Annotated in this window: 111 protein-coding genes and 2 pseudogenes (1 of these 113 only partly in view); 26 read left to right on the plus strand and 87 right to left on the minus strand. The window is 71.3% G+C overall.

What is annotated here, in order from left to right:
• Positions 1-590 carry the 5' portion of a WecB/TagA/CpsF family glycosyltransferase gene (locus tag ABD332_RS11275; RefSeq protein ID WP_344501758.1) on the minus strand. 226 nt of this gene lie to the left of the window's left edge, so the window shows 590 of its 816 coding nt (coding positions 1-590); its start codon is at positions 588-590; its stop codon lies off the left edge, out of view.
• Positions 591-669: 79 nt separating this feature from the next.
• Here ABD332_RS11275 and ABD332_RS11280 point away from each other — a divergent pair, with 79 nt between their 5' ends.
• Positions 670-1593 (plus strand): sulfotransferase, encoded by a 924-nt coding sequence (locus ABD332_RS11280; RefSeq protein WP_344501759.1) that lies wholly within the window; start codon positions 670-672, stop codon positions 1591-1593.
• Positions 1590-2516, plus strand: a complete 927-nt coding sequence (locus ABD332_RS11285; RefSeq protein ID WP_344501760.1) for a glycosyltransferase family 2 protein — start codon at positions 1590-1592, stop codon at positions 2514-2516. The genes ABD332_RS11280 and ABD332_RS11285 overlap by 4 nt, the downstream gene beginning before the upstream one ends.
• Before the next feature lie 917 nt (positions 2517-3433).
• Here the strand turns inward: ABD332_RS11285 and ABD332_RS11290 are convergent.
• Together ABD332_RS11290 and ABD332_RS11295 are read right to left on the minus strand one after the other, a co-directional pair.
• Complete coding sequence (locus ABD332_RS11290) at positions 3434-4651, minus strand: NADP-dependent isocitrate dehydrogenase (RefSeq protein ID WP_344501761.1); 1218 nt, start codon at positions 4649-4651, stop codon at positions 3434-3436.
• A gap of 64 nt (positions 4652-4715) precedes the next feature.
• Positions 4716-5129, minus strand: a complete 414-nt coding sequence (locus ABD332_RS11295; protein ID WP_344501762.1) for a hypothetical protein — start codon at positions 5127-5129, stop codon at positions 4716-4718.
• A 92-nt stretch (positions 5130-5221) separates the two neighbouring features.
• On the opposite strand from ABD332_RS11295, the gene ABD332_RS11300 reads away from it, so the two are divergent.
• The 3 genes from ABD332_RS11300 (at position 5222) to ABD332_RS11310 (ending at position 9290) form a co-directional block, all read left to right on the plus strand.
• Positions 5222-5764 (plus strand): CGNR zinc finger domain-containing protein, encoded by a 543-nt coding sequence (locus ABD332_RS11300; protein ID WP_344501763.1) that lies wholly within the window; start codon positions 5222-5224, stop codon positions 5762-5764.
• Between the two features lie 20 nt (positions 5765-5784).
• Entirely contained in the window at positions 5785-7350 is a 1566-nt protein-coding gene (locus ABD332_RS11305; protein ID WP_344501764.1) for an outer membrane protein assembly factor BamB family protein, read from the plus strand.
• A gap of 1010 nt (positions 7351-8360) precedes the next feature.
• Positions 8361-9290, plus strand: coding sequence for a serine hydrolase (locus tag ABD332_RS11310; protein WP_344501765.1), 930 nt, complete (start codon positions 8361-8363; stop codon positions 9288-9290).
• Between the two features lie 49 nt (positions 9291-9339).
• Here the strand turns inward: ABD332_RS11310 and purH are convergent, their stop codons facing one another.
• Positions 9340-10872, minus strand: a complete 1533-nt coding sequence (gene purH / locus ABD332_RS11315) for a bifunctional phosphoribosylaminoimidazolecarboxamide formyltransferase/IMP cyclohydrolase (RefSeq protein ID WP_344501766.1) — start codon at positions 10870-10872, stop codon at positions 9340-9342.
• Positions 10865-11476: a phosphoribosylglycinamide formyltransferase gene (gene purN, locus ABD332_RS11320; protein WP_344501767.1), complete on the minus strand. Its 612-nt coding sequence runs from the start codon at positions 11474-11476 to the stop codon at positions 10865-10867. Before purN ends, purH begins: the two co-directional genes overlap by 8 nt.
• 209 nt (positions 11477-11685) lie before the next feature.
• Here purN and ABD332_RS11325 point away from each other — a divergent pair, with 209 nt between their 5' ends.
• Positions 11686-12273, plus strand: a complete 588-nt coding sequence (locus ABD332_RS11325) for a DUF4190 domain-containing protein (protein ID WP_344501768.1) — start codon at positions 11686-11688, stop codon at positions 12271-12273.
• A gap of 229 nt (positions 12274-12502) precedes the next feature.
• On the opposite strand, the gene ABD332_RS11330 is transcribed toward ABD332_RS11325, so the two are convergent.
• From ABD332_RS11330 to icmB, 4 genes are all read right to left on the minus strand, one after another.
• On the minus strand, positions 12503-13804 hold the full coding sequence (locus ABD332_RS11330) for a cell division protein PerM (protein WP_344501769.1): 1302 nt from the start codon (positions 13802-13804) through the stop codon (positions 12503-12505).
• Positions 13805-13867: 63 nt separating this feature from the next.
• Complete coding sequence (gene sucD / locus ABD332_RS11335) at positions 13868-14755, minus strand: succinate--CoA ligase subunit alpha (RefSeq protein WP_344501770.1); 888 nt, start codon at positions 14753-14755, stop codon at positions 13868-13870.
• 5 nt (positions 14756-14760) lie between these two features.
• Positions 14761-15936 carry an ADP-forming succinate--CoA ligase subunit beta gene (gene sucC, locus ABD332_RS11340; RefSeq protein ID WP_344501771.1) on the minus strand — a complete coding sequence of 392 codons (1176 nt, stop codon included), beginning with the start codon at positions 15934-15936 and terminating at the stop codon, positions 14761-14763.
• Between the two features lie 351 nt (positions 15937-16287).
• Entirely contained in the window at positions 16288-16692 is a 405-nt protein-coding gene (icmB, locus tag ABD332_RS11345; protein ID WP_344501772.1) for a coenzyme B12-dependent isobutyryl CoA mutase small subunit, read from the minus strand.
• Positions 16693-16951: 259 nt separating this feature from the next.
• Between icmB and ABD332_RS11350 the strand changes: the two genes are divergently transcribed.
• Positions 16952-17638, plus strand: coding sequence for a M23 family metallopeptidase (locus ABD332_RS11350; protein ID WP_344501773.1), 687 nt, complete (start codon positions 16952-16954; stop codon positions 17636-17638).
• 977 nt (positions 17639-18615) lie between these two features.
• Here ABD332_RS11350 and pcrA read toward each other — a convergent pair.
• Complete coding sequence (pcrA, locus tag ABD332_RS11355; protein WP_344501774.1) at positions 18616-21027, minus strand: DNA helicase PcrA; 2412 nt, start codon at positions 21025-21027, stop codon at positions 18616-18618.
• Between the two features lie 161 nt (positions 21028-21188).
• Here pcrA and ABD332_RS11360 point away from each other — a divergent pair, with 161 nt between their 5' ends.
• The gene (locus tag ABD332_RS11360; RefSeq protein ID WP_344501913.1) at positions 21189-21551 is read left to right on the plus strand and encodes a chorismate mutase; all 363 of its coding nucleotides are present in this window, start codon (positions 21189-21191) and stop codon (positions 21549-21551) included.
• 201 nt (positions 21552-21752) lie between these two features.
• Positions 21753-22469 (plus strand): PIG-L deacetylase family protein, encoded by a 717-nt coding sequence (locus ABD332_RS11365; protein ID WP_344501775.1) that lies wholly within the window; start codon positions 21753-21755, stop codon positions 22467-22469.
• 83 nt (positions 22470-22552) lie between these two features.
• On the opposite strand, the gene ABD332_RS11370 is transcribed toward ABD332_RS11365, so the two are convergent.
• The 3 genes from ABD332_RS11370 to ABD332_RS11380 all read right to left on the minus strand — a co-directional run bounded on the left by ABD332_RS11370 (position 22553) and on the right by ABD332_RS11380 (position 25671).
• Positions 22553-23659: a thioester domain-containing protein gene (locus ABD332_RS11370; protein WP_344501776.1), complete on the minus strand. Its 1107-nt coding sequence runs from the start codon at positions 23657-23659 to the stop codon at positions 22553-22555.
• 132 nt (positions 23660-23791) lie between these two features.
• Positions 23792-24445, minus strand: coding sequence for a response regulator (locus tag ABD332_RS11375; protein ID WP_344501777.1), 654 nt, complete (start codon positions 24443-24445; stop codon positions 23792-23794).
• Positions 24445-25671, minus strand: coding sequence for a PspC domain-containing protein (locus tag ABD332_RS11380; RefSeq protein WP_344501778.1), 1227 nt, complete (start codon positions 25669-25671; stop codon positions 24445-24447). Before ABD332_RS11380 ends, ABD332_RS11375 begins: the two co-directional genes overlap by 1 nt.
• A 161-nt stretch (positions 25672-25832) precedes the next feature.
• On the opposite strand from ABD332_RS11380, the gene ABD332_RS11385 reads away from it, so the two are divergent.
• From ABD332_RS11385 to ABD332_RS11395, 3 genes are all read left to right on the plus strand, one after another.
• Entirely contained in the window at positions 25833-27848 is a 2016-nt protein-coding gene (locus tag ABD332_RS11385) for a PspC domain-containing protein (protein ID WP_344501779.1), read from the plus strand.
• Complete coding sequence (locus tag ABD332_RS11390; RefSeq protein ID WP_344501780.1) at positions 27845-28114, plus strand: hypothetical protein; 270 nt, start codon at positions 27845-27847, stop codon at positions 28112-28114. Before ABD332_RS11385 ends, ABD332_RS11390 begins: the two co-directional genes overlap by 4 nt.
• 82 nt (positions 28115-28196) lie before the next feature.
• Positions 28197-29465 carry a phosphatidylserine decarboxylase gene (locus ABD332_RS11395; RefSeq protein ID WP_344501781.1) on the plus strand — a complete coding sequence of 423 codons (1269 nt, stop codon included), beginning with the start codon at positions 28197-28199 and terminating at the stop codon, positions 29463-29465.
• 560 nt (positions 29466-30025) lie between these two features.
• Here the strand turns inward: ABD332_RS11395 and ABD332_RS11400 are convergent.
• The 5 genes from ABD332_RS11400 to ABD332_RS11420 all read right to left on the minus strand — a co-directional run bounded on the left by ABD332_RS11400 (position 30026) and on the right by ABD332_RS11420 (position 36433).
• The gene (locus tag ABD332_RS11400; protein WP_344501914.1) at positions 30026-30985 is read right to left on the minus strand and encodes a CDP-alcohol phosphatidyltransferase family protein; all 960 of its coding nucleotides are present in this window, start codon (positions 30983-30985) and stop codon (positions 30026-30028) included.
• A gap of 290 nt (positions 30986-31275) precedes the next feature.
• Entirely contained in the window at positions 31276-32004 is a 729-nt protein-coding gene (locus ABD332_RS11405; RefSeq protein ID WP_344501782.1) for an NUDIX hydrolase, read from the minus strand.
• Positions 32005-32103: 99 nt separating this feature from the next.
• Entirely contained in the window at positions 32104-33039 is a 936-nt protein-coding gene (locus ABD332_RS11410; RefSeq protein ID WP_344501783.1) for an NUDIX domain-containing protein, read from the minus strand.
• A gap of 61 nt (positions 33040-33100) precedes the next feature.
• Positions 33101-34654 carry a glutamine-hydrolyzing GMP synthase gene (guaA, locus tag ABD332_RS11415; RefSeq protein WP_344501784.1) on the minus strand — a complete coding sequence of 518 codons (1554 nt, stop codon included), beginning with the start codon at positions 34652-34654 and terminating at the stop codon, positions 33101-33103.
• A gap of 93 nt (positions 34655-34747) precedes the next feature.
• A complete protein-coding gene (locus tag ABD332_RS11420) occupies positions 34748-36433 on the minus strand; it encodes an FAD-dependent oxidoreductase (protein ID WP_344501785.1) in 1686 nt (561 codons plus the stop codon).
• Positions 36434-36550: 117 nt separating this feature from the next.
• Here ABD332_RS11420 and ABD332_RS11425 point away from each other — a divergent pair, with 117 nt between their 5' ends.
• Entirely contained in the window at positions 36551-37780 is a 1230-nt protein-coding gene (locus ABD332_RS11425; protein WP_344501786.1) for a M48 family metalloprotease, read from the plus strand.
• Here ABD332_RS11425 and ABD332_RS11430 read toward each other — a convergent pair.
• A complete protein-coding gene (locus ABD332_RS11430; protein ID WP_344501787.1) occupies positions 37758-39017 on the minus strand; it encodes an ABC transporter substrate-binding protein in 1260 nt (419 codons plus the stop codon). The two genes, ABD332_RS11425 and ABD332_RS11430, sit on opposite strands and share 23 nt — an antisense overlap.
• A 202-nt stretch (positions 39018-39219) precedes the next feature.
• Between ABD332_RS11430 and ABD332_RS11435 the strand changes: the two genes are divergently transcribed.
• Together ABD332_RS11435 and ABD332_RS11440 are read left to right on the plus strand one after the other, a co-directional pair.
• Entirely contained in the window at positions 39220-42417 is a 3198-nt protein-coding gene (locus tag ABD332_RS11435; protein WP_344501788.1) for a sensor histidine kinase, read from the plus strand.
• Positions 42414-42833 (plus strand): roadblock/LC7 domain-containing protein, encoded by a 420-nt coding sequence (locus ABD332_RS11440; protein WP_425552176.1) that lies wholly within the window; start codon positions 42414-42416, stop codon positions 42831-42833. Before ABD332_RS11435 ends, ABD332_RS11440 begins: the two co-directional genes overlap by 4 nt.
• Positions 42834-42953: 120 nt before the next feature.
• On the opposite strand, the gene ABD332_RS11445 is transcribed toward ABD332_RS11440, so the two are convergent.
• Together ABD332_RS11445 and guaB are read right to left on the minus strand one after the other, a co-directional pair.
• Positions 42954-44072, minus strand: coding sequence for a GuaB3 family IMP dehydrogenase-related protein (locus ABD332_RS11445; RefSeq protein WP_344501789.1), 1119 nt, complete (start codon positions 44070-44072; stop codon positions 42954-42956).
• A gap of 38 nt (positions 44073-44110) precedes the next feature.
• Entirely contained in the window at positions 44111-45640 is a 1530-nt protein-coding gene (guaB, locus tag ABD332_RS11450; protein WP_425552177.1) for an IMP dehydrogenase, read from the minus strand.
• 146 nt (positions 45641-45786) lie between these two features.
• Between guaB and ABD332_RS11455 the strand changes: the two genes are divergently transcribed.
• A complete protein-coding gene (locus ABD332_RS11455; protein ID WP_327008183.1) occupies positions 45787-46179 on the plus strand; it encodes a DUF5319 domain-containing protein in 393 nt (130 codons plus the stop codon).
• 64 nt (positions 46180-46243) lie between these two features.
• Here the strand turns inward: ABD332_RS11455 and ABD332_RS11460 are convergent, their stop codons facing one another.
• Positions 46244-47005: a helix-turn-helix domain-containing protein gene (locus ABD332_RS11460; protein ID WP_344501790.1), complete on the minus strand. Its 762-nt coding sequence runs from the start codon at positions 47003-47005 to the stop codon at positions 46244-46246.
• A 180-nt stretch (positions 47006-47185) separates the two neighbouring features.
• Between ABD332_RS11460 and ABD332_RS11465 the strand changes: the two are divergent.
• Positions 47186-47524, plus strand: a pseudogene (locus ABD332_RS11465) (WhiB family transcriptional regulator); the annotation flags it as partial.
• A gap of 175 nt (positions 47525-47699) precedes the next feature.
• On the opposite strand, the gene ABD332_RS11470 reads toward ABD332_RS11465, so the two are convergent.
• From ABD332_RS11470 to groES, 3 genes are all read right to left on the minus strand, one after another.
• Positions 47700-49199, minus strand: coding sequence for a molybdopterin-dependent oxidoreductase (locus tag ABD332_RS11470; RefSeq protein WP_425552179.1), 1500 nt, complete (start codon positions 49197-49199; stop codon positions 47700-47702).
• A gap of 105 nt (positions 49200-49304) precedes the next feature.
• Positions 49305-50951, minus strand: a complete 1647-nt coding sequence (gene groL / locus ABD332_RS11475; protein WP_344501791.1) for a chaperonin GroEL — start codon at positions 50949-50951, stop codon at positions 49305-49307.
• Between the two features lie 92 nt (positions 50952-51043).
• On the minus strand, positions 51044-51358 hold the full coding sequence (gene groES / locus ABD332_RS11480) for a co-chaperone GroES (RefSeq protein WP_203845131.1): 315 nt from the start codon (positions 51356-51358) through the stop codon (positions 51044-51046).
• A 231-nt stretch (positions 51359-51589) separates the two neighbouring features.
• On the opposite strand from groES, the gene ABD332_RS11485 reads away from it, so the two are divergent.
• Positions 51590-52363 carry a hypothetical protein gene (locus ABD332_RS11485; RefSeq protein WP_344501792.1) on the plus strand — a complete coding sequence of 258 codons (774 nt, stop codon included), beginning with the start codon at positions 51590-51592 and terminating at the stop codon, positions 52361-52363.
• A gap of 4 nt (positions 52364-52367) precedes the next feature.
• Positions 52368-53516 (plus strand): class I SAM-dependent methyltransferase, encoded by a 1149-nt coding sequence (locus ABD332_RS11490; RefSeq protein WP_344501793.1) that lies wholly within the window; start codon positions 52368-52370, stop codon positions 53514-53516.
• Here ABD332_RS11490 and ABD332_RS11495 read toward each other — a convergent pair.
• Positions 53510-54256: a hypothetical protein gene (locus ABD332_RS11495; protein ID WP_344501794.1), complete on the minus strand. Its 747-nt coding sequence runs from the start codon at positions 54254-54256 to the stop codon at positions 53510-53512. The genes ABD332_RS11490 and ABD332_RS11495 overlap by 7 nt on opposite strands.
• Before the next feature lie 17 nt (positions 54257-54273).
• Here ABD332_RS11495 and ybaK point away from each other — a divergent pair, with 17 nt between their 5' ends.
• Positions 54274-54753 carry a Cys-tRNA(Pro) deacylase gene (ybaK, locus tag ABD332_RS11500; RefSeq protein ID WP_344501795.1) on the plus strand — a complete coding sequence of 160 codons (480 nt, stop codon included), beginning with the start codon at positions 54274-54276 and terminating at the stop codon, positions 54751-54753.
• Positions 54754-54755: 2 nt separating this feature from the next.
• Complete coding sequence (locus ABD332_RS11505; RefSeq protein WP_344501796.1) at positions 54756-55079, plus strand: DUF1707 SHOCT-like domain-containing protein; 324 nt, start codon at positions 54756-54758, stop codon at positions 55077-55079.
• 4 nt (positions 55080-55083) lie between these two features.
• Here ABD332_RS11505 and ABD332_RS11510 read toward each other — a convergent pair whose 3' ends face one another.
• From ABD332_RS11510 to tsaB, 6 genes are all read right to left on the minus strand, one after another.
• Positions 55084-56829: an ABC transporter ATP-binding protein gene (locus tag ABD332_RS11510; RefSeq protein WP_344501797.1), complete on the minus strand. Its 1746-nt coding sequence runs from the start codon at positions 56827-56829 to the stop codon at positions 55084-55086.
• Entirely contained in the window at positions 56829-58571 is a 1743-nt protein-coding gene (locus tag ABD332_RS11515; RefSeq protein WP_344501798.1) for an ABC transporter transmembrane domain-containing protein, read from the minus strand. The genes ABD332_RS11510 and ABD332_RS11515 overlap by 1 nt, the downstream gene beginning before the upstream one ends.
• A gap of 78 nt (positions 58572-58649) precedes the next feature.
• Positions 58650-58907, minus strand: a complete 258-nt coding sequence (locus tag ABD332_RS11520) for a hypothetical protein (RefSeq protein WP_344501918.1) — start codon at positions 58905-58907, stop codon at positions 58650-58652.
• 1186 nt (positions 58908-60093) lie between these two features.
• A complete protein-coding gene (gene tsaD / locus ABD332_RS11525) occupies positions 60094-61137 on the minus strand; it encodes a tRNA (adenosine(37)-N6)-threonylcarbamoyltransferase complex transferase subunit TsaD (RefSeq protein ID WP_344501799.1) in 1044 nt (347 codons plus the stop codon).
• Positions 61127-61570: a ribosomal protein S18-alanine N-acetyltransferase gene (rimI, locus tag ABD332_RS11530; RefSeq protein WP_344501800.1), complete on the minus strand. Its 444-nt coding sequence runs from the start codon at positions 61568-61570 to the stop codon at positions 61127-61129. Before rimI ends, tsaD begins: the two co-directional genes overlap by 11 nt.
• Complete coding sequence (gene tsaB / locus ABD332_RS11535; RefSeq protein WP_344501801.1) at positions 61567-62229, minus strand: tRNA (adenosine(37)-N6)-threonylcarbamoyltransferase complex dimerization subunit type 1 TsaB; 663 nt, start codon at positions 62227-62229, stop codon at positions 61567-61569. Before tsaB ends, rimI begins: the two co-directional genes overlap by 4 nt.
• A 124-nt stretch (positions 62230-62353) precedes the next feature.
• Here tsaB and ABD332_RS11540 point away from each other — a divergent pair, with 124 nt between their 5' ends.
• On the plus strand, positions 62354-64408 hold the full coding sequence (locus ABD332_RS11540) for an Hsp70 family protein (RefSeq protein ID WP_344501802.1): 2055 nt from the start codon (positions 62354-62356) through the stop codon (positions 64406-64408).
• A 14-nt stretch (positions 64409-64422) separates the two neighbouring features.
• Here ABD332_RS11540 and tsaE read toward each other — a convergent pair whose 3' ends face one another.
• From tsaE to ABD332_RS11595, 11 genes are all read right to left on the minus strand, one after another.
• Positions 64423-64917, minus strand: a complete 495-nt coding sequence (gene tsaE / locus ABD332_RS11545) for a tRNA (adenosine(37)-N6)-threonylcarbamoyltransferase complex ATPase subunit type 1 TsaE (protein WP_344501803.1) — start codon at positions 64915-64917, stop codon at positions 64423-64425.
• Positions 64914-65999, minus strand: coding sequence for an alpha/beta fold hydrolase (locus tag ABD332_RS11550; RefSeq protein ID WP_344501804.1), 1086 nt, complete (start codon positions 65997-65999; stop codon positions 64914-64916). Before ABD332_RS11550 ends, tsaE begins: the two co-directional genes overlap by 4 nt.
• On the minus strand, positions 65996-67126 hold the full coding sequence (gene alr, locus ABD332_RS11555; protein ID WP_344501805.1) for an alanine racemase: 1131 nt from the start codon (positions 67124-67126) through the stop codon (positions 65996-65998). The genes ABD332_RS11550 and alr overlap by 4 nt, the downstream gene beginning before the upstream one ends.
• A 113-nt stretch (positions 67127-67239) precedes the next feature.
• Entirely contained in the window at positions 67240-68673 is a 1434-nt protein-coding gene (locus ABD332_RS11560; RefSeq protein ID WP_344501806.1) for an NAD(P)H-hydrate dehydratase, read from the minus strand.
• A 34-nt stretch (positions 68674-68707) separates the two neighbouring features.
• The gene (gene glmS / locus ABD332_RS11565) at positions 68708-70573 is read right to left on the minus strand and encodes a glutamine--fructose-6-phosphate transaminase (isomerizing) (protein WP_344501807.1); all 1866 of its coding nucleotides are present in this window, start codon (positions 70571-70573) and stop codon (positions 68708-68710) included.
• Between the two features lie 136 nt (positions 70574-70709).
• Positions 70710-71468, minus strand: coding sequence for an SDR family oxidoreductase (locus ABD332_RS11570; protein WP_344501808.1), 759 nt, complete (start codon positions 71466-71468; stop codon positions 70710-70712).
• Positions 71469-71576: 108 nt separating this feature from the next.
• Complete coding sequence (gene glmM / locus ABD332_RS11575; RefSeq protein WP_344501809.1) at positions 71577-72929, minus strand: phosphoglucosamine mutase; 1353 nt, start codon at positions 72927-72929, stop codon at positions 71577-71579.
• Positions 72930-73036: 107 nt separating this feature from the next.
• Complete coding sequence (rpsI, locus tag ABD332_RS11580) at positions 73037-73525, minus strand: 30S ribosomal protein S9 (protein WP_344501919.1); 489 nt, start codon at positions 73523-73525, stop codon at positions 73037-73039.
• Between the two features lie 44 nt (positions 73526-73569).
• On the minus strand, positions 73570-74013 hold the full coding sequence (rplM, locus tag ABD332_RS11585) for a 50S ribosomal protein L13 (protein WP_344501810.1): 444 nt from the start codon (positions 74011-74013) through the stop codon (positions 73570-73572).
• Positions 74014-74174: 161 nt separating this feature from the next.
• Positions 74175-75527, minus strand: a complete 1353-nt coding sequence (locus ABD332_RS11590) for a nitrate/nitrite transporter (protein WP_344501811.1) — start codon at positions 75525-75527, stop codon at positions 74175-74177.
• A gap of 131 nt (positions 75528-75658) precedes the next feature.
• A complete protein-coding gene (locus ABD332_RS11595; protein WP_344501812.1) occupies positions 75659-76369 on the minus strand; it encodes a hypothetical protein in 711 nt (236 codons plus the stop codon).
• 203 nt (positions 76370-76572) lie between these two features.
• On the opposite strand from ABD332_RS11595, the gene nirB reads away from it, so the two are divergent.
• From nirB to ABD332_RS11610, 3 genes are read left to right on the plus strand one after another with little or no spacing between them, the layout of a single operon-like run.
• The gene (nirB, locus tag ABD332_RS11600; protein WP_344501813.1) at positions 76573-79023 is read left to right on the plus strand and encodes a nitrite reductase large subunit NirB; all 2451 of its coding nucleotides are present in this window, start codon (positions 76573-76575) and stop codon (positions 79021-79023) included.
• Complete coding sequence (gene nirD / locus ABD332_RS11605) at positions 79020-79370, plus strand: nitrite reductase small subunit NirD (RefSeq protein ID WP_344501814.1); 351 nt, start codon at positions 79020-79022, stop codon at positions 79368-79370. Before nirB ends, nirD begins: the two co-directional genes overlap by 4 nt.
• A 29-nt stretch (positions 79371-79399) precedes the next feature.
• Positions 79400-80509 (plus strand): uroporphyrinogen-III synthase, encoded by a 1110-nt coding sequence (locus ABD332_RS11610; RefSeq protein ID WP_344501815.1) that lies wholly within the window; start codon positions 79400-79402, stop codon positions 80507-80509.
• A 24-nt stretch (positions 80510-80533) separates the two neighbouring features.
• Here the strand turns inward: ABD332_RS11610 and ABD332_RS11615 are convergent, their stop codons facing one another.
• From ABD332_RS11615 to ABD332_RS11630, 4 genes are read right to left on the minus strand one after another with little or no spacing between them, the layout of a single operon-like run.
• On the minus strand, positions 80534-80779 hold the full coding sequence (locus ABD332_RS11615; protein ID WP_344501816.1) for a DUF2630 family protein: 246 nt from the start codon (positions 80777-80779) through the stop codon (positions 80534-80536).
• Between the two features lie 28 nt (positions 80780-80807).
• Positions 80808-81611, minus strand: coding sequence for a bifunctional hydroxymethylpyrimidine kinase/phosphomethylpyrimidine kinase (gene thiD, locus ABD332_RS11620; protein ID WP_344501817.1), 804 nt, complete (start codon positions 81609-81611; stop codon positions 80808-80810).
• A 56-nt stretch (positions 81612-81667) separates the two neighbouring features.
• Complete coding sequence (locus tag ABD332_RS11625; protein ID WP_344501818.1) at positions 81668-83320, minus strand: ABC-F family ATP-binding cassette domain-containing protein; 1653 nt, start codon at positions 83318-83320, stop codon at positions 81668-81670.
• Positions 83321-83323: 3 nt separating this feature from the next.
• Positions 83324-83950, minus strand: a complete 627-nt coding sequence (locus tag ABD332_RS11630) for a class I SAM-dependent methyltransferase (RefSeq protein WP_344501819.1) — start codon at positions 83948-83950, stop codon at positions 83324-83326.
• 878 nt (positions 83951-84828) lie between these two features.
• Between ABD332_RS11630 and ABD332_RS11635 the strand changes: the two genes are divergently transcribed.
• Positions 84829-87015 (plus strand): hypothetical protein, encoded by a 2187-nt coding sequence (locus tag ABD332_RS11635; protein ID WP_344501820.1) that lies wholly within the window; start codon positions 84829-84831, stop codon positions 87013-87015.
• Between the two features lie 53 nt (positions 87016-87068).
• Here ABD332_RS11635 and truA read toward each other — a convergent pair whose 3' ends face one another.
• The 40 genes and pseudogenes from truA to ABD332_RS11835 all read right to left on the minus strand — a co-directional run bounded on the left by truA (position 87069) and on the right by ABD332_RS11835 (position 115279).
• Positions 87069-87875: a tRNA pseudouridine(38-40) synthase TruA gene (gene truA, locus ABD332_RS11640; protein ID WP_344501920.1), complete on the minus strand. Its 807-nt coding sequence runs from the start codon at positions 87873-87875 to the stop codon at positions 87069-87071.
• Between the two features lie 76 nt (positions 87876-87951).
• The gene (rplQ, locus tag ABD332_RS11645; RefSeq protein ID WP_344501821.1) at positions 87952-88500 is read right to left on the minus strand and encodes a 50S ribosomal protein L17; all 549 of its coding nucleotides are present in this window, start codon (positions 88498-88500) and stop codon (positions 87952-87954) included.
• Positions 88501-88529: 29 nt separating this feature from the next.
• Entirely contained in the window at positions 88530-89555 is a 1026-nt protein-coding gene (locus ABD332_RS11650) for a DNA-directed RNA polymerase subunit alpha (RefSeq protein ID WP_033357644.1), read from the minus strand.
• Positions 89556-89640: 85 nt separating this feature from the next.
• Positions 89641-90267 carry a 30S ribosomal protein S4 gene (gene rpsD / locus ABD332_RS11655; RefSeq protein WP_033357645.1) on the minus strand — a complete coding sequence of 209 codons (627 nt, stop codon included), beginning with the start codon at positions 90265-90267 and terminating at the stop codon, positions 89641-89643.
• A gap of 2 nt (positions 90268-90269) precedes the next feature.
• Entirely contained in the window at positions 90270-90680 is a 411-nt protein-coding gene (gene rpsK / locus ABD332_RS11660) for a 30S ribosomal protein S11 (RefSeq protein WP_033357646.1), read from the minus strand.
• Positions 90681-90721: 41 nt separating this feature from the next.
• Positions 90722-91102 (minus strand): 30S ribosomal protein S13, encoded by a 381-nt coding sequence (gene rpsM / locus ABD332_RS11665; protein WP_344501822.1) that lies wholly within the window; start codon positions 91100-91102, stop codon positions 90722-90724.
• Between the two features lie 181 nt (positions 91103-91283).
• On the minus strand, positions 91284-91400 hold the full coding sequence (gene rpmJ / locus ABD332_RS11670) for a 50S ribosomal protein L36 (protein WP_014687778.1): 117 nt from the start codon (positions 91398-91400) through the stop codon (positions 91284-91286).
• Positions 91401-91475: 75 nt separating this feature from the next.
• The gene (gene infA, locus ABD332_RS11675; protein WP_007073013.1) at positions 91476-91697 is read right to left on the minus strand and encodes a translation initiation factor IF-1; all 222 of its coding nucleotides are present in this window, start codon (positions 91695-91697) and stop codon (positions 91476-91478) included.
• 187 nt (positions 91698-91884) lie between these two features.
• On the minus strand, positions 91885-92406 hold the full coding sequence (locus tag ABD332_RS11680) for a DUF1707 SHOCT-like domain-containing protein (protein ID WP_344501823.1): 522 nt from the start codon (positions 92404-92406) through the stop codon (positions 91885-91887).
• 253 nt (positions 92407-92659) lie between these two features.
• Positions 92660-93499, minus strand: a complete 840-nt coding sequence (gene map / locus ABD332_RS11685; RefSeq protein WP_344501824.1) for a type I methionyl aminopeptidase — start codon at positions 93497-93499, stop codon at positions 92660-92662.
• A 2-nt stretch (positions 93500-93501) separates the two neighbouring features.
• The gene (locus tag ABD332_RS11690; RefSeq protein WP_344501825.1) at positions 93502-94155 is read right to left on the minus strand and encodes an adenylate kinase; all 654 of its coding nucleotides are present in this window, start codon (positions 94153-94155) and stop codon (positions 93502-93504) included.
• Entirely contained in the window at positions 94155-95492 is a 1338-nt protein-coding gene (gene secY / locus ABD332_RS11695; protein WP_344501826.1) for a preprotein translocase subunit SecY, read from the minus strand. The genes ABD332_RS11690 and secY overlap by 1 nt, the downstream gene beginning before the upstream one ends.
• 259 nt (positions 95493-95751) lie before the next feature.
• Entirely contained in the window at positions 95752-96213 is a 462-nt protein-coding gene (gene rplO / locus ABD332_RS11700; RefSeq protein WP_344501827.1) for a 50S ribosomal protein L15, read from the minus strand.
• Positions 96214-96217: 4 nt separating this feature from the next.
• Positions 96218-96400, minus strand: coding sequence for a 50S ribosomal protein L30 (rpmD, locus tag ABD332_RS11705; protein WP_033357651.1), 183 nt, complete (start codon positions 96398-96400; stop codon positions 96218-96220).
• Between the two features lie 2 nt (positions 96401-96402).
• Complete coding sequence (rpsE, locus tag ABD332_RS11710) at positions 96403-97026, minus strand: 30S ribosomal protein S5 (protein ID WP_344501828.1); 624 nt, start codon at positions 97024-97026, stop codon at positions 96403-96405.
• 14 nt (positions 97027-97040) lie between these two features.
• Entirely contained in the window at positions 97041-97436 is a 396-nt protein-coding gene (rplR, locus tag ABD332_RS11715) for a 50S ribosomal protein L18 (RefSeq protein ID WP_425552181.1), read from the minus strand.
• Positions 97433-97975 carry a 50S ribosomal protein L6 gene (gene rplF, locus ABD332_RS11720; protein ID WP_344501829.1) on the minus strand — a complete coding sequence of 181 codons (543 nt, stop codon included), beginning with the start codon at positions 97973-97975 and terminating at the stop codon, positions 97433-97435. The genes rplR and rplF overlap by 4 nt, the downstream gene beginning before the upstream one ends.
• A gap of 13 nt (positions 97976-97988) precedes the next feature.
• The gene (rpsH, locus tag ABD332_RS11725; protein WP_344501830.1) at positions 97989-98396 is read right to left on the minus strand and encodes a 30S ribosomal protein S8; all 408 of its coding nucleotides are present in this window, start codon (positions 98394-98396) and stop codon (positions 97989-97991) included.
• A 64-nt stretch (positions 98397-98460) separates the two neighbouring features.
• Positions 98461-98646 (minus strand): type Z 30S ribosomal protein S14, encoded by a 186-nt coding sequence (locus ABD332_RS11730; RefSeq protein ID WP_033342853.1) that lies wholly within the window; start codon positions 98644-98646, stop codon positions 98461-98463.
• 13 nt (positions 98647-98659) lie between these two features.
• The gene (rplE, locus tag ABD332_RS11735; protein ID WP_344501831.1) at positions 98660-99223 is read right to left on the minus strand and encodes a 50S ribosomal protein L5; all 564 of its coding nucleotides are present in this window, start codon (positions 99221-99223) and stop codon (positions 98660-98662) included.
• Positions 99223-99537 (minus strand): 50S ribosomal protein L24, encoded by a 315-nt coding sequence (gene rplX / locus ABD332_RS11740; protein ID WP_033357656.1) that lies wholly within the window; start codon positions 99535-99537, stop codon positions 99223-99225. The genes rplE and rplX overlap by 1 nt, the downstream gene beginning before the upstream one ends.
• Positions 99538-99539: 2 nt before the next feature.
• A complete protein-coding gene (gene rplN, locus ABD332_RS11745; RefSeq protein ID WP_033357657.1) occupies positions 99540-99908 on the minus strand; it encodes a 50S ribosomal protein L14 in 369 nt (122 codons plus the stop codon).
• Positions 99909-99984: 76 nt separating this feature from the next.
• Positions 99985-100266: a 30S ribosomal protein S17 gene (rpsQ, locus tag ABD332_RS11750; RefSeq protein WP_033357658.1), complete on the minus strand. Its 282-nt coding sequence runs from the start codon at positions 100264-100266 to the stop codon at positions 99985-99987.
• 2 nt (positions 100267-100268) lie between these two features.
• The gene (gene rpmC, locus ABD332_RS11755; RefSeq protein WP_344501832.1) at positions 100269-100508 is read right to left on the minus strand and encodes a 50S ribosomal protein L29; all 240 of its coding nucleotides are present in this window, start codon (positions 100506-100508) and stop codon (positions 100269-100271) included.
• On the minus strand, positions 100508-100933 hold the full coding sequence (rplP, locus tag ABD332_RS11760) for a 50S ribosomal protein L16 (RefSeq protein ID WP_190249381.1): 426 nt from the start codon (positions 100931-100933) through the stop codon (positions 100508-100510). The genes rpmC and rplP overlap by 1 nt, the downstream gene beginning before the upstream one ends.
• Before the next feature lie 3 nt (positions 100934-100936).
• Positions 100937-101782, minus strand: coding sequence for a 30S ribosomal protein S3 (gene rpsC, locus ABD332_RS11765; RefSeq protein WP_344501833.1), 846 nt, complete (start codon positions 101780-101782; stop codon positions 100937-100939).
• Between the two features lie 89 nt (positions 101783-101871).
• Positions 101872-102321 (minus strand): annotated as a pseudogene (gene rplV / locus ABD332_RS11770) (50S ribosomal protein L22); the annotation flags it as partial.
• Between the two features lie 26 nt (positions 102322-102347).
• Positions 102348-102629: a 30S ribosomal protein S19 gene (gene rpsS, locus ABD332_RS11775; protein ID WP_203845081.1), complete on the minus strand. Its 282-nt coding sequence runs from the start codon at positions 102627-102629 to the stop codon at positions 102348-102350.
• A 12-nt stretch (positions 102630-102641) separates the two neighbouring features.
• A complete protein-coding gene (rplB, locus tag ABD332_RS11780) occupies positions 102642-103481 on the minus strand; it encodes a 50S ribosomal protein L2 (protein ID WP_344501834.1) in 840 nt (279 codons plus the stop codon).
• A gap of 12 nt (positions 103482-103493) precedes the next feature.
• On the minus strand, positions 103494-103796 hold the full coding sequence (gene rplW / locus ABD332_RS11785; protein ID WP_203845079.1) for a 50S ribosomal protein L23: 303 nt from the start codon (positions 103794-103796) through the stop codon (positions 103494-103496).
• A 2-nt stretch (positions 103797-103798) separates the two neighbouring features.
• Positions 103799-104464, minus strand: coding sequence for a 50S ribosomal protein L4 (rplD, locus tag ABD332_RS11790; protein WP_344501835.1), 666 nt, complete (start codon positions 104462-104464; stop codon positions 103799-103801).
• Positions 104461-105132: a 50S ribosomal protein L3 gene (rplC, locus tag ABD332_RS11795; protein WP_344501836.1), complete on the minus strand. Its 672-nt coding sequence runs from the start codon at positions 105130-105132 to the stop codon at positions 104461-104463. The genes rplD and rplC overlap by 4 nt, the downstream gene beginning before the upstream one ends.
• Positions 105133-105143: 11 nt before the next feature.
• The gene (gene rpsJ, locus ABD332_RS11800; RefSeq protein WP_018347762.1) at positions 105144-105452 is read right to left on the minus strand and encodes a 30S ribosomal protein S10; all 309 of its coding nucleotides are present in this window, start codon (positions 105450-105452) and stop codon (positions 105144-105146) included.
• 341 nt (positions 105453-105793) lie between these two features.
• On the minus strand, positions 105794-106987 hold the full coding sequence (gene tuf / locus ABD332_RS11805; protein ID WP_344501837.1) for an elongation factor Tu: 1194 nt from the start codon (positions 106985-106987) through the stop codon (positions 105794-105796).
• A 130-nt stretch (positions 106988-107117) separates the two neighbouring features.
• Positions 107118-109217, minus strand: a complete 2100-nt coding sequence (gene fusA, locus ABD332_RS11810; protein ID WP_344501838.1) for an elongation factor G — start codon at positions 109215-109217, stop codon at positions 107118-107120.
• Between the two features lie 47 nt (positions 109218-109264).
• On the minus strand, positions 109265-109735 hold the full coding sequence (rpsG, locus tag ABD332_RS11815) for a 30S ribosomal protein S7 (RefSeq protein WP_033357670.1): 471 nt from the start codon (positions 109733-109735) through the stop codon (positions 109265-109267).
• A gap of 1 nt (position 109736) precedes the next feature.
• Entirely contained in the window at positions 109737-110111 is a 375-nt protein-coding gene (gene rpsL / locus ABD332_RS11820; protein ID WP_033357671.1) for a 30S ribosomal protein S12, read from the minus strand.
• A gap of 387 nt (positions 110112-110498) precedes the next feature.
• Positions 110499-110978 carry a hypothetical protein gene (locus tag ABD332_RS11825; RefSeq protein ID WP_344501839.1) on the minus strand — a complete coding sequence of 160 codons (480 nt, stop codon included), beginning with the start codon at positions 110976-110978 and terminating at the stop codon, positions 110499-110501.
• 1 nt (position 110979) lies between these two features.
• Positions 110980-111315, minus strand: coding sequence for a hypothetical protein (locus tag ABD332_RS11830; protein WP_344501840.1), 336 nt, complete (start codon positions 111313-111315; stop codon positions 110980-110982).
• A gap of 76 nt (positions 111316-111391) precedes the next feature.
• Positions 111392-115279: a DNA-directed RNA polymerase subunit beta' gene (locus tag ABD332_RS11835; protein ID WP_344501841.1), complete on the minus strand. Its 3888-nt coding sequence runs from the start codon at positions 115277-115279 to the stop codon at positions 111392-111394.
• Between the last annotated feature and the right edge of the window lie 64 nt (positions 115280-115343).

Genomic DNA, 115343 nt, shown 5'->3' on the forward strand with positions numbered 1-115343 from the left:
CGGGGCAGGGCGGCCCGGAGGCGGCGGATGAGGTGCTCCTGGCGGGGGAAGCCGATGCCGACGTACACCATCCGCGGGTCGGCGGCGACGACCGCGTCGCACACCTCGGCGAGGGTGGCCGGGTCCTTGTCGAAGCCGAACGGCGGGCAGAGCGTGCCGGCGATCCGCAGGCCCGGGAAGGTGTCGGCGAGGACCAGTGCGGCCCGGTGCGCACCGTCGTCCTCGCCGAGGTCGCCGGGGGTGCCACCGAGGATGAAGACGCCGTGGTCGTCGGCGGCGAGCGCGCGGGACAGCGACCAGATGAGGTCGGAGCCGGTGACGCGGGCGGGGAGGTTCCAGCCGGCGAGGCGGGCCGCCCAGACCAGTGGCGTGCCGTCGGCGACGACCAGGTCAGCCTCCCGGAGCTGGGCGCGCAGGTGCGGGTCGCGGGACACGTGGCGCAGGATGTCGACGTTCGGCGTGACGATCCAGCCGCCCTCGCCACGGGCCAGCGCCGACCGTACGTGCGAGACGACCTCGGCCTCGGTCAACGGGTCCACGGAGAGGCCGCCGAGAGGGACCCGCCGCCAGCGTGCTCTGGTGTGCAGCATCGTTCATCCGTAATTCGTCGTTAGAGGTAACAGATGCCAGCACAGCTGGCATATCTACCAAAACGACCAAGGAGGACGGTTGGTACGCGTTCTGTTCCTCGGCGGGCTCGGGCGCAGCGGGACCACCCTGCTGGAGCGCCTGCTCGGCGAGCTGCCCGGCGTGTGCCCGCTCGGCGAGGTCGTCCACCTGTGGGAGCGCGATGTCGCCGGTGACGAGCGCTGCGCCTGCGGGGCACACTTCTCGTCCTGCGACTTCTGGCAGGCGGTCGGGGAGAAGGCGTTCGGCGGCTGGCAGCAGGTCGACGTGTGGCGGGTGCTCGCGCTGCGGCACGCGGTGGAGCGGACCCGACACATTCCGCGGTTGGCGAGTGTACGGATGAGCCCCTCCCACCGGCTGCTCGTCGAGGAGTACGCGGACTGGTACGCGCGGCTGTACGAGGCGGCGGCGGTCGTCTCCGGGGCCCAGGTGCTCGTCGACTCCTCGAAGCACGCGGCGCTGGCGTACTGCCTGCGGTTCGCGCCGAGCATCGACCTGCGCGTCGTGCACGTGGTGCGGGACAGCCGCGGCGTCGCGTACTCCTGGACGAAGAAGGTGCGGCGGCCCGAGACCGACGGCGCCGAGGAGATGACCCGCTACTCGCCCAGCCGGTCGGCCCTGCTGTGGAACGCGCACAACACCGCGCTGTCGGTCCTGCACCGCTGCGGCGTACCGGTGATGCGCGTCCGCTACGAGTCGCTGCTGGACTCCCCGGCGACGGTACTGTCGGAAATTTCGGACTTCGCCGATCTGGCGGGAGGCGGGATGGACTTCCTGCACGGCGGCACCGCCGAGCTGGGGCCGTGCCACAGCGCCGCCGGCAACCCGATGCGCTTCACCGTCGGCCCGGTCCCGCTACGCCGCGACGACGCCTGGCGCACCGCACTGCCCGGGCGGCAGCGACGGGTCGTCAGCGCGCTCACCGCACCGCTGCTCGGCATGTACGGCTACCGGGGGGCCCGATGAACACCACCGGTCACTGGCCCAGCGTGGGTGTGGTCGTACCGACGCGAAACCGCCCTGAACTGCTCGCCCGCGCCGTCGAAGGCATCGTCGCCCAGGACTACCCGGGACCCGTGCGCACCATCGTGGTGTTCGACCAGCACGACCCCGACGCCGGCCTGTGCCGCGGCGGCGACCGCCCGCTCGACGTGCTGCCCAACCTGCGCAAGCCCGGCCTCGCCGGCGCCCGCAACACCGGCATCGTCGCCCTGGACACGGATCTCGTCGCGTTCTGCGACGACGACGACGCCTGGACCCCGACGAAGCTGCGGCGGCAAGTGCACGCGTTGCAGCAGCGACCGCAGGCGGAGTTCTGCACGGCGGCGATCGAGGTCGAGTTCGGCGACCGCCTCACCCCCCGCCTGGCGGGGGCGTCCCTCGTCGGCCTCGACGACCTGATCCGGTCGCGGATGTCGATGCTGCACTCATCGACGTTCCTGGTACGCCGCTTCGTCTTCGCCGACGACGAGATGGGCCTCGTCGCCGAGGACGCCCCCGGCAGTCAGAACGAGGACTGGGACCTGCTCCTGCGTGCCGCCAAGCGCGGCGAGATCGTCCACGTCGACGAGCCCCTCGTCCGCGTCCTGTGGGGCCGCACGTCGATGTTCGCCTACGAGTACGCCACCAAGATGGCCTCCCTGCGCTGGATGATGACCCGCCACCCGGAGATCGCCGGCTCCGGCACCGGCGCCGGCCGCGTCTACGGCCAGCTCGCCTGCTGGTCCGCCGCCTCCGGCAACCGCCGCGACGCCTGGCTCTGGACCAAGGCCGCCATGCGCTCCAACTGGCGCGAACCCCGCGCCGCCATCGCCCTGGCCGCCGTCACCGGCGTGGTCAAGGTCGAAAGCGTCCTGGGCGCCCTCCACCGCCGCGGCCACGGCATCTGACCCCACCCGCCCCCGGCTCGCCCGAACCCTGACGCTCGTGTCCCCGGGCGAGCCACGCCGCCGCCCGGGCAGCCCGTCCTGCCCGACCAGACCTCGTGCCACCTGCCTGCACAACACCTGGCACCGCGACCCGCCCAAGGCGCTCAGTCTCGAACAGGCTCCGCAGAATTCGGGTCACCGATCCCGACATCTCCGCCGAACCAGAACGCACGAGATGCTGGCCCGGCTCGCCCCACACCGCCGCGGTGGCGGCCCTCACCACGGGCGGCACCACGCGGGATACCGGCCGACTCGGCGCATCCTCACAGCTCACACCACTGGCCACCGCACTGCTTTCGGCAGCATTCCTCACCACGGACGGCACCACGCGGGATTCCGGCCCGACTCGGCGAACCCTCACAACTCACACCGCACTCCCGCGGCGGCAGTTCCTCGACACGCGGACGGCCGACCCGGCTCGACGCACTCGGACGGCTCGCACCGCGGACAGCACCACGCGGGATACCGGCCCGACTGGGCGCACCTTCACAGCCCACACCGCACTCCCGCGGCGGCAGTTCCTCGACACGCGGACGGCCGGCCCGGCTCGACGCACTCGGACGGCTCGCACCGCGGACAGCACCACGCGGGATACCGGCCAGGCTGGGCGCACCTTCACGGCCCACACCGCTCATCACCGCGCTCCTGCGGCGGCAGTCCTCACCGCGGTCCTCAACGCGCGGGCGGGACCGCGCGGGCGGCTGGTGCGGCTCGACCCGCTCGGACGGGTCGCGCTGCTCGTCACCGCGCTGCGGCGGTGGTGTTCCTCTGTCAGCGCCGCGGCGGCCGGGGCCGTCGGCGACGCGATCCGTCGGGCAGTGCGGGCGGCCGGAGTGTCCGCGCGGGACACCCCGGCCGGTCCGTCGTGGTCGTGCTGATCAGCCGGCGAGACGCTTCGCGAGGTTCTGGTCGAGCGCGTTCATGAACTCGTCGGTGGTGAGCCACGGGGCGTCGCGGGAGATGAGCAGCGCGAGGTCCTTGGTCATCTGGCCGGCCTCGACGGTGTCGACGCAGACCTGCTCCAGGGTGTTCGCGAACGCGGTGACCTCGGGGGTGCCGTCGACCTTGCCACGGTGGGCGAGGCCGCGCGTCCAGGCGAAGATGGACGCGATCGGGTTGGTCGAGGTCTTCTCGCCCTTCTGCCACTGGCGGTAGTGCCTGGTGACGGTGCCGTGGGCGGCCTCGGCCTCGACGGTCTTGCCATCGGGAGTCATGAGGACGCTGGTCATGAGGCCGAGCGACCCGAAGCCCTGCGCGACGGTGTCGGACTGGACGTCGCCGTCGTAGTTCTTGCAGGCCCAGACGAAGCCACCCTCCCACTTCAGGGCGGCGGCGACCATGTCGTCGATGAGGCGGTGCTCGTACGTGATGCCGGCCGCCGCGAACTCGTCCTTGAACTCGGTCTCGAAGACCTCGGCGAAGAGGTCCTTGAACCGGCCGTCGTAGGCCTTGAGGATCGTGTTCTTGGTCGAGAGGTAGACCGGGTAGCCGCGGTCGAGACCGTAGCGCAGCGAGGCGCGGGCGAAGTCGCGGATGGAGTCGTCGAAGTTGTACATGCCCATGGCGACACCGCCGCCGGGGAACTTGGCGACCTCGAACTCGATCGGCGCGCCACCGTCCTCAGGGGTGTAGGTCACGGTGACCTTGCCGGGGCCGGGCACGACGAAGTCGGTCGCCTTGTACTGGTCGCCGTGGGCGTGACGGCCGATGATGATCGGCTTGGTCCAGCCCGGGACGAGCCGCGGGACGTTGGACATGATGATCGGCTCACGGAAGACGACGCCGCCGAGGATGTTGCGGATGGTGCCGTTCGGCGACCGCCACATCTTCTTGAGCTTGAACTCCTCGACCCGGGCCTCGTCGGGGGTGATCGTCGCGCACTTGACGCCGACGCCGTGCTCCTTGATGGCGTTGGCCGCGTCGATCGTGACCTGGTCGTCGGTCTGGTCGCGGTACTCGATCGACAGGTCGTAGTACTTCAGGTCGACGTCGAGGTACGGCAGGATCAGCTGCTCGCGGATCTGCTTCCAGATGATGCGGGTCATCTCGTCGCCGTCGAGCTCGACGACAGGGTTGTTTACCTTGATCTTCGCCATCGGCCGGGCGCTCCTCTCGCGGGCTTGCTTCGCTTAGCAGTACGAGCGTACTGCATCGAGCGGATCACGAGCCGAGGACCCCGACCCCCAGGCTGAGCACGCCCGCCGCGAGCGACAACGCGCCGATCCAGACCATCACGATGGCCTTGCTGGGCGCGGTGCGCCCCTTGCCCGCCGACGCCGCGAAGAACCCGCCCGACATAAGGATGGCGGCAGCCAGCACACCGCCTCGGGAGAGCCAACCGAGGACCCCGTCGATGCGGGCCAGGTCGGCATAGAGGATGCCCACGAGCCCGAGGGTGACCAGGACGCCGGCGTGGGCGTGCCCGGCACGGGCGAAGGCCTGCTGGAACGGTGTCATCGGCACGTCGCCCCGGACGATCTTGGTCAGGAACCAGCCGCCGACCTCGATCGTCACGATCGACAGCAGGGCGATGCCAGCCAGGATGCGGCCGGCGTCGGTGAATTCGAACTGCATCGCGCCTCTCCCCGTCACTGCCAAGTTAAGCTATGCCAGTGACGTTAGCTGGGATGGGCATCACTGGTCAAGGCGAGATAGACAGTTACGTGTTGAAGCACGTCGAACTGTGCCTGGACCTGGTCAACGACCTCACAGTGACGCCGCGACAAGGCCGCCACCTCGGCGTGGACCAGCGGATCGGCGACGCGTTCACCGACCTGGCCGAGAGCGAACGGTGGCAGAAGTTCCCGCTGGCCGGCGCCGACGTCGACGTCCTGACCGAAGCCGCCGTCCGGCTGCGGGTCGCGGTGGACGCGTGCATCGCCGGCGACCTGCACAGCGCCGCCCGCGCGCTCAACGAGGTGCTCGCCGATCACGGCGCGGTGCCCAACCTGCACGGAGCCGCCGTCCTCGCCTTCCACGCCGTCGACGCCAACGTCGTCGACGCGTGGGCCGCGGAGTCGGCCACCAGCCTGGCGTTTCTCGTCGGCACCCGGCAGACGCACCGGCTGGGCACGTGCGAGGCCGAGGCGTGCGACGCCTACTTCCTCGACGTCACCAAGAACACGTCGCGGCGGTTCTGCTCGCTCGCGTGCCAGAACCGGGCGAAGTCCGCCGCGTACCGGCAGAAGCGCCGCGTGAAATTGTCGTAGGTACCCGGCATCCTGTTCCCGTGAACCCCGTGATTCGCGGCGCAGGCCTCCTGGCGATCGCCCTCGGCACCATCGCCGTCATCGCCGGCCTCGTGCTGCCCTGGACCATCGCCGGCAGCCGCCACCCCGACCTGGTGACGGTCGCCGGCATCGTGTTCCTCGGGCCGCTGATCAGCGGGCTGTGCGTCGCCTACACGCGGGCCGAGCCGCGCCGCTTCCGCCTGACCGCGGCCGTCGCGGCCGTCGCCGGGCTCGCCGCGACCCTGGTCGCCGTCGGCCTCGCCAGGCTGGTCGAGCCGAGCGCGGGCGTCGGGCTCGGCGGCCCTGTCACCGTCGCGGGCGCGGCCGCGGCTGCCCTCGGCTGGGTGCTGCTCACAGCCTCCGGGCCAGGCGCGCTGCCGTCTGCCACCCGACCGTGGCTCGCGATTGCCGCAGCGGGTGTCGTACTGGTGATCGTGGCCGGATTCGGCGTCGATTATGCCCGCGAGGGTCGTTTCGTCGACTCAACCACGGCCGGCGACCCGCCCCCGGCCGGCGGCGACCAGACCTGGCCGCTGCCATATGTCGGGGTGCAGCTCGTCGGCGTCCACGACCAGCTGGCGATCGTGCGGGCCGAGGACGGCGTGCGGGCCGTGTGGTTGTCCAGCGGCGCCGTCGCTTGGCGCTACCTGCGCTCCGACCTGCCGACCCAGACCGCCGGTTTAGTGGACGGCACGGTCGTCGTGGTCTTCGGCACCGACGACGGCGTTCTCGTCGCGGCCCTGGATGCCGGCAGCGGTCAGGTGCGCTTCTCCGGCCGGTACACCTCCGGGAAAATGGCATCCGTCCACGGCGCGGGCAAGACCGTCGTGCTCGCCAGCGCCGGCATCGGTGCGGGCGACCTGCTCGCCATCGACGCGACCACGGGCACGCTCCTGTGGCGGTGGACCCCCGCGCGCAACGGCGGCCCCTGCGACGTCACCGACCTCGCCACCACCGCCGAGACGGTCGCGGTCGCCCTGCGCTGCCGCGCCCAGGGCGTCGATGACGTCGCCGTCGGCCTCACCGCCACCACCGGCGCGGAGCGCTGGTCCTGGCACACGGTCCAGCGCAGCGCCACCGAGCTGCGCGTCCATTCCACCGGCGACGGCTTCGTCACCATCACCGGCACCTCCCCGCGCCGCGCCGTCTTCATGGACGCCGTCACCGGCACCGTCGGCACCCGCCACGACCCCGCCGGCGCCTTAGCCGTCGCCACGCCGTCCGGCCTGCTCCTGTACGCCGAGCCCAGCGGCGAACGCGCCCACCTCACCGCCGTCGACCCGCACACCGGCACCGTCAAGTGGGATGTCGGCCTGCCGGGCCTCGGCTCCCACCAGCCTCTGACCGCCACCACCACCGCCGACAAGGCGTACGTCGTCTGGCGCACCCCGGACGGCCGCCTCCGGCTGATCGGCGCCCGCACCACCGACGGCAGCGCCACCGAGGACCGCACCATCACCTGCCCCACCCGCTGCCCCGAGGTCTCCGTCGCCGCCACCCCCGCCCACGCCGTCGTCACCACCAGGGAGGACAAGGCCACCGAGCTGTACCTGAGCGTCACCTGACCCGTCGCACCCCGCGGACAGCCGCACCCCGCCCCGCCCGCAGCCCGACGTCCACCGCCGCCGGGCCGCATCACCGAGGTGAAGCGGCCCGTCCCAGCCGGCGGGCAGCGGATCGGGCCCGCATCGCCCGAACGAAGCGGGCCAACTCACCCGGCGGGCAGCGGGCGGGCCGGTTGGCGTGCAACGGGCGGGCCGGTTGGCGTGCAACGGCCCCGGCGCACATCGCCTGAAGTGGAGCGGGTCGCCCCACCCGGCGGGCAGCAGGCCCGTTACCCCGGGTCGGGCGGGCTGCGGGCCGTCCTGGTCGGCGGGCAGCGGGCCGCCCTGGTCGGCGGGCAGCGGGCCGCCCTGGTCGGCGGGCAGCGATCTGCTCGACCCGGCAGGCCAGGCCTGCATCGCTCAGCAGACGACCGGTCAACGCGTGGGCGGGCAGCAATCGGCCGAGCCGGCAGGCGATTGCTCAGCCCGCTTGGCAGGCAGCAAGGCGCAGGTTGGCAGGTAGCGCAGGGTTGGCGGGCTTGTCCGGCTAGCCCAGCAAGCCGGCCCATGAGCACGCGCTGGCCCCGCTGACGGCAAGCGACTCGGCACCGTCCTGCGGGCCGCGACTCGGCAGCCCGGCGAACGGCAATACCGCAATACGGCATCGTCCTGCCGACATGCCCGCCACGACCGGCAAGTACGGCCCGGCTCGCCCGATTGGCCGCTGCGGCTTCATGTGCGAGCGGCGGCGATTGCTGGACCGGGGCATGCTCCGGCGCTGATCCTTACGTCGCCGGGTCTACTCAGAGGACGCTTGCCGCCGCCATCACGAAACGGGCTTCTCCCCGGCGTTCAGAAAGAGTGGTGGTCGGCGAGGGTGACGACGTTGGCGAGGAGCATGGCTCTGGTCATCGGGCCTGCGGTGAGGGCCTTGACCGGAAGCGGGGCTCGGCCTTGATGGCGGCCGCGGTGGCCTTGCCGGCGGGCAGCGTTGCCGTCACGGGGTTGATCCTGCCGCTAGAGTTCCGGGGGTGTCCGTCCGGCGGTGGCTTGTCCCTCTCCTCACCATCTTCGCCCTCGCGGCGTGCGGAAGCGACAAAGCACCGCAGAACGCCAGCCAAGCGCCGGCCAGCGAGAGTGTCAGCGCCGGCGCGGCGGAGGCCGGCGTCGGGGCGCGGCAGGCGGGCGCGAGCGCGAGCGCCAGCCCCACGGTGAAAGCGAGCGCAGGTAGCAGAGAAGCCAGCGCCGCCGCGTTCGTGAAGCAGCAGCCGGGGACGTTCGGCGTCGTGATCCGTGACCGGCAGACCGGCACGGTGTGGAAGGCGGGCAACACGACCGCCACCACCTGGACCGCGTCGACGATCAAGCTGGCGATCGCCACCGACCTGCTCGACCGGCACCGGCAGGGCGCGATCACGCTGGACGGCACCGACCGGGCCAACCTCGACAAGGCGCTGATCAGCTCCGACAACGACGCCGCGACCGCGCTGTGGAACCGGTACGACGGGCCGGGGATGCTCGGGCGCTTTCAGCAGAAGTTCGGCATGCGCACCCTGAGCGTGGTCCCGGGGTACGACACGTTCTGGCGGAACCTGCGGTGCAGCGCCGACGATCTGCAGGCGCTCATGGGGTACGTGCTGGAGAAGCTCGACCCGGCGGACCGCGCCTACCTCACGAAGACGCTGCGCAACGTCGCGAGCAACCAGCGCTGGGGCGTGTGGGCCGCCGGCAGCACCCTCAGCCCCGGCAACAAGGACGGCTGGGCGCAGAAGCCGGTCAACGGCAAGACGGTCTGGGTGACGCACACCGTCGGGTTCGCGGGCGCCGGGGAGCGGTACGTCGTGGCCGCCATGTACGAGCAGGGCGCGAGCGGCACCCTCGGCAAGGGCGCCCATGCGGTGAGCGACGCGGTGGCGATGTACTTCGGCGCACCGGTACCGGCGAAGATCACGACACCATGAGCAACGGGCCCGGCAAAAAGCCGGGCCCGCAAAAAACCGCAAACAGTGCTCAGTGGAAGAAGTGCCGCGTCCCGGTGAGGTACATCGTGACCCCGGCGGCGCGGGCGGCCTCGATGACCTCCTCGTCGCGGATCGAACCGCCCGGCTGCACGATGGCGGTGATGCCCGCCTCGATCAGCCCCTGCGGCCCGTCGGCGAACGGGAAGAACGCGTCGGAGGCGGCGACGGAGCCGGCGGCCCGGTCACCCGCGCGGGAGACGGCGAGGCGCACGGAGTCGACCCGGTTGACCTGACCCATGCCGACGCCGACGGTCGCGCCGCCGGAGGCGAGCAGGATCGCGTTGGACTTGACGGCCCGCACGGCCCGCCAGGCGAACTCGAGGTCCCGCTTGACCTCGGGCGAGGCCTCGGAGCCCGTGACCAGCGTCCAGTTGGCGGGGTCGTCGCCGGGCGCGTCGACGCGGTCGGCGGCCTGCACGAGGACACCGCCCGAGATCTGGCGGGACTCGACGGGGGCGGGCGTCCAGGCTGGGGCGCGCAGGACCCGCAGGTTCTTCTTGGCGGTGAGGACCTCGACGGCGCCTTCCTCGTACGCCGGAGCCACCACGACCTCGGTGAAGATCTCGCTGATCTGCTTCGCCAGGTCGATGGTGACGGGCGCGTTGACCGCGATCACCCCGCCGAACGCGCTGACCGGGTCGCACGCGTGCGCCTTGCGGTGGGCCTCGGCGACGTCGGCGCCGATCGCGATGCCGCACGGGTTGGCGTGCTTGATGATCGCGACGCACGGCTCGGTGAAGTCGTGGGCGGCGCGCCAGGCGGCGTCGGCGTCGACGTAGTTGTTGTAGGACATCTCCTTGCCGCCGAGCTGCTCGGCCTGCGCGAGACCGGGCGCGGCGGCCGGGTCCACGTAGAGCGTGGCGCTCTGGTGCGGGTTCTCGCCGTACCGCAGCGTCGCCGAACGACGCAGCGCCGTGCCAGAAAAGTCCGAACTCTCCCGCGCGAACCACGCCGCCACCGCAACGTCGTACTCGGCAATGTGCGCAAAAGCGACACCAGCAAGCGCGCGGCGCTCGTCCAACGAAAAACCGCCGGAGGACAGAGCGGACAAAACGGCGCCGTATGAAGCGGGCGACGTCACAACGGCCACGGAGGGGAAGTTCTTCGCCGCCGCCCGCACCATCGCCGGCCCGCCGATGTCGATCTGCTCCACGCACTCGTCGTCAGACGCGCCCGACGCGACGGTGTCGGTGAACGGGTACAGGTTGGAGACGAGCAGCTCGAACGGCTCGATCGACAGCTCGGCGAGCTGCGCGGCGTGCGACTCGAGCCGCAGGTCGGCCAGCAGCCCGGCGTGCACCCGCGGGTGGAGGGTCTTGACCCTGCCGTCGAGCGTCTCCGGGAACCCGGTGAGCTGCTCGACCTTGGTGACCGGCAGGCCGGCCGCCTCGATGCGGGCCGCTGTCGAGCCGGTGGAGACGAGCTCGACGCCGGCGCCGGCGAGGGCGCGCGCGAGGTCCTCCAGCCCGGTCTTGTCGTAGACGCTGATGAGCGCGCGCCTGATGGGACGGCGGTTAGCCACGACCCAACCTGACCTTTCGTTCGTTGACGGTCCAGCCTTCGCGGGCCATCCGGCCGACGGTGTCGACCAGCTGGCGGCGCTCGGCCACCTTGATCCGCTCGAGGAGGGTCTCCTCGGTGTCGTCGTCGAGGACGGGCACCGCGACCTGCGCGATGATCGCCCCGGTGTCGACGCCGCTGTCGACGAAGTGCAGCGTGGCGCCGGCGAGCTTCACCCCGTAGGCGAGCGCGTCACGCGGCCCGTGCATGCCCGGAAACGCCGGGAGCAGCGCATTGTGCGTATTCACGTATCGCCCCTCGAATGAGGCGAGGAACCGCGGCCCGACCAGCTTCATGAACCCGGCCGAGACGATCAGGTCGGGGGCGAACCCGGCGCACGACGCCGTCAGGAACGCGTCCCACTCGTCCCGGGTGGGAAACGACGGCACGGCCGCCACGAAGGTCGGCACCTCGTGCTTGGCGGCCCTGGCCAGACCCTCGATGTCGGGCCGGTCCGCCCCGACGGCCACGACCGTGGCACCGTAGGAAGGGTCCGCGGAAGCATCGAGGAGTGCCTGCAGATTGGAGCCGGAGCCGGACACGAGCACGACAAGCCGAACGGTCACCGTGAAACTCTACCGACCGGGTCGGCCCTGCTCAGCGTCGGGCCGGGTGACATATGGCGATGAAAGCCGCAAGTTGCCGATGTTCCACCGTTCTGCCACTGCGAAGATTTGATCCTGGCCAGTACGCTGCCGAAGTTCCGTATCACCCTCGGGACTAACCTGATGCGAACACGGAGCAACAGACGTCCCCAGCCTTAGGAGCCACCGCAATGGGCTACCCACCACAGGGCCAGGATCCGTACGGGCAGCAGCAGCCGTACCAGGACCCCTACGGTCAGCAGCCGCAGTACGGCCAGCCGCAGTACGGGCAGCCGCAGCCGGACCCCTACGCCCAGCCGCAGCAGCCCGCGTACCAGGACCCCTACGCGCAGCCGCAGCAGCCGGCCTACCAGGACCCGTACGCGCAGCAGCCGCCGGTGTCCGGCACCCCGTACCCGACGTCGGGCGGTGGCTACCCCACCTCCGGCGGCGCGTACCCGCCGGCCGGCTACGGCACCCCCGGCTACCAGCAGCCCGGCTACGGGCAGCAGCAGCCGCAGAACACGCTCGGCCTCGTCTCGATGATCCTCGGCATCGTGTCGATCCCGTTCGCCTGCTGCTACATCGGCCTCCTGCTCGGCGCCGCGGCGATCGTGCTCGGCTACCTCGGCCAGCAGAAGGTCAAGCAGGGCCTGGCCAACAACGGCGGCATGGCCCTCGCCGGCATCATCACCGGCGCCGTCGGCGTCGTGATCGAGATCGCCATCTGGGTGCTGTACTTCGCGGGCGCGGCGAGCGGCTGGTTCTACACCTACTAGCCCACCCCCTGCGCACGACGCAATCGCCCGGTCCGCTGTCCGCAGCGACCGGGCTGTTTGCGTTTTTCATCTTGTACCGGTAGCGCGACGCCCGACTCAGGGCGCTTCGCCGAATGGGCGACCGGGACCTGCCGGCCGGTGCTGCTGATCCGCGTGCCGCACAGGGGAGCTCACACGTCGCCGGCTCGTCCGGGCGGCGACTCGTACCGGCGACGGCAACCGGAAACGGTCAGGGGCTGCCCTGCCGGACCCGCAGCGCGATCTTCGTGGCGGCCGTGGCGAGGACTGTGCCGATCGTCACCATCAGCATCGCGACGAACGCCACCTCCCCCGCCCGCGGGCCGACCACCTCCAGCCCGCCGGCGCCGACCGACCCGCTCGCCGCGACGGACATCAGCCCGAGCAGCAGCCCCGCGACCGGTCCGGCGAGGGCCGCCGCGCCGAGCAGCGGCAGCCAGCCGCGCCCGGTGTCGCTGCGCAGCGACCGGCGGGCCAGCAGCCAGCCCGCCACCAGCGCCGCGGCGAGGGGCAGGCCGAGCAGCAGCGGCGCCCAGCCGGTCGCGGGCGTGGACGGCAGCCCGGCGAGCAGTGGCACCGCGGGCAGCCGGCCCATCGACACCTCGGCGGCGCTGATCGTCGTCTCCGCGCCGATGTTGAACCCGGGGCCGACGAGGTAGCTGGCGCTCCACGCCGCGACGTCCGGGATGTAGAAGCCGCACAGGACGACGAGCCCGACCTGCCCCGCCACGCCGGTGTGGTAGTCGTCGATGATCTGGCCGGCGTCGCTCGCGCTGACCGCGATCGCCATCCCCGCGACCGCCGCGCCCGCGCCGAGGATCAGCAGCGCCGCGACGGCACCGGTGCGGGTCGCGTCGCGCAGGACGCCCGGCAGCCGGCCGGCGAGCCGGGCGATCGCGCGGGCCTCGACGAACGCGCCGAGCCCGCCCGCCAGCAGCCCGAACCCGGCGAACGTGAACCCGGCGCCGACGACTGAGACGTCCACGCCCTTGTGACCGGCGACGATCGCGACGATGGCGCCGAGCAGCCCGTACACGACGGCGATGCACCCGGCGGCCCGCGCGGCGGGCCAGGGGCTCCACGCACCGCCGGGCTGGCGGGCCCGGGCACCGACGGCGCGGGCGGTGTGCACGCCGGCCCGGTAGACGCGCCAGACGGCGACGGCGGTCAGCCCGAGCGGCGCCAGGGAGAGCGGGCCGATCCCGGTGTCCAGCGCGACCCAGTGGGCGAGCAGCCAGCCGGCCGCGCCGACGCGCAGGATCTGCATCAGGGGCGCGCCGGAGCTGTCCACGGCGTGCAGGAGCCACACCACGACGAGGGTCGGCACGAGCGTCACCACCGCAGCCCACAGCGTGGTGACGGTGGCGGCGAGGATCAGTGGGGCACGCCGGGCAGGGCGCCGCCCCGGGGGCCGGCCCCGGGTGGAGCGCCGCTGGATCGGCAGGCGGACGGTCTCCCGCTCGGCCAGCCGGGTCTGCGCCCTTTCGTCTGGTTCCTCTGGGGTGGTGGGCATCGCTCTTAACTCTGTCAAAGACAGGACGGCCGGTCACTCACCCCGGCCGTCCTGAATTTGCTTTTACAGTGCCTTGACGAGGTCCCGCATCAGGTTGGCGGTCTCGGTGGGGGTCTTGCCGACGCGGACGCCGGCGGCCTCCAGGGCGAGCTTCTTGGCGTCGGCGGTGCCCGCCGAGCCGGAGATGATCGCGCCGGCGTGGCCCATGGTCTTGCCGGGCGGCGCGGTGAAGCCGGCGATGTAGCCGACGACCGGCTTGCGCACGTTGGCCTTGATGAAGTCGGCCGCGCGCTCCTCGGCGTCGCCGCCGATCTCGCCGATCATGACGATCGCCGCGGTCTCCGGGTCGGCCTCGAACGCGGCGAGCGCGTCGATGTGCGTGGTGCCGATGACCGGGTCGCCGCCGATGCCGATGCACGTCGAGAAGCCGATGTCGCGCAGCTCGTACATCATCTGGTAGGTCAGCGTGCCCGACTTGCTCACCAGGCCGATCTTGCCGGGGCCGGTGATGTCGGCGGGGATGATGCCCGCGTTGGACTTGCCGGGGCTGGCGATGCCGGGGCAGTTCGGCCCGATGACGCGGGTCTTGCTACCGCTGGACTGCAGGTGCGCCCAGAAGTTCGCGGTGTCGTGCACCGGCACGCCCTCGGTGATCACCACGGCGAGCGGGATCTGCGCGTCGATCGCCTCGAGCGTCGCGGACTTGGTGCCCGCCGGCGGGACGAAGATGACGCTCGTGTCGGCGCCCGTCTGCTCGATCGCCTCGGCGACGCTGGCGAAGACCGGCAGCTTCGTGCCGTCGAAGTCGACCTGCGTGCCGGCCTTGCGCGGGTTGACGCCGCCGACCACGTTCGTGCCCGCGGCGAGCATCCGCCGGGTGTGCTTGGAGCCCTCGGCACCGGTCATGCCCTGGACGATGACCTTGCTGGACTCGGTCAGCCATACCGCCATGGTCGTTACACCCCACTCGCTGCGAGCTCGGCGGCGCGGCGGGCCGCCCCGTCCATCGTGTCGACCCGCTCGATCAGCGGGTTGGCGGCGTCGTCGAGGATCCGGCGACCCTCCTCGGCGTTGTTGCCGTCGAGGCGGACCACGAGCGGCTTCGACACCGTCTCGCCGCGGTCCGTGAGCAGCTGCAGGGCCTGCACGATGCCGTTGGCGACCGCGTCGCAGGCGGTGATGCCGCCGAAGACGTTGACGAACACGCTCTTCACGTCCGGGTCGCCGAGCACGATCTCAAGACCGTCGGCCATGACCTGGGCGCTGGCGCCGCCGCCGATGTCGAGGAAGTTGGCGGGCTTGCTACCGAGGCCCTCGCCGGCGTACGCGACGACGTCGAGCGTCGACATGACCAGGCCCGCGCCGTTGCCGATGATGCCGACGTTGCCTTCGAGCTTCACGTAGTTGAGGTTCTTGGCCTTGGCCGCCTGTTCGAGCGGGTCGGCGGCGGCCTTGTCCTCGAGCGCCTCGTGGTCCGCGTGGCGGAAGCCCGCGTTCTCGTCGAGGGTCACCTTCGCGTCGAGGCACAGCACCGTGCCGTCGGCGGTCTTCGCGAGCGGGTTGACCTCGACCAGCGTGGCGTCCTCGGCGATGAACGCCTGCCACAGCTTGACCGCGATCGCCACGACCTGGTCGGCGACCTCGGCGGGGAACTTCGCCTGCTCAACGATCGCGCGGGCGGTGGCCTCGTCGACGCCCTTGACCGCGTCGATCGCGACCTTGGCGACCTTCTCCGGCGCGTCGTGCGCGACGGTCTCGATCTCCATGCCACCGGCGACGCTGGCGATGCACAGGAACGTGCGGTTCGCCCGGTCCAGCAGGTACGAGAAGTAGTACTCCTCGGCGATGTCGGCGGTGGTCGTGACCATCACCTTGTGGACCGTGTGGCCCTTGATGTCCATGCCGAGGATGTTGGTGGCGTGGCTGGTCGCCTCGTCGGCGCCCTCGGCGAGCTTCACGCCGCCGGCCTTGCCACGACCGCCGACCTTCACCTGGGCTTTGATGACAACCCGGCCGCCGAGTTCCTCGGCGATCGCACGGGCCTCTTCAGGGGTCTCGGCGACGCCGCCGCCGAGCACAGGCAACCCGTGCTTGGCGAAGAGGGCGCGCCCCTGGTACTCGTACAGGTCCACAGTGGTCCCGTTCCGTCAACCGTGCCGCCTGCCCCATCGCGAGGACGGCTCAACGCTCGCAGCCTAACCAGGTCTGAACAGGCTGCGACTTGGCGGGTGCGGGGTGTGCCCGATTCCACAGCCGCTCCCTCTTTAGAGGGACGCCGCCCGGCGTGCGTAACCGGGCCCGGCGGCCGTCGTTGAGTGCAGTGTCGGCCCGCCCGCAGGGGTAGGGCCGGCACCAAGAACGGCCGATGCCCTGTCGGTCGAGGGGTGGCGGCGGGGCATCGTGCGATAGAGGGGCCGGACGTGTGAGGGGTGCGTCCGGCCTCTCCCCCTTTTTCCGCACCATTTCCGATTGAATGCCGTCAATCAGGCATGCGCCGGTGCGATGTGCTCGCGGGCCCATTCCACGATCGACTGCGTGGTCGCCCCCGGCGTGAAGATCTTCCTGACGCCGAGCCGCTCCAGCTCCGGCAGGTCGTCGTCGGGAATGATGCCGCCGCCGAACACGAGGATGTCGTCGGCGCCGCGCTCGGCGAGCAGCTCGATGACCTTCCGGAACAGGGTCATGTGCGCCCCCGACAGGACCGACAGGCCGACCGCGTCGGCGTCCTCCTGGATGGCGGTCTCCACGATCTGCTCCGGCGTCTGGTGCAGGCCCGTGTAGATGACCTCCATCCCGGCGTCCCGGAGTGCCCGGGCGACGATCTTGACGCCTCGGTCGTGCCCGTCCAGGCCGGGCTTGGCGATGACGACGCGGGTCCGCGCGCTCATCCTCACGGTCCTTCCCGTTGGAGGCACCGCTCCGTTGCGGCGCACGCCTGGCCCGAAGGTACCGCATGGAGCGCCCGCAACGACCTTGCGGACCCCGGGTTACGCACAACCAACCGCCCGGGCACTCATTGACCTTCGGGCCTGTCGTGGCTTGTGGCGCGTATTCCGTATTGGCTACGGTGGCCTGCGGTTCAGCCATTGCACTCGAATGACGTCTCCGTCATTTCCGTCTTTTCCAGAATTGCGGGGGTGTGCGTATATGGACGATGCCCAGGCGCCTTACGCGTACCGCGGCCATCACCGCGCCCAGTCGGCGCACACCCGCTACGCGGCCGTGCTCACCACCGCCGTCGTGGGCGCCGGCATTGTCGCGCTCGGCGTGTCCACCGCCCTCCCCGAGCCGCGCAACGACCTCTCCCTGGAGGCGAGCGGCAACTTCGACGACGTCAGCGTGCGGGGCGCCGCCTCCGACGACCGCGCCAGCCGCTCGCGGACCGGCAGCCCCATGACGACCGTGAACATGCCGGCCCCCGACGTGTGGATCCTTCCCATCCAGCGGTACACGCTGACCTCGTTCTACGGCGAGCGCTGGGGCCGCCTCCACCCCGGCGTCGACCTGGGCGCCCCGCAGGGCACCCCCTTCAATGCCGTCGCCGCCGGCAAGGTCATCCTCTGCCGCTGGAACGGCGGCTACGGCTACAACGTCATGATCGACCACGGCGACGGCATCGTCACCGTGTACGGCCACGCCTCCAAGCTCCTGTGCAAGGAAGGCCAGGTCGTGCGGGCCGGCGACAGGATCGCCCTCACCGGCAACACCGGCCACTCGTTCGGCGCCCACCTGCACTTCGAGGTCCGCGAGCACGACAAGCCGGTCGAGCCGCTCGCCTTCATGCGCAAACACGGCGTCGACATCCAGAAGCACACCGAAGACATCTACGGCTGAGCGGTAATTCCCCCCACCGCTGCCGCGGCGGGGCCCGGCGGGGAAGCTCACCCGCACCCCAATGCGCCGCTCCGCGCCGCACTGCCCGCGCCGAGACGCGAGACAGGCCAAGCAGCGCATACACGCCGCATCCGGTGGCCGCCCAACCCGGACGACCACCACGCGACGTCGATCACGACGGCGTTGATCCACAGACGGATCCGGCTGTCCAGACGACCAGAATCGTCATTCGATCACGGGAACGGCGGCACGGTCGCCCCGCCGACGGAACGCCGACCCGCCACCGCTCGGCACCCTCCACAGACGTTGGCCAATGCCCGACTTGCGCCTTTGCGCATCGACGCTGCGCGATCCACCCCCAATTCAGAGATCAACATGTGGGTGGATCGCGCAATGTCGATCCCCCAAAGGGGGCATTCCAGGGCATTGACCAACGCCTGCGCGCGGCCAGCCGGCCGATGGCCGCCCGTGCCGCGCCTGTGAAGTGGCGACACCACTGCCACTGGGCCAAGAACGAGGATCACCGACGGCCGCTTCCCGCAGGCAAGGACAGCCGGGACTGATTGCCCGATCGATCGGCGCGGCGATGGGACCGAGCCGGGCTGAACCAATCAAGAGGTCAGGCCATTAGGGGCAGAGCCAGGCCGGCCGAGAGACAGGTCTGGCCAGAGACAGACCTGGACCAAGTCAGCGCCGCCCCCAGACCGGACCCGAGCCGAACCCGACCGGGGCAGAGGCAACCCGGGGCCAAACCAGGCCCGAGCCGAATCCGAGACCGACCGAAGCCGAGCCGCACCCCAGTCGAGCCGAGCCGGACCCGTGCCGAGGCCGAGGCCGAGGCCGAGCGAACCGAACCCGAGGCGGACCCGAGCCGCACCGGGGCCGAAGCGGAGCCGAGCCGGGGCCGAGGCGGACCGGGCCGCAGCGGGGTCAGGCTGGGGCGCTTCCAGTCCCGGGCTGGGAGCGGTGGGTGGGTGTCAGAGTTTGTCGATGGGGGCGTGGCGCAGGACGATCCACATGACCTGGTCGCCGAAGTCGACCTGGGCCTGGGTGCGGGGGCCGGTGCCTTCGACGGCGAGGACGCGGCCGAGGCCGTAGCGCTGGTGGTTGACGCGGTCGCCGACGGTCAGGGACGGGATGTCGCGGGAGAGCTCGCTGGCGGTGGAGAGCTTGGAGGCGTCCAGGCCGAGCTTGGCGGCGAGCTGGGCGGCCTTCGGGGTGCCGCCGACGAAGGAGGACGTGCGGGACTGGGCGGGACCGGTGTTGCGGCCGCCGTGGCCGCCGCCGCCGGACCAGCTGGTGTACGCGGCGTCGGTGCGCTCCCAGCGGACCAGCTCGGGTGGGAGCTCCTCCAGGAAGCGGGACGGCGGGTTGTAGGCGGGCTGGCCCCAGGCGGAGCGGGTGACGGCGCGCGAGATGTAGAGGCGCTGGCGGGCCCGGGTGATGCCGACATACGCCAGGCGGCGCTCCTCCTCCAGCTCCTTGCGGTCGCTCATGGAGCGCTGGTGGGGGAAGACGCTGTCCTCGAGGCCGGTGAGGAAGACCACGGGGAACTCGAGGCCCTTGGCGGTGTGCAGGGTCATGAGGGTGACGACGCCGGTGTGGTCGGGGTCGTCGTCGGGGATCTGGTCGGCGTCGGCGACGAGGGAGACCTGCTCCAGGAAGCCGGCGACGGTGGCGGGTGGGGCGGCGGTGGCATCGCCCTGCTCGGCGGCGACGGCGATGGTGGCCTCGGCGCGCTCGGTGTATTCGCGGGCGACGCTGACGAGCTCCTGCAGGTTCTCGACGCGGCCGGCCTCCTGCGGGTCGGTGCTCTCCTCCAGCTCGCCGAGGTAGCCGGAGCGCTCGATGGCGGCCTCGAGGACCTCCTCGGGCAGCGCGGTCTCGGCGAGGGTGCGCAGCTCGTCCAGCAGCGCGACGAAGTCGCCGATGGCGTTGACGGCGCGGGTGGAGATGCCGGGGGCCTCCGCGGCGCGGCGCAGGGCGGCGCCGAAGGAGATTCGCTCGCGGGACGCGAGGGCCTCGACGCAGGCCTCGGCGCGGTCGCCGATGCCGCGGCGCGGGGTGTTGAGGACCCGCCGGATGCTGACGGTGTCGTCCTCGTTGACCACGGCGCGCAGGTACGCGAGGGCGTCGCGGACCTCCTTGCGCTCGTAGAACCGGACGCCGCCGACGACCTTGTACGGCAGGCCGAAGCGGATGAACATCTCCTCGAACACACGGGACTGCGCGTTGGTGCGGTAGAAGACGGCGACGTCGGCGGGGCGGACGCCGGCATTGTCGGACAGCCGGTCGATCTCGCGGGCGACCCAGTCAGCCTCGGCGTGCTCGGTGTCGGCGACATAGCCCACGATCTGCTCGCCGGCGCCCTGGTCGCTCCACAGGCGCTTGGGCTTGCGCTCCGTGTTGCGCCCGATGACGGCGTTGGCGGCGGACAGGATCGTCTGGGTGGAGCGGTAGTTCTGCTCCAGGAGGATGGTGCGGGCGTTGGGATAGTCGCGCTCGAACTCGAGGATGTTGCGGATCGTGGCGCCGCGGAACGCATAGATCGACTGGTCGGCGTCGCCGACGACGCACAGCTCGCCGGTGCTGCCGACGAGCTCCTTCACCAGCATGTACTGCGCCTGGTTGGTGTCCTGGTACTCATCGACGAGCACGTGCCGGAAGCGGCGGCGATAGGTCTCGGCGACCTCGGGATGGCTCTGCAGCAGGTGCACCACCCGCATGATCAGGTCGTCGAAGTCGAGGGCGTGGGCCTCGGTGAGCCGCTGCTGATAGAGCGTGTACGCCTCGGCGAGGGCGCGCTCGGCCGGCCCGACCGCCCTGGCCGCGAACGTCTCGGGGTCGACCAGCTCGTTCTTGAGGTTGGAGACCTGGGCGGCGAGGCCGCGGGCCGGATAACGCTTCGGGTCGAGGTCGAGCTCGCGGATGACGAGCTGCATGAGCCGGCGCGAGTCGTCGGCGTCATAGATCGAGAACGTCGACTTGAGGCCGGCGTGGCCGTGCTCGGCGCGCAGAATGCGCACGCAGGCGGAGTGGAACGTGGACACCCACATCAGCCGGGCGCGCCCGCCGACGAGGTTGGCGACGCGCTCCTTCATCTCGCCGGCGGCCTTGTTGGTGAACGTGATCGCGATGATCTCGCCGGGATGCACGTGCCGCGCCGCGAGCAGATAGGCGATCCTGCTGGTCAGCACCTTGGTCTTGCCGGAGCCTGCGCCGGCCACGATGAGCAGCGGGGCGCCCTCGTGGATCACGGCGTCGCGCTGAGGGCCGTTGAGCCCCTCGAGCAGCGACTGCGGGTCACGGCCGCGGGACGGCTGGGCCGGGGCGGCGGGAGCGGTCACGCCGGCCGGCTCTGACTGGGGAAGATCGAAGAGAGCATGCATCGCACCGGCGAGTCTATGCCGCACCACTGACAGAAAACCGGCGGAGGACTTCACGTCGCTCAGAAGACCGTGCCATACTCGTTGACGTGATCGAGCAGGCGCGTCCGTACTTTTTTTACGGCTCCGGGAGTCCGGCAGCCGTAGGTCGCGCCTGAACGCTGATACCTACCGACGCCCCGGGCTCCCGAGCCCGGGGCGTTCCGCGTTCCCGGGGCGGGACCAGAGCCAGAGCTGACAAGGACGAGAGAATGGCCGCCATCACCATGGAACAGCAGCCCGCCGCCGACGAGCACATCGCCGGCCTGCGCAACCGGATCGACGAGATCGACGCGGCGCTGGTCGCGCTCTGGAAGGAGCGGGCCGCGATCTCCCGCGAGGTCGGCGCGACCCGCGTCGCCGCCGGCGGCACGCGTCTGGTGCTGTCGCGCGAGCGGGAGATCCTGGAGCGCTTCTCCGCCGAGCTCGGCGCCGACGGCACCCAGCTGGCCCTGCTCATCCTGCGCGCCGGCCGCGGACCCCTGTAGCCCTCGCACGGACCGCCGAGGTTCGCGTCCTGGCTTGCGGCGTCTGTACCGCCGGAGCCGGCCGGACCGGCGGCGACACGTGGGCCGGCCGACGCAGTGCGGCGTCGTCGGCCCCGATACGGGCAGACCCACTCGCGCCGCCGACCGCGGACCGTGCGGGTGGTTCGCCGGTACCGGCGAAGAAACGGTAAACAGGAAGTCATGAGCTTCCCGAGATCAGCCACCCCGCTTCAGGACGTGCGGCGGGTCCTGTGTGTGTTCGCCCACCCCGACGACGTCGACTTCGGCTGCGCCGGCACCGTCGCCGGCTGGGTCGACGCCGGACTCGAGGTGGGGTATCTGCTGGTGACGCGCGGCGACGCCGGCGGCTTCGACGACACCCCGCGCGCCATGATGCCGGCGCTGCGGGAGGCGGAGCAGCGCGCGGCGGCCGCGGTCGTCGGGGTGGATCACGTCGAGTTCCTCGACGGCTACCGCGACGGCGTGCTCACGGCGTCGATCGACCTGCGGCGCGACATCACCGCGGCGATCCGCCGGTTCCGCCCCGACCGGGTCCTGACCAACTCGCCGCTGCGGCGCTGGGACCGGATCGCCGGGCCGAGCCACCCCGATCATCTGGCGGCCGGGGAGGCGACGACGTGCGCGGTGTACCCGGACGCGCGCAACCCGTTCACGTTCACGGAGCTCGACCTGCCCGCGTGGACCGTCCGCGAGATCTGGTACTCGGGCGGACCGGACCCGGACCATCTGGTCGACATCACCGACACGTACGAGCGGAAGCTCAAGGCGCTCAGGGCGCACGTGTCGCAGACGTCGCACCTGGAGGACCTGGACGGCATGCTGCGGGCCCGCCTCGCCGCCACGTCGGGGACGCCGGGCCGCCTCGCCGAGGCCTTCTCCGTGTTCCACACGGCATGAAGAAGCACGGCCCGAAGAGCACCGCCTGAAACGCGGCGTGCCCGGCCTTCCGAGGAAGACCGGGCACGCGACGTGACAGGAAACTAGGCGGTGAAGCGGACCTGCCGGCGGCGGCGGACCACCAGCAGCAGGGCGACGCCACCCGCGACGAGCAGCGCGCCGGCGGTGATCGCGCCGGTGAGCTTCACACCCGTGACCGGCAGCTCCGGCGGGGCCGGGTTCACGGTGACCGTGGCCTTCGCCTCGAGCTCGGTGCCGGCGACGCCCGCCAGGATCAGCTTCTGCGTCTTGTTCGGGTCCTTCGAGGTGACGAACATGCGGCCGATCGGCACGGAGCCACTGCCCTTGGCGTCGATCGTCACGGTGCCCACGGCGTCGGCGACGACGTAGAACTTGCCGCCGTTCGGCAGGGACGTGACGGCCTTGCCGTCCGCGTCGACGAGCTTGCCGCCGGTGGCCGTGAGGTCGGCCTCGCCACCACCGGAGACGATGGTGAACGGGCCGATCTTCTTGCCGACCACGCCGGCCAGGGTGGCCGGGTTGATCTCGAGCTTCGGCTGCGGGTCGGCGGCCGGGTTCTTCGACGCCTTCACGAGGTACTCGCTGACGGCGACGATGACGGCGTACTGCTCCGGCGTGTTGCCCGTGTTGAAGCCCTCGTTGTTGTCGCGGAGCGCGAAGATGTCACCGTCGGTGATCGTCCAGATGGCGCTCTGCGTGCCGGCGTAGACCAGCTTGGTGAGCAGCGTGGCGTCGATGCCGGCCGGCTTGTCGCCCTTCGCTGCCTTGAGGAGGTCGTCGGGGCTGACGGTCGGGTACGCGTGGGTCAGCACCCACTGCACCTGGCCCAGCTCCTCCGCCGTCGGCGAGGAGTTCTTGTTGCTCGCCCACGGCGCCTCGACGTAGTTCGCGTCGGTGATGTCGCGGGCGAAGTCGATGCAGTACGCGATGACGGGCTCGGACGCACCGGCGACCTTCAGGCCGAGACGCGGCGCGGCGGTCTCGTTGCCGTTCGGGTTGGTCTTGGTGTCCTTCGAGTTGATGACCTTGATCGCCGAAGCTTTGTCATCGATGAAGACCTGCGTGCCGGTGACGGTGTCAGCGTAGGCGGCGCCGGCGCCGCTGAGCGCGACGGCACCTCCGACGAGCACCGCTGCGGCCAGACCGGCCAGACGGGTGGTGTGTGACACGGTGACTGGACCACCTTTGACGAGAATCAGGGGGACGCTCGTTTGTAGCGGTCGGAGACCCCTCCTGTCACCTCCTGCGCAACAGCAGCCACACCAGTCACACCAGTTTGTCCGGAAATCCCGGGAAAAAAATCAGACCAGACGGCGATCCGCGGCCCAGCGGGACAGCTCATACCGGTTCGACATCTGCAGCTTGCGGAGCACGTTGGACACGTGCGTCTCGACCGTCTTGATCGAGATGTAGAGCTCCTTGGCGATCTCCTTGTACGCGTAACCGCGCGCCAGCAGCCGCAGGACCTCGCGCTCGCGGTTGGTCAGCTGGTCGAGCTCCGGGTCGGCGACCGGCGCGTCGGGGCGCGCGGCGAACGCGTCGAGCACGAAGCCGGCCAGGCGCGGGCTGAAGACGGCGTCGCCGTCGGCGACCCGGCGGATCGCGTCGGCGAGCTCGTCCGGCGAGATGGTCTTGGTGACATACCCCCGCGCGCCGGCCCGGATCAGCCCGATGACGTCCTCGGCGGCGTCGGAGACCGACAGCGCCAGGAACTTCACCTGCGGCCGCGCGCGGCGCATCGCGTCGAGGACGGCCCGGCCACCGCCGTCGGGCATGTGCACGTCCAGCAGCACCACGTCGGGCTCCAGCGCGCCGATCTTCTGCACCGCCTCCGCGACCCCGCTGGCCTCACCGATCACGTCGACGTGCACGCCGAGCTCGGCGCGGACCCCCGCCCGGAACATGGCGTGGTCGTCGACCAGGAACACCCGCAGGCGCTGGGTCTCGTCAGTCATCACTTCTCCGTATCGATGGGCAGGCTCAACCGCACCTCGGTGCCGTCGCCCGGTGTGCTGCGGATCTCCGCCTTGCCCCCGTGCCGCCGCATGCGGGCCAGGATCGAGCCTCGCACGCCGTGCCGGTCGGACTCGACGGCGGTGAGCTCGAAGCCGACGCCCCGGTCGCGGACGAACACGCTCACGCAGTCGGGCTCGACCTCCGCGTAGAGCGAGACGGTCTGGACCTTGGCGTGCTTGGCCGCGTTGACCAGGGCCTCGCGGGCGGCGGCGACGATCGCCCCGACCCGCTCGTCGACGTCGACGTCACCGACGACGACGGTCTCGACCGCGATCGCGAACGTGTCCTCGACCTCGGCCGACGCCTCCTCCAGCGCGGCGCTGAACTTCTCCGTCGGCGACGCGGTGGGCTTGTACAGCCAGTTTCGCAAGGTCCGCTCCTGCCCGCGGGCGAGGCGCTGGACCTCCTTCAGATCGCCGGCGTTGCGCTGGATCAGGGCCAGGGTGTGCAGCACCTGGTCGTGGATCATCGCGGCCAGCTCGGCCCGCTCCTGCTCGCGCACCCGCGCCTCGCGCTCCGTGCTGAGCTGCGTGAACATGCGGTAGAGCAGCGGGGCCAGGGCGAGGCCGACGCCGGCGAGGGCGACCGCGGCGAAGCCGAGGCCGTAACCGATCGAGGCGAGCGTGGCGCCGGAGATCGGCACCCCCACCACGAACGCGCCGATGATGCCGACGATGACGAGCAGGCCGCCGCCGATGAACCGGACCAGGTAGGACTTGCGGTTGTTGTCCATCACGGCGCCGAGCCAGGGCATCCCGGGCACGGTCGCCGACCAGCGCTCGCGCCGCTTCGGGTCGGCCTGGTGCCAGATGATGCCGGCGCCGAGCGCGATGACGGCGGCCAGCCAGCCGATCACCGCCTGGATGCCGTCGCTGGGGCCGGCCATCAGCACCAGCAGCACCATGCCGACGCCGAGCGCGAGGAACGAGAAGAGCTGGTTGACGTTGCGCCGGCCCGACCGCACGTGCGGCGGCATCGGCAGCACCGCCCAGAACGCCGCGTAGAGCAGCGCGCCGAGCCCGTTGAAGGCCGCGAGCAGCACGAACGCCACCCGCACCAGCACCACGGAGGCGCCGAGGTGCGCGGCGATGCCGGCGGCGACCCCCGCGACGACCCGGTCCGCGGGCTCGCGGTAGAGGCGGCGGACGGGCACTGGGCTGGTCATCGGACTCGTTTCGGCTCGCGGTCGGAACTGGGTTCCACCAGATCGTCACACGCCGACCGACGCCCGGACCACTCCGAGCCGCCCCGGAACCGGCAAATCAGGGTGGTGTCAGGGTCGATGCCTGAGGCGCGGAGGGCTCCGGGTCGGCGACGATCGGTGGCATGACGAACCCGCCTGCCGCCGACGAGCCGGCGGCCGCAAGAGCACGTGCAGAAGATCAAGAGCCGGATGGTGTACGAGTGGCGCCCAGCTACGCGGCGGACTACCTGCCCGACGGGTCCGACGACGCCGCCGCCGATGCCGATGCCGCCTCCGACGCCGCCACGTCGCAGGACGCCCCTGCCGCACCCGCCAGCGTGTCGCCCGCCGGCGCGCCGCCCGTCAGCGGCGCCGCCGGGGATCCTGCCTGGGAGGCGGCGACCGTGCCCGCGGAGCCGAAGCTTGATCTGACCAAGGTGGAGCGGGAGGAGCCCGCGTCGGAGGACTTCGAGCCGCCGTCCGGTGGCTTCACGCCCGCCGGTGCCGGACCGGCCGGCCCGCCGCCACCCGGCCCTCCTCCCACCGGCGGCGCCGGTGGTCCTGGTGGTTCCGGTGGGCCCGGCGGTCCTGGTGGTCCTGGCGGTCCCGGTGGTCCTGGCGGTCCCGGTGGTCCTGGGGCGTTCGGAACGGCGGCCGGAGGGGTGCCGCCGTTCGGATTCAGCCGCAGCAATCTCGTGCGGCCGCAGCACGGCCGGTACGTCGCCGGGGTGTGCGCCGCGATCGGCCGGGCCACGAACACCGACCCGACGCTGTGGCGGGTCATCTTCGCCGTGCTCACGCTCGCCGGCGGGGTCAGCATCGTCGCGTACCTGCTGGGCTGGCTCCTGCTGCCCGCCGAGGGCGACACCGGCTCCCCGCTGGAGGCGCTGCTCGGCCGGGGCAGGTCGACCACGTCCGCCCCGGTCGCGATCGTGATCGGCGTCGGCGCGGTGCTGGCGTTCCTGCTGGTCATGTCCCGCAACGTCGGCGCGGCCGCGGTCGGGCTCGCGGTGGTCATCGGGGTGGTGGCGCTGCTCGTCCGCGGGCAGGGCAACCTGCCGCCCGGGCCGCAGCCGGACCAGCCGGGCGGCCCGCTGGGGGGCGGCCGACCCTGGATGCCGCCGATGCCGCCGACGCCGCCCGGGCCGTTCGTGCCGGGCCCGGCGGCCGCCGCGCCGTTCCCGCCGTCGGTGCCGCCGTTCCAGTCCGCCGGACCGTCGTACACCGGGCGCGGTGGTGGATCCGTCGGCAAGACGCCAGGCGTACACCCGGCGTGGCTGCAACATCAGACCGCCGTGACCCAGCCTGTCCCGGCCGCCTCTCCGGCGACGCCGGCACCCGCCCGGCCGTCCGGGCCGTCGGCACCGCTCGTGCCACCGCTGCCGCCGTTGCCACCGCTGCCGCCGACCGGTTACCGGCCGCCGTTCGCGCCGCACGGGCCGTTCAGCGGGAGCAGCCCCTACGCGGCGTCGCTCGGCTACCCGGCGGGGGCGCCGGCGTCGCCGTACCCGGGGCTCGCCCCGCAGCCGCCCAAGCCCCCGAAGCCGCCGAAGCCGCGCTCCCGCCTCGGCCGGGTCATCTTCTCGCTGATCTGCCTGTCGCTCGGCGTGCTCGCCGTGCTCGAGGTGACCACGTTCGACCTCCTGGTCAGCACGTACTTCGCGGTGCCGCTCGCGATCGTCGCGCTCGGCCTGATCGTGGGCGCGTGGTTCGGCCGGGCCCGGCTCATGATCCTGCTCGGCGTCGTGCTGAGCCTCGCCCTCGCCATCTCGACCGCGTCGACGATGGACGGCCCGAGCAGGAAGGACGTCGAGAACATCAACATCAACCCGATGTCCGTCACCGAGCTCGACAGCGACTACCGCACCGACTTCGGCAACATCCACGCCGACCTCCGCCAGGTGGACTTCGCCGGCCAGGACGTCAACATCAGCTTCCGCGTCGGGTACGGCGGCAACATGGAGATCATCCTGCCGAAGAACGTGGACGTGTACGTCGACGTCCGGGTCGAGGGCGGCGACTGCCGCGTCCTGGGGCGCGAGTGCGGCGGGTTCAACCAGACCAACGAGTTCACCGACCTCGGCACCGACGGCGCCGGCGGCGGCAAGCTGCACCTCGACCTCGACCTTCGCTACGGCAACCTGGAGGTGACCCGGTGAAGCCGCACCGCACCGATGGCCTCTCCCTCACGTTCGGCCTGATCTTCCTCGGCATCGTCATCGTCTGGCTCTTCAACCAGGCGGTCTCGGTCAATCTCAACGCCGGCTGGATCGTCGCCGTCGGACTGATCGTCTTCGGCCTGCTGGGGCTGCTCGGGGCGCTGCGCTCCGACAAGTCCGACAAGCCGTCCAGTTCGGTGCCTGCCACGTCGGCGCCGCCGGCTTCTTCGGCGCCTCCCGCGTACGACCCGGACGACGCGGACTAGTCACGGAATATGCTGGGCCGGCGGGGCGCGTTCCCCCGCCGGCCTTTTCGTTTGCATGTATTGCTTGAGGAGCCCTTCAGACATGACCCAATTTCCCGTTGGCGGCGCGTCCGGCGTCTCCCGCCGCCCGATCCAGATCGGTGACCGCGCCGCCCGGGTCCTCGCCTCCGAGCTCGCCCGTCACGGCGGGCCCAAGACCGGCCTCCTGGTCGGCGCCGCGGCCGGCTCCGCCACGCTCGCGGCGGCGATCGACGCGCTGCTGCCCGACGACCGCCTGACCATCGTCGCCACGTCCGGCGCCTCGGCGGCCGCAGGGGCCGTCGCGGCACTCCGGGAGCACGTCGAGCGGCAGGGGCGCTGGGTGTCCGACCGGACCCGCGTCGTCGAGTCGCTCACCGAGGCGGAGCCCGCCGACGTGGTGATCCTGGCCGAGCCCCTCGCGGGCAGCGCCGACGACGCCCGGGCCGTCCTCGCCGGCCTGACCAAGCTGGTCACCACCGGCGGCGTCCTCACGGTCGTCGTCCCGGCGACCCGCCTGCCGAGCGGCGCCGCCGACGAGGTGGAGCGCCAGGCCGCGCTGTACGGCGTGGGCAGCGACCTCGTCCTGCGCAACGTGCCGCCGGTCCGCGTGCACCGCCTCCGGCACACCCCGGCCCACCACGCCGCGGCGCACAACCTGCTGCCGGCGCTGCGCCCCTCCAGCGTCCCCCTCACCCGGGGCATGCACATCGACTCCAACGGCGTCGCCGCCGCCGGCATCGCGCTCGGCCTCGCCGCCCTGGCCAAGGCCGCCCGGCCGAAGTCGAAGCTGTGGCTGGTCCCGGCCCTGGCCGCCGCGCCCGTCGCCGCGTTCTTCCGCGACCCGCAGCGCGACGTCCCCGAGGACGCGAGCGCCGTGGTCGCCGCCAGCGACGGCAAGGTCCTCGGCGTCGAGCGCCTGCACGACAAGCGCTTCGGCGACATCGAGTTCCTCCGCATCGCGGTCTTCCTGTCCGTCCTCGACGTCCACGTCAACCGCGCCCCGGTCGCGGGCAAGGTCGTCGACTACTTCGTCGAGGACGGCGGCTACGCGGCCGCGATGAAGCCGGAGGCCGAGCACAACGTCGCGGCGTACACGCTGCTGGAGACCGCCCACGGCCCCGTCGCCGTCGTCCAGCGCACGGGCCTGATCGCCCGCCGCATCGTGCAGCGTGCCCCGGTCGGCTCCCTGCTCGCCAAGGGTGAGCGCTTCGGCCTGATCCGCTTCGGCTCCCGCACCGACGTCTACCTGCCCGCCGACAAGGCCACCCCCGCGGTCGCCCCCGGCGACCGGGTCGTCGGCGGCTCGACGGTCATCGCCACCTGGCTCTGAGCCCGTCCTCCCCGGGGCCGGCGGAGATCACACTCCACCGGCCCCGGCACAGCACACCCGCCCACGAACCGGCAGCCCCCGCGCACGGCGCCAACGACGCGCTCGCCCACCTTCCGGCAGCCCTGTTCCCAGCGCCCCGCCCCACTCGACAAACGCTGGTCAATGCCCGGCTTTACGGCCTTTGCGCCACAGAGCCTGCGCGATCCACCCCCAAGTTGCTCTCCAAAACCGGGGGCGGATCGCGCAACGTCTATCCGCGCGGCACCGAGCGCGGCAGTTGAGCCAAGGGCAGCCAAGCACCCCGCGCACGGCGGCGGCCGCACGTTCGCCCGCCTTCCGGCACACCTGTTCCCGGCGCTCCACGCCACTCGGCAGACGTTGGTCAATGCCCGGGTCTGCGGCCTTTGCACCAGATGATGCGTCGTCCGCCCTTAAGTTGATCTCTGGAACCAAAGGTGGATCGCGCGGCGTCTGGCCGGTTGCAGTGTTGGGCCACGGGGAATAGCGAAGCGCCCCGCGTCCGGGGAGCCGGAGGCGGGGCGCTGCGAGGTGCGGGAAGGTCAGGCGGCGGCGTGGCGGCGCTGGCGGAGCCAGAGGATCGGGCCGCTCACCAGGTACGCCAGGACCACGGCGACGAACGTCAGGCGGAAGTCGACCAGAGCACCGACCACCGGCAGGGCGAAGAGCCACGGCGGCAGCTTCGCCAGGCGGGCGAGCTTCGCATACGGGAAGCTGGACACCATCGCCAGGCCGAGCAGCGCGACGCCGGCCACGCGCAGTGCCGGGGGCATCTCCGGGGCGATCAGCGTGGCGAGGGCGAGCACCGCCGCACACATGGTGGTCGGCACGCCGCAGAAGAAGCGGCCGTCCTTCGGGGAGACGTTGAAGCGGGCCAGGCGGATCGCGGCGCAGGCGGCCACGAGCGCGCAGGCGGGCACGAGGGCGGCGGCCGGGGCCGAGTCGCTCAGCCAGGCATAGACGACGACGGGCGCGGCCAGGCCGAAGGAGCACATGTCGGCGAGGGAGTCCATCTGCGCGCCGAACGGGCTGGCGACGCCGAGGCGGCGGGCCAGGAAGCCGTCCAGGCCGTCGAAGATGACGCAGGCGATCAGCAGGGTGGCGGCGATGCGGACGTCGCCGTGGTTCACGGCGACGAAGATCGCGCATAGGCCCAGCAGGAGGCTGCTGATGGTGCAGGCGTTGGCCAGGGCGAAGCGGATGCGGCGGCCGACGGTGCGCTCGCCCGGCAGCAGCGGGATGCTGAAGCTCGACGCCTCTTCGGCGCCCAGGGAGACCGACGGGACGGCGGGGCTGACCGGCGCGACAGACACCACGTCTCGTGACAGTCCGTCACGGCGGCGCATACGCAGGCGCGGGAGCCGGACCCTGCCCTCGCGGGTTTCGGTCTCGGCGGGCGGCGGCATGAGCAGCGAGGTGGCGCCGGCGACGTTGCCGTCACCGCGACGACCGACCCGCCCGGCGAAGAGCACCTGGCGGGCGAGCGAACCGCTGCGTCGCAGCCGGCCCGCCCACTGTCTGCTGCCACCGGGGCGCGGACTGTCCGTGGTGCGTCGTCGCTGCCAAGGTGCTCTCGGCACTGATCCTCCATGCAGGAACGGGGTTCCCACGGTCGCATTCCGGGGCCCTTTGCCCCACTGTGTCCGTCTTCGCGAGACTGCCTCGCGATCTACACCATCGCATATCGTGTCGCGCTTGGCGATGGCTCAGATAGGAACCAGCCTAGAAACATGCTCGTCGAGTGCTGATGCCGGACTACTCAGCGTAGTACCAAATTCACCTGTAATTTATCTTAACGACCACGATCACTGTCCCGTCGCGGGAGTGAGGCGGCCCACTGGACCACCTCCGTGAGCTGAAGGCCGGGCAGCTCGGCCCGGTCGAACCAGGCCGCGGCCGCGGTCGATCCGCCGGCGGCCTCGGTCACTCTGGGTGCGGTCGGCGAGGGCACCAGGACGCGGTAGAGCGCCCGTACGGCGTGCCAGTTGATCGGGTAACCCTCGGGGCCGATCGCGCCCGGGTTGCGCCGGTGGGTGACCCCGAGCAGCTCGGTGATCTCCCCGTGCTGGGCGGTCTCCTCGACGAGCTCGCGCAGCAGCGCCTCGCCGGGCTGCTCGCCGGGGTCGGTGCCGCCGCCCGGCAGGTGCCACTTGCCGGCGCCTGGGTAGCCGGGGGCGATCTGGGTGAGCAGCACCCGGCCGGCAGGATCGGTGACGAAGCCGTACGCGGCGAAGCGCTGCCCGGTCGGCAGCCCGTTGGGGTCGGGCCGCTCGGTGAAGTCGCCGACGGCCGCGCCGGGGGCCGGGGCGACCTCGAAGACCACCCGGTCCTCGTGCAGGTCGGGTGTGATGACGGCGTGCACGTCGAGCACCGAGAGCACCACGACGGACAGGTCGGCCTGCTCGACGAAGTGCCGGACCATCGCGGTCGCGGGGCTCTCGCCGTGCCGGACCGGTCCGCCGACGTCGTCGGTCCCTCCGGGTCGACGGCCGTAGACGGTGATCACCCGGGCTGCGCACATGGCGCCAAGCCTAGAACGCGCCCGCTGCAGAGCAGGCTCGGGCAACACCGCGCAGCACGAAAACCAGAGCAAACCAAAGCAAACCAAAGCAAACCAGAGCTAGCGGAGGCCCGCCCCGCGCAGCGCCTCCTCGGTGACCTCCGTCAGCTGCAGCTCGTCGAGGTCCTCGGGGTCGAACCAGCGGGCCTCGGCGGTCGAGCCGCCGACGTCGTGGATCACGGGACGGCTGGAGCGCGGCACCTGGACCCGGTAGAACGCGCGGACGCCGTGCCAGTCGATCGGGTACCCCTCGGGGCCGAGCTGGGCCGCGTCCCGGTGCGACGCCACCCCGAGCAGCTCGACGATGTGGCCCTCCTGCCCGGTCTCCTCGACCAGCTCGCGGATGAGCGCCACGCCGGGCTGCTCGCCGAAGTCGGTCCCGCCGCCGGGGAGGTGCCAGGAGCCGCCGCCCGGGTACCCGTCGGAGATGCGGGTCAGCAGGACCCGGTTGCGCCGGTCGGTGCAGACGGCGTAGGCGGCGAAGCGCTGGGCGCGGTGCAGGCCGTCGGGGCCGGGCACGGCGTAGAAGGACGGCACCTCGGGCACACCGTCGGGGCGCAGGTCGACCGCGGCCTCCCGCAGGCCGAGCGCGTCGGCGGTGAAGCGGCGCAGCGGCAGCTGCTCGGCCTCCTCGCGGGTGACCCAGCGGGCCAGGTCGGTGGGCTGGCCGACGCGGTCGCGCAGCGCGCCGCCGCGCACGGTGACCTCGTAGATGAGGCGGTCGGTGTGGATGGTCAGGCCACGGTCGGGCAGTGCCCGCATGTCGGCGAGCACGTCGCGCAGCCGGGCGACGGCGACGGACAGGCCGGTCTCCGCGGCGGTCTCCCGCACGACGGTGTCGACCGGCTGCTCACCGTGGTCGACGGCGCCGCCGGGCAGCGACCAGACTCCGGGCGTGCCGGCCTTCGCCGACGCCCGGACCAGCAGGAACTCGTCGGAGTCAGCGATGACGCAGTAGGCCGCGATGCGCCGCAGCGGCTGTAACGCAGGAGTCACGACAATAAATTGTCCGGCATTTCCGCCCAGGAGCAAGGGAGACCCACAGGAGGAAAAACATTCACTCCCATTCAATGGTGCCCGGCGGCTTGGACGTCACGTCCACGACCACGCGGTTGACCTCGCGGACCTCGTTGGTGATCCGGGTGGAGATCTTCGCGATCAGCTCGTGCGGCAGCCGGGACCAGTCGGCCGTCATCGCGTCGTCGCTGGAGACGGGGCGCAACACGATCGGGTGACCGTAGGTGCGGCCGTCGCCCTGGACGCCGACGCTGCGGACGTCGGCGAGCAGCACGACCGGGAACTGCCAGACCGACCGGTCCAGGCCGGCGGCGGTGAGCTCCTCGCGGGCGATCAGGTCGGCGGCGCGCAGGATCGCGAGCCGCTCCTCGTCGACGGCGCCGATGATCCGGATCGACAGGCCGGGCCCGGGGAACGGGTGCCGCATGACGATCTCCTCGGGCAGGCCGAGCGCGGCGCCGATCGCGCGCACCTCGTCCTTGAAGAGCGTCCGCAGCGGCTCGACCAGCGCGAACTGCAGGTCGTCGGGGAGGCCGCCGACGTTGTGGTGCGACTTGATGTTGGCGGTGCCGGTGCCGCCGCCGGACTCGACCACGTCTGGGTAGAGGGTGCCCTGGACGAGGAACTCGACGTGCTCCTCCGCGTCCAGGTCGCGGGCGGCCTGCTCGAAGACCCGGATGAACTCCCGGCCGACGATCTTGCGCTTCTGCTCCGGGTCGGTCACGCCGGCAAGGGCACCGAGGAAGCGCGCGGAGGCGTCGACGACCTTCAGGTTGATGCCGGTGGCGGCGACGTAGTCCTTCTCGACCTGCTCGGCCTCGCCCGCGCGCAGCAGGCCGTGGTCGACGAAGACGCAGGTCAGCTGGTCGCCGACGGCCTTGTGCACGAGGGCCGCGGCGACGGCGGAGTCGACGCCGCCGGAGAGCGCGCACAGCACGCGCTTGCTGCCGACGCGGGCGCGGATCGCCTCGACCTGCTCCTCGATGATGTTGTTGGACGTCCAGGTGGGCTCGATGCCGGCGATGTCGTACAGGAACCGGCGCAGCACCTCCTGGCCGTGCGGGGTGTGCGCGACCTCCGGGTGGAACTGCACGCCGGCGAGCCGCCGCGACACGTCCTCGAACGCGGCGACCGGCGCGGCCGGCGAGCCCGCGGTGACCGTGAAGCCGGCCGGGGCGGCGGTGACGCAGTCGCCGTGGCTCATCCACACCGACTGGGCGTCGGGCAGGTCGCGCAACAGCACGCCGCCGCCCTCGGCGATGCTCAGCGGGGTGCCGCCGAACTCGCGCAGCCCCGTGTGGCTCGCCTCGCCGCGCAGCGCGACCGCCATCGCCTGGAAGCCGTAGCAGATGCCGAAGACCGGCACACCGGCGTCGAACAGGGCGGGGTCGACCTGCGGGGCGCCCTCCTCGTAGACGGAGGAGGGGCCGCCGGACAGGATGATCGCGGCGGGGCGCTTGGCGAGCATGTCCGCGACCGGCATCGAGTGCGGGACGATCTCGGAATACACGTGCGCCTCGCGCACCCTGCGGGCGATCAGCTGCGCGTATTGGGCACCGAAGTCGACGACGAGAACCGGCGGCGGCGTGGTCATGCGTCGAGCCTAGTCGGCGCCCCGGGGTGACCTGCGCCTCACTGCCGCTCTTTCAGCCTTTGCCGCGTCGGTACCGCGGTGCCGCGCACTTCGTCACGAATGGTGCTCCTGTCGCCGTCGCGGCGCCGGCACGGCGGTGACCCGCAACGCCGCCGGCGCGCCGGCCGGGACCGCGGGGTTGGCCGGCGGGACGGGTGGCACCGGGACGTAGGTCTCGCCGAGCGGCGGCCGGGGGTCCTCCTCGCCGCGGTTGGGCCACATGGACATGGCCCGCTCCGCCTGGGCGGTGATCGTCAGGGACGGGTTGACGCCCAGGTTGGCGCTGACCGCGGCACCGTCGACCACGTGCAGGCCGGGGTGGCCGTAGACGCGGTGATAGGCGTCCACGACCCCGTGCTCCGGCGAGTCGCCGATCGGCGCGCCGCCGAGGATGTGCGCGGTGACCGGGATGTTGAAGACCTCGGTCCAGCTGCCGCCGGGCATGCCGCCGATCTCCTCGGCCAGCAGCCGGACGGCGTGGTTGCCGGCCGGGATCCAGGCCGGGTTGGGCTCGCCGTGCCCCTGCGACGTGGTGAGCTTGCGCCGGCCGGTCCAGCCGCGGCGGAGCCGGACGTTGAGCGAGTTGTCCAGCGACTGCATGACCAGGGCGATCACCGTCTTGTGCGACCAGCGCCGCACGGAGAGCACCCGGGTGTGCCGGATCGGGTGCCGGAAGAACGCCCCGAACCAGCGCAGCGGCCGCAGCGGCCCGCCGTCGGTGAGGACGGTCTGCAGCAGCCCCATGGCGTTGGAGCCGGGGCCGTACCGGACGGGCTCGATGTGCGTGTGCGCGTCGGGGTGGAACGAGCTGGTGATCGCCACGCCGTCGGTGAAGTCGACGTCCTTGCGCAGCGAGCGGGCGCCGAGGATGGACTCGGAGTTGGTGCGGGTGAGCGTGCCGACCTTCGCCGACAATTCGGGCAGCTGCCCGTCGGCGCGCATCCGCAGCAGCAGCTCCTGGGTGCCGAGGGCGCCGGCGGCGAACACGACCTGCGCCGCGTGGAACGCCCGGCGGTCCCGCCGCCGCCCGGTCCCGCGGGTGTCGACGCGATAGCCGCCGTCCTCAGGTCGTACCGACGCCACCGTCGTCAACTGGTGGACCTCGGCGCCGAGCCGCTCGGCCAGGTGCAGATAGTTCTTCACCAGGGTGTTCTTCGCGCCGACCCGGCAGCCGGTCATGCATGAGCCACAGTGCTCGCAGCCGTGACGCAGCGGTCCGGCCCCGCCGAAGTACGGGTCGACGCCCGACTTGCCGAAGTACACCCCCACGGGGGTCTGGTGGAAGGTGTCGCCGACGCCCATCCGCTCGGCGACGGCCTTGATCGCCAGGTCGGCCCGGGTCATGCGGTGGTAGACGCTGACGCCGAGCATGCGCTCGGCCTGGTCGTAGAAGGGCGCGAGCTCGGCGCGCCAGTCGGCGATGCCGCGCCACTGCGGGTCGTCGTAGAACTGCTCGAGCGGCCGGTAGAGGGTGTTGGCGTAGATCAGCGACCCGCCGCCGACGCCGGCGCCGGACAGCACCAGCACGTTGCGCAGCAGCTTGAGCCGCTGGACGCCGAAGCAGCGCAGGGCCGGTGCCCACAGGAAGCGCTTGGCGTCCCACGACGTCTTGGGGAACTCGTCGTCGGCGAAGCGCCGACCGGCCTCCAGGACCGCGACCGAGTAGCCCTTCTCGGCGAGGCGGAGCGCGGTCACGCTGCCGCCGAAGCCCGAACCGATGACCACCACGTCATATCGCACGCCTCATGGTGACTCACCAGTAAGTTACTGGGAAGTACCCAGTTTCGCATCGGCCGGCGTCAGTCCCGCCGGAGCGCCTCCCCCAGCTACCGGGCGGGGTGCGGCACACTGAGGCGCATGGCGAGACTTCCCGGCGGGCTGGCCGCCTGGCGTGGCCGCCGGCTGCTGCGCGGTGCCGGCCCGGCGCCCATGAAGGAGCACTGGGGCCCCGACACCGCCAAGGTGACCGCCGCCCGCCACACGGTCCTGCACTCGCTCGTGACCGAGGCGGCGAAGTACGCGGACGCGACCCCACCGGTCGCGGTCACCCTCGCCGGGTCCGGCACCGTCCGGTACACCGGCGGCGTGCTGCGCGTCGGGCTGCCCCTGGTGTGGGGGCTGCCCGCCGACCACCTGCGCATCGTCCTGGCGCACGAGCTGGCGCTGCCGGACACGAAGCACCCCGAGCTGGTCCGCGGCCTGCTCGTGGCGGCGGACGCCAAGGTGCACGCCGCGACAGGTCCGCTGCGGGTCGCGGTGGAGCAGGTCCGTGACGCGGCGGCGATCGCCGCGGGCGGTGGCGGGCTGTCCGGCGTCGAGGACGCGGCCGCGGCGCTGCTGCGGGCCGCGACGATCGAGGCGGCGTTCGCCGCGTTCGCCGCGGCCGAGGGCCGCCACCTGATCACCCCTGGCAGTGCCGCCGAACCGGCCGCCGAACCGGTGCCGGTGCGGATCTCGGACCTGCACGCCGGCTGGCGGCTGCGCCTGTCGCGGTGGGGCGCGCCGGCGGTCGACGGCGGCGCGCTGCTCGACGAGGTGCCGCTGCGGCACCCCGGGCTCGCCGCCGAGCTGCGCGCCATCGGCGAGGTGCCCCGGCCCGGGCTGGCCGGCGACGCCGTCGACGTGGAAACCCTGACCGCCGAGGAGGAACGCACGCTCGCCGCCGAGGTGATCGGGGGCGACGGGGAGTGGACGCGCTTCGAGCAGCTGCCGGTCGAGGTGTACGGCGCGGAGGTCGAGCGCCAGGCCCGCGAATACGTGCGGGCGGTGCGGGCCGTGCTCGGCCGCGACCCGGACGACCGTGACGAGCTCGCCGGCACGCTGCTGCGCCGTCCGGTCGACGTGGAGCGGGCCCGGCGCGGGGAGACCGCCGCCGACGACCAGCCGGCGCCGCCGTGGATGGGTGTCGTGCTGCTGTCCGTGCTCGTCGAGCACACGCTGCTGCGGCAGGGCTGGCGGCGGGAGCACCCCCTGGTGGCCCGGCGCCTGGTCGCGCCCGGCGGCGAGGTGCTCGACCTGAACGAGCTGTACCAGAAGCCCGACGAGCTGCGGCGGCTGCTCGCGGCTACAGGCTCAGCGTCGGGGTAGCCGCCAGCTCGACGGGGTGGATCACCAGGTAGCCGTTGGGGGCGTGCTGCTCGACGACGCAGGCGCCGAGCTGGTTGTAGCCGGCGCCGTCGAACCGGATCCCGTTCCACGGCATGACGATCTGGGTCGCCGGCAGCGAGAACTGCTGCACCGCGTTGCGGATCGTCGGCGGGCTCAGGTCAGTGGTGACGGTGTTCATCGCCAGCGCGAGCAGCATCGTCGCGGTGAACGCGGCCGCCGCGACCTCGGTCAGCTTGGCGTGGAACGCCTGCTCGTACATGCCGCCGACGACCCTCGCGACGGGGTTGCGCCCCGCGAAGTCCCCGGACCAGCCCGTGGCCCGCAGCACCTGGTTGTTGCCCTTGACCGTGTCGAGCGCCCCGACGCCGGGGCCGAGCGCGATGACCGGCGCCTTGCCCTTGAGCCGGCCGGCGAGCTCCACCGCGGCCGCCGCGTCCTGCGCGTTGAGCACGAAGGCGAGGACGGCGTCGCCCTTCTCGACGAAGCTGCTGTCGCCGGCGCCGCCGGACTCCAGGGCGATCTGCTGCTTGCCGCCGATCTCGTAGCCGGCGGCGAGGCTGAGGTCCTCGATCGAGGCGCGCACGTTGGCGAGCTCCTCGCCGACGGTGCCGCTGGCCTTGCCCATCGCGGTGATGACCCGCTTGAACTCGTCGCCGGTGTCGCGCTCCCGGTACAGCAGCGCCAGCGCGGTCGAGATCGCCTGCCGGTCGCTGGGCTGGATGCGGAAGTGCGCCGCCCGGTTGAGGTCGGCGAACGTGTCCGCGGTGCTCAGCGCGTCGACGAGCGCGACGCCGATGGTGTCGGTCTCGCGGCCGGCGGGGGCGGCGACGTCCAGGGTGTCGGCCAGGACGAGCCCGACGGCGCCGTCGTGCACGAGCCGCGACGCCTCCTTCTCGACCTTCTCCGGCGCGCTGTCGCTGTTGCCGACGACGAGCGTGAGCTTCGTGCCGTTGCGCAGGCCGGCGCCGGCGGCCAGCGGCAGGGGGATCTTCAGGTCCGTGATGTCGTTGTTGACCAGCTCGATCGCGAGCTTCGCGCCGAGCTGCGCCTGCTGGCCGATCGCGGCGTTCGGCCCGGTCGTGGAGACCAGCAGGCCGATCGCGACCGACGCCGGCGGCTTCGGCGCGGGGTTGCCCTTGCTCGTGCAGGCGGTCAGAAGCAGCGCGGTGACCACGGCGAACGCGGCCACGGCGGGCCGGCGGCCGAGGGTGTGCACGACAGGAAGCTCCTTGGGACACGCGGCTGGTCGGACGGTGCGTATCCTTCCCGTCTGGTCGATGCGTTTCAACCCCGAAGTCGAATGCCAAGTAATGTGACCTGGACCACAATGCCGTGGTTGGACAGATGTCGCAACCCTGGTTTGATAAGGCTCGCACGCTGCTCAGGCAGCGCGATGACGCATGCGAAAGGTGTGAGGGGTGCAGACCTTCGCTTCGCCACCTTCATCGAGGGCTCCCGCCGTCGTCATGAAGGTGAACAGCCACCGGCGCCGCAGGCCAGGGGAGCCGCAGCGGCGCAGCGCGTCGCTGTTCCGGGTCCGCGACTGGCGCGTGCCGACCAAGCTCGCCGCCGTCCTCGTGCTGCCCGCCGTGGCCTTCCTCGTCATCGCCGGCGTCCAGATCAACGCCTCCGTCCAGGACGCCTCCAAGCTCGACCAGTTCGCCCAAGGGGTCAAGGTCGGCCGCCAACTGACCAATCTGATCCACTACCTGCAGCTGGAAAGGGACCGAACGGCCGGAGTTCTCGCCAAATCGACCACCGTCCAAGCGCCGAGCGGGTCGACTTCGAGCAACCAGGAGCTGGCCGCGAACTACGCCGCCACCGACGCGGCCCTCGCCGCCTTCTCCAACGCCGCCCGCCCGCTGCTGGCCAACCCAATCTTCAACCAGTCGCAGAACCGGGTCGCCGCCGACTTCGCCGACCTGCAGCTGGTCCGCGAGGGCGTCAAGCAACGGTGGCTGCGCCAGGACGCGGTCTTCGACCAGTACTCCTCCACCATCCAGCACCTGTTCGGGCTCGTCCCCGACCGCCCCGACATCGGCGGCGACTCCCAGTCGGTCACCGAGGTCGCCTCCCTCATGGACCTCGCCCAGGCCAAGGAGCTCAAGGACCAGCTGCGCGGGCGGATCTTCGCGGCCGCCAGCGCCGGCAAGTTCGCCCCTGACGACTTCGAGACGTTCTCCGAGATCCAGGCGCGGCAGGTGGCCGCCGTCGAGCGCTTCCGCGACTCCGCCAGCCCGCGGCACCTGGCCCTCTACGACCGCAACCTGCGCCAGACCGCCGTCGGCACCGTCGCCCGCCTCCAGCAGCAGGTCATCTCCCGCGCCCGGGGCGCCGCCGTCGGCGTGACCCCCGAGGAGTGGTGGCTCGCCAGCACCAGCGAGCTGGACTACATCCGCACCATCGAGCAGGAGCTGCTCGAGGACGCGATCGAGGGCGCCGCCAACCGCAGTGCCTCGCAGCGCACCGACGCCATCGTCGCCACCTCCGTGATCGTCCTGGTCATGCTGATCGCGCTGCTGCTGTCGTGGCTCATCGGCCGGTCGATGGCGCGCTCGCTGCGGCAGCTGCGGGCCCAGGCGCTCGACGTGGCGCAGCACCGCCTCCCCGAGGCCATCCAACGCCTGCGGACCCTCCCCCGCGGCGAGACCGTCACCGTCGACACCACCACCAGGGTCCGCTCCACCGACGAGATCGGTGAGGTCGCCGACGCGTTCACCGCCGTGCACCGTAGCGCCGTCAGCCTCGCCGTCGAGCAGGCCGTCATGCGGCGCAACGTCAACTCGATGTTCGTCAACCTGGCCCGCCGCTCGCAGACCCTGGTCGAGCGCCAGCTGCAGCTGCTCGACCAGCTGGAGTCCGCCGAGACCGACCCCGACCAGCTGGCGAACCTCTTCCGCCTGGACCACCTCGCCACCCGCATGCGCCGCAACGACGAGAACCTCCTCGTCCTCGCCGGCAGCGAGGCCACCCGGCGCTGGGCGCAGCCCGTGTCCCTCTCCGCGGTGACGCTCGCGGCGATGGCGGAGATCGAGCAGTACGCGCGAATCCGGCACGACGTCGCCACCGACATCTTCGTCGTCGGGCACGCCGTCTCCGACATCGTCCACCTGCTCGCCGAGCTGCTCGAGAACGCGACCACGTTCTCGCCGCCCGACACGGTCGTCACCGTGTCCGGCTGGCCCTCGAAGCAGACCCGCGAGGCCACGATCGTCATCGAGGACCGCGGGCTCGGCATGACCGAGTCCGGGCTCGTCGAAGCCAACGACCGCGTGTCGGCGCCGATCGCCATCGACGTGGCCGCGTCCGAGCGGATGGGTCTCGTCGTCGTCGGCCACCTGGCCGCGCGGCACGGCGTCCAGGTCCGGCTCGACGCCTCCGACGAGGGCGTCACCGCCTACGTGACCCTGCCCGCCCGCCTCCTGGCCGCTCCGCCGGAGGGCGCCGGGCTGTACCACGGCAGCGGCAACCGCATCGCCGGCATGTCGCGGCTGCCGATCGCCGCTGACGAGGCACGGCCCGTGCCCGCGATGGTCTCCGCCGAGGACGCGCCGACGGCCGTGCTGCCGGCGCTGCCCGGGCGGCCGAGCGGGGCCGGCACCGCCGGGTCGCCGGCCGAAGGGGACGTGCCGGCGGTCGCGGCGCCGCCGCTGCCGGCGGGGCCGGTCGCCCTGCCGACCTGGCCGGTCGCCGCCTCCGCCGCCGCGGGCGCTGCTACCGCCGATGCTGCCGCGGGCGCCGAGCCGGTGCCGGCGTCGGTTTCGGGGGCGCCCGTGTCCGGCGTGCCTGTCTCAGGTGCGCCCGTCTCCGGTGTACCGGTCTCCGGCATGCCGGTGTCCGGGATGCCACTGCGCGCGGCGCCCGTGTCGGGGGTGCCGGTCTCGAGCCTGCCCGTGTCGGGTGCGTCGGTCTCCGGTGTCCCGGCGTCGGGCGTCCCGGCGTCGAGCTTCGGACTTCAGAGCCCCGGCGTGCCTGTCGCAGGGGTTCCCGCTTCGGTCGGTCCGGCCGGCCCTGTCTCCGGCGGGCCCGGACCGCAGGTGCCGGGACCGCGTGTGCCCGTGGCCGGCAACGGTGCGGGCCCTGGTGTGGGCTCTGGTGTGGGCTCTGGTGCGCCCGTCTCCGGGGTGCCGGGGGCCGGCGGTGGCCCGGCGGGTCCCGCCTCGGGGCCGCCCGCGCAGCGGACCGCGAACGGTGGCCCCGCCGCGGGCGCGCAGCGGCGCGGGCCGAGCCGGGCCGAGGACATCATCGGCGCGGCCGCGCGGGGCAACACCGCGCCGCCCGCCAAGGGCACCCGCTGGTGGTCGCGGGGCGGCGCGGGTGACGCGCCGGCGTCGTCGGCCCCGGCGGTCCCGGCGCAGCGGACCCCGGTGACCGCGGGCACGAGCGCCAGCGGCCTGCCGATCAGGGTGCCGCTGGCACAGCTGCCGGGTGACACTGGGCAGGCGGAGACCAGACCTGACGCGACCCAGCCGATCCAGGTCTCGTCGCACACCGAGCCGGACCCCGCGAGCGTCAGCAGCATGCTCACCCGGTTCTACAGTGGCGTGCACCGGGCCGCGAACGAGGACGAGGTACCCACGGTGCCGATCAACGATCATCGAGGGAGCACGGCGTGACCCTGAGCCAACAAGCACGGGACCTGAGCTGGTTGATCAACGCCTTCACCGAACGGGTGCCGGGCATCGCGCACGCGGTGGTGGTGTCCTCCGACGGCCTGCTGGTCGCCGTGTCGGACCATCTGCCGCGCGACAGCGCGGACCAGCTGGCCGCCGTCACGTCGGGTCTGGTGAGCGTCACCAGCGGCGCCGCCCGCATCTTCGACGGCGACGAGGTCAAGCAGACCGTGGTCGAGATGGGCCAGGGCTTCTTCCTGGTCATGACGATCCGCGACGGCTCGATCCTGGCCGTGCTCGCCGGCCGCGAGGCGGACATCGGCGTCGTCGGCTACGAGATGGCCCGCCTGGCCAAGCAGGCCGGCGAGATGCTCACCCCGGCGCTGCGGGCCGAGCTCCAGCAGGCCCTCCCCCGCTGACCCTTCTCGCGTGACCCGGAAGACGCCTCTTCCGGGTCACGGGAGCCGGGCGCTCCCGGGAGGATGCGAAACGGCCCGGACCCCGAGGCGGGGGCCGGGCCGTCAGGCGTCGCGCGCCGGTCAGCGGTCGAGGACCAGGCCGACCTTCTGGAACTCCTTCAGGTCGCGGTAGCCGCACTTGGCCATCGCGCGCCGGAGGCCGCCGAACAGGTTGAGGACGCCGTCGGGGTCCTCGGACGGGCCGTACAGGACCTTCTCGAGGTCGCCGAGGGACTCCTCCGCGGAGCCGAACGAGCCGCGGGGCAGCTTCGGGTGGCTGGCGGCGGAGTGCCACCAGGCGCCGCCGGCCGGGGAGGACTCACTGCGCGACAGGGGCTCACCGACCATGACGGCGTCGGCGCCGCAGCCGAGCGCCTTGGCGATGTCCCCGGACGTCTGCAGGTTGCCGTCGGCGATGATGTGGACATACCGGCCGCCGGTCTCGTCGAGGTAGTCGCGGCGGGCGTCGGCGGCGTCGGCGATGGCGGTGGCCATCGGGACGCGGATGCCGAGGACCCGGTCGGTCGTCGACCACTCGTCGGCGCCGATGCCGACGATCACGCCGGCCGCGCCGGTGCGCATGAGGTGCAGCGCGGTCTGGTAGTTGGTGCAGCCGCCGACGATGACCGGCAGGTCCAGGTCGGCGATGAACTCCTTGAGGTTCAGCGGCTCGTCGGTCGTCGACACGTGCTCGGCGGAGACGAGGGTGCCCTGGATGACCAGCAGGTCGACGCCGGCGTCGAGGATGACGGGCGCGAGGGCGAGGGTGTGCTGCGGGGAGACTCGGACGGCGACCGTGACGCCGCCGTCGCGGATCTCCTTGACCCGCTCGCCGATGAGCTCGGGCTTGATGGGCTCCGCATACACCTCCTGGAGGCGCCTGGTGGCCCGGGAGTCTTCGTCCAGCCCGGACAGCTCCTCAAGGATCTTGCTCGGGTCGCTGTAGCGGGTCCAGAGGCCCTCGACGTTGAGCACGCCGAGCCCGCCGAGGCGGCCGAGCTCGACGGCGGTCGCCGGGCTCATGATGGCGTCGGAGGGGTGCGCCACGCACGGGATCTTGAACGGGTACGCGTCGAGCTGCCAGTTGGTCGACACGTCGTCGACGTCACGGGTGCGCCGTGTCGGCACGATCGCGATGTCGTCCAGGTGGTAGCCACGCCGGGCGCTCTTGCTCAGCCCGATCTCGACCACGTCACGCATTTGCCGCTCCTGCCATTGTTAAGCCCTGCTAGGGGTGTCTACCGCGAGTGGTAGTTGGGTGCCTCGACGGTCATCTGGATGTCGTGCGGGTGGCTCTCCTTGAGCCCGGCCGCGGTGATCCGGATGAGCTGGCCCCGCTCGTGCATGTCGGGGACGGTGGCGGCGCCGACGAAGCCCATGCCGGAGCGCAGCCCGCCGACGAGCTGGTGGGCGACCGCGGCGAGGGGGCCACGGTAGGGCACCTGGCCCTCGATGCCCTCGGGGACGAGCTTGTCGTCGGACAGGACGTCATCCTGGAAGTAGCGGTCCTTGGAGTAGGACCGGGCCTGGCCACGGGACTGCATCGCGCCGAGCGAGCCCATGCCCCGGTAGGACTTGAACTGCTTGCCGTTGATGAAGATCAGGTCGCCGGGGCTCTCCTCGCAGCCGGCGAGGAGGCTGCCGAGCATGACGGTGCTGGCGCCGGCCACGATCGCCTTGGCGATGTCGCCGGAATACTGCATGCCACCATCGCCGATGACCGGCACGCCGAGCGGCGCGCAGGCCCGGGCGGCCTCCATGATCGCGGTGATCTGCGGCACGCCGACGCCCGCGACGACGCGGGTGGTGCAGATGGAGCCGGGGCCGACGCCCACCTTGACCGCGTCGGCGCCCGCCTCGGCGAGGGCCCTCGCGCCGGCATACGTGGCGACGTTGCCGCCGACGACGTCGACGGTGGTCTCCTTCTTCAGCCGGGCGACCATCTCGACGACCTGCCGGTTGTGCCCGTGCGCGGTGTCGACCATGACGATGTCGAGGCCGGCGTCGATGAGGGTGCGGGCCCGCTTGTAGGCGTCTTCGCCGACCCCGACGGCGGCGGCGACGCGGAGCCGGCCGGCGTCGTCCTTCGTGGCGTGCGGGAACTTCTCGCTCTTGGAGAAGTCCTTGACCGTGATCAGGCCGCGGAGCTTGCCGGAGCCGTCGACGATGGGCAGCTTCTCGACCTTGTGCTTGCGCAGCAGCGCGAGCGCCTCGTCCTTGCTGACCCCGACGGGCGCGGTGTAGAGCGGGGTGACGGTCATGATCTCGCGGACGGGCGTGGCCGGGTCGGAGACGAAGCGCATGTCCCGGTTGGTGACGATGCCGACGAGCTGGCCGGCGCCGTCGACGACCGGGACGCCGGAGATCCGGTATCGCCCGCAGAGCTTGTCGACCTCGCCGAGGGTGTCGTCGGGCGAGCAGGTCACCGGGTTGGTGACCATCCCGGCCTCGGACCGCTTCACCAGGTCGACCTGCTGCGCCTGGTCGTCGATCGACAGGTTGCGGTGCAGCGTGCCGATGCCGCCCTGGCGCGCCATGGCGATCGCCATCCTGGCCTCGGTCACCGTGTCCATCGCGCTGGAGACCAGCGGGATGCGCAGGGTGATGTTGCGGGTGACGTGGCTCGACGTGTCGACGGCGCTCGGCACGACGTCTGACTCGCCCGGCAGCAGCAGCACGTCGTCGAAGGTCAGGCCCAAAGGCAGCTCGGAGCTGCTGGAAGGGCGTGACAGCACGTCAGGTCGCGGCGAGAAATCCATGAAGCGCATCCCAGCTCTCGGTCTCCGGCGGGTGCGTCTCATCGTACTTCCGCCCCGACGGCGCACCCCCTCCGCCATGGCCGGACGTGCCCTGGCTTACTACCGCTCCGCACACCGAGCCCCACACACGCCGGTATTAGGGCTACCGTTGAGGCGTGCACGAAGAGCCCATCGACCCGTTCGCCGGTGACCCGGCCGATCCTTCGGCCGAGCTCGACGACAGCGGTGCCGACGACCCGTTGACCGCCGCCGAGCGCCAGGACGTTCTCGAGGACCTTGCCGACCTCGAGATCTACCAGGCGCTGCTCACGGCGATCGGTGTCCGTGGGCTCGTCATCGAGTGTGAGGACTGCCACGAGCCGCATTACTTCGACTGGGACCTGCTGCGGGGAAACCTGAAGCACCTGCTCACGTCGGGCCGGCCGCGGGTGCACGAGCCGGCTTTCGACCCGGACCCGGACCATTACGTCACATGGGAGTACGCGCGGGGTTACGCTGACGGGGTCCACGACGCACTCGCGAGCGCCACGGACGACAACGAAGGCTGAGTCCGCGGGCACCTTCGTTTAGGTTTGCCGCGCGCGGGGTACCGACGCGGCATGGCACGCGACGCTAGCTCACCAACCCGGCACGGAAGGCCGCCGCTACGGCGTGTGCCCGGTCGCGTGCTCCCAGTTTCCGGAACAGCCGGCGAGCGTGCGTCTTGACCGTGTCCTCGGAGACGAAGAGCTCCCGGCCGATCTCGGCGTTGCTCTTGCCGTCCGCCATGCCGCGCAGCACCTGCAGCTCGCGCTCGGTGAGCTCGACGCGCCGCCGCGGCGGTTCGCCGGGCATGTCGCCGCGCTGCTGCGGCACGCCGGCGCCCACGATGCGGGCGTTGGGCACCCCGACCGCCGTCCTCGCCGCACCGGGCAGCCCCCGGCCCGCCGGAAGCATCCCGCCGGGCGTCTGGGCCGGCGTGCCGACCCGCGCGGGCAGGACCGGCTCGCCGTTGCTGCCGCGGCCGACCTGGCTCAGCACCAGCAGCACCGCCTTCGCGAGCGTCGTGACCGGGTCCGCCGTGTCGACCCGGATGACCGCCCTGGCACCGGCCGCGATCGCCGCCGCCGCCGCGCGGGGCTCCTCCGTGCCGAAGAAGACCACCGTCGAGCCCGGCGACACCGCCAGGACGCGGCGGGAGAACTCCGCGCTGTCGGGCCGGGCGAGGGTCGGGTCGGCCAGCACCAGGTCCGCGGGCTGCTCACTCAGACGGGCCAGGGCCTCGACCATCGTGACGGCGGTCCGCACCGCGTGTGCCACTCCGAGCCTGGCCGCGGCCGCGGCGACCGTCTGTGCCGCGACCTGTGTTCGCACACACACCAAAATCGTACGCACCGTCGTGCTCCTCTCTCTCAAAGAGAGAAACACGAAATGGCGAGATCTAGACGTGGTTTCGCCGCGATTGGCCTACGAGAAATTGACCGACGACATCCCGTTACCTGCGGCGGTCTCGCGCGTTGTACAGGGTTTGTGCCACTCGCGAATTCCGGCCCGCAAGCTAGGAAGGAGGGGCGAATGACGAATGTGACTCGACTGCCCGGCCCGATCGCGGACATGTGGGACTGGCAACGTCTCGGCCTGTGTCGCGGGCGGGACAGCGCGCAGTTCTTCCACCCGGACGGCGAGCGTGGCGCGTCGCGCGGCCGGCGTGAGGCGGCGGCGAAGAACGTGTGCCGGGCGTGCCCGGTCCGGGCGCAGTGCGCGGCGCAGGCCCTGGCGACCCGCGAGCCGTACGGCGTGTGGGGCGGCTTCAGCGAGGGCGAGCGCCTGCGGCTGCTGGCCGTCGGCTGGGAGGACTGCGCCGTGCGGGGCCAGGAGAAGGTCGACGTGTCGCGCCTGGAGGCGAAGCTCGGGCTGCGTCCTTCGCCGCCGCCCATCCAGCTGCGCACGATCCGCACCCACCCGGCGCCCAGCGTGCCGTCCCAGCGGCGCCGCGCCGGCACCGACCGCGCCCGCCCCGCCGCCCGGTAACGGCGGGGAGCGAGTCTCCAAGTACGAGCCGCCGGCCGCGCCGGCGGACATGTGCGGGTCAGCGCACCTCGACCTGCACCGAGTGCCATCCGGTGGCGCCGTCGGGGTCCGGCGGCGCCACGGCGTCTGTCTGGGTGTCGCCGCCGTTGTCGGTGGCGCGGACGGTCAGCCGGTGCTTGCCGGGCGTCGCGGTCCACGGCAGCGTCCACTGCCGCCAGGTGTCGATCGACGGCACGGCGGCGAGCTTCGCCTGCTGCCAGGGGCCGTCGTCGACGCGGACCTCGACCTTGGAGATGCCGCGGTGCTGGGCCCAGGCGACCCCGGCGATGACGACCTGGCCGGCCGCGGGCCGGCCGCCGTCGCGGGGTGTGTCGATCCGCGACTGCGTCTTGACCGGCCCTTCCCGGGCCCAGCCGCGATTGATCCAGTACGCGTCGAAGTCGGCGAACGACGTCAGTTCCAGCTCGGCGAGCCATTTCGTGGCCGATACATATCCGTACAGGCCGGGCACCACCATTCGAACGGGAAATCCGTGCTCGATCGGGAGCGGTTCGCCGTTCATCGCGATCGCGAGCATCGCGTCCCGCCCGTCGCGCAGCAGCGCGGTCGGGGTGCCGGCGGTCCATCCGTCGACGGACCTGCTGACCACCTGGTCGGCGCCGGCTTTCGGCCGGACCTCGTCGAGGAGGTCGGCGATCCGCACGCCCTGCCACTTCGCGTTGCCGATCAGGTCGCCACCGACGTCGTTGGAGACGCAGGCGAGCGTCACGTACCGCTCGATCATCGGCCGCTTGAGCAGCTCGTCGAAGGTGAGGGTGAGCGGCTTCTCGACCCGGCCGTGGATGCGCAGCGTCCAGTCCTCCGGCGACACCTGCGGCACGACGAGGGTGGTGTCGATGAGGTAGAAGTCCTTGTTCGGCGTCACGAACGGGGCCAGGTCCGGCAGGTTGGCGTCGGCCTCCGCCGGCAGCGGCGTGGCGGTGTCGGGCACGACCGGGACGCGCACGGCCGCGCGGTCGGCCTCGACGTCGCGGCGGGTCGCCCACCAGCGGGCGGTGAGGCCGGCGACGAACGCGGCGGCGAGCGTGCCACCGGCGGCGCGCAGGAAGAAGCGGCGCTGCTCATACGACTCGATCGGCGGCCGGACCAGCAGCCACCGCAGCACGCCCGCGCCGGCGAGCGCCCCGGCGACGGTCGGCACGAACGCGTACCAGGGCGCGTCGTGGCGGGTCATCGCCGCCAGGACGCCGATCACGGCGAACAGGCCGATCCCGGCATACCCGTACATCATCCGGCGCAGCGACAGGATCCCGACGACCGCCGCGAAGACGGCGAGGATCAGCAGCGTCCCGGCCTGCAGCGCGATCTTGTCGTACGTGTAGAAGACCGCGACCGCGAAGTCCTTCACGGGTGCGGGCACCGCGTCGATCACGACCCCGCCGACGGAAACGAGCGGGGAGGTGGTCGCGCCGGTCAGGATCGAGACGACCTCGGCGACGCCGAGCGCCACCCCTGCGGCGGCCATGCCGGCGAGCGCGCCGTTCCGTTTGCTGAGCACGGCTCCAGTCTGCGCCGCGCACCACCACCCACCAAGGGCGGTAATCGATCCATAAGGAAGAAGGGCCCGGTCACAGGACCGGGCCCTTCTTCCGACGCTCAGAACTCAGAAGCCCGGGCCGTGCGAGTGGCCGTGGCCGTGCCCGTGGCCGTGACCGCCACCGGCGGCGGGCTCGGGGGCGACCGGCTTGTCCACGACCAGGCTCTCGGTCGTGAGCAGCAGGCCGGCGATCGAGGCGGCGTTGGAGACCGCGCTGTGGGTCACCTTCACCGGGTCGACGATGCCGGACTTGACCAGGTCGACGTATTCGCCGGTGGCGGCGTCGAGGCCGTGGCCGAAGTCGAGCGCGGTGACCTTGCCGACGACGACGTAACCGTCGAAGCCCGCGTTCTGCGCGATCCAGCGCAGCGGCTCGACGAGCGCCTTGCGCACGATCGAGACGCCGACCTTCTCCTCGCCGGTCAGGCCGAGGTCGCCGTCGAGGACCGGGAGCACCTGGGCCAGGGCGGCGCCGCCGCCGGGGACGATGCCCTCCTGGACCGCAGCCTTGGTCGCGGAGATCGCGTCCTCGATGCGGTGCTTGCGCTCCTTCATCTCGACCTCGGTGGCGGCGCCGGCCTTGATGACCGCGACCCCACCGGCGAGCTTGGCGACCCGCTCGTTGAGCTTCTCCTTGTCCCAGTCGGAGTCGGAGGCCTCGATCTCCTTGCGGAGCTGCTCGACCCGCGCGGAGACCTCGCTCTGCTCGCCGCCGCCGTCGACGATCGTGGTGAGCTCCTTGCCCACGACGATGCGCCGGGCCCGGCCGAGGACCTCGGTGCCGACCGACTCGAGCTTGTAGCCCAGCTCGGGGGCCACGAGCTCGGCGCCGGTGAGGATCGAGATGTCCTGGAGCATGGCCTTGCGCCGGTCGCCGAAGCCGGGCGCCTTGACCGCGACGACCTTGAAGGTCTTGCGGATGGCGTTGACCACCAGGGTCGACAGGGCCTGGCCCTCGACGTCCTCGGCGATGATCAGCAGAGGCTTGTTGTCCTTGACGATCTGCTCCAGCAGCGGCAGCAGCTCCTCGATCGCGGCGATCTTCTGGGTGGTGACGAGGACGTAGGTGTCCTCGAGCACCGCCTCCTGCGACTCCGCGTCGGTCACGAAGTGCGGGGAGATGTAGCCCTTGTCGAACTGCATGCCCTCGGTGACTTCGAGCTCGGTCGTGAGGGTGGAGCCCTCCTCGACCGTGATGACGCCGTCGCGGCCGACCCGCTCCATCGCCGAGGCGATCAATTCGCCGATGGTGGCGTCCTGCGCGGAGATGGTGGCGACCTGCGCGATCTCGGTGTGGCTGGCGACAGGGGTCGCCTTGTCCTTGAGCGCCTTGACGACGGCGGCCGTCGCCAGGTCGATGCCGCGCTTGATGCCCGCCGGGTTGGTGCCGGCGGTAACGTTGCGCAGACCCTCACGGACCAGCGCCTGGGCCAGCACCGTGGCGGTGGTGGTGCCGTCGCCGGCGACGTCGTTGGTCTTGGTGGCGACCTCTTTGACCAGCTGGGCGCCGAGGTTCTCATAAGGGTTGGTGAGCTCGATCTCTTTCGCGATCGTCACACCGTCGTTGGTGATGGTCGGGGCACCGAACTTCTTGTCCAGGACGACGTTGCGACCGCGCGGGCCGAGCGTGACCTTGACCGTGTCGGCCAGGCGGTTGACGCCGTGCTCCAGCAGGTGCCGCGCATCGTCGGAGAAGCTCAGGATCTTCGCCATGCGTGTGATGTCCCTTCAAAGCGACACCGCCCCGGCCGCAGCGCTCCTGCGCACGGGTCCGGGGCGGTGGCCACTGATCTACTTGGTCTGGGTCACTTCTCGATGACCGCGAGGACGTCACGGGCGGAGAGCACGAGGTACTCCTGGCCGCCCCACTTGACCTCGGTGCCGCCGTACTTCGAGTAGATGACGGTGTCGCCGACCTTGACGTCGATCGGGACCCGGTTGCCCTTGTCGTCGATGCGACCGGGGCCCACAGCCTGGACGGTGCCCTCCTGGGGCTTCTCCTTGGCGGTGTCCGGGATGACGATGCCCGAGGCGGTGGTCGTCTCAGCCTCGTTGGCCTGGACCAGGATGCGGTCCTCGAGCGGCTTGATCGCAACCTTCGTCGCGGTAGTCACGGGCATACCCTCCTGGGGTATCGATTTCTTACGCTATCGAGTGCCCGGTGAAGCCGTCGTCGCGGGTGCCGGCTCCAGCCGGTTGGCTGGCACTCTCATGTCGAGGGTGCTAATCGGAGGTTATGTCGCGGGCTAGCACTCCGTCAAGGAGAGTGCCAAACACGCCACGAAATCACCCGTCGTCGGCTACGCGACGGACAGCGGCCCGACATCACATACCGATCTACGCTCACCTGTATGAAGAGGCTGCTCGGCACGTTGATCGTCGCGACCCTGACCATGGGGTCCCTCGCCGCCTGCGGCAAGAAGGACGGCGGCGACGTTGCCGCGGAGGCCAGCAACGGCCCCTCGAACTCGGCCGAGTTCGGCGAGGGCCCCGGCGGCGCCTCGGCGTCGCCCGGCGGTGGGGGCACCGGCGGGACCGGCGGCACCCAGGATCCGGTCGCGGACAAGAGCGCCGCCGGACCCACCTATCCGGGTGACGCCAAGGGCTACTGCCAGGCCGCCGTGTCCGCCTGGACCAAGAACGACATGAACCGGATCAAGCAGCTCGCGAGCAGCGGCGCCGTGTCCAACTTCCAGTACATCGAGAAGGGTGCCGACCACAACTGGAAGTACGTGAAGAAGGACGGCTCCGAGTGCGTCCTGCGCAACGACCACGGCGACCAGCTCCAGGTCACGATCGACGAGCACAACCTGGGCAAGCCGCAGGCCATCACCGACGTCGTCATCGAGAAGACCGAGTACCCGTCGGACGCGTCCAGCTACGTGCAGAACTTCATCAACGCCTGGTACAACGGCAACACCGCCCGGATGGCCAGCTACTCCAGCCAGTCGATCGCCGGCAGCTACGGCGGCAAGAAGGCGCCGCCGAACTGGACCGAGGGCCAGCCCAAGGAGGACAAGGGCGACTACTGGCTCGTGCACGGTTCGTCGAACGCCGGCGACAGCTATACCTTCAAGGTTCGCAAGAGCCTCGGCAAGGCCGGGGGCATCCTAGGGATTTCATAGACGCATGCTCGAACAGGCGATCCAGGCCGCGGCCGCACTCCCTGACGGCGACCCGCTCGCCGCCGCGTCGGCGCTGCGGGCGGCCGGCTTCCCACCCGACCTCGCCGCCGCCGCGCTCACCCAGGTGGCGCTGCGGCGCAAGGCGGTCACGAAGTTCGGCGCCGACGCGGCGGTGATGCACTTCACCCGCGCCGGCCTCGAGCAGGCGACCAGGGCTCCCGTCGCGGCCCGGCGGGCGGCCCGGCTCGCCGCCGCGGGCGCCACCCGGGTCGCGGACCTCGGCTGCGGCATCGGTGCCGACACGATCGCCTTCGCCCGCGCCGGGCTGCGCGTGCACGCGGTCGACGCCTCGCCGGAGACGGCCTCGACGGCGTCGGCCAACGTCCACGCGTTGGGGTTGGCGGCCGGTGTACTGGTGGAGGCCCGCGACGCGACCGAGGTGCCCCTCGACGAGGTGGACGCCGTGTTCTGCGACCCCGCCAGGCGCACGTCCGGCGGGCGGCGGGTGTTCGACCCCCGCGCCTACTCGCCGCCGTGGGACTTCGTGGTCGGCCTGGCGGCGCGGGTGCCGATGACGGTGCTGAAGCTCGCGCCGGGCATCGACCACGCGCTGCTGCCGCCCGGCGCGGAAGGGGAATGGGTCTCGGTCGACGGTGACGTGGTCGAGGCCGCCGCCTGGTGCGGCCCCCTCGCGGCCGCTCCCCGCCGCGCGACCCTGTTCCAGGGATCACAGGTCTTCTCGCTGACCGGTTCCGGCACGACCGCCGCACCTGTCGGACAGGTCGGAAATTTCGTGTATGACCCTGACGGGGCGGTGGTGCGGTCGCATCTCGTCGCCGAGTTCGCCGCCACGGTCGACGGCACCATCGCCGACCCGACCATCGCCTACGTCTACACCGCCTCTGCCGTGCCGACCCCGTTCGGACGCTGCTACGAGGTGCTCGACCAGCTGCCGGTGGCCCTGAAGCGGCTCCGGGCGGCGCTGCGCGCCCTCGACGTCGGTTCCCTGACGATCCTGAAACGCGGCTCGGCGTTGGACGTGGAGGAGCTGCGCAGGTCGCTGCGCCTGTCCGGCACCCGGCCCGCGGTGATCGCGCTGACCAGGGTCGCCGGCGCCCCCGCCGTCCTCCTGCTGCGGCCCGTCGCTCAGTAGAGCTGCTGCCCCAGGCGGCGCTGGAGGTCGATGAGGACGTCGTCGGCGAGGTCCTCCGGCGGGCGGCGGCCCAGCTGCTCCGTGAGCATCCGCCCCGACTCCCGGCACATGTCCCACGTCACGCGCTCGTGCAGCCACCGCAGCCACTCGACGACGTCGTTGATGAAGAACGCGACGATCTGCTCCGACCCCCGGACCCGCCGCTCCTCCGCCATCACCGTCAGCGCCGCCGCCAGGCGCCGCCGCGGGAAGTCGTGCCCGGCGAGCGCGTCGGCGAACACGTCCGCCCGGTGCCGCGGCGCGGTCGGCGCGACTGTCAGCTTCGGGAACGGCGGATCGCCCGACGTCCACACCTGCGCGCTGCGCGGCACGAACTCCGGCTCCAGCACCACGTCGATCCGCGACGCGTGCCCCGGGTCGTCGACGGCGACGAGCACCCGCGGCTCCACCGAGCTGACCTTCGTCACGAACCGCGACAGCCCCGTCGCCTCCTCCACGCAGAACCGCGCGTCCGGCAGGTCCAGCACCCCGTCGAACACCAGCCGCCCGACCCGCGGCCCCGCCCCCTGCCACAACCTGACCCTGACCAGCCCGACCTGCGGCCTGGCCGCCACCCGCACGTGCCGGTCCGTCGCCGTGATCGGCCCGTCGCCGTCGAACACGGACATGTCCCGGCCGCTGGTGGCGCCCAGGAAGATGTGCCCGAAGCCCAGGTACATCTGGACGGCACCGATCTGCATCTCGCTATTGTGGGCCAGTGGCGAGCAAGGGCACCCCGGCGACCGCACTGTTGGCGCGGCAGAAGATCGTGTTCACTCCACACACGTATGAGGTCGACCCCCGGGCCGCCTCCTACGGCGAGGCCGCCGCGGCCGCCCTCGGCGTCGCGCCCGACCGCCTCTTCAAGACCCTCGTCACCACCGTCGACGGGCAGCTCACGGTCGGTGTCGTGCCCGTCTCCGCGTCCCTGGACCTGAAGGCCCTGGCCGCCGCCGTCGGCGGCAAACGCGCCGCGATGGCCGAGCCCGCCGCCGCCGAACGCGCCACCGGCTACGTGACCGGCGGCATCTCCCCCGTCGGCCAGCGCTCCCGGCTCCCGATCGTCATCGACGCCTCGGTGTCCGGACTGTCCACGATGTACGTCTCGGGCGGCCGGCGCGGCCTGCAGATCGAGCTCGCCCCCGACGACCTCGTCAAGGTCACCGGCGCCGTCCTCGCCCCCATCGCGACCCACTGACCATGCCCCCGCCGGACGAGGCCCGCCCGCACGCACCGGCCATGCGCGCCTCCGACGAGGACCGCCGGCGGGTGATCGACGCGCTCCAGCACCACACCCAGGCCGGCCGCCTCACCCTGGACGAGTTCGCCGACCGCTGCGACACCGTCCTCGCCGCGAAGACCCTCGCCGAGCTGCGCGCCGCCACCCACGACCTGCCGGCGCTCCCACCGGCACCGACGCCGGCGCCCGCGGGCACGTCGAACGACCGGCACGTGCTGTGGGTGTTCGCGATCGCGCTGGTCGCGGCCGTCCTGCTGGGCATCGTCTACGCCGCGTTCCACTGACCCCCTACGCCGTGGGCTGGTGGGTGGTGCCGTGCCAGGACCGCCACAGGGCGGCGTAGGCACCGCCGGCGGCCACCAGGTCGTCGTGGGTGCCGAGCTCGGTGATCCGGCCGTCCTCGACGACGGCGACCCGGTCCGCGTCGTGGGCGGAGAACAGCCGGTGCGCGATGGCGATGACGGTCCGCCCGTGCAGCGCGCCCGCCAGTGAACGCTCCAGGTGGCGGGCGGCACGGGGGTCGATGAGGGACGTCGCCTCGTCCAGGACCAGCGTGTGCGGGTCGGCGAGGACGAGCCGGGCCAGGGCGAGCTGCTGCGCCTGGGCCGGGGACAGCGGCGGCTCGCCGAGGACGGTGTCGAGGCCGGCGGGCAGGGCGTCGACCCAGTCGAGGGCGTCGACGGTGGCGAGCGCGTGCCGGAGGTCCGCGGTCGTCGCGGACGGGCGGGCGAGGACGAGGTTGTCGCGGACGGTCCCGAGGAAGACGTGGTGCTCCTGTGTGACGAGGGCGACATGCCGGCGCAGCGACGACAGCGGCAGGTCCGACAGCGGGACGCCGCCGATGGTGACTGTGCCGCCGCCCGGCGGGTAGATGCCGGCGAGGAGCCGGCCGAGGGTGGACTTGCCGGCGCCGGACGGGCCGACGATCGCGAGCCGTTCCCCGGGCCGGACCTCCAGGTCGATGCCGTGCAGGACGTCACGGCCGTCGACGTACGCGTACCGCACCCCTCGCGCGACGATCCGCTCGTCGGCGGGGACCGCGGCGGCACCGGTGGCGGGGACCGGCACCGACTGGACGCCGACGATCCGGGCGAACGAGGCGAACCCGACCTGCAGGTGGTCGAACCACGACAGGACCCGGTCGAGGGGGTCGATGAGCGCCAGGAAGTACAGGACGGCCGCGGTGACCTGACCGACCGTCGCCCACCCCTCCGCGACGAACCACCCGCCGGCGACGAGCGTGACCGCGCCCGGCAGCGCGTAGCCGAACTCCGTCAGCGGGAACCAGACGGTGCGCAGCTTCAGCGTGTACATGTTCCGGTCGTACAGGCCGCGCAGATGCTCCTGGGTGCGCTCGACCCGGCGCCGCCGCAGCCGCAGGACGTCCACGGTCCGGGCGCCCTCGACGGTCTCGGCGAGCCCGTCGGTCAGCTCGGCGAACGCGGCGCTGGACGCGAGGTATCCGGCCGGCGCCCGCCGGAAGTACCAGCGCGAAGCACCCCACAGGATCGGCACGGCGACGAGGGCCGGCAGCAGCAACAGCGGCGACACGAGCGCGACGGCGCCGATCGTCAGGATGACCTGCAGGATGCCGACGACGACCTCCGGCACGGCGAACCGGACCGTGTCCGAGGTCCCCTCGACGTCACGGGACGCGCGGGTGAGCAGGTCGCCGGTGCCGGCACGCTCCACCGTGGACGGCGGGACGGCGAGGACCCGGTCGACGAACTCCTCCCGCAGCGTCGCGAGGACCTGTTCGCCGAGGCGGGCGGAGGCGAGTCTGGCGTAGCGCACCAGTACCGACACGGCGACGACGAAACCGGTGATGGTGAGCGCGATCCGGTCGACGGTCCAGGTGGTGGTGCCGGCGGAGGTCTTCTCGACCAGGTCGCCCAGCAGGCGCGGGGTGACGAGGCCGGCGACCGCGGCGCTGACGTGCAGGGTGACGACCAGCGCCAGCATCCGCGGGTGCTCGCGGACGAGCCGCCGCAGGTACGCGCGGACCTCGGCGCCGGAGGCGACGGGCAGCAGCATCAGGCGTCCTCCTCCCTGGTGACGGTCGCGCTGTACGCGGGGCAGGTGGCGAGCAGCTCGCGGTGGGTGCCGGTGGCGGCGACCCGGCCGGTGGCGTCGACGAACGCGACCACGTCGGCCCGGTCCAGCAGCAGCGGGCTGGTGGTGCACACGACGGTGGTCCTGCCGGCGCGGGCGGCCGGCAGGCGCCGCGCGATGAGGGCCTCGGTGTGGGTGTCGACGGCGCTGGTGGGTTCGACGAGCACCAGGACCGGCGGGTCGAGGGCGAGCACGCGGGCGAGCCGCAGCCGCTGCTGCTGCCCGCCGGAGAAGTCGCGCCCCCGCTCGGCGATCTCCGTGTCGAGCCCGTCGGGGAGCGCGTCGACGATGTCCTGCGCCGCGGCCGTCTCCAGCGCGCCCAGCACGGCGGTGTCGCTCTGCGCGGTTTGGTGGCTTTTTGTGGTTTGGTTGCTTTTTGTGGTTCGGTTGCTGCCCAGCTCGTCGCGGAGCCGGCCGCGGAAGAGCCGGTCGTCGTTGTCGGCGACGACCACGTGCGACCTGACGTCGTCGATCCGCATGGTCCGCAGCGGCACGCCGAGCAGCCTCGCCTCCGACCCGGGGTCGAGCAGGCCGATCCGGTCGGCGATGGCCGCGGCGTGCTCGGGGCGGGCGGCGGCGATGGCGGTGAGCCGGCCGTGGCCCGCGGTGAAGCCCGACCCGGGGTCTTCGAGGTCGCCGTCGTGCGGCGCCTCCGGACGGGCGGGGTCGTGCAGCTCGGGCTCGACGCGCAGCAGCGACACGACCCGGCCGGCGGCGACGTGCCCGCGGGTCACCTTCTCCGCGACCTCGGTGAGCGTCCGCAGCGGGCTGACGAGGAACGCCGCGTACGCGTAGAACGCGACCAGCTCACCCGGCGTGATCTTGCCCGCGACGGCGAACCTGGCGCCGAGCCACGTGACCAGCGCGACAAACAGCCCCGGCAGCAGGATCTGGGCGCCTTCGAGGAGCGTCTCGACCATCGCGACCCGGATGCCGGCGGCGCGCACCTGCTGCGACTCGGTCCTGTACCGCCCCGACACGACGTCCTCACCGCCGATGCCGCGCAGGATCCGCAGCCCCGACACGATGTCGGCGGCGCGGCCGGTGAGCGCGCCGGCGAGCTCCCGCTGCGCGCGGCGACGCTGGTGCAGCGGCTTGAGCAGCAGCCCCACGACGGCCACGAGCAGCGGCACGCCGATGACGACGACGAGCCCGAGCGGCACCGACACGTCGAGCAGCAGCACGGACACGACGACGATCGCGACGACGGCCCCACCACCGCGGGCGGTGACATCCATCGCGTACCCGACATGATCGAAGTCCGTGGTGCCGATGCTCACGACCTCGCCGGTGGCGACCTTCTTCGGCAGGGTCGCCCCGAGCCGCGTCGCGTGCCGGGCGGTGACCTGCATGGTCCGGAACCCGGCGGACAGGAAGTTCGTGACGGCGAACCGGTGCCGCATGATGCCGCTGACCGCGGTCACCGTCCCGAGCCCGAGCAGCGCCCCACCCGCCGCGCCCAGCGCACCCCGGTCATGGCTGGTCAACGCGTCGACCCCCGCACCGAGCGCCGCCGGCACGAGCGCCTGACTCACCATCCAGACGATCCCGAGCGCGATCCCCGCGATGATCGTCGGCAGCTGGTGCCGCAGCACCCATAGCAGAAACCGCGCGGCGGACCTGCTGTCAGGCTCCCCCGGCTCGTCGATCGGCAACCGTTTCATGGCCCGCCGACGGTAACCCGGAAGACCGGTCGGACGCCTTACATTTTCCGCCCGCCGGACCGCCCCCGCGGCCCGTCCTCAGCGGTCGACCTCGGTGAAGTCCCACGCCTGCGGCCGCCGCGACACGAGATGCGACGGCGGGTCCGCGAACTCCTCAGGCGTGCTCCCCCGCCACTTCGCGATCACCACCAGCCGATGGTCCGTCGACGAGTACACCTCACTGCTGATGTGCAACGGATGCACCTCGACCTTGGGCAGCATCGCCTCACACACCCACGACAGCAGCTCGTCGAACGCCTCCGGGTGCGCCCGGACCTCCCACATGCGCACGATCACGGCGCTGGACTCTACTCCCATGCCACTCCCACCGTCCTTCCCGCTCCTGCCCACCATGCCACCCCACCGACCGCCCCCTGCGAGCCGCCTGCTCTGACTGGCCGGCCGCTGCGGCGGACTGGCTGCTCTGGCTGGTCGGCCCACTTCTGCGGACCGGCTGCTCCAGTGGGTCACGCCTCTTCTGCCAGCCGACCGCCCCGGCTGGCCGGACGATTCCTTCCCACCGGCCGCTCAACTGGTCCATCACTTCTGCCGGCCGACCGCTCCGATTGGTCGGGCTGCTCCTGACCAGCTGACCGCTCTGGCTCGCAGCCGCTCCCAGCGGACGCCGACTCCCACCGGTCCAAACTTCCACCGCCCGGCCACTCCCACCGTCCACGTCGAGCCGCTCCCACCGATCAGCAGCTCCCGCCGATTCGCCACTCCCGCTGGCCGGCCAACCCCGCTGTTCAAGCTGCTCCCACCGGTCAACGACTCCCACCGATCGGCGACGCAGGCGGCTTCCACCGATCGGTCAGCTCACCGCTCTGCCACTCCCGCTGTCCAAGTCGAGTCGCTCCCACCGGTCGGCCCACCCCCGCCGGTCCGCCACTACCGCTGTTCAACCTGCACCCCGGCGGCCGGCAACTCCCGCCAGTCCAGCACTACCGCTGTTCGAGCTGCACCCGCCGGTCGGCCACTCCTGCTGTTCGTGCTCCTCCCGCCGAACGGCCGCCCCCATCGAACAGCCACTCCACCAAACGGCTCCTCCCACCGAACAGCCGCTCCCGGCGAACGGTGGATTCCGCTGTGCAGGTCGAACGGCCGCTCCCGCCAAACGGGCTCCCCGCCGAACAGCCACTCCCGTCGAACAACTCCTCCCGCCAGACGGCCACTCGCCAGACGGCCACTCTCGCCAGACGGCCACTCCCGTCGAACGGTGAATTCCGGCGGGCGGTCGCTTCCGCTGTGCAGGTCGGACGGCCGCTCCCGCCAAACGGCTCCCCCGCCGGACGGCCGCCCCGTCGAACGGTGAATTCCGGCGGGCGGTGGATTCCGCCGTGCAGGTCGAACGGCCGCTCCCGCCGAACGACTCCGCCCGCCGAACAGCCGCTCCCGCCAACGGCCGCTCCAACGCAAACGGCTCCGGCCGGCGGGCGGCCGTGCTCGCTGGGCGGTGGATTCCGCTGTGCAGCGGGGCGGGTGGTCAGGCGGTGACGAGGGTGATCGGCATCGCGGAGTCGGTGGGCAGGGCGAGCCGGCCCGGGGTGGTGCCGGCGGCGACGAGGTGAGAGCCGAGGGCGGCGACCATGGCGCCGTTGTCGGTGCAGAGGTTGGGGCGCGGGACGCGCAGCGTGATGCCGTGCTTGTCGCAGCGCTCCTGGGCGAGGGCGCGGATGCGGGAGTTGGCGGCGACGCCGCCGCCGATGACGAGGGTCCGCACGCCGCCGGCGAGGCAGGCGTCGACGGCCTTGGCGGTGAGCACGTCGCAGACCGCCTCCTGGAAGCTGGCGGCGACGTCGTTGACGGGGACCGGCTCGCCGGTGCGCTGCCGGGCCTCGACCCAGCGCGCGACCGCGGTCTTCAGGCCCGAGAACGAGAAGTCGAACCGGTGCTCGACCAGGTCCCGGGCGGCGGTCAGCCCGCGCGGGAACGGAATGACGATCTGCCCCTCGCGGGCGGCTCGGTCGATCGGCGGGCCACCCGGGAACGGCAGCCCGAGCAGCCGCGCGACCTTGTCGAACGCCTCCCCCGCGGCGTCGTCGATGGTGGCGCCGAGCGGCTCGACCCGGCCGGCGAGGTCGTCGACCCGCAGCAGCGACGAGTGGCCGCCGGAGACGAGGAGCGCGATCGCCGGCTCGGGCAGCGGGCCGTGCTCGAGGGTGTCGACGGCGACGTGCGCGGCGAGGTGGTTGACGCCATAGATCGGTTTGCCGGCGGCGAGCGCATACGCCTTGGCCGCGGCGACACCGACGAGCAGCGCACCGGCGAGCCCGGGCCCAGCGGTGACGGCGATCGCGTCGACGTCGCCGAGCGTGATCCCCGCGGTGTCGAGGGCGCGCTGGACGGTCGGGACCATCGCCTCGAAGTGCGCGCGGCTGGCGACCTCGGGGACGACCCCGCCGAACCGCGCGTGCTCCTCCACGCTGGACGCGACCTCGTCGGCGAGCAGCGTGTGCCCGCGGACGATGCCGACGCCCGTCTCGTCGCAGGACGTCTCGATGCCGAGGACGAGGGGCTCAGTCTTCACGTCTCATCACCAACGCATCCGTGTTGCTCGGCTGGTAGTAGCCCTTGCGGACGCCGACACCTTCGAACCCGTAGCCGGCATACAGCTTCTGCGCGGGCAGGTTGTCGACGGCGACCTCGAGCAGCACCTGCTGGATGCCGTGCCGGGCCGCCTCGTCGAGCAGCGCCTCGAGCAGCCGCCGACCGATGCCCTGCCGCTGCGCGTCCTTGCGGACCCCGACATTCTGGATCCACGCCTCGTCGGGCGGGGCGAGGGCCAGCCCGGCATAGCCGACGACCCGCTCACCGTCGAGGGCCACGAGATAGTGGTGACCGTTGGCCAGCTCATTCCAGAACATGCCCGCGGACCAACGCTCCTCGCCGAACAGCTCGTCCTCGATCGGCAGCAGCGACTCGATGTGAAACCAGCGGAGCTCGGCCAGCTGGACGCTCACCGCAGCGCCGGCTTCCGCTCGCCGGGCGCGACGGCGTCGGGCCTGCGCAGGTAGAGCGGGACGAGCGCCTCGCTGGGCGCCTTGGACAGGACCCGGTCGGCGGCCAGCTCGGCGAGCGCCCGCGCGGACGGATACAGCAGCGGCAGCACCGGCAGGCCGAGCACATCGGCATACTTCCCGGCCCCGTCACCCGCCGCCGCGTCGACGACAAGGCCTCCACCGGCGGCCACCGCGGCGGGCTTGTCGACGGCCGGGCCGGTGACGCGGGTGCCGTCGTGATAGACGGCCCAATAGATCTCCTTGCGGCGGGCGTCGGTGGCGACGAGGACGCGGCCGGGGAGGGGGTGGCCGATGCCGTCGAGGGAGCAGACGCCATAGACCGGGACGTCGAGGGCGTGGGCGAGGGCGGCGGCGGTGACCATGCCGGCGCGCAGGCCGGTGAACGGGCCGGGGCCGGTGCCGGCGACGACCGCGGCCAGGTCGCCGGGCGCCACCTGACCTTCGGCGAGGACCGCATGGATCTGCGGGGCGAGCAGCTCGCCGTGAGCCTTGCCGTCGACGGTGACGCGCTCGGCGACGACGGTGACCGCGAGCTCGTCGACGCGGACGAGCGCGGCCGTCACCGCGGGCGTCGAGGAGTCCACCACCATCACCAGCACGCCGCCAACTCTACCGACCGGGTCCGACACTTCCCGCGGTCGTCGTCCGCGTCAGTTAACAGGCCTGCAACGAGCCAGGCCTAGCATCGGCCGACATCGACCCGCGCGCGGCAGGGAGAGCGGTATGACTGAGCCGGTCCTGGTCGTGGACCTGGGGTCCTGGGCACTGTCCGCCGCCGTCGTCACGCGGGACCAGTTGCATCTCGTGCGGGATCCGGCGACCGGCGCCGCCCGCTGGCCCGGCGGGGCGAGCCTCGACCCGGCGAGCAAGCGGCTGGTCGCCGGGGAGCAGCTCAGGAACCAGCACCCCCGGCACTACGTCGACGGGGTGCGGCGGGCCGTCGACGCGAACGCCCCGATCTGGCTCGGCGACCAGCTGGTCAACGGCGCCGAGCTGGTCGCGGCGGCGCTCGACGCGGTCGTCCAGGAGGCGCGGCGGCAGCACGGCGACGTCAGGCGGCTCGCGGTGACGGTGCCGGCGGCGTATCGGACGCACGACCCGCGCAGGGAGATGCTGGTGACGGCCGCGGCGGTCGCCGGGTTCCCGGACGTGGAGCTGGTGCACGACCCGTCGGCGGCGGTCGCCGACCCGTTGGCGCAGCTGGACCTGCCCGACGGCGCGTATGTGCTGGTCTGCGACCTCGGGGCAACCTGGAGCGCCACGCTGACGCAGGTGCAGCGCGGGATGGCGGTGCCGTTGAGCCAGGAGAGCTCCGGCAGCGGGCGCGACCTCGACGTGGTGCTCGCCGCGGACCTGCGCGCCACCCTGGCGGAGTGGGTGGAGCCTGCGTTCGCGGCCGGCGGCGACACCAGCGTGCGGGCCAACTTCCACGCCCTCGACATCGTGCGCAGGCTCAAGCATCGGTTGAGCGAGGCGCCGGAGGCGACGGACCAGGTCGAGCCGGGAGCTCCGCCGTACACCATCCGCCGGAACCTCCTGGAGCAGCTGACCGAGCCGGCGAACCGGTGGCTGATCGCCAGCTGCCGGGCGGTGGTCGCGCGCGCCGGGATCGTGCCGGCGGAGCTGGCGGCCGTGGTGCTCGACGGCGGCTGCTCGCACCTGCCGGGGGTGGCGCAGGCGCTGCACGCGGGGCTCGGCCGTCCGGTGACGCGGCCGCCGGAGCCGGAGCTGGCGGTGCTGCGCGGCGCGGCCCGGCTGGCCGGCGACAGGGGGACGCGGACGCTGCCGGCGGACCCCGCGCCGTGGCGGGTCGAGCCGCTCGCGTGGACGGTCCCCGGCGGGCGGGGGCGGCTGGTGCGCTGGCTGGCGAAGGAGGGCGAGCCGTATCCGGCGGGCGCGCCACTCGCGCAGGTCCGCACCGCCGACGACCGGGTCTTCGACCTCACCGCTGGACGCACCGGCGGGGTGCTGCTGGAGCACCGCGTGCCGGTCGGCGGCATGGTGGTGTCGGGCGCGGCCGCGGCGCACGTGCGGATCGTGCCGACCGCCGAACGGTTCCAGCTCGCGAAGCGGCACCACCTGCGGGTCGCGGGCGACTGGCTGCTGATGCCGGACCGCCGGATGCTGGTCGAGTGGTCGCGGACCGGCGAGTACGTGAAGGTCCGCGCGGTCGACAGCGGTGCGCTGGTCACGGAGCTGCGCCCCGGTCGCGGCGCGGGCCGCCCGCAGCACGGGCAGGTGGCGCTCGGCCCCAACCAGCAGCTGTCGCTGGTCACCTGGGACGCCGACGGGCACTTCGCCGTGTGGGACGTCCTGTCGGGGCGCATGACCAGCAGCTTCTCCGACGGGCACCGGCCCGACGCGGTCCTCGTCAACGAGGGCGAGTGGCGGCTCGTCGCGTCCGGTGAGGGTGCGGCGAGCGTCGGCCGGTACCGGCGGGACGTGGCCACCGTGTGGGACCTGGCGACCGGGGCTCGGCTCGACCGGATCGTCGGGGAGGACCTGATGCGGCGGTTCGCCGGCTACACGGGCACGAGCCGCGCGGACGCGTTCGCGACCGAGATGGCGAGCCCCGACGGGCGGCTGCGGGCCGCGGTGCTCGACGGCTCGGTGTGCGTGCGGGACGTCGAGACGGAGGCGGAGGTGTTCCGCGCGGACCTGTCGCCGGCGCGGCAGGTCCGGACCGCGTTCTGCCACCAGGGGCGGCACCTGCTGGCCCGCCGGACCGACGACGAAGGCACATCGATCGACGTCTGGGAAGTCCTGCAGCCCGCCTAGGCTTCAGCGCTGCTTCATGGCGTTTTCTTCGCCGGTACGAGATGTGCCACCCGGGCGGGCCAGCCGGCGCCGTGCGGGACGACGGTGACGGTGCGCGTGTCGTCGTCGTGGCGGGTCAGGCGCAGCTCGAGGTGGTCGTCGGCGAGGTGCTCGACGAACCCCTCGCCCCATTCGACGAGCGTCACCGAGTCCTCGACGGTGGCGTCGAGGTCGAGGGCGTCGAGCTCCCCGATGGGGTCCTTGACGTCGCCGAGGCGGTACGCGTCGACGTGCACCATCGCGGGGCGCCCGGCGACGACGGGACGGTGCACGCGGGCGATCACGAACGTCGGCGACGTCACCGCGCCCTGCACGTCCAGCCCTTTGCCGATCCCCTGCGCGAGCGCCGTCTTGCCGGCGCCGAGCGGTCCGGTGAGCAGCACGATGTCCCCGGCGTGGAGGACCGTGGCGAGCTTCCGCCCGAACTCGTGCGTGTCGGCGGCTGTCGGCAGCTGTACCGCTTGCGTCACCGGTCCTGGACCCTTTTCAGGAACGTCTCGATGGCGTCGTTGACCTCTTCGGCGTGCTCGAGCATCACGACGTGCCCGCCGTCGGCGACGACGACCAGCTCCGCCTCCGGCAGCACCGCGGCGATCTCCCGGGTGTGGGTGAGCGGGGTGAGCACGTCCCGGTCCCCGCAGACGAGCAGCACCGGCACCTTGCGCAGCGGCCCGAGGACCAGCAGCCGGGCGTGGGTGTAGAGGGTCCGCAGGTACCGCGCGATCACGTCCGTCGACGTGGTGGTGTTCATCTTCTCGACGTACGAGACGAGGGCGGGGCTCGGGCGGGCGGTGCCGAAGCCGTACCGGCGGGTCAGCAGCCACGCGAGGTCGGTGGACGCCCGCCGGGCGCGGTCGACGACACCGGAGCTGATCGGTCCGGCGATGCCGACGACCGGCAGCAGCGGCCGCTTGAACTTCGCGACCACCTCCGGCAGGCCGAACGTGACCTGGTCCAGCTTGCCGGCGGACGTGGAGATCAGCACGACGGCGTCGACCCGCGACTCGAACAGCTCCGGGACCTGCTCGGCCAGCGCCATGATGGTCATGCCGCCCATGGAGTGGCCGATCAGGACGACCCGGCCGGTCGGGGCGGCCGCCTGCAGGACCGCGCGGAGCCCCGCGCCGAGGGCGTCGAGGGAGTACTCGCCCTTGCGGAGCTTCCCGGAGCGGCCGTGGCCCGGCTGGTCGTAGAAGATCATGCGGTGCTTGCCCTCCAGCGCCCTGCGCTGGAAGTGGAACGTGCCCATGTCGAGGCAGAACCCGTGCACGAACACCAGCGTGGGCGCGTCGTCCGGCCCGTCCTCCGGCCCGTCCACGATCTCGACGTGCAGCTCGATGCCGTCGTCGGTGGTGACGGTCAGCTCCTCGTCGGAGTCCCAGACGCCGAACTCCTCGTCGGCGTAGACGTCGTCGGCGCTCTTGGACCGGTGCACGAGGTACCGCTCGGTCGCGACCCCGGCGGCGACACCAGCGGCGGCCACACCGAGGATCGCGCCGATGATCCCGACCTTCCGGCGCCGGCTGCTCTTCTCGACCTCGCTACCCGTCATGCGCTCTCTCCCAGGTACACCCGCGGCGTTCTGTTGCTGCCCATCCGCGTGACGATCTCGTAGTTGATCGTGTCGGCGGCCACGGCCCAGTCGTCGGCGGTCGGCTCCCCGCGCGTGCCGGCGCCGAAGAGCACGGCCTCGTCGCCCGCGCGGACGTCGTCGTCGCCGCAGTCCACGACGATCTGGTCCATGCACACCCGTCCGACGACCCGGCGCACCTTCCCGCCGATGTGGACGAGCCCGCGGCTGCTCGCCGAGCGTGGCACCCCGTCGGCGTACCCGACCGGCACCAGCGCCAGGTTGGTGTCCTTGAGAATCTTGTACGTGTGGCCGTACGACACGCCTTCGCCGGCTTGGACGGCCTTCACCAGCGCCACGCGCGCATGGACACTCATCGCGGGCCGCAGGTCAGGCGCGCCACCCGGAATCGGCGAGAGCCCATACGTGGACAAACCCACTCGGACCAGCTCAAAGTGGCTCTCGGGCAGCGTGAGCGCCGCCGCGGAGTTCGCGAAGTGCCGCAGCGGCGGCTCGACCCCCAGCCCGGCCGCCACGTCGAGCGCCTCGTCGAACGCCAGCTGCTGCCGCAGAATCGACGGGTGCCCCGGCTCGTCCGCGCACGCGAAGTGACTCCAGATCGCCGCGATCTCCACGTCCCCGTCGGCCTGCGCCTTCGCCGCCGCCGTGACCAACGCCGGCCAGTCCCCGCGCCCCGCCCCGTTCCGCGACAACCCCGTGTCGATCTTCAGATGCACCGCCGCGGCCCGCCGCACCTTCCGCGCCGCGTCCACGATCTCGTCCAGCGCGTCGATCGACGACGCCGACAGGTCCACGTCCGCCGCGACCGCCTCGCCCAGCGGCCGCCCGGGACTGTGCAACCACGAAAGGATCTTCACCCCGCCGCCGGCGCCGTGCTCACGCAGCGCCAGCGCCTCGTCGAGCGTGGCGGTGCCGAGCCAGGTCGCCCCGCCCCGCACAGCGGCCTCCGCGACGCGCAGCATGCCGTGCCCATACGCATCGGCCTTCACGACGCTCATCAGGGCCGTCCCAGGCCGCAGCATCCCCTTGAGGGTCGCCACGTTGTGCCGGATCGCGTCGAGGTCGATCCGGACCTGAGCCTGCCACATGCGCCTAAGCCTAAGCGGTGCCCCCACCACCCGGCTCAACCCCAGTTCCCGGCCAGCGGGCGAACACGCAGCGTGACTGGGATCGGCGTGTCGGGGCGGATTGCCGGAGGGGGTCAGTGGTGCAGGGTTGACACCGCCTCGCGGAGGTGGGTGGCGACGTCGGCGGCGGTGACCGGGCCGGTGGTGGCGGCCAGGCGGCCGGCGAGGCCGTGGGTGAAGGCGGCCCCGACCGCCGCCTGTTCGGCGGGCAGGCCGGCGGCGAGCAGGGAGCCGAGCAGGCCGGCGAGGACGTCGCCGGTGCCGCCGGTGGCGAGGGCGGGGGTGCCGGTCGGGTTGACGTACACGCGGCCGTCGGGGGTGGCGACGATCGTGCGGTTGCCTTTGAGCAGGACGACGCAGTCAATGCGCTCGGCGAGGTGCGCGGCGGCGGCCATGCGGTCGTCGCCGGGGGCGCCGCCGGCGAGGCGCTGGAACTCGCCGTCGTGGGGGGTGACGACGGTCGGGGCGTCGCGGTCGCGGAGCCAGTCCGCCATGCGGGCGTCGACGAGCAGGGTGAGGGCGCTGGCGTCGAGGCAGGCGGGGACGGGCGCGCCGAGGACGGTGCGCAGCTCGGCGTAGGCGCGCTCGTCGGTGCCCATACCGCTGCCGCACGTCCAGGCCTGGACCCGGCCGGCGTCGGCGACCCGGTCGCTCGCGATGACCGTCGGGTGCTGGGTACGGACGAGTGGGGCCGCGCCGCCGGCATAGCGGACGAGGCCGGCGGGGCCGGCCAGGGCGCCGGCGACGGAGAGGACGGCGGCGCCCGGGTACTCGTCGGAGCCGGTCGCGACGCCGACCACGCCGCGGGAGTACTTGTTGTCGTCGGCGGTGGGGCGGGGCCACCAGGCGGCGACGTCGGCGGCGTCGGGCACGTAGCAGGCGGGGTCGCCGGTGAGGAAGGGCGTCAGGCCGATGTCGACGAGCTCGACGAGTCCGCTGTGGACGGCGCCGGCGCCGACGAGCAGGCCGGGCTTGAGGACGCCGAAGGTGACGGTGATGTCGGCGTGGATGGCCATGCCGGTGACGGCGCCGGTGTCGGCGTCCACGCCGGACGGCACGTCGACGGCGATGACCGGGGTGCCGCGCAGCGCGCCGGCGACGTCGGCGACGCGGCTCCCGACCGGTTCCCGCAGGCCGCCGCGGCCGCCGATGCCCAGGATGCCGTCCACCACGAGATCGAACCCGCCGGCGAAAGAAGACCCGATGACACCGCCGGCGGCCTGCAGGGCGGCGAGCGCCCCGGTGTGGACGCGGGAGGGGTCCAGGACCAGCGCCGAGACGTGTACGCCGCGGCGGGCGAGGAAGGCGCCGGCGTAGAGCGCGTCGCCGCCGTTGTTGCCCGGGCCGACGAGGAGCAGGACGCGGCTGCCGTACACCTTGGGCAGGGTCTGCGCGCAGCGCCTGGCGAGGCCGGCGGCGGCGCGCTGCATGAGCGCACCGCCGGGCAGGGTCTTCATGAGGGCCTCTTCGGCCGCACGGACTTGCGCCACCCGCCAGGCGGCTCTCATGACACGATCACAGCGCCAAGCCTGTCACATACGCCTATTCGACGGTAACCGACTTGGCCAGGTTGCGCGGCTGGTCGACGTCGTGTCCGCGGGCCGACGCGATCTCGCAGGCGAGGACCTGCAGCGGCACGGTCGTGACCAGCGGCGCCAGGAGCGTCGGGGTGACCGGCACGTGGAAGAGGTGGTCGGCGTAGGGTTCGACCGCCGTGTCGCCGTCTTCGGCGATCACGATCGTGCGAGCGCCCCGCGCCCGTACCTCCTGGATGTTGGAGACGACCTTGTCGTGCAGGACGCCGCGGCCCCGGGGCGACGGCACCACACACACGACGGGGGTGCCTTCGTCGATGAGGGCGATCGGGCCGTGCTTCAGCTCGCCGGCGGCGAACCCTTCGGCGTGCATGTAGGCGAGCTCCTTGAGCTTGAGCGCGCCTTCGAGGGCGACCGGGTAGCTGACGTGCCGGCCGATGAACAGGACGCTCTTGGCGTCGGCGAGCTCCCGGGCGAGCTTGCGGATCGGCTCCATCATCGCCAGGACCTGCTCGACCTTCTGCGGCATCTCCTGCAGCTGCGCGACGACGGCGCCGACCTCGTCGGCGTACTTGATGCCGCGGACCTGCGCGAGGTGCAGGCCGACCAGGTAGCAGGCGACGAGCTGGGTCAGGAACGCCTTGGTCGAGGCGACCGCGATCTCGGGGCCGGCGTGGGTGTACAGGACGGCGTCGGACTCGCGCGGGATGGTGGAGCCGTTGGTGTTGCAGATGGCCAGGACGCGGGCCTTCTGTTCCTTCGCGTGCCGCAGGGCCATGAGGGTGTCCATGGTCTCGCCGGACTGGGAGATGGCCACGACGAGCGTGGAGCGGTCCAGGACGGGATCGCGGTAGCGGAACTCGCTGGCGAGCTCGACCTCGCAGGGGATGCGGGTCCAGTGTTCGATCGCGTACTTGGCGACCATGCCGGCGTGGTACGCGGTGCCGCACGCGACGATGAAGACCTTGTCGACGTCGCGGAGGTCCTGGTCGGTGAGGCGCACCTCGTCGAGCAGCAGGTCGCCCTGCTCGTTGAGCCGCCCGAGGAGGGTCTCGGCGACGGCGTGCGGCTGCTCGGCGATCTCCTTGAGCATGAAGTAGTCGTAGCCGCTCTTCTCGGCGGCGGAGATGTCCCAGTTGATGTGGAAGTCCTTGCCCTCGGCGGGGTTGCCGAGGAAGTCGGTGATCACGATGGCGTCGCCGGTGATCAGCACGACCTGGTCCTGGCCGAGCTCGACGGCCTCGCGGGTGTGTTCGATGAACGCGGCGACGTCGCTGGCGAGGTAGTTCTCGCCCTCGCCGCGGCCGACGACGAGCGGCGAGTTGCGGCGCGCGCCGACGACGGCGCCCGGGGCCTGGGCGTCGACGGCGAGCAGCGTGAACGCGCCTTCGAGGCGGCGGCAGACGGCCCGCATCGCGTCGGCCAGCCGCTCGGCGGGGTCTTCCACCGAGCTGCGGGAGACCTCGAAGCTCAGCAGGTGCGCCGCGCACTCGGTGTCGGTGTCGCTGGCGAACTCGATGCCCTGCTGCTCCAGCTCGGTGCGCAGCTTCGCGAAGTTCTCGATGATGCCGTTGTGGATGACGGCGACCCGGCCGTCGACGGAGCGGTGCGGGTGTGCGTTGCGGTCGGTGGGGCCGCCGTGGGTGGCCCAGCGGGTGTGGCCGATGCCGGTGGTGCCGGTGTCGAGGCCGTCCTCGCTCTGCAGGGCCTTCTCGAGGTTGGCGAGCTTGCCGGCGCGCTTGGCGGTGCGCAGGACGTCGTCGACGATGGCGACCCCGGCGGAGTCGTACCCGCGGTACTCCAGCCGGCGCAGGCCGTCGAGAACGATGGTCAGGGCCGGACGCGAACCGGCGTACCCCACGATTCCGCACATGTCCCGTACCGTAGCAGACATTCGAGCATGCCCGATGCTCGAAACTGTCGTGATTGCGCACGACGCCTGCGCACAGTGGGACGAAAGCGACGCGTGCCACCCCCGGGCCGGGGGGTAGCACGCGTGACAGGCGAGGTCAGGCCAGCGAGGAGCGGATCTGGGCGCCGCCGTCGATGACGAGCGTCTGGCCCGTCATCCAGCGCGACGCCGGCCCGCCCAGGAAGGTGATGACGTCGGCGATGTCGTCGGGTTCGCCGATGCGCCCCAGCGGGAGGTGCTCGCTGAGGTACTGCTCGTTGTTCTCCCACAGCCCGCGGGCGAGCTTGGTGCGCACGATGCCGGGCGCGACGCCGTTGACCCGGACCGCCGGGGCGAGCTCGGCGGCGAGCTGGCGGGTGAGGTGGATGACCGCGGCCTTCGTCGCGTTGTAGTAGCCGATGCCGGGCTCGGTGAGCAGCCCGCCGACGGAGGCGACGTTGACGATCGCGCCGCCCCGGGACGACATCGACGCCTTCCAGGCCAGCTGGCTCCACAGCACGGGGCCGAACTGGTTGAGCCGCGCGGTCTTCTCCGCGCGGACCGGGTCGATGTCCATGAGCGGGCCGAAGTACGGGTTGGTGCCGGCGTTGTTGACCAGGACGTCGATCGCGCCGAACCGGGCCATGGCGGCGTCGACGGCGGCGCCGGCCTGGTCGGGCTCTGCGGCGTGCGCGGCGTGGGCGAGCACCCCCGCGGACGGATGGGCGGCGCGGATCTCCTCCGCGACGGCGTCGAGCGCCTCCTGGTCCCGGGAGGTGAGCACGACGTTGCAGCCCTGCGCGGCGAAGGCGACGGCGGTCGCCTTGCCGATGCCGCGGGATGCGCCGGTGACGAGAACGGTGCGGGCGTCAGTCATGCGCCGCACGTTACTCCCGAGTAGACCCCTTCATGTCGGCCATGGCGGCGTCGGTACGAGACGACCGCCGCCACCGCGCGTGACCCGGAAAGCGAGCTGAGCCGGGGGCTAGACGGGAGAGACGGGAGAGACAGTGCGGACGATGGCGGCGATGCGCTCGGCGGCCTCGCGGGCGATCGCCAGGGTGGACGCCTCGACCATGACCCGGACGAGCTGCTCGGTGCCCGACGGGCGGAGCAGGACCCGGCCGGCGCCGCCGAGCTCCGCCTCGACCTGCTTCGCGGCGTCGAGGACCTGGGCGGCCTTGGCGGCCGCGGCGCGGTCGCCGACGGGCACGTTGATCAGGACCTGCGGCAGCCGCTGGACGACGGAGGCGAGGTCGGCGAGGGTCCGGCCAGTGCCGGTCATGCGGCCCATGAGGTGCAGGGCGGTGAGCACGCCGTCGCCGGTGGTCGCGAAGGCGGGCATGACGATGTGCCCGCTCTGCTCGCCGCCGAGGGCGAGGCCCTTCGCGCGGAGCTCGTCGAGGACGTACCGGTCGCCGACGCGGGTCTCGAGAAGCCGGATGCCGGCGTCGGCCATGGCGATCTTCAGGCCGAGGTTGCTCATGACGGTGGCGACGAGCGTGTCGTCCTTGAGGTGGCCGCCGTCGCGCATGGCGAGGGCGAGGACTGCCATGATCTGGTCGCCGTCGACCTCGTCACCGTCGGCGGTGACGGCGAGGCAGCGGTCGGCGTCGCCGTCGTGGGCGATGCCGAGGTCGGCGCCGTGCTCGACGACGGCGGCACGGAGCTGCTCGAGGTGGTTGGAGCCGCAGTTCTCGTTGATGTTGAGCCCGTCGGGGTCCGCGTTGATCGCGACGACGGACGCGCCGGCCCGCCGGTACGCCTCGGGGGCGGCGGAGGAGGCGGCGCCGTTGGCGCAGTCGACGACGACCTTGAGCTCGACGAGCGGGCCGGGCAGCGACGTCAGCAGGTGCCGGACGTAGCGGTCCTCGCCGTCGTCGAGGTCGGTGACGCGGCCGACACCGGCGCCGGTGGGGCGCACCTTGGTGCCTTCGGTCATGAGCCGCTCGATCTCGTCCTCGACCTCGTCGGGGAGCTTGTGACCGCCGGCGGCGAAGAGCTTGACGCCGTTGTCGGGCATCGGGTTGTGCGACGCGGACAGCATCACGCCGATGTCGGCGGACAGCACGCCGGTGAGGTAGGCGACGGCCGGGGTGGGCAGGACGCCGACGCGGATCACGTTGGCGCCGGCGCTGGTGAGGCCGGCGACGACGGCCGCCTCCAGCATCTCCCCGCTGGCCCGCGGGTCGCGGCCCACGACCGCCAGGGGCGCGTGGGAGTGGTCGCGCTCGAACAGCGCCTGGGTCGCGGCGATGGCGACGGCCATTGCCAGCTCGGGAGTCAGGTCGGCGTTGGCGCGTCCGCGGACGCCGTCGGTGCCGAAGAGTCGCCCCACTGCGATACCTCCGTTGAGCTTTTAGGCCGCGAACCGTCGATCCGAAAGGGCCGCGAACGCAAACCGGCCGGGTACACCTCCAGGGTGCACCCGGCCGCGAAGCTTGGTTAGCGCTTCGAGTACTGCGGAGCCTTACGGGCCTTCTTCAGACCGTACTTCTTGCGCTCGGTGGCGCGGGCGTCACGGGTGAGGAAGCCGGCCTTCTTCAGCGCCGGACGGTCGTCGGGGTCGTTCTCGACGAGCGCACGGGCGATCGCGAGGCGCAGGCCGCCGGCCTGGCCGGTGGTGCCGCCGCCACGCAGGTTGGCGAACACGTCGAACTGCTCGAGCTTCTCGACGATCACCAGCGGCTCCTTGACGGACTGCTGGTGGACCTTGCTGGGGAAGTAGTTCTCCAGCTCGCGGCCGTTGAGGAGGAACTTGCCGGTGCCGGGAACCAGGCGGACCCGGACGATGGCCTCCTTGCGGCGGCCAACGGTCTGGATCGGCTGGCCGGCGCGGCGGGAACGGGTCGGGACCTTGGCCGTCGCCTCAACGGCGGGGGTCTCGACGGTGGCGACAGCAGCAGCGGCCGGCTCAGCGGCCTCGGTGTCGATGGTCTCGACGGTCTCGTCGGTCACGCTCAGTCCTTCGTCCGCGCTCACTGCGCGATCTGCTTGATCTCGAACGGCTGGGGCAGCTGCGCGGCGTGCGGGTGCTCGGCGCCCGCGTAGACCTTCAGCTTCCGGATCTGCCGGGCGCCGAGGCGGTTGTGCGGGAGCATGCCCTTGACGGCCAGCTCGATCGCCCGCTCCGGGTTCTTGGTCAGCAGCTCCTCGTAGCCCACCTTCTTGAGCCCACCCGGGAAACCCGAGTGGCGGTAGGCGACCTTGGTCTGCCGCTTGTTGCCGGTCAGCGCCACCTTGCCGGCGTTGATCACGATGACGAAGTCGCCGGTGTCAACGTGCGGGGCGAACGTCGGCTTGTGCTTACCGCGCAGCAGCGTGGCGGCGTGCGTGGCCAGGCGGCCGAGCACTACGTCCGACGCGTCGATCACGTGCCACACGCGCTCGATTTCACCCGGCTTCGGGCTGTACGTACCCACAGGTCTACCTTGTCTTCCACGTCGTCGGTTCTGGGGTGCGCTCTCATGGCGGCGCTAAAGGGGCGCACGACCACCTAGCGTACCCGAACAGTGGGGACGCCTTGTCATCGCACAACAGCGGTCCACGATACCGGGCCGCTGTTGTGCGAGTCAAAACGGCCTCAGACCCCCTCGAGCCTGCCGGGTGACCTGCGGAGGTAGACGAACCAGGTGACGGCGAAGCAGACGGCGTAGAAGGCGAGGAAGGCGATGTACGCACCGTCACCGGTCTTGTACGCGAGGAACGACTGCCGGAACGCGAGGTTGACCAGCACGCCCCCGGCCGCGCCGATCGCGCCGGCGACGCCGATGAGCGCGGTGGCGAGCCGCCGGGACTGGTTCTCGTCCGTGGGGTACTTGGCGCGGAAGATCGCCGGGATCATCTTGTAGGTCGACCCGTTGCCGATGCCGCTGAAGACGAACAGCGCGATGAACCCGGTCAGGAACAGCGGCAGGGAGTGCTGCCGCGACGCGGTGAGCACCAGGGTGGCGCCGAGGGCCATGCCGACGAAGTTCCAGAAGGTGATCCTGGCGCCGCCGAAGCGGTCGGCGAGGAGGCCGCCGACGGGGCGGATGAGCGAGCCGAGCAGCGGGCCGAGGAATGTGAGGTAGGCCGCCTTCACCGGGGTGTCGAAGTCGGACTTGAACTGCACGAGGAGCACCTGGCCGAACGCGAAGCCGAAGCCGATGAACGAGCCGAACGTGCCGATGTACAGCAGTGACATGATCCACGCGTGGCGGTCCTTGATCACGTCACGCATGGCCCGCCGGTCGTTCGCGGCGTGCGCGAGGTTGTCCATGTACAGCGCCGCGAGGGTCGCCGCGATCACGATGAGCGGCAGGTAGATCAGGATGATGAGGCGCGGGTGACCGGCGCCGGCGGTCGCGAGGACGAGCAGGCCGACGAGCTGGACGGCGGGGACGCCGATGTTGCCGCCGCCGGCGTTGATGCCGAGCGCCCAGCCCTTCAGCCGCTGCGGGTAGAAGGCGTTGATGTTGGCCATCGAGGAGGCGAAGTTGCCGCCGCCGACGCCGGCGACGGACGCCACGATCAGCAGGGTGGTGAAGGAGACGCCGGGCTCCAGGATGATGCCGGCCAGGATGCTCGGCACCAGCAGCATGAGGGCGCTGAAGATGGTCCAGTTGCGGCCGCCGAAGGTGGCGACGGCGAACGTGTAGGGCAGCCGCAGCACCGCGCCGACGAGCGTCGGGGCGCTGGTGAGCAGGAATTTCTGGGCCGGGTCGAAGCCGTACTTCGGGCCGAGGAAGAGCACGAAGACCGACCACAGGCTCCAGATGGAGAAGCCGATGTGCTCCGACAGGATGGAGACGATGAGGTTGCGCCGCGCGATCTTCGCGCCGCCGTCCTCCCAGAAGGTGCGGTCTTCTGGCCGCCAGTCGCTGATCCAGCGGCCGCCGCGGCGGGGGGCCGGGGGCTGTGCGCCAGGCTCGGTGGTTTCCACGGCGAGAGTCATGACGCGGAAGTTAAGGACGCCACGTTTCGGTCGCGCGCACCGCTTCTTGTCCTGACCGAAACGTTTCCCCCACGTCGGCGGCCGCCCGGTTGTGAGAACCGGACGGCCGCCCGCGGAGCAGAGATCGGCTGCTAGGCCTTGGTGAAGATCCAGGTGCCGGTGTCCGGGCCGCCCTGCGGCGGGCCGAGCTTCAGGGTGGTGCCGCCCGAGCAGTCGTAGCTGCTCTTCTTCAGGACGGGCTGGGCGTCGACGGCGCCGCCGGTGTCCGCGGTGCCGGTGCCGGCGAAGTCGGCGATGGAGGTCTTGTCGGCCACCCGGACCGCGGCGGGGCTGGTCAGGTCGACGGTGACGGTGAGGGTGCTGAAGTCGACAGTGCCGACGGGCTCCCACGTGCCGGTCGCCGCCGACGGGGTCTTGACGGTGCCGTTGACCTTGCCGCCGTAGCCGAAGCTGCCCTTGACGTCGCCGCCGGAGACGGTGAACGCGAAGGTGACCGGCTTCATGGCGCCGAAGTCGACCTGGGCCTTGCCGGCGCTGTCGACGGTCAGCGTGGTGCCGCCGCCGCCGGTGAAGGTCCCGGTGACGGGTCCGCTGAGCTTGCCGTCGAGCCCGGTCGCCTTCCAGGTGCCGACGAGGCACGGCGCCGCGGCGCCGGTCCCGGACGTGCCGCCGGGGGTGCCGGACGTGGCGCCGGCCGAGCCGCCCGGAGCCCCCGCCGAGGCACCGGCCGAGGTCTTGCCGCTGGCACCGGCGCCGGGGGTGCCGGCTTCGCCGCTGCAGCCGGCGAGCCCGACGCCCAGCGCCGTCATGGCCACGATGGTGACCTTGGCGGTCGAGCGCATCTGGTTCCTCCTCATATTGGGGTCCGTTACTGTCTACCCCCGCGAGCAGATCGTCGAACCGTACCGTGGGACGATCTGGCACAACCTTCACCAGGCTGTGGCTGCGCCGTAACGTCCTGCTCAACGCTCTAGTGAGGCGCTCTTAGCAGGCGCGAAACATTTGGGACCCTGGAGCGAAACCGCCCGGCGTCAGCCTTTTGGCCATGAAGGTCGTCGTTGTCGGTCACGGCATGGTCGGGAACAGGTTCCTGGAGGCGCTCCGCGCCCGGGACACCGGGAACGCCTGGGAGATCACGGTTCTCGCCGAGGAGAGCCGTTCCGCGTACGACCGGGTGCGGCTGTCGGCGTTCTTCGACGGCGTGTCCGCCGAGGAGCTCACCTACGACGTGCCGGACGGCGTCGACCTGCACCTCGGCGAGCCGGCCCTGGCGATCGACCGGGCCGCCCGCAAGGTCACCACCGCGCGGGCCATGTACGAGTACGACGCGCTGGTCCTGGCGACGGGCTCGTCGGCGTTCGTGCCGCCGATCACCGGCGTCGACCAGCCGGGCGTCTTCGTCTACCGCACCCTCGACGACCTGGAGGCGATCCGGGCGCACGCCCAGGGTCGCGAGGTCGGCGCGGTCATCGGCGGTGGCCTGCTCGGCCTGGAGGCGGCGAACGCGCTGCGCCTGCTGGGCCTGCGCACGCACGTGATCGAGTTCGCGCCGCGGCTGATGCCGGTGCAGGTCGACGAGGCCGGCGGCGCGGTCCTGCGCAAGTACGTGGAGGACCTCGGCGTCCGGGTGCACCTGGGCGCGGCGACCACCGCGATCCGCCAGACCCAGACGGTCAACGCGACGCTCGCGCTGACCCTGTCCGACGGGGCGCACATCCCGGCCGACATCGTCGTGGTGGCGGCCGGCATCCGGCCGCGCGACGAGCTGGCCCGCACGATGGGCCTCCCGACGGGGGCGCGCGGCGGGATCGTCGTCGACGAGGCCTGCCGCACCGAGGACCCGGCGGTGTACGCGATCGGCGAGTGCGCCGAGATCGACGGCCGCTGCTACGGCCTCGTCGCGCCCGGCTACGCGATGGCGGAGGTCGTCGCGGACCGGCTCCTCGGCGGCGAGGCGTCGTTCCCGGGCGCGGACACGTCGACGAAGCTGAAGCTGCTCGGCGTCGACGTCGCCAGCTTCGGCGACGCGCTGCGCACCGACCTGCTCGACGTCGTCTACCTCGACCCGGCGAGCGGCACGTACGCGAAGCTGATCCTGTCCGACGACGCGCAGACGCTGCTCGGCGGCATCCTCGTCGGCGACGCCGGCTCGTACCCGGCGCTGCGGGCCAGCGTCGGCGGCCCGCTGCCCGCGTCGCCCCTCGCGCTGCTCGCCGGTGACGCGCCCCGCGCGGCGCTGTCCGAGGACGCGCAGATCTGCTCCTGCAACGCCGTCACCAAGGGCCAGATCACCACGGCGATCCACGAGCAGGGCTGCACCGACGTGGCGGAGTTGAAGGCGTGCACCCGCGCCGGCACCAGCTGCGGCTCGTGCGTGCCGCTGCTGAAGCAGCTGCTCGCCGAGGGCGGCGTCGCGCCCAGCAAGGCGCTGTGCGAGCACTTCACCCAGTCGCGGGCGGAGCTCTTCGACATCATCCGGGTCCGCGGCATCCGCACGTTCTCGCAGCTCGTCGCCGAGCACGGCACGGGGCGCGGCTGCGACATCTGCAAGCCGACGGTCGCCTCGATCCTCGCGTCGCTGCACAACGACTACGTCCTGGACGGCGAGCAGGCGGCGCTGCAGGACACCAACGACCACTTCCTGGCCAACATCCAGCGCAACGGCACCTACTCGGTGATCCCGCGGATCCCCGGCGGGGAGATCACCCCCGACAAGCTGATCGTCATCGGCGAGGTCGCCCGCGACTTCAACCTGTACACGAAGATCACCGGCGGGCAGCGCATCGACCTGCTCGGCGCCCGCGTCGAGCAGCTGCCGGCGATCTGGCACCGGCTCGTCGCCGCCGGCTTCGAGTCCGGGCACGCCTACGGCAAGGCGCTGCGGACCGTGAAGTCGTGCGTCGGGTCGACCTGGTGCCGGTACGGCGTGCAGGACTCCGTCGGGCTCGCCGTCGAGCTGGAGCTGCGGTACCGCGGGCTGCGCGCGCCGCACAAGCTGAAGTCGGCCGTGTCGGGCTGCGCGCGGGAGTGCGCGGAGGCGAAGGGCAAGGACTTCGGCATCATCGCCACCGACAACGGCTGGAACCTGTACGTCGGCGGCAACGGCGGCTTCCGGCCCCGCCACGCCGACCTGATCGCGGGCGACCTCACCACCGAGGAGCTGATCCGGCTCGTCGACCGGTTCCTGATGTTCTACATCCGCACCGCCGACCGGCTGCAGCGCACGTCGGCGTGGATCGAGGCGATGGACGGCGGCCTGGACTACCTGAAGGCCGTCATCGTCGAGGACTCCCTCGGCATCGCCGGCGAGCTCGAATCGATGATGGCGCACCACGTCGGGTCCTACGTCGACGAGTGGCGGGCGACGATCGGCGACCCTGAGCGGCTCGCCCGGTTCGTGTCGTTCGTCAACGCGCCGGACACCCCCGACCCGACGATCACGTTCGCTTCCGAACGCGGCCAGCCCGTCCCCGTCGTCCTTGGAGTGCGCTCATGAAGTGGACCGTCGTGTGCCCCTTCCCCCGCCTGGAGCCGGAGCGTGGCGTCGCCGCGCTGGTCGACGGGGCGCAGGTGGCGCTGTTCCGCACGTACGACGGTGACGTGCACGCGATCGGCAACCTCGACCCGATCAGCGGCGCCGCGGTGCTGTCCCGCGGGATCGTCGGCAGCCGTGGCGACGTGCCGACGGTCGCGTCGCCGATGCACAAGCAGGCGTTCGACCTGCGCAGCGGCGAATGCCTCGACCAGCCCGGGGTGCGGGTGCCCGTCTACCCGGTGCGCGTCCGCGACGGCCTCGTCGAAGTGGCCGCGGTCGAGCTGGCGGCGGCCGAGGCCGCTACGTGAGCGCGGCCAGCGTTTTGGAGGCCAAGCCGATGTCGGGTGAGGACCTGCCCCTCGCCGGGTTCACGGTCGCGGTGACCGCCGACCGGCGGCGCGACGAGCTCAGCGCCCTGCTGGAGCGCCGCGGCGCCCGGGTCGTGCTCGCGCCGGCGCTGCGGATCGTGCCGGTCGCCGACGACACCGAGCTGAAGGCCGCGACCGTGTCCTGCGTCGACGTCGCGCCGGAGATCGTGATCGCGACGACCGGCATCGGGCTGCGCGGCTGGTTAGAGGCCGCCGAGGGCTGGGGGCTCGCCGAGTCGCTGCGGGCCCGGCTCAACGACGCGTTCCTCATCGCCCGCGGCCCGAAGGCGAAGGGTGCCGTCCGCGCCGCCGGCATGCTCGAGGCCTGGTCCCCGGAGACGGAGAGCTGCGACGAGGTCCTCGACTTCCTCCTCGGCGGCGGGTTCCCGGGCGGGATCGCGGGCCGGCGGATCGCGCTGCAGCTGCACGGTGAGCCGCACCCCGAGTTCACGACCGCGTTGCGCGACGCCGGGGCGATCGTGGTGGAGATCCCGGTGTACCGGTGGGCCCCGCCCGTCGACCCCGCGCCGCTGCGGCGGCTCGTCGACCTGATCTGCTCGCGGCTGGTCGACTCGGTCACGTTCACGTCCGCGCCCGCCGTCAGCTCGCTGCTGCGGGTGGCCGGCCCCGACGCCCCCGACGTCCTGGAGGCGCTGCGGACCGACGTCCTGGCCGCGTGCGTGGGCCCGGTCACCGCCGCGCCGCTGCAACGCCTCGGCGTGCCCGTGGCGGCGCCGCAGCGGGCCCGCCTGGGCGCGCTCGTGCGCATCCTCGTCGACGAGCTGCCCAAGCGCGCCCCGACGCTGCACGTCGCGGGTGCCGCGGTCACGCTGCGCGGGCACGCCGCGATCATCGACGGCACGCTGAAGCCGCTCGCCCCCGGCCCCATGGCGGTGCTGCGGGCGCTCGCCGCGTCGCCCGGGCGGGTCCTGTCCCGGGCAGCGCTGCTGCGTGAGCTGCCCCGCGGCGCCGACGAGCACGCCGTCGAGATGGCCGTCGCCCGCCTGCGTGCCGCCCTCGGCGGCCCCGCGTTCGTGCAGACGGTCGTCAAACGCGGCTACCGCCTCCGCATCGACTGAGGCAGGCGGCCGGCGACGGCCCCGCTACTGCAGGTAGTGCTCGACCTCGTCGACCGCGTGCGGCTCGACCTCGTCGGGGGCGACACCCTGCAGCTTCGCCGCCCGGCGGCGGCGCAGCAGGTCCCACAGCTGGTCGAGCTGCTCCTCGATGGCGCGGAGCCGCTCGTGCTCCTCGTCCTCGGAGATCTTGCCCGCCTGCAGCTGGGTCCTCAGCTTGTGCTCGTCGTCCACAAGCGCCGAGATCTGGTGGATCAACGTCTTCTCGTCCATCCCGTCATCATGCCCGGTCTTGCCGGCGTCAGCGGAGGGTGAGTGACGACCACCCGAACTGGTCGATGGGTCCGGTGCCGGCGCCGATCCGCCAGTCCGCGGCGTCGCTGATCGCCCTGCCGACGAACCCCTTCGACCAGGTGACCGCCTCGACCGGGTCGTCACCCATGGCGAGCCGCGCCGCGACCGCCGTCGCGAACGTCGCGCCGGAGCCGTCGGTGTTGCGGCTGGCGACCCGCGGGCTGTGCAGCAGCCGCGCCGCGCCGTCGGCCCACATCATGTCGACCGCGTCGTCGCCGGTGACGAAGTCACCCCCGGTGATCACCACGTACCGCGGACCCCCCGACGACAGCTGCGCCGCCGCCTTCGCCATGTCGGCGGGCGTCACGACCTCCCAGCCGACCAGCAGCGACGCCTCCTCCCGGTTGGGGGTGGCGACCAGCGCGTGCGGCAGGAGCCGCTCCACCGCCGCGGCGAGGCCCCTCCTGGACCCGCCGCCGGCCGCCTCCAGGACCGGGTCGACGACGAGGTTCGGCAGCGCGCCCGACCGGGCCCTCGCGGCGACCGCGACCGCCGTCTCCGGGTTGGGGAACATGCCGGTCTTGACCGCCGCGACCGGCAGGTCCTCCAGGACGCTGCCGAGCTGCCCCGACACCACGGTCGTCGGCTGGGGGAACACATCGGTGGTGCCGCGCGTGTTCCGCGACACCACCGCCGTCACGACCGACGCCCCGTGCATCCGCATCGCGGCGAGGGTGCGCAGGTCAGCCTGTATTCCGGAACCACCGGACGAGTCGGACGCGCCGACGGTGAGCACAACAGAGGGATTCACCGGGCTATGTGAGCACGCGGTGACGCAGCGCCACGGACAACGCGTCCGTCAGGACGTCAGCCGCGCCCCTCCCACACCGGCTCCGGCACCTCCACGACCTCACCGTCGGCCCGGAACAGCACGAACCGGTCGAACGACCGGCTGAACCAGCGGTCGTGCGTCACGGCGATCACCGTCCCGTCGAAGGTGCGCAGCCCCTCCTCCAGGGCCTCGGCGCTGGCCAGGTCCAGGTTGTCCGTCGGCTCGTCGAGCAGCAGCAGCGTCGCCCCGGACAGCTCCAGCAGCAGCACCAGGAACCTGGCCTGCTGGCCGCCGGACAGGGTGCCGAAGCGCTGGTCGGCCTGCGCCGCCAGCTCGTACCGTGACAGCGCCGGCATCGCCTGCGGCCGCGGCAGCCCGGTCCGCCAGTCGTCGCCCCGCCACAGGATCTCCACGAGCGTCTTGTCGAGCAGCTCCGGACGGTCGTGCGTCTGCGAGAAGTGACCCGGGCGCACCCGCGCGCCGAGCCGCACCTGCCCGCCGTGCGCGACCGGCGCGATCTGCACGCCGATCGGGGTCTGCGTCGGGTCCGGGTCGGTGCCGCCGCGGGCGAGCAGCCGCAGGAAGTGCGACTTGCCGGTGCCGTTGCCGCCGAGGACCGCGACCCGGTCGCCGTACCAGATCTCCAGGTCGAACGGGTACGTCAGGCCGTCCAGCTCGAGCTGCTCGCACATGACGGCGCGTTTGCCGGTGCGCCCGCCCGACAGCCGCATGCGGATGTCCTGGTCCTTCGGCGGGGTCGGCGGCGGTCCCGCCTCCTCGAACTTCTTCAGCCGCGTCTGCGCCGCCTGATACCGCGAGGCGAGCCCGTCGTTGTAGGCGGCCTTCGTCTTGTACATGAGGACCAGGTCCTTGAGCTTCTGGTGCTCCTCGTCCCAGCGGCGGCGCAGCTCGTCGAGGCGCTCGTGCCGGGCGACCCGCGCCTCGTGCCACGAGGCGAACCCACCCGGATGCACCCACGCCGAGCCGCCCTCGACCGCGACGACCCGGTCCGCGGACCTGGCGAGCAGCTCACGGTCGTGCGACACGTACAGGACGGACTTCGCCGACTCGCGCAGCCGATCCTCCAGCCAGCGCTTCCCCGGCACGTCCAGGAAGTTGTCGGGCTCGTCGAGCAGCAGCACCTCGTCGTCGCCGCGCAGCAGCAGCTCCAGGGCGAACCGCTTCTGCTGCCCGCCGGACAGGGTCCGCACCGGCCGGTCCCGGGTCTCGTCCCACGGCTTGTTCAACGCGGCGACACTCACCGTGTCGAAGAGGACCTCGGCGTCGTACCCGCCGGCCTCACCCCACGCGGCGAGCGCGTTCGCGTACCGCAGCTGCGCCTTCTCGGTGCCCTCGGCGTGCATGGCGACCTCGGCGGCGTGCAGCCGCTCCCCCGCCTTCCTGAGGCCGTCCGGGGCGAGCTGCAGCGCCAGGTCGTACAGGGTGCGGTCGTCGCCGATCATGCCGATGAACTGGCGCATCACGCCGAGCCCGCCGGAGCGCGCGATCGCACCGGTCCGCACCGGCAGGTCACCGGCCACCATCTTCAGCAGCGTCGTCTTGCCCGCGCCGTTCGGCCCGACGAGCGCGACCTTGGCGCCCTCACCGACCCTGAACGACACCTCGGCGAACAGCTCACGACCGTCCGCGAGCGTGTGCCCGACCCCTGCCACGTCCACGTATCCCACGAGTCAGGAATTCTGCGCCGCGTCCGCCGGTCCGTCGCCCGCTTTTCTGACTTCGAAGATCCGGAAGCCCTTGTGGTTGGCGTGCCGGGCGGCGCTGAACCCCTGCTCCTCCAGCCACCGCTGGAGCGAGTCGGCGCCGAGGTTCTTGGCCACGACCAGCCACGCGACGCCGTCCGGGGCCAGCCGGGGCAGCCAGCGCAGCAGCAGCGCGTGCAGCTCCGGCTTGCCGATCCGGATCGGCGGGTTGGACCAGATCTGCGTGAACCCGACAGTGTCCGGCACGTCGCCGGGCAGCGCGGTGACCACGTTCGGGCCCGTGTTCTCCCGCGCGAGCTCCAGGGCCCGCTGGTTGACGTCGACGGCGTAGATCGTCGCCCGCGGCGCGTTGCGGGACAGGACCGCGGCGATCGGGCCGTACCCGCAGCCGAGGTCCAGCAGCGGCCCGGTCTCCGCCGCGTCCGGCAGCGGGGCGCGCTGCAGCAGCACGGCGGTGCCCGGGTCCAGGCGGTTCGCGGAGAACACCCCGGCCGACGCCACCAGGCGAAACTCCTGGTCGTCGACGGTGAACTCGACGGCGTGCCGGGTTTCGGCGGCCGCCGGCTCCGCGGTGAAGTAGTGCTCGCCGGACACGATGCCCCTCCTTCGACCGGTGACGCAACGCATTGTCCCCAAGGAGGTGAACGCCCCTGCTCGCGGCCCACTCGTTCGGATAGTGCGAAACATCGCCGACACGCCACCTCCCAGGAGTCTCGGCTACCCTGTGCGACATGACTTCTGGGAACGAGCAGCGCCGGAAGCGGCGCTCCGACTCGTTCCGCCGGGACGAGGCGGACGAGGCCGACAACTGGTTGGCCGGTCTCCGCGGCAGCGGACCCGACCCGTTCACGGCGCCGCCACCGCCGTCGTACGACGAGCCGGCCTTCGACGATCTCCGCGGCGGAGGACGGGGTGATCGTTCGCGTCCGGACGATTCGCCGAGCGGGTCGTTCCGCGCTCCCCGTGACGACTCGCCCAGCGGATCCTTCCGAGCGCCGCGTGACGACTCGCCCAGCGGGTCGTTCCGGGGGCCGCGCGACGCCGCCGGGGGGCCGGGCCGTTCCCCCCGCGACGACTCACCCAGCGGGGTGTTCCGGGCCTCTGCCGTGCCGCCCCCGGCCGGGCCCCGGGTCCCGGAGGGCGGCCGGCGCCGGGCGCCGGGCGACGACTCCCCCAGCGGTTCCTTCCGCGCTCCTCGCGAAGACTCGCCTAGCGGGTCGTTCCGGGCACCTCGCGAAGACCCGCCCAGCGGCTCCTTCCGCGCGCCGCGCGACTCCGCCGGCGGCCCGGGCCGCTCCCCCCGCGAAGACCCGCCCAGCGGGTCCTTCCGTTCCCCCCGTGAAGACTCGCCCAGTGGGTCCTTCCGGGCGCCCCGTGACGACTCGCCCAGCGGGTCGTTCCGGGGGCCGCGGGACGAGCCGACGTCGTTCCGGCCGTTGCGGGACGACTCGGCCGGTGGAGCGTTCCGGCCGGTGCGCGACGAGCCCGCCGGGCCGCGGGCCGGGCGCGGCGACTCGCCGAGCGGGGTGTTCCCCAGGCCGGCCACCGTGCCACCGCCGGCACGCGCCGCGATCGAGCCGCCACCGCCCGTGGAGACCACCGAGCCGCGCGGCGGCCGCCGCCGGGCGCGCACCGACGACGAGCCCGCCGGCCGGCGCGCCGCGGAAGGTCGCCCTTCGGAGTCGTACGCGCACGGGCCCGCCCTCGAGCCGATCATCAAGCCCCTCGCGGACTACACGCCGCCGGGGACCTCGACCGAGCCGCCACCGCTCGTGCCGATCTTCCCGACGATGCGCCCCGACAGCAGCCCCACCAGCGGCTCAGGCGGCTCCCGCGGCCCTGTCAGCGGCCCCCCGGGCAGCCCGACCAGCGGCTCGGGTGGTGGCCGCCGGGCCCGTCGCGCCGCGGAGGAGGCCGACTCGCCGACGGGCGCCCGCCGCCGGTTCGACGACCCCGACAGCACCGGCCGCCGCGCCGCCGGCGGGGCCGGCGGGGCCGCGGAGAGCCCGACGGCCGGGCGGCGGGCCCGCGACGCCGGCCCCGAGACGACGTCGGGGCGCCGTGGGTTCGACACCGGTACACCAGCCGCCGCCGCAACGGAGACCGGCCCTGGCCGGCGGTCCCGCGGTGCCGAGGACCCCGCCGCGTTCCGGCGCGACGACACCGGCACGGCCCGGCGGGAGCGCGGTGGCTTCGAGCCAGCGGGCCCCGAGCCCGGCGTCGGCCGGCAACGCTCCGGCCCCGGGTTCGTCGGCGGCCCCTCCACCGGGTCGGGCTACGGCCCCGGCTCCACCGAGCCAGGCACCGGCACCGGCCGCCGCGGCGGCTTCTACACCGGCGCCCCCTCCGGCGCGGACCGCGACGACACCTCCGGCCTCCGCCGCGACGACACGTCCGGGCTCCGGCGCGACGAGACCTCCGGGTTCCGGCGGGACGACACGTCCGGGCTCCGCCGTGACGACACCGGCGTGCGGGGGCGCGGGTTCGACGACATGCCACTGCGGCGCGACGACAGGCGCGACGACAGGCGGGACGACACCGGCACCGCCCGGCGGCGCGGCTTCGAGCCCACCGGCCCCGGCTTCGACCGGACCGGCAACGGCTACGAACCGGCGAGCGCCGCGTTCGAGGCGAGCGGCACCGCGACCCGCCGCCGTCCCGGCGCCGACGAGGCACCCCACCAGCGCCGCCCGCTCGACGACGGCCTGCCGTTCGACGAGCCGTCGGGCACCGGCCGCCGCGGGCGTCCAGGCGGCGGCTCGGCCCGCGGGACGGGCGAGTACACCACCGGCGGCACCAAGCGGGCGCTACGGGAGCCACCCGGCAACCGGCCCGCGGACCGCCCCGACAGCCGGCGCCCCGGCGGCGGCCGCACCGCCAAGGCCGAGCCGGCCCGCGGCGTCGAGCACCGCCCGCACCGCTGGATCGCCGCGCTCAGTGTCATCGGCGTGATCGTGCTGCTCGGCGCGTGCGGCCTGGGCTCCTGGTTCATCTTCAAGGACGAGAAGAACGGCCCCGAGTCGGCCCGCTCGACCGCCAACGCCGGCCCGAAGAAGCGCGACATCAGCAGCCGGCAGGTCGACCCCAACCCGCTGACCGAGGCCGAGGTCTTCCCGCAGAACAACATCATCGCGGTGCCGGACGAGCCGCCGTACCTGATCCTGAAGACGCAGGCCTCCCCCGACTGCAAGACCGCGGCCACCGACCAGCTGGCGACCCTGCTCGCCGGCGCCGGCTGCTCCGAGGTCGTGCGGGCGACGATGAAGTCGCCCAACGAGGAGTACCTGATCACCGCCGGCATCTTCAACCTCGACACCGAGAAGTCCGCCGCCACCGCGTTCGAGGGCGTCAAACCCATCGTCGACGGCCAGAAGGGCCGCTTCGCCGGGATGAGCGTCGGGGCGGGCACCGGCACCGACGCGATCGTCCGCGCCCCCACCCAGCTCGGCTGGAACTACCGGGGGCACTTCATCGCGTTCGTCGTGATCGCCAGGGTCGACGGCAAGGACTTCGCGCCCGACGACCCGTACCCCAACCAGATCACGTACGACATCGTCGAGACCTACCTGGAGAACGGCATCATCGGCAACCGGGCCATCATCCAGCCGGAAGCCACCCCCGCCGCGTCCCTCCCCGGCTCGGTCCCTCCCCCGTCTTGATCAGGTAGCGGATCCGGTCGTCATGGCGGCCGGATCCGCCACTGGATCACCGGTCAGTCGGCGTCGCGGCGGCGGCGGGTCTGCTCCGAGCGCAGGCGGAGCTCCGAAGGGTCGTCGGGGTACCTGACCTCGACGAGTGCCAGGCCGTGCGCCGGCGCGACCGTCACCTCGTCGGCGCGGACCCTCCGGCTGAGCAGCCCGGCGGGCCACGAGGGGTCGCGGCGGCCGTCGCCCACGAAGAGCTGGGCGCCGACGAGGCTGCGCACCATCTGCTGGCAGAACGCGTCGGCCTGGACGGTCGCCACGAGGATGCCGTCCGGGTCGCGGCGCCAGTCGAGGCGGTTGACGGCCCGGATCGTCGTGGCGTGTTCCTTGCGGCGGCAGAAGGCCGCGAAGTCGTGCTCGCCGACCAGGCCGGCGGCGGCGGCGTTCAGGGCGTCGAGGTCCAGCGGCCGGGGCCAGGCCACCGTGTCGTGCCGGCGCAGCGGCTCGGCGCCCGCCACGGCGTCGGTGACGCGGTACTCGTACCGGCGCGACAGGGCCGAGAAGCGGGCGTCGAACTCCGGCGGCACCTCCGCGGCCGTGTGGACGCGCACGTCGAGCGGGAGCAGGCCGGCGAGCTTGCGCAGCAGTGTGGACGACAGGGCCGCCCAGCGCTCGTCGGGGACGTCGACGTGGCAGACCTGGCCGGTGGCGTGGACCCCGGCGTCGGTGCGGCCCGCGACCGTCAGCCCTTCGACCGCGCCGAACAGGCGGGTCAGGACCGTGGTCAGCTCGCCGGCGACGGTGCGGCGGGTCGGCTGGACCGCCCAGCCGGAGAAGTCGGTCCCGTCGTACGCCACGTCGAGGCGGACACGGATCAACGCACACCCTCCAAAAGAACCAGCCCGGCACCCCGTCGCGCGGGGTGCCGGGCCGTCGATTTCAGGCCTGTGGTCAGGCCTTCTTCTCGTCCTCGTCCGCAGCCGGCTCGTCCGTCGACTCCGCCGTGGCGGCCTCGTCGGAGGCGGTCGCCGACGCGGCCGCGGGGGCCTCGTCGGTGTCCTCGCCGGCCAGGACCGCGATCGAGTCGGCCTTGGCGGCCTTCCGGGCGGCGGCCTTGCGCGGCGCCGGCGCGGCGGCGACCTCGAGCTCCTCGACCAGCTCGATGATCGCCATGGGAGCGGCGTCACCCTTGCGCGGGCCGGTCTTCACGATCCGGGTGTAGCCACCCGGCCGGGTGGCGAACCGCGGCGCGATCTGGTCGAACAGCTGGAACACCACGTCCTTGTCGCGCACCACGGCGAGCGCTTGACGGCGCGCGTGCAGATCGCCGCGCTTGGCCTTGGTGATGAGCTGCTCGGCGAGCGGGCGAAGCCGCTTGGCCTTCGTCTCGGTGGTCTGGATGCGACCGTGCTTGAACAGCGACGTGGCGAGGTTCGCCAGCATCAGCTTTTCATGCGCGGGGCTGCCGCCGAGGCGGGGACCCTTGGTGGGCGTGGGCATTGGGGCTCCTCAAATCGAACAGCAGCCGGTTAGAGCTGCTCGGTCTCGCGGTAGTCGTCGGTGTCGTCGTAGGAAACATCGGCGAACGAGTCCACGACGTGTGCCGGGTCGAACGTCGGGGCGGAGTCCTTGAGACCCAGACCCATCCCGGCGAGCTTCATCTTGACCTCGTCGATCGACTTCTGACCGAAATTCCTTATATCGAGGAGGTCTGCTTCCGTGCGGCTGATCAGCTCCCCGACGGAGTTGATGCCCTCGCGCTTGAGGCAGTTGTACGAGCGGACGGTGAGGTCGAGCTCCTCGATCGGCAGTGCCAGGTCGGCAGCGAGCTGCGCGTCCTGCGGCGACGGGCCGATGTCGATGCCTTCTGCGGTCTCATCCAGCTCACGGGCCAGGCCGAAGAGCTCGACGAGGGTGGAGCCGGCGGAGGCCAGCGCGGTGCGGGGGGTCAGCGACGCCTTGGTCTCGACGTCGATGATGAGCCGGTCGAAGTCGGTGCGCTGCTCGACGCGGGTGGCTTCGACGCGGTACGTGACCTTCAGCACCGGGGAGTAGATGGAGTCGATCGGGATACGACCGATCTCCTGGCCCTGCTGCTTGTTCTGGTTCGCGGTCACGTAGCCGCGACCCCGCTCCACGGTCAGCTCCATGTCGAGCCGGCCCTTGCCGTTGAGCGTGGCCAGCTTCAGGTCGGGGTTGTGCACGGAGACGCCGGCCGGGGGCTGGATGTCGCCCGCCGTGACGTCACCGGGGCCCTGCTTGCGCAGGTACATCGAGACCGGCTCGTCGTGCTCGGAGCTGACGCACAGCTCCTTGACGTTCATGACGAGCTCGACGACGTCCTCTTTGACACCGGGGATCGTGGTGAACTCGTGGAGCACACCGTCGATCTTGATGCTGGTCACCGCGGCACCCGGGATGGAGCTGAGCAGGGTGCGACGCAGCGAGTTGCCGAGGGTGTAGCCGAAGCCGGGCTCGAGCGGCTCGATGGTGAACTTTGACCGGGTCTCGCTGATCGACTCTTCGGCGAGGCTCGGACGCTGGGAGATGAGCACTTGCGGTTCCTCCAGTTCGTTGCGCGCCCGCTATTTGACGCGCTCCGAGAGGGCGGAGCGTGATCGCCCCGCCCCCACAACACAACTACTTGCTGTAGAGCTCGACGATCAGCTGCTCCTGGACCTGGGTGTCGATGACCTGCCGCGCGGGCAGGCTGTGCACCAGGACCTTGAGCTCGCTGGGGATGAACTCGAGCCACGCCGGGACGGTCTTGCTGCCCGCGAGGCCCTGCGCGATCTGGAACGGGGTGAGCTCCCGCGACTTCTGCCGCACCTGCACGATGTCGTGCTCGCGCAGCCGGTACGACGGGATGTCGACCTTCTTGCCGTTGACCTGGATGTGGCCGTGGCTCACCAGCTGGCGGGCCGCGTCACGCGAGGTGGCGAGGCCGGCGCGGTAGACCACGTTGTCGAGGCGCGACTCGAGGATCTTGAGCAGCTCCTCACCGGTCTTGCCGGGCTTGGCCACAGCCTCGTCGAAGTAGCCGGCGAACTGCCGCTCGAGGACGCCGTAGATGCGGCGGGCCTTCTGCTTCTCGCGCAGCTGGAGCAGGTACTCGGTCTCCTTCGGGCGACCGCGGCCGTGCTGGCCGGGCGGGAAGGGGCGCGACTCGAACGGGCACTTCGGCCCATCGCACTTGCTGCCCTTGAGGAACAGCTTCATCTTCTCGCGACGGCAGCGGCGGCAGTCAGCCCCGGTGTAACGAGCCATCGTCAGACCCTCCTGCGCTTCGGCGGACGGCAACCGTTGTGCGGCTGCGGCGTGACGTCACTGATCTGCCCGACCTCGAGGCCCACGGCCTGAAGGGAGCGGATCGCGGTCTCCCGGCCGGAGCCGGGGCCCTTGACGAACACGTCGACCTTGCGCATGCCGTGCTCCATCGCGCGGCGAGCGGCGGCCTCGGCGGCCAGCTGCGCGGCGAACGGGGTCGACTTGCGCGAGCCCTTGAAGCCCACCTGGCCGGCGGAGGCCCAGGAGATGACAGCACCGGTCGGGTCGGTGATCGACACGATGGTGTTGTTGAAGGTGCTCTTGATGTGCGCCTGCCCGTGGGCGACGTTCTTGCGTTCCTTGCGCCGGACCTTCTTGACAGCGGTCGCGCCGGCGCGAGCCTTCGGCGGCATTCTCTATGCGCTCCTAGATTGTTTTCTCTACCGACCAGCTACTACTTCTTGCCCGGCTTCTTCTTGCCGGCGACCGTGCGCTTCGGACCCTTGCGGGTGCGGGCGTTGGTCCGGGTGCGCTGACCGCGCACGGGCAGGCCCTTGCGGTGCCGGATGCCCTGGTAGCAGCCGATCTCGACCTTGCGGCGGATGTCCGCGGCGACCTCGCGGCGCAGGTCGCCCTCGACCTTGAAGTTCTGCTCGATGTAGTCGCGCAGCTGCACGATCTCTTCATCGGTGAGGTCACGAGCCCGCTTGTTGCCGTCGATACCGGTGGCGGCGAGCAGCTCGATGGATCGGGTGCGCCCGATGCCATAGATGTAGGTGAGTGCGATCTCGGTGCGCTTCTCGCGCGGGAGATCGACACCAACGAGACGTGCCATAGGTGGGCGTGCTCCTTGCGTGTGCGGAGGTCTGAGCCCGCTCCACTCCCGTCTGCCCACAGACGGGCCCCGGCCTCCGACCGGGGGTGCAGCCCACGCGCTCCGCACGCGTCGCGCGCGGTGGCCCGGGGCTGGAACGGGCTAAAACATGGTGGTGCCGTGGATCTGGCGACGCCGGGACTCAGCCCTGGCGCTGCTTGTGGCGCGGGTCAGTGCTGCAGATGACCATGACCCGGCCATGCCGCCGGATGATCCGGCAGTTGTTGCAGATCCGCTTGACGCTCGGCTTGACCTTCACGGTTTGCCTAACTCTCGCTGCGCACCCCTACATGGGAGCGACAGTCCCGACCGTTTCCTGGGAACCGACACCGATTTACTTGTAGCGGTAGACGATGCGCCCGCGAGTCAGGTCATAAGGCGACAGCTCGACGACCACTCGGTCCTCGGGCAGGATGCGGATGTAGTGCTGCCGCATCTTCCCGCTGATGTGCGCCAAGACCTTGTGGCCATTGGCGAGCTCCACCCGGAACATCGCGTTCGGGAGTGGCTCGATCACTCGGCCCTCGATCTCGATGGCCCCGTCTTTCTTCGGCATGTCCTCCGCTACCTGACGATCGGGTTGGGTGTCGACGCTTGCATCCTTTTCACGGGCCCTGTTGGAGGACCCGCGCCAGCCGCGGCTCAGGCCTGCCACTAGAAGCGCGTGGGGGCATGCCTGAGTGGACGCTTTGCGCCAATGGACGAGTCTACGCGCGGTGAGCGCGATGCACCAAATCGGGGTCTCAACCCCCGCGCCGCTGCCGCCTGCGCTCCCGCTTCAGCTCCCGCGCGGCATCCGGCCCGCCCGCGAGATAGGTGCTCACCGACGTCGCGAGCAGCACCGCACCGAGCGGCCCGGCGACCCACATCGGCCAGAAGTACACCGCGTCGCCCTTGGAGATGCTGACCAGCGCCCAGATCACGACGTTGACGGTGACCGCGATCAGCCAGCCGCTCCAGATCCCGAGCAGCCAGTGCGGCTGCCGCCCGAACTGCGCCCTGGCCTCGGGCTCGGCCGGCGCGGGCGCCGACGCATACCCGCTCGCGGGCGCCACCGCGCCGCTGTCCACGGGGCGGAAGCCGGGCAGGTCGCTGAGGATCACGTCGAGGTCGCCATAGGTCCGCGCGGCGTAGGTGTCCTTCAGCCGCTCGTCGTACTCGCCGAGTGACAGCCGGCCCTCGTCGACCGCGGCCTTGAGCCGCTCCGCCACGAACTGCCGGTCGACGTCGGCCGCGCGCAGGTGCTCCCGCCGGTCCACCGCCATTTGCCACCCTCCCCGAGTCGCGTTCCCCGCAAGAAGCATCCCATCCGCGCACGCCGTTCTTCCACCCTGGCCCGCCACGGTACGACTGCCGCTCACCCTTCCCGTCCGCCCCGTTTCCGTGATCCGGAGGACTTTGTGCCGCCCTGGCGACAAGAAGTCCCGCGGATCATGAAAGAGCACCAACGCCATGAGGGATCGGCTGTGCGTCGCGCTGACCCCTTCCGAAGGACGGGGGTCGCCGCATGGCGACGGGCTAGGCGTTGACCTGCTGGCGGGCGGTGACGAGCTCGCCGAGGCGCGACCTGCCGCCGTCGGGGGCGGTGAGGACCCAGACGCCGTCGTCGCAGATGGCCATCGTGTGCTCGACGTGGGCGGCGACGGAGCCGTCGACCGTCACCACGGTCCAGCCGTCGTCGAGCTCGGCGACCTTCGGCTTGCCCTTCGTGATCATCGGCTCGATGGCGAGGGCCATGCCGGGGCGCAGCGCGGGGCCCTTGCCGGGGCGGCCGGAGTTCTCCACGAACGGGTCCTGGTGCATGGCGCTGCCGATGCCGTGGCCGCCGTAGCCGTCGACGATGCCGTAGCGGCCGGCCTTGCGGACGGCGGACTGGATCGCGAAGGAGATGTCCGTGAGGCGGCCCTTGCCGGAGCGGACGCCGCGGGCGGCGGCGGCGATGCCGGCCCACATCGCGTCCTCGGCGACGGTGACCAGGCGGCGCAGGTCGTTGCTGATCTCGCCGACGCCGACCGTGATAGCCGCGTCGCCGTGCCAGCCGTCCAGCTCGGCGCCGCAGTCGATCGAGATCAGGTCGCCGGCGCGCAGCACCTGGCGGGCGCTGGGGATGGCGTGGACGACCTGGTCGTTGACCGAGGAGCAGATCGAGGCCGGGTAGCCGTGGTAGCCCTTGAAGGACGGGATGGCGCCGGCGGCCCGGATCGTCTCCTCCGCGATCGCGTCCAGGTCGGCTGTGCTGACGCCGGGCGCCACCGCGGCCCGCATGCGGGCCAGGGCGTCGGCGACGACCAGGCCCGCGCGCCGCATGTGGCCGATCTGCTCGGGGGTCTTGAGCTCGATCTCGACCTGGTGCGCCACGGTCAGCCGCCGTAGGAGCGCAGGGCGTCGATCGCGCGGACCGTGATGTCCTCGACCGGTCCGGTGGCGTCGATGCCCACCAGCTTGCCCTGCGCGCCGTAGTAGTCGACGAGGGGCGAGGTGTCCCGGGCGTAGACCTTCAGCCGCTCGGCGATCGTCTCGGCCTTGTCGTCGTCGCGCTGGAAGAGCTCGCCACCGCAGCGGTCGCACACGCCCTCGTGGGTCGGCGCGTCGAACTCGACGTGCCAGATCTTGCCGCAGCCACGGCAGGTCCGGCGGCCGGAGAGCCGCCGGATGACCTCTTCGTTCTCCACGACGAGCTCGAGCACGATGTCGAGCCCGGTGCCGAGGTCGGCGAGGAGCTTGTCGAGGGCGTTGGCCTGCGGGACGGTGCGCGGGAAGCCGTCGAGGAGGAAGCCGTCGGCCGCGTCGCCCTCCGACAGGCGGTCGGACACCATGTTGATGGTGACCTCGTCGGGGACGAGCTGGCCGGCGTCCATGTAGCGCTTCGCCTCGACGCCGAGCGGGGTGCCCTGCCCGACGTTGGCCCGGAAGATGTCCCCCGTGGAGATTTTGGGCACGGCGAGGTGCGCGGCGATGAACTCGGCCTGGGTCCCCTTGCCCGCCCCGGGGGGACCTACCAGCACCAGCCTCACTACCGGAGGAACCCTTCGTAGTTGCGCTGCATGAGCTGGCTCTCGATCTGCTTCACCGTTTCGAGGCCCACACCAACAATAATGAGCACCGCGGTGCCGCCGAACGGGAAGTTCTGCAGAGCCTGTCCGCCACCGACGACCCCGATGAGCAGGTTGGGCAGGATCGAGATGATGCCCAGGTAGAGCGCGCCGGGGAGGGTGATGCGGCTGAGGATGAAGTCGAGATACTCGGCGGTCGGCTTGCCCGGCCGGATACCGGGGACGAACCCGCCGTACTTGCGCATGTTGTCCGCGACCTCAGTGGGGTTGAACGTGATCGACACGTAGAAGTACGTGAAGAAGATGATCAACATGAAGTAGAGGATGATGTGCGCCGGCTTGTCCTGGGCGACGATGTTGCGCTGGATCCACAGGACGGTCTTGTTGGTCGTGTCCGACCCGGCGAACCTGGTGATCAGGTCGGGCAGGTAGAGCAGCGACGAGGCGAAGATGACCGGGATGACACCCGCCTGGTTGACCTTCAGCGGGATGTAGGTCGACGTCCCGCCGTACATGCGGCGGCCGATCATGCGCTTCGCGTATTGCACCGGGATGCGACGCTGGGCCTGCTCCAGGAAGACCACGAAGGCGATGACGACGACCGCGAGGCCCACGATGACGAAGAACGTGGTCTTGTCGTCCTGGAAGATCGAGAGGCCCTCGTTGGGGAGCCGGGCGGCGATCGAGGTGAAGATCAGGACGGACATGCCGTTGCCGACGCCGCGGTCCGTGACCAGCTCGCCGAACCACATGACCATGCCGGTGCCGGCGGTCATCGTGATGACCAGCACGGTGAGCGTCAGCCACAGCGGGATCTTGCCGGTGTCCGGGATGACCGGGAACTGCGTCTGGTCGCACGCGCCGTTGAAGAGCTGGCCGGACCGCGCCAGGGCGACGATCGCCGAGGCCTGCAGCACGCCGAGCCCGAGGGTGAGGTAGCGCGTGTACTGGGTGATCTTCGCCTGGCCGGACTGGCCTTCCTTGCGCAGCTGCTCCAGGCGCGGGATCACGACCGTCAGCAGCTGCAGGATGATGCTCGCGGTGATGTACGGCATGATGCCGAGCGCGAAGACTGAAAGTTGCAGCAGCGCGCCACCGGAGAACAGGTTGAGCAGCGTCGCGACGTTGCTGCTGTCACCGCTCTCGACGATGTCGAGGCACTTCTGCACATTGCCGAACGACACACCGGGGCTGGGGAGCGTGGCACCCACCCGGTAGAGCGCGATCATCAGCAATGTGAACAGGATTTTGTTGCGCAGGTCAGGCGTGCGAAACGCGCTGGCAAAGGCGGAGAGCAACGTTCTTCCTCCTGCGCAAGGCGGCCAGTCGGCCGACGAGGTGGGGTCCTGGTGGTGCGTTTGGTGCGGGTGGTGCGACTGAACGGCTGAGCAGAGCGTGTTACTGCGCAACGGACTCTAACAGGATGCCCGCAGCACATCACGCCCCGGCGATCCCTCAGCTTTTCAGGTGGTCCTATGGGTGGTGCTCCGACTGTCCTTGAGGCACCGCGTGGCGCCCACCAAAGATGCTCCGGTGGACGCCACGGTAGCGCGTTCTCTACTCCGCTGCGGAGCCGCCGAGCAGCGTGGCGGAGCCGCCCGCTGCTTCCAGCTTCTCCTTGGCCGTCGCACTGAACTTGTGCGCACTGACCTGCAGCTTCACGCCGCCGAGCTCCCCGTCGCCGAGGACCTTGACCAGCTCGCCCTTACGGACGGCGCCGGCGTCGACGAGCTCGTCGACCCCGATGGTGCCGCCCTTCGGGAACAGCTCCGCGAGGCGGGCCAGGTTGACGACCTGGAACTCGATGCGGTTGCGGTTCTTGAAGCCCTTGAGCTTCGGCAGGCGCATGTGGAGGGGCATCTGCCCACCCTCGAACGCCGCCGAGATGTTCTTGCGGGCCTTGGAGCCCTTGGTGCCACGACCGGCGGTCTTGCCCTTGGAGCCCTCACCGCGACCGACACGGGTCTTCGCGGTCTTGGCGCCCGGGGCGGGCCGCAGGTGGTGCAGTTTGATCGTCATCGGATTACTCCACCTCTTCCACGGTGACCAGGTGCGTCACGGTGTGGATCATGCCGCGGATCTCCGGACGGTCTTCCTTGACGACGACGTCGCGGATCCGCTTCAGACCGAGCGAACGCAGCGTGTCCCGCTGGTTCTGCTTGGTGCCGATCTCGGACCGGATCTGGGTGACCTTCAGGCGCGCCATGGTCATGCACCGACCCCGGCCCGCTGGGCCAGCATGGCCGCCGGAGCGACGTCCTCGACCGGCAGACCGCGACGGGCGGCCACGGCCTCCGGCGCCTCGAGCTTCTTCAGCGCCGCCACCGTCGCGTGGACGATGTTGATCGCGTTCGAGGAGCCGAGGCTCTTGGAGAGCACGTCGTGGATGCCCGCGCACTCCAGGACGGCACGCACCGGGCCACCGGCGATGACGCCGGTACCGGCGGAGGCCGGCTTGAGCAGCACGACGCCAGCGGCGTCCTCGCCGATCACCGGGTGCGGGATCGAGGCCGCGATCCGCGGCACCTTGAAGAAGTGCTTCTTGGCCTCCTCGACGCCCTTGGCGATGGCCGCGGGCACCTCCTTGGCCTTTCCGTATCCGACGCCGACAGTGCCGTCGCCGTCACCGACGATGACGAGGGCGGTGAAGCTGAAGCGACGACCACCCTTCACGACCTTGGCGACACGGTTGATCGCGACGACCCGCTCGAGGTGCGGGGTCTTCTCGGCGGGCGCGTTGCCGCGGCCGCCTCCTTCGCGACGATTCTCGCGACGGCCGCCACCTTCGGTGTTCCCACCGGACCCGCCGCCCCTGCGCTGAGGACCAGGCATGAACGTTCCCTTTCCTAGAATTCGAGTCCGGCTTCGCGGGCGGCGTCAGCCAGGGCCGCGATGCGGCCGGCGTAACGGTTTCCGCCACGGTCGAAGACGACCTTGCCGACACCCGCGGCCTTCGCCCGCTCGGCGAGGAGGGTGCCGACCTTGGTGGCCAGCGCCTTCTTGTCGCCGTCGGTGCCGCGGATGCTCGCGTCGAGCGTCGACGCCGAGGCCAGCGTGTGGCCCTTGAGGTCGTCGACGATCTGCGCCGTGATGTTCCGCAGCGTGCGGGTGACGACCAGGCGCGGACGCTCGGCGGTGCCACTGACGTGCTTGCGGATGCGGAAGTGCCGGCGTGCGCGCCCGACTCGGCGCGCCGCGGCGGTGCCGCCTGCGTTGCGGCGCTTGAGCAGCGTGGCGCTCACTTCTTGCCTGCCTTTCCAGCCTTACGGCGGATGACCTCGCCCTGGTACTTCACGCCCTTGCCCTTGTACGGCTCCGGCGGACGGATCTTGCGGATGTTGGCGGCGACCTCGCCCACCTGCTGCTTGTCGATGCCGGCGATGTGGAACAGCGTCGGCCGCTCGACGGTGAACGTGATGCCCGCGGGGGGCGTCACGAGCACGGGGTGGGAGAACCCGAGCGCGAACTCCAGGTCGGCGCCCTTCGCGGTGACGCGGTAACCGGTGCCGGCGATCTCGAGGCTCTTGCGGTAGCCCTCGGTCACGCCGATGACCATGTTCGCGATGAGCGTGCGGGTCAGGCCGTGCAGCTCCTTGGCCTTGCGCTCGTCATTGGGGCGCACGACGCTGAAGGAGCCGTCCTCGGCCTTCTCCAGCGTGATGGGCTCGGCGATCGTGTGGTTCAGCTCGCCCTTGGGTCCCTTGACGGTGACGACCTGACCGTCGACCCGCAGGTCAACGCCGGCGGGCACCGCGATGGGCTTACGTCCGATTCGAGACATTGAAGGCTCTCCCTTACCAGACGTAGGCGAGGACTTCCCCGCCCACCCCTCGCTTGCGGGCCTGCCGGTCGGTGAGCAGCCCTTGGGACGTCGAGATGATGGCCACACCGAGGCCACCGAGCACGCGCGGCATCTCCACCGACTTCGCGTACACCCGGAGACCGGGCTTCGAGACGCGGCGGATGCCGGCGAGGCTGCGCTCACGGCTCTGGCCGTACTTGAGTTCAACGATCAGCGTCTTGCCGACCTTGCCCTCGTCCGGCTCCTGAACCTGCCACGAGGACACGTAGCCCTCGGACTTGAGCACCTCGGCGATGTTCGCCTTGATCTTCGAGTAGGGCATCGACACCCGGTCGTGGTACGCCTGGTTGGCGTTGCGCAGACGCGTCAGCATGTCTGCGATCGGGTCGGTCATGGTCATTGCTTTGTCAGCCTTTCTCGCCGCGGTTCCTCGCCGCTGTGGGCGGGCCTACGGCGAAGGAGGTTTACCAGGAGGCCTTGGAGACGCCGGGCAGCTCGCCGCGGTGCGCCATCTCACGGATGCACACGCGGCACAGCCCGAACTTCCGGTACACGGCCTTGGGCCGGCCGCAGCGCTGGCAGCGGGTGTAAGCGCGGACCGCGAACTTGGGCTTCGCGGCGGCCTTGAGGATGAGGGCCTTCTTCGCCATTGGTCAGTTCTCCCTAGTTCTCACGGAAGGGGAAGCCGAGCAGCTTGAGCAGCGCGCGACCTTCCTCGTCCGTGCGAGCGGTGGTGACCACGGTGATGTCCATCCCTCGCGGCCGGTCGATGCGGTCCTGGTCGATCTCGTGGAACACCGACTGCTCGGTGAGACCGAAGGTGTAGTTGCCGTTGCCGTCGAGCTTGCGCCCGTCGAGACCGCGGAAGTCGCGGATACGCGGCAATGCGATCGACAGCAGCCGGTCGAGGAACTCCCACATCCGGTCGTTGCGGAGGGTGACCTTCGCGCCGATCGGCATGCCCTCACGCAGCTTGAACTGCGCGATGGACTTGGTGGCGCGACGGATCTGCGGCTTCTGGCCGGTGATCGTGGCCAGGTCGCGGACCGCGCCGTCGATCAGCTTCGAGTCGCGGGCCGCCTCGCCGACGCCCATGTTGACGACGACCTTGACGACGCCCGGGATCTGCATCACGTTGGCGTACTTGAACTGCTCCTGCAGCTTGCCGGCGATCTCGTCGCGGTAGCGCTGCTTGAGGCGCGGGTTCACCTTGTCGACCGTCGTCATCACAGATCCTTACCGGAGCGACGCGACGTGCGGGTCTTGACGCCGTCCTCGTCGATGCGGGCACCGACGCGGGTCGGCTTGTTGTCCGAGTCGATCACCATCACGTTGGACACGTGGATGGCGGCTTCCTGGGTCACGATGCCACCGGTCTTCGAACCACGCTGGGTGGTGCGGATCCGGGTGTGCTTCTTGACGCGGTTCACGCCCTCGACGATGACCTTGTCCTCGCGCGGGAGGGCGGTGAGGACCTTGCCTCGGGTGCCCTTGTCCTTGCCCGCGATGACCAGGACGGTGTCGCCCTTTTTGACCTTCATGGTTACAACACCTCCGGCGCGAGCGAGATGATCTTCATGAAACGCTTGTCCCGGAGCTCACGCCCGACCGGGCCGAAGATGCGGGTACCACGGGGGTCACCGCCGTCCTTGATGATCACGGCGGCGTTCTCGTCGAACCGGATGTAGGACCCGTCCGGCCGGCGCCGTTCCTTGGTGGTCCGGACGACGACGGCCTTGACCACGTCGCCCTTCTTCACGCCGGCGCCCGGGATGGCGTCCTTCACGGTGGCCACGATGATGTCGCCGATGCCTGCATAGCGGCGACCCGAGCCACCGAGCACACGGATGCACAGGATCTCCCGGGCACCCGTGTTGTCGGCGACGCGCAGCCGCGACTCCTGCTGAATCACGCTTGTCTCCTAATGTCTGCCAGTTCTCGGCACCGGCGCTTCGAGGGCCGGTGCCGAGCTTGGCGGAACGACGGCCTTACTTGGCCTTTTCGAGGATCTCCACGACCCGCCAGCGCTTGGTGGCGGACAGCGGCCGGGTCTCCATGAGCAGCACCCGGTCGCCGATACCACACGCGTTCTGCTCGTCGTGCGCCTTGAGCTTGTTGGTGCGGCGCATGACCTTGCCGTACAGCGGGTGCTTGACCTGGTCCTCGACCGCCACGACGACGGTCTTGTTCATCTTGTCGCTGACCACGAGGCCCTCGCGGACCTTGCGGCGGCCGCGCACCTCGGTGCTCTCGGTCGTCTGCTCGCTCATGCTCATGCCACCTCAGCCACAGCGTCGGGCGCGGCTGAGAGACCCAGCTCACGCTCGCGCATGATCGTGTAGATCCGGGCGATGTCCTTGCGGATGATCTGCAACCGCCCGTGGTTGTCCAGCTGGCCGGTGGCCGACTGGACGCGGAGGTTGAACAGCTCCGCCTTCGCTTCCCGGAGCTTCTCGACCAGACTCTCGTCGGACAGCTCGCGCAGCTCGGTCGCCTTGATTCCGGCGGCCATCAGACATCAGCCCCTTCACGCGTGACGATCCGGCACTTCAACGGAAGCTTGTGGATCGCGCGGCGCATTGCCTCGCGGGCGATCTGCTCGTTCGGGAACGACATCTCGAACAGGATCCGGCCCGGCTTGATGTTGGCCACCCACCACTCGGGGGAGCCCTTGCCGGAACCCATGCGGGTCTCGGCCGGCTTCTTGGTGATGGAGCGGTCCGGGAAGATCGTGATCCAGACCTTGCCGCCACGACGGATGTGCCGGGTCATGGCGATACGGGCCGCCTCGATCTGGCGGTTCGTGATGTACGCGGGCTCGAGGGCCTGGATACCGAACTCACCGAAGACCACGCGGGTGCCGCCCTTGGCCGGACCGTGACGGTCCGGGTGGTGCGGCTTGCGGAAGCCCTTCGGGGGCTTACGAGGGATCAGCATTCGTCAGCCCTCCTGAGGCGTCTCTGCCGGAGCGGACTCCGCCGGGGCCGCGTCGGGCGTCACCTCGGCGGCCTGCGCCGCAGCGGCGGCCCGGCCGGCCTCGGTGCCACCGGCGGTCGTGCCGGAGGAGCCGGAGCGCCCGCGACGCGGCCGCTCGGGCCGGTCGGTGCGCTCGCGACGGCCACCGCGCGGAGCGGCGGCCTCGGCCGGCGCCTCGCGACCCGGGACGGCGTCGCCCTTGTAGATCCAGACCTTCACGCCGATGCGGCCGAAGGTGGTACGGGCCTCGAAGAAGCCGTACTCGATGTTGGCCCGCAGCGAGTGCAGCGGAACACGACCCTCACGGTAGAACTCCGTGCGGCTCATCTCGGCGCCGCCGAGGCGGCCGGAGACCTGCACCCGGATGCCCTTGACGAGCGTGTTCTTCATCGCGGACTGCATCGCCTTGCGCATCGCACGGCGGAAGCTGACCCGGCTGGACAGCTGCTCGGCCACGCCCTGCGCGACGAGCTGCGCGTCCGACTCGGGGCTCTTCACCTCAAGGATGTTGAGCTGCACCTGCTTGCCGGTCAGCTTCTCGAGCTCGTTGCGGATGCGGTCGGCCTCGGCGCCCTTGCGGCCGATGACGATGCCCGGGCGGGCCGTGTGGATGTCCACGCGGACCCGGTCGCGGGTGCGCTCGATGTCGACCTTGGCGATGCCGGCGCGCTCAAGGCCCTTGGACATCATCCGACGGATCTTGACGTCCTCGGCGATGTAGTCCTTGTAGAGCTTGTCGGCGTACCAGCGGGACTTCCAGTCGGTGCTGATGCCGAGCCGGAACCCGTGCGGGTGAACCTTCTGACCCATTACTCGGTCCCTTCCTCGGCGTCAGCCTTCGGCGTCGCCTTCGTGGCCTTCTTCGCCGGAGCGGCCTTCTTCGCCACGGGCGCCTCGACCTCGTCGGTCTCGTCGGTCTCCGGCGTCACGGCCTTCGCCGCCTTGGTCGCCTTCGCCACGCCGGCCTTGGCCGCGCGGGCCTGGGCGGCGGGGACACTCTCGACCACGATGGTGATGTGGCTGGTCCGCTTGCGGATCCGGTACGCGCGACCCTGCGCCCGCGGACGGAACCGCTTGAGCGTCGGGCCCTCGTCGACGTACGCCTCGGCGACCAGGAGCGAGTCCGGGTCGAGCCGCTCGTTGTTCTCTGCGTTGGCGATGGCGCTCGCCAGCACCTTGTAGACCGGCTCGCTCGCCGACTGCGGGGCGAACTGCAGCACCGTCAGTGCGTCGCGCGCGGGCAGGCCGCGGACGAGGTTCACCACCCGGCGGGCCTTCATGGGCGACACGCGCACATGGCGCGCGATCGCCCGGGCACCGGGCAGCGCCGCCGCTGCTTTCGTTGGCATTGGGAAATCCCCTTTAGTTGGCTGCCTTAGCGGCGGCGGCTCTTCCGGTCGTCCTTCTCGTGACCCTTGAACGTGCGGGTCAGCGCGAACTCGCCGAGCTTGTGCCCGACCATCGCCTCCGTCACGAAGACGGGAACGTGCTTACGCCCGTCGTGGACGGCGATCGTGTGCCCGAGCATGTCGGGGATGATCGTCGACCGGCGCGACCAGGTCTTGATGACGTTCTTGGAGTTCTTGGCGTTCTGGACTTCCACCTTCTTGATGAGGTGGTCGTCGACGAACGGGCCCTTCTTGAGGCTGCGAGGCATTGCTCAGGCTCCTTAGCCGCGCTTCCGGGTGGCGTAACGCCTACGGACGATGAGTCGGTCGCTCGGCTGGCCCTTGCGCCGCGTGCGGCCCTCCGGCTTGCCCTTCGGGTTGACCGGGTGGCGACCACCCGAGGTCTTACCCTCACCACCACCGTGCGGGTGGTCGATGGGGTTCATGGCGACACCACGGACGGTCGGGCGCTTGCCCTTCCAGCGCATGCGGCCGGCCTTGCCCCAGTTGATGTTCGACTGGTCGGCGTTGCCGATCTCGCCGACGGTCGCCCGGCAGGTGACCTCGACGCGCCGGATCTCGCCGGACGGCATGCGCAGCGTCGCGTACTGGCCCTCACGGCCCAGCAGCTGGATGCCCACGCCGGCCGAGCGGGCCAGCTTCGCGCCGCCGCCCGGGCGCAGCTCCACCGCGTGCACGGTGGTGCCGACCGGGATGTTGCGCAGCGGGAGGTTGTTGCCCGGCTTGATGTCGGCGCCGGCACCGGCCTCGACACGGTCGCCCTGCTTCAGGTCCTTCGGCGCGATGATGTACCGCTTCTCGCCGTCGGCGTAGTGCAGCAGCGCGATGCGCGCGGTGCGGTTGGGGTCGTACTCGATGTGCGCGACCTTGGCGGGGATGCCGTCCTTGTCCGCCCGGCGGAAGTCGATCAGCCGGTACTGACGCTTGTGGCCGCCGCCCTGGTGGCGCGCGGTGACGCGGCCGTGGACGTTGCGTCCGCCCTTGCTGGGCAGCGGAACGAGGAGCGACTTCTCGGGCGTCGATCGGGTGATCTCGGCGAAGTCGGCGACGCTCGAACCACGACGACCCGGGGTCGTCGGCTTGTATTTACGGATAGCCATCGTCTATACCCCTCAGCTGACCGGTCCGCCGAAGGCTTCGATCCGGTCACCGTCGGCGAGCTTGACCATCGCCCGCTTCGTGTCCTTGCGCTTGCCCCAGCCAGTGCGGGTCCGCTTGCGCTTGCCTTCGCGGTTGATGGTGTTGACCGACAGGACGCGGACGTTGAAGATCTGCTGAATCGCGATCTTGATCTCGGTCTTGTTCGCGTCCGGGTGCACCAGGAACGTGTACCAGTTGCGGTTGAGCTCGCTGTAGCTCTTCTCAGAGACCACCGGCTGGATGATCACGTCGCGTGGATCGGCGATCGTCGCCATGATCAGGCCTCCTCGGTGGTCTCGGCGGCGTCGGCAGCGCCGGCGGCCGGCACGCCGAGGAACTCGTCCAGCGCCGCGGTCGTGAAGATGACCTGGTCGGCGAGGAGCACGTCGTGCGTGTTGAGCTGGTCGGCGACCAGAAGGTGCACCGACTGCTCGTTGCGCAGGCTCAGCCAGTTGGCCTCGTCGTCGCGCGGGAGGACCACGAGGACCCGGCGCGCGTCGGTGATGCCGCGCAGCACCTTCAGGGCGTCCTTGGTCTTCGGGGTGTCGCCGTTGATGAAGTTCTCCACGACGTGGATGCGACCCTCGCGGGCCCGGTCGGAGAGCGCGCCACGCAGGGCGGCGGCCTTCATCTTCTTGTTCACCCGCTGGGTGTAGTCACGCGGCACGGGGCCGTGCGTGACGCCACCGCCGGTGAACTGCGGCGCGCGGATCGAGCCCTGGCGGGCACGGCCGGTGCCCTTCTGCTTGTAGGGCTTCTTGCCGCCGCCGGACACCTCCCCGCGGGTCTTGACCTTGTGCGTGCCCTGGCGGGCCGCGGCGAGCTGCGCGACGACGACCTGGTGCAGCAGCGGGATGCTGGCCTGCGCGTCGAAGATGTCGTCCGGCAGCTCGACGGTGCCGTTGGTGGCGCCGTCTGCCGTCTTGATGTCAACGGTGGTCACTTGGTGATCCCACCTTTCTGCGCCTTCACCGCAACCTTGGCGGCGCTCCGCAGCAGCACGAGGCTGCCCTTCGGACCGGGGACCGCACCCTTGATGAGGATCAGGCCCTGCTCCAGCTCGACCGCCTGGACGGTCAGGTTCTGCACGGTGAAGCGCGCCCCACCCATGCGACCGGCCATCTTCACGCCCTTGAAGACGCGACCCGGGGTCGCGCAGGCGCCGATGGAGCCGGGCGAGCGGTGCTTGCGCTCGACACCGTGGCTCGCGCGGAGGCCGTGGAAGCCGTGCCGCTTCATGACACCGGCGTAGCCCTTGCCCTTGGTCCGGCCGGTGACGTCGATCCGCTGGCCGGCGGCGAAGAGGTCCGCGGTGATCTCCTGGCCGAGCGAGTATTCGCCGGCGTCGCTGGTCCGCAGCTCGACGACGTGCCGACGGGGAGCGACGTCCGCCTTGGCGAAGTGGCCCGACCGCGGCTTGTTGACCTTGCGCGGGTCGATCTGGCCCCACGCGAGCTGGACCGCGGAGTAGCCGTCGTTGTCAGCCGTGCGCACCTGGGTCACGACGCACGGGCCGGCCTGCACCACAGTCACCGGGACGACCTTGCCGTTGTCCCAGATCTGGGTCATGCCGAGCTTCTCACCCAGGATGCCCTTGACTTGCCTGTCCATAAGTCCGGTCCCTACAGCTTGATCTCGATGTCGACACCAGCCGGCAGGTCGAGCCGCATGAGCGAGTCAACCGTCTTCGGGGTCGGGTCGATGATGTCGATCAGACGCTTGTGCGTGCGCATCTCGAAGTGCTCGCGCGAGTCCTTGTACTTGTGCGGCGAGCGGATCACGCAGTAGCGGTTGATCTCAGTGGGCAGCGGCACCGGCCCAGCGACCTGAGCCCCGGTGCGCGTGACCGTCTCGACGATCTTCCGCGCCGAGGAGTCGACGACCTCGTGGTCGTAGGCCTTGAGCCGGATGCGGATCTTCTGTCCCGCCATGGTGGCTTCAGTTCCCTCTCTCATGCGAGGTCTCTCGACCTCGCGGAACCCCGAAGGGTCCGGTGCCGCCTATTTGGTTTGTCCGACCCCCGCGGTCGGGCGTGTCGCGGCCAAGGGCCAGGCTCCGCCGCCGACGTCCTTCGCAGGACCGCTGGTGGCTCAGGAGACCTACCCCAGGGCGTGCCACGCCCGGTTCGCGGAGGTGAGCGCCAGCCGCTTGGACTGACGCCGCGCGGAAGCGGTCGAGACTTTTCATTGAGCAGTCTCGACCGCCCCGCGACGCAACCCGACCATTATGCCGCATGACTTGCGACAAAGTGAAATCGGGGTGCTTCAGGTCCTTACTTGAGGATCTTCGTCACACGGCCGGCGCCGACGGTGCGGCCACCCTCGCGGATCGCGAAGCGGAGGTTCTCCTCCATGGCGATCGGCTGGATGAGCTGCACGGTCATGCCGGTGTTGTCGCCGGGCATGACCATCTCGGTGCCCTCGGGCAGCGTGACGACGCCGGTGACGTCCGTGGTGCGGAAGTAGAACTGCGGACGGTAGTTCTGGAAGAACGGGGTGTGCCGGCCACCCTCCTCCTTGGAGAGGATGTAGACGGTCGCCTCGAACTCGGTGTGCGGGGTGTTGCTACCCGGCTTCACCACGACCATGCCGCGCTCGACGTCCTCGCGCTTGATACCACGCAGGAGCAGGCCGACGTTCTCACCGGCGCGCGCCTCGTCGAGGATCTTGCGGAACATCTCGATGGCGGTGCAGGTGGTCTTCATCGACTTGGCCTTGATGCCGACGATCTCGACTTCCTCGTTCGGCTTGAGGATGCCACGCTCGACACGACCGGTGACGACGGTGCCACGACCGGTGATCGTGAAGACGTCCTCGACGGGCATGAGGAACGGCTTCTCGGTCTCACGCTCGGGCTGCGGGATCGCGCTGTCCACGGCGCCCATGAGCTCCATGAGGGCGTCCGACCACTTCGGGTCGCCCTCGAGGGCCTTCAGGGCCGAGACGCGCACGACCGGCGCGTCGTCGCCGGGGAACTCCTGGCTCGACAGGAGCTCACGGACCTCGAGCTCGACGAGCTCCAGGAGCTCCTCGTCCTCGACCATGTCGCTCTTGTTCAGCGCCACCACGATGTAGGGGACGCCGACCTGGCGGGCCAGCAGCACGTGCTCGCGGGTCTGCGGCATCGGGCCGTCGGTCGCCGCGACCACCAGGATCGCGCCGTCCATCTGCGCGGCACCGGTGATCATGTTCTTGATGTAGTCGGCGTGGCCCGGGCAGTCAACGTGGGCGTAGTGCCGGGCTTCGGTCTGGTACTCGACGTGCGCGATCGAGATCGTGATGCCGCGGGCCTTCTCCTCCGGCGCCTTGTCGATCTCGTCGAACGGGGTGTAGGGGTTCACGTCCGGCATGCGGTCGTGGAGCACCTTGGTAATGGCCGCCGTCAGCGTCGTCTTCCCGTGGTCGATGTGACCGATGGTGCCGATGTTGACGTGCGGCTTAGTCCGCTCGAACTTCGCCTTCGCCACTGGTGTCCTCCTGTGGACTTCTGGTTCGCGGTGCGTCGACGCCTGAAGCGTCGACGCACCCTGTCGACTTGGGTCTGGCGGCTGAAGCCTTCAGGCCCGCTGATGCAGCCTCGCGGCCGCGGACCGGGAACTACTCCCCGGTCGCCTTCGCGATGATCTCCTTGGCGACGTTCGCGGGAACCTCGGCGTAGGAGTCGAACTGCATCGAGTAGCTCGCCCGGCCCTGGGTCTTCGACCGCAGGTCGCCGACGTAGCCGAACATCTCCGACAACGGCACCGTGGCGCGGACGACACGGGCACCGCCGCGCTCCTCCATCGCCTGGATGGTGCCACGCCGGGAGTTGAGGTCGCCGATCACGTCACCCATGTTCTCTTCCGGGGTGGTGACCTCGACGGCCATCAACGGCTCGAGGAGAGCGGGGGTAGCCTTGCGGGCCGCCTCCTTCATCACCATCGAACCAGCGATCTTGAACGCCATTTCCGACGAGTCGACCTCGTGGTACTGCCCGTCGAGCAGCGTCAGCTTCACGCCCACCATCGGGTAGCCCGCGAGCACGCCGTACTGCATCGCGTCCTGGGCGCCGGCGTCGACCGAAGGGATGAACTCCTTCGGGATGCGACCGCCCGAGACCGCGTTGACGAACTCGTACGTCGGGCCGTCCGCCGTCACCTCGAGCGGCTCGAGCTTGACGATGACCTTCGCGTACTGACCCGAGCCACCGGTCTGCTTCTTGTGCACATAGTCGATCTTGTCGACGATGCCCTTGATGGTCTCGCGGTAGGCCACCTGCGGCTTGCCGATGTTGGCCTCGACGCTGAACTCGCGGCGCATCCGGTCGACCAGGATGTCCAGGTGCAGCTCGCCCATGCCGGCGATGATGGTCTGCCCGGTCTCCTCGTCGTTCTTGACGCGGAAGGTCGGGTCCTCCTCGGCCAGCCGCTGGATGGCGGTGCCCAGCTTCTCCTGGTCGGCCTTGCTCTTCGGCTCGATGGCGACCTGGATGACCGGCTCCGGGAAGGTCATCGACTCGAGGATGACCGGGTGGGCCGGGTCGCAGAGGGTGTCACCCGTGGTGGTCTGCTTGAGACCCTGCACGGCGATGATGTCACCCGCCTGAGCGCTTGGGCGCTCCTCACGCTTGTTCGCGTGCATCTGGTAGATCTTGCCGATCCGCTCCTTGCGGTCCTTGGTGGAGTTGACCACCTGGGAGCCGGACTCGAGCGTGCCGGAGTAGATGCGCACGTAGGTGAGCTTGCCGAGGTGCTTGTCCGTCTGGATCTTGAAGGCCAGGCCGGAGAACGGCTCGCTGTTGGACGGCTTGCGCAGCAGCGGCGTCTCGCCGTCGGTCGCCACGCCCTCGACGGCCGGGATGTCCAGCGGCGACGGCAGGAACTCCACGACGGCGTCGAGCATGGGCTGGACGCCCTTGTTCTTGAACGCCGAACCGCAGACGACCGGGTTGAGCTTGCCGGCGATGGTCGCCCGGCGGATCGCGGCCTTGAGCTCCTTGACGTCGAACGTCTCACCGTCCAGGTAGCGGACCATGATGTCGTCGTCGGTCTCGGACAGCGTCTCCAGGAGCTTGTCCCGGTACTCGTTGGCCTGGTCGACGAGATCCGCGGGGATCTCCTCGATGGCGTAGTCGTCACCCTTCTGGGTCTCGCCGCGCCACGTCAGCGCGCGCATCTCCAGCAGGTCGACGACGCCGATGTGGTCGCCTTCCAGACCGATCGGGATCTGCAGCACCAGCGGGGTCGCGTTGAGCCGGTCGACCATCATCTGCACGCAGCGGAAGAAGTCGGCACCGGTGCGGTCCAGCTTGTTGACGAAGCACATACGCGGGACGTTGTACTTGTCGGCCTGCCGCCAGACGTTCTCGGTCTGCGGCTCCACGCCGGCGACGCCGTCGTAGACCGCCACGGCACCGTCCAGGACCCGCAGCGACCGCTCGACCTCGACCGTGAAGTCGACGTGGCCGGGCGTGTCGATGATCTGGATGACGTGGCCCTTCCACTCGCACTTCGTGGCGGCGGAGGTGATGGTGATGCCCCGCTCCTGCTCCTGCTCCATCCAGTCCATGACGGCTGCGCCCTCGTGGACCTCACCGATCTTGTACGTGATGCCGGTGTAGAAGAGGATGCGCTCGGTCGTCGTCGTCTTACCGGCGTCGATGTGCGCCATGATGCCGATATTGCGGACCTTGGCGAGGGCAGCGTCTACGGCAGCCACTTCGAATCCCTACTTCGCTCTCGTCGGATTGCTTGGTAAAGCGTCGCTTACCAGCGGTAGTGCGCGAAGGCCTTGTTGGACTCCGCCATCTTGTGGGTGTCCTCGCGGCGCTTCACCGAAGCACCGAGCCCGTTGCTGGCGTCGAGCAGCTCGTTCATGAGCCGCTCCACCATGGTCTTCTCACGACGGGCGCGCGAGTAGGTGACCAGCCAGCGCAGGCCCAACGTCGTCGCCCGGGGAGGGCGCACCTCGACCGGCACCTGGTAGGTCGCGCCACCGACGCGGCGGCTGCGGACCTCGAGGGTCGGCTTGACGTTGTCCATCGCGCGCTTCAGCGTGACGACGGGGTCCGTGCCCGACTTCTCCCGGCAACCCTCGAGAGCGCTGTAGACAACGCGCTCGGCGAGCTGACGCTTGCCCTCGACCAGGATCTTATTGATCAGCTGGGTGACGAGCAGGGAGTTGTAGACCGGGTCCGCCACCAGGGGCCGGCGCGGCGCGGGGCCTTTACGCGGCATGTCAGCTCTTCTCCTTCTTCGCGCCGTACCGGCTGCGAGCCTGCTTGCGGTTGCGGACACCCTGGGTGTCCAGCGAACCACGAATGATCTTGTACCGGACGCCGGGGAGGTCCTTCACACGGCCACCACGGACCAGCACGATCGAGTGCTCCTGAAGGTTGTGACCGACACCGGGGATGTAGGCCGTCACCTCGATACCGTTGCTCAGTCGCACGCGGGCCACCTTGCGCAGGGCCGAGTTCGGCTTCTTCGGCGTGGTGGTGTACACACGCGTGCAGACGCCACGCCGCTGCGGGCTGCCCTTGAGCGCCGGCGTCTTGGTCTTGCTCAGCTTCGCCTGGCGGCCCTTGCGGACCAGCTGCTGGATCGTAGGCACTGGGCCTGTCTCCCTTCGGCCTCGCGGCCGCACGTCTTCTTCTTCGCTGTCTCCACGGCGTGACCGGCACCCGCGGTCGGGCGTGTCGCCCGCCGCGCGAACCCGGTCCAAGAAGTGCCAACCGGGTTTCGCGGTTTGCGTCCACCCTCAACCCGCGGAGGCGGGCCGTTGTGGACGCACGCACGAGTTGCCCGGCAAAGCCGGGCACGAGGGGAAAGAGTACCCACCGTGAGGACGCTGGTCAAAATCGACGGCTCGGCCCCATGACGGAACACTCTTCACACCAAGAGTACCTGGTGTCTGATCCGTCCGTCCCGGGGGTCGCGTTCTCGGCGTCAGGGCCGGTCAGCGGCGCTCTCGCGGGCGCTCACGGGCTCTCATGGGCTCTCATGGGCTCGTAGAGGTGGCCGCGGCCACAAAGGCCAGCAACAGGGACAGCACGCCGACGCCCGCGCCGGTGGAGCCCAGCACCACCCCGGTGATCGCCATCCCGCGGCCGCTGACCAGCCGGCCCGCCTGGCGGACCTGGCGCATGCCGAAGACGCCGAGGCCGATCGCGCCGAGGCCGAGAAACACGGCCAGCACGGTGAACGCGCCGCCGGCGAGCGGGCCCCACCCCTCGGGCGCGCCGAGCAGGCCGAGGCAGCCCACGAACAGGCCGACGAAGACCGATGCGATGCCGGCGACGAGGCTGCCGATGGCGGGGCCGCTCGGGGTCGCCTGAACGAGGGGGTAGGCCACCCCGAAGGGGGTCCCCTGGACGACGTCGATCCGCATGCCCTGCTGCGCGACGGGCTGGGCCGGCTGCTGGTGCTGGTAGGGCTGCTGGGGCTGGTGGGGCGGCTGGTGCTGGTAGGGGTAGGTCACGTCAGTTCACCAGCGGGTCGAAGTCCGTGCCGCGGCCCCGGGCATAGGCCAGCAGGCCCAGGATCGCCAGGACGACCAGCGTGGCGATCGACAGCACGATGCCGGTCCAGGCGAGCCGCACGCCGTTGCGGAGCCTCCTGGCGCCCAGCAGGAAGCCCTCCGCGGCCACCAGCTCGCGGTGCGACTGCCGGGCCATCATCAGCGCCAGGGTCGCCGGGATCGCCCCGCCGAGGAACGGCCCGGTCACCACCGACAGCAGGCCCAGCCCGAACACGGCCGAGGCCTTGGTGGCGCGGACCGGGTCGGGGTCGAGCGGATGGCGCGTCGAGGACGTCACCACCCGAGCCTATCCGGTCCACGGGAAGAGGGCGGGGCCCCGTGGGGTCCCCGCCCTCTTCGTCGTCCGGTGGTGCTTAGCGGAAGGAGCCCAGGTCGAAGTCGTCCAGGGGGACCGCCTGCCCGCTGGCCGGGCCGAAGCCGTAGTCGGCCTCCGGGTAGCCGGTCATCGAGTAGACCTTCGCCTTCGCCTCCTCGGTCGGCTCGACCCGGATGCTGCGGTACTTGCTGATGCCCGTACCGGCCGGGATGAGCTTGCCGATGATGACGTTCTCCTTCAGACCGATCAGCGAGTCGCTGCGCGCGTGGATCGCCGCGTCGGTCAGCACCCGGGTCGTCTCCTGGAACGAGGCCGCGGACAGCCACGACTCCGTCGCGAGGGACGCCTTGGTGATACCCATGAGCACGGGACGGCCGGCCGCCGGCTCGCCGCCTTCGGCGACGACGCGACGGTTCTCCGCCTCGAAGAGCGCACGGTCGACCAGCACACCGGGCAGGAACTCGGTGGAGCCGGAGTCGATGACCGTGACCCGCTTGAGCATCTGCCGGATGATGATCTCGATGTGCTTGTCGTGGATGAGCACGCCCTGCGAGCGGTACACCTCCTGGACCTCGGACGTCAGGTGGACCTGGACCGCCCGGGGACCCATGATGCGCAGCAGCTCGTGCGGGTCGATCGTGCCCTCGGTGAGCTTCTCGCCGACCTCGACGTGCTCGCCGTCCTGGTAGCGCAGCTTGACGCGCCGGCTGAGCTTGTCGTGGACGATCTCCTCGCTGCCGTCGTCCGGCACGATGATGATCTTCCGCATCCGCTCGCCGTCCTCGATGCGCACGCGACCGGGGGTGTCGGCGATGGGCGCCTTACCCTTCGGCACGCGGGCCTCGAAGATCTCCTGCACACGGGGCAGACCCTGGGTGATGTCCTCACCCGCGACACCACCGGTGTGGAAGGTACGCATCGTCAGCTGCGTGCCCGGCTCACCGATCGACTGGGCGGCGATGATGCCGACCGCCTCGCCGACGTCGACGGTCTTGCCCGTGGGCAGCGACCGGCCGTAGCAGGCGCCGCAGACGCCGAGCTTCGACTCGCAGGTGAGCACGCTACGGACGCGGACGGTCTCGGTCCCGGCGGCGACCAGCAGGTCGACCGTGATCGAGTTGATGTCCGTGCCACGCTCGGCGACGAGCTTGCCGTCCTTGTCACGGACGTCGTCGGCGAGGGTACGGGCGTGCACGCCCGTCTCCGCGTGCTGGTGGATGCGCATGACGCCGTCGTGCAGCTCGCCGACCGTCATCGGGATGGCGCGGTCGGTGCCGCAGTCCTCCTCGCGGATGATGACGTCCTGCGACACGTCGACCAGACGACGGGTCAGGTAACCCGAGTCGGCGGTCCGCAGCGCGGTGTCGGCCAGACCCTTACGGGCACCGTGCGTGGAGATGAAGTACTCCAGCACGGACAGACCCTCCCGGTAGCTGGCCTTGATCGGCCGCGGGATGATCTCACCCTTCGGGTTGGCCACCAGGCCACGGATCGCGGCGATCTGGCGGAGCTGGAGCAGGTTACCGCGGGCGCCCGAGTTGATCATCTTCCACAGCGGGTTCTCCTGCGGCAGCGCGCTTTCCATCTCCTTGGCGACCTCACCGGTCGCCTTGGTCCAGATCTCGATGAGCTCGCCGCGGCGCTCCTCGGCCGTCATGAGACCGCGCTGGTACTGCTTGTCGATCCGCTCGGCCTCCTTCTCGTAGCGCTCGAGGATCTCGCGCTTGCGAGGCGGCTGGATGACGTCTTCCATGCCGATGGTGACGCCGGACCAGGTTGCCCAGTGGAAGCCGGCAAGTTTGAGCGCGTCCAGGGTCGCCGCGAGGGAGACCTTCGGGAAGCGCTCGGCGAGGTCGTTGACGATCGCCGACAGCTGACCCTTGCGGATCTCGTAGTTGACGAAGCGGTACCCCACCGGGAGCGTCTCGTTGAAGAGCACCCGGCCGAGGGTCGTCTCGACCGTGACCGTGTCGCCGGACTGCCAGCCCTCGGGGGCCTCCCACGGCTGGCCGGAGGCGCCGTTGTCGACCCCGATGATGCCCCGGAGCCGGATCTTCACCGGTGCCTGCAGGTGCAGCTCGCCGTTGTCGAACGCCATCCGCGCCTCGGCGTCGGAGCTGAAGGTGCGCCCCTCGCCCGTCAGGCCCTTCTGGATGTGCGTCAGGTGGTACAGGCCGATGACCATGTCCTGGGTGGGCATGGTGACCGGCTTGCCGTCGGCCGGCTTGAGGATGTTGTTGCTGGACAGCATGAGGATGCGGGCCTCGGCCTGCGCCTCCGCGGACAGCGGCACGTGCACGGCCATCTGGTCGCCGTCGAAGTCGGCGTTGAAGGCGGTGCAGACGAGCGGGTGGATCTGGATGGCCTTGCCCTCGACCAGCTGCGGCTCGAAGGCCTGGATGCCCAGGCGGTGCAGGGTCGGCGCGCGGTTGAGCAGCACCGGGTGCTCCGCGATGACCTCCTCCAGCACGTCCCACACGACCGGACGCTGACGCTCGACCATGCGCTTGGCCGACTTGATGTTCTGCGCGTGGTTGAGGTCCACCAGGCGCTTCATCACGAACGGCTTGAACAGCTCCAGCGCCATCTGCTTCGGCAGGCCGCACTGGTGCAGCTTGAGCTGCGGGCCGACGACGATGACCGAACGGCCGGAGTAGTCGACGCGCTTGCCCAGCAGGTTCTGACGGAAGCGACCCTGCTTGCCCTTGAGCATGTCGGACAGCGACTTCAGCGGCCGGTTGCCCGGGCCGGTGACGGGACGACCGCGGCGGCCGTTGTCGAACAGCGCGTCGACGGCCTCCTGCAGCATCCGCTTCTCGTTGTTGACGATGATCTCCGGGGCACCCAGGTCGATCAGGCGCTTGAGCCGGTTGTTGCGGTTGATCACGCGCCGGTACAGGTCGTTGAGGTCGCTGGTGGCGAACCGGCCACCGTCGAGCTGCACCATCGGACGCAGGTCCGGCGGGATGACCGGGACGCAGTCCAGGACCATGCCCAGCGGCGAGTTGGCGGTGTTGAGGAACGCCGCGACGACCTTGAGGCGCTTGAGGGCCCGGATCTTGCGCTGGCCCTTGCCGCTGCGGATGGTCTCGCGCAGCGACTCGGCCTCGTCGTCGAGGTCCAGGTTCTCCAGCAGCGCCTTGATCGCCTCGGCACCCATGGCGCCGGTGAAGTACTCACCGAACCGGTCGCGCAGCTCGCGGTAGAGCAGCTCGTCGGTGATGAGGTTCTTGCGGTCCAGCTTGCGGAACGTGTCCATGACCTCGTCGAGACGGTCGATCTCACGCTGCGCGCGGTCCCGCATCTGGCGCATCTCGCGCTCGCCGGACTCCTTGACCTTGCGGCGCACGTCGGCCTTCGCGCCCTCGGCCTCGAGCTCGGCCAGGTCCTGCTCCAGCTTGGCGGCGCGCTTCTCGATCTCCGAGTCGCGGGCGTTCTCCGCCTGGCGCTTCTCCGCCGAGACCTCGTTCTCGAGGGTGGCGAGGTCGCGGTGGCGGGCCTCCTTGTCGACGCTCGTGATCACGTACGACGCGAAGTAGATGATCTTCTCGAGGTCCTTCGGCGCCAGGTCGAGCAGGTAGCCGAGCCGGCTGGGCACGCCCTTGAAGTACCAGATGTGCGTGACCGGGGCGGCGAGCTCGATGTGGCCCATGCGCTCGCGGCGGACCTTGGCACGGGTCACCTCGACGCCGCAGCGCTCACAGATGATGCCCTTGAACCGGACCCGCTTGTACTTGCCGCAGTAGCACTCCCAGTCCCGGGTCGGACCGAAGATCTTCTCGCAGAAGAGCCCGTCCTTTTCCGGCTTCAGGGTGCGGTAGTTGATCGTCTCGGGCTTCTTGACCTCGCCATGCGACCACTGGCGGATGTCGTCGGCAGTGGCCAGACCGATGCGCAGTTCGTCGAAGTAGTTGACGTCGAGCACTTCGTCTATGTCCTCACGATTCAGTTGCTCGGGTAATTGCTAGGTCGTGGAGCGGGCGCCTTCG

The sequence above is a fragment of the Dactylosporangium maewongense genome (assembly GCF_039531485.1).
GTDB lineage: Bacteria > Actinomycetota > Actinomycetes > Mycobacteriales > Micromonosporaceae > Dactylosporangium > Dactylosporangium maewongense.

Excerpts from the sequence above, each read along its gene's own strand:
- groL (WP_344501791.1), bottom strand. The coding sequence starts at position 50,951 with ATGGCGAAGATCCTGAGCTTCTCCGACGATGCGCGGCACCTGCTGGAG.
- rplQ (WP_344501821.1), bottom strand. The coding sequence starts at position 88,500 with ATGCCCACGCCCACCAAGGGTCCCCGCCTCGGCGGCAGCCCCGCGCAT.
- ABD332_RS11285 (WP_344501760.1), top strand. The coding sequence starts at position 1,590 with ATGAACACCACCGGTCACTGGCCCAGCGTGGGTGTGGTCGTACCGACG.
- ABD332_RS11730 (WP_033342853.1), bottom strand. The coding sequence starts at position 98,646 with ATGGCGAAGAAGGCCCTCATCCTCAAGGCCGCCGCGAAGCCCAAGTTC.
- ABD332_RS11350 (WP_344501773.1), top strand. The coding sequence starts at position 16,952 with ATGGACGATGCCCAGGCGCCTTACGCGTACCGCGGCCATCACCGCGCC.
- rpsE (WP_344501828.1), bottom strand. The coding sequence starts at position 97,026 with ATGCCTGGTCCTCAGCGCAGGGGCGGCGGGTCCGGTGGGAACACCGAA.
- rplF (WP_344501829.1), bottom strand. The coding sequence starts at position 97,975 with ATGTCTCGAATCGGACGTAAGCCCATCGCGGTGCCCGCCGGCGTTGAC.
- ABD332_RS11570 (WP_344501808.1), bottom strand. The coding sequence starts at position 71,468 with ATGACTGACGCCCGCACCGTTCTCGTCACCGGCGCATCCCGCGGCATC.
- rpsJ (WP_018347762.1), bottom strand. The coding sequence starts at position 105,452 with ATGGCGGGACAGAAGATCCGCATCCGGCTCAAGGCCTACGACCACGAG.
- groES (WP_203845131.1), bottom strand. The coding sequence starts at position 51,358 with ATGCCCGTGACTACCGCGACGAAGGTTGCGATCAAGCCGCTCGAGGAC.
- rplP (WP_190249381.1), bottom strand. The coding sequence starts at position 100,933 with ATGCTGATCCCTCGTAAGCCCCCGAAGGGCTTCCGCAAGCCGCACCAC.
- rpsK (WP_033357646.1), bottom strand. The coding sequence starts at position 90,680 with ATGCCGCCGAAGGCTCGCGCCGGCGCGACCGCTGTCAAGAAGGTCCGG.
- guaB (WP_425552177.1), bottom strand. The coding sequence starts at position 45,640 with ATGCGCTTCATGGATTTCTCGCCGCGACCTGACGTGCTGTCACGCCCT.
- rpsQ (WP_033357658.1), bottom strand. The coding sequence starts at position 100,266 with ATGAGCGAGCAGACGACCGAGAGCACCGAGGTGCGCGGCCGCCGCAAG.
- ABD332_RS11540 (WP_344501802.1), top strand. The coding sequence starts at position 62,354 with ATGACTGAGCCGGTCCTGGTCGTGGACCTGGGGTCCTGGGCACTGTCC.
- ABD332_RS11485 (WP_344501792.1), top strand. The coding sequence starts at position 51,590 with ATGAAGAGGCTGCTCGGCACGTTGATCGTCGCGACCCTGACCATGGGG.
- ABD332_RS11330 (WP_344501769.1), bottom strand. The coding sequence starts at position 13,804 with ATGCCCACCACCCCAGAGGAACCAGACGAAAGGGCGCAGACCCGGCTG.
- ABD332_RS11510 (WP_344501797.1), bottom strand. The coding sequence starts at position 56,829 with ATGCTGCTGCCCGTCGCCTCCGGCGCCGAGGTCCGCGCGTACCTGCGG.
- glmS (WP_344501807.1), bottom strand. The coding sequence starts at position 70,573 with ATGTGCGGAATCGTGGGGTACGCCGGTTCGCGTCCGGCCCTGACCATC.
- ABD332_RS11325 (WP_344501768.1), top strand. The coding sequence starts at position 11,686 with ATGGGCTACCCACCACAGGGCCAGGATCCGTACGGGCAGCAGCAGCCG.
- ABD332_RS11495 (WP_344501794.1), bottom strand. The coding sequence starts at position 54,256 with ATGCAGATCGGTGCCGTCCAGATGTACCTGGGCTTCGGGCACATCTTC.
- ABD332_RS11490 (WP_344501793.1), top strand. The coding sequence starts at position 52,368 with ATGCTCGAACAGGCGATCCAGGCCGCGGCCGCACTCCCTGACGGCGAC.
- nirD (WP_344501814.1), top strand. The coding sequence starts at position 79,020 with ATGAAGTGGACCGTCGTGTGCCCCTTCCCCCGCCTGGAGCCGGAGCGT.
- infA (WP_007073013.1), bottom strand. The coding sequence starts at position 91,697 with ATGCCGAAGAAAGACGGGGCCATCGAGATCGAGGGCCGAGTGATCGAG.
- nirB (WP_344501813.1), top strand. The coding sequence starts at position 76,573 with ATGAAGGTCGTCGTTGTCGGTCACGGCATGGTCGGGAACAGGTTCCTG.
- rpmC (WP_344501832.1), bottom strand. The coding sequence starts at position 100,508 with ATGGCCGCCGGAATCAAGGCGACCGAGCTGCGCGAGCTGTCCGACGAG.
- ABD332_RS11590 (WP_344501811.1), bottom strand. The coding sequence starts at position 75,527 with ATGACTCTCGCCGTGGAAACCACCGAGCCTGGCGCACAGCCCCCGGCC.
- ABD332_RS11380 (WP_344501778.1), bottom strand. The coding sequence starts at position 25,671 with ATGACCAGCCCAGTGCCCGTCCGCCGCCTCTACCGCGAGCCCGCGGAC.
- sucD (WP_344501770.1), bottom strand. The coding sequence starts at position 14,755 with ATGGCGGTATGGCTGACCGAGTCCAGCAAGGTCATCGTCCAGGGCATG.
- pcrA (WP_344501774.1), bottom strand. The coding sequence starts at position 21,027 with ATGCATGCTCTCTTCGATCTTCCCCAGTCAGAGCCGGCCGGCGTGACC.
- ABD332_RS11615 (WP_344501816.1), bottom strand. The coding sequence starts at position 80,779 with ATGGACGAGAAGACGTTGATCCACCAGATCTCGGCGCTTGTGGACGAC.
- rplO (WP_344501827.1), bottom strand. The coding sequence starts at position 96,213 with ATGACGATCAAACTGCACCACCTGCGGCCCGCCCCGGGCGCCAAGACC.
- ABD332_RS11405 (WP_344501782.1), bottom strand. The coding sequence starts at position 32,004 with ATGTGCGCAGCCCGGGTGATCACCGTCTACGGCCGTCGACCCGGAGGG.
- rplX (WP_033357656.1), bottom strand. The coding sequence starts at position 99,537 with ATGAAGGTCAAAAAGGGCGACACCGTCCTGGTCATCGCGGGCAAGGAC.
- ABD332_RS11375 (WP_344501777.1), bottom strand. The coding sequence starts at position 24,445 with ATGACTGACGAGACCCAGCGCCTGCGGGTGTTCCTGGTCGACGACCAC.
- rplC (WP_344501836.1), bottom strand. The coding sequence starts at position 105,132 with ATGGACAGGCAAGTCAAGGGCATCCTGGGTGAGAAGCTCGGCATGACC.
- rpsD (WP_033357645.1), bottom strand. The coding sequence starts at position 90,267 with ATGGCTCGTTACACCGGGGCTGACTGCCGCCGCTGCCGTCGCGAGAAG.
- ABD332_RS11385 (WP_344501779.1), top strand. The coding sequence starts at position 25,833 with ATGACGAACCCGCCTGCCGCCGACGAGCCGGCGGCCGCAAGAGCACGT.
- rpsS (WP_203845081.1), bottom strand. The coding sequence starts at position 102,629 with ATGCCTCGCAGCCTCAAGAAGGGCCCGTTCGTCGACGACCACCTCATC.
- rpsG (WP_033357670.1), bottom strand. The coding sequence starts at position 109,735 with ATGCCGCGTAAAGGCCCCGCGCCGCGCCGGCCCCTGGTGGCGGACCCG.
- rpsC (WP_344501833.1), bottom strand. The coding sequence starts at position 101,782 with ATGGGTCAGAAGGTTCACCCGCACGGGTTCCGGCTCGGCATCAGCACC.
- ABD332_RS11560 (WP_344501806.1), bottom strand. The coding sequence starts at position 68,673 with ATGAGAGCCGCCTGGCGGGTGGCGCAAGTCCGTGCGGCCGAAGAGGCC.
- ABD332_RS11290 (WP_344501761.1), bottom strand. The coding sequence starts at position 4,651 with ATGGCGAAGATCAAGGTAAACAACCCTGTCGTCGAGCTCGACGGCGAC.
- alr (WP_344501805.1), bottom strand. The coding sequence starts at position 67,126 with ATGTGGCAGGCTCAGGTCCGGATCGACCTCGACGCGATCCGGCACAAC.
- ABD332_RS11425 (WP_344501786.1), top strand. The coding sequence starts at position 36,551 with ATGGCGAGACTTCCCGGCGGGCTGGCCGCCTGGCGTGGCCGCCGGCTG.
- icmB (WP_344501772.1), bottom strand. The coding sequence starts at position 16,692 with ATGAGCGCGCGGACCCGCGTCGTCATCGCCAAGCCCGGCCTGGACGGG.
- ABD332_RS11445 (WP_344501789.1), bottom strand. The coding sequence starts at position 44,072 with ATGCGTGACGTGGTCGAGATCGGGCTGAGCAAGAGCGCCCGGCGTGGC.
- rpsM (WP_344501822.1), bottom strand. The coding sequence starts at position 91,102 with ATGGCACGTCTCGTTGGTGTCGATCTCCCGCGCGAGAAGCGCACCGAG.
- rplB (WP_344501834.1), bottom strand. The coding sequence starts at position 103,481 with ATGGCTATCCGTAAATACAAGCCGACGACCCCGGGTCGTCGTGGTTCG.
- ABD332_RS11550 (WP_344501804.1), bottom strand. The coding sequence starts at position 65,999 with ATGACGGGTAGCGAGGTCGAGAAGAGCAGCCGGCGCCGGAAGGTCGGG.
- rpmD (WP_033357651.1), bottom strand. The coding sequence starts at position 96,400 with ATGGCGCGCCTGAAGGTCACCCAGATCCGGTCCGAGATCGGCACCAAG.
- ABD332_RS11365 (WP_344501775.1), top strand. The coding sequence starts at position 21,753 with ATGAGCTTCCCGAGATCAGCCACCCCGCTTCAGGACGTGCGGCGGGTC.
- ABD332_RS11395 (WP_344501781.1), top strand. The coding sequence starts at position 28,197 with ATGACCCAATTTCCCGTTGGCGGCGCGTCCGGCGTCTCCCGCCGCCCG.
- ABD332_RS11295 (WP_344501762.1), bottom strand. The coding sequence starts at position 5,129 with ATGCAGTTCGAATTCACCGACGCCGGCCGCATCCTGGCTGGCATCGCC.
- ABD332_RS11595 (WP_344501812.1), bottom strand. The coding sequence starts at position 76,369 with ATGCGCTCGACCGCCAAGGTCACCATCGTGGCCATGACGGCGCTGGGC.
- rplW (WP_203845079.1), bottom strand. The coding sequence starts at position 103,796 with ATGGCGACGATCGCCGATCCACGCGACGTGATCATCCAGCCGGTGGTC.
- guaA (WP_344501784.1), bottom strand. The coding sequence starts at position 34,654 with ATGACCACGCCGCCGCCGGTTCTCGTCGTCGACTTCGGTGCCCAATAC.
- rpsH (WP_344501830.1), bottom strand. The coding sequence starts at position 98,396 with ATGACCATGACCGACCCGATCGCAGACATGCTGACGCGTCTGCGCAAC.
- ABD332_RS11515 (WP_344501798.1), bottom strand. The coding sequence starts at position 58,571 with ATGAAACGGTTGCCGATCGACGAGCCGGGGGAGCCTGACAGCAGGTCC.
- ABD332_RS11505 (WP_344501796.1), top strand. The coding sequence starts at position 54,756 with ATGCCCCCGCCGGACGAGGCCCGCCCGCACGCACCGGCCATGCGCGCC.
- ABD332_RS11680 (WP_344501823.1), bottom strand. The coding sequence starts at position 92,406 with ATGGCGGTGGACCGGCGGGAGCACCTGCGCGCGGCCGACGTCGACCGG.
- ABD332_RS11610 (WP_344501815.1), top strand. The coding sequence starts at position 79,400 with ATGTCGGGTGAGGACCTGCCCCTCGCCGGGTTCACGGTCGCGGTGACC.
- rplE (WP_344501831.1), bottom strand. The coding sequence starts at position 99,223 with ATGACGACGGTCGACAAGGTGAACCCGCGCCTCAAGCAGCGCTACCGC.